At 45.6% G+C, this 115343-nt stretch carries 104 protein-coding genes and 2 pseudogenes (1 of these 106 running past the window's edge); 49 read left to right on the forward strand and 57 right to left on the reverse strand.

Going from position 1 to position 115343, the window contains the following annotated elements:
- Positions 1-351 (forward strand): annotated as a pseudogene (locus tag QT984_RS06255) (photosystem II q(b) protein); the annotation flags it as partial.
- Positions 352-487: 136 nt separating this feature from the next.
- Here the strand turns inward: QT984_RS06255 and QT984_RS06260 are convergent.
- The 6 genes from QT984_RS06260 to QT984_RS06285 form a co-directional block, all read right to left on the reverse strand.
- On the reverse strand, positions 488-1201 hold the full coding sequence (locus QT984_RS06260; protein WP_333360166.1) for a DUF4276 family protein: 714 nt from the start codon (positions 1199-1201) through the stop codon (positions 488-490).
- Entirely contained in the window at positions 1201-2508 is a 1308-nt protein-coding gene (locus QT984_RS06265; protein ID WP_333054561.1) for an AAA family ATPase, read from the reverse strand. Before QT984_RS06265 ends, QT984_RS06260 begins: the two co-directional genes overlap by 1 nt.
- 107 nt (positions 2509-2615) lie before the next feature.
- Positions 2616-3869 carry a beta-ketoacyl-ACP synthase II gene (gene fabF / locus QT984_RS06270; protein ID WP_333373540.1) on the reverse strand — a complete coding sequence of 418 codons (1254 nt, stop codon included), beginning with the start codon at positions 3867-3869 and terminating at the stop codon, positions 2616-2618.
- A gap of 97 nt (positions 3870-3966) precedes the next feature.
- Complete coding sequence (gene acpP, locus QT984_RS06275; protein ID WP_333054563.1) at positions 3967-4221, reverse strand: acyl carrier protein; 255 nt, start codon at positions 4219-4221, stop codon at positions 3967-3969.
- Between the two features lie 926 nt (positions 4222-5147).
- Positions 5148-5726, reverse strand: a complete 579-nt coding sequence (locus QT984_RS06280; protein WP_333373543.1) for a hypothetical protein — start codon at positions 5724-5726, stop codon at positions 5148-5150.
- 52 nt (positions 5727-5778) lie between these two features.
- Positions 5779-5991, reverse strand: a complete 213-nt coding sequence (locus QT984_RS06285) for a hypothetical protein (RefSeq protein WP_333274038.1) — start codon at positions 5989-5991, stop codon at positions 5779-5781.
- 196 nt (positions 5992-6187) lie between these two features.
- Between QT984_RS06285 and QT984_RS06290 the strand changes: the two genes are divergently transcribed.
- The 4 genes from QT984_RS06290 to glmS all read left to right on the forward strand — a co-directional run bounded on the left by QT984_RS06290 (position 6188) and on the right by glmS (position 10055).
- On the forward strand, positions 6188-6379 hold the full coding sequence (locus QT984_RS06290; protein WP_333054566.1) for a hypothetical protein: 192 nt from the start codon (positions 6188-6190) through the stop codon (positions 6377-6379).
- Between the two features lie 174 nt (positions 6380-6553).
- Positions 6554-7459, forward strand: coding sequence for a CoB--CoM heterodisulfide reductase iron-sulfur subunit B family protein (locus QT984_RS06295; RefSeq protein ID WP_333054567.1), 906 nt, complete (start codon positions 6554-6556; stop codon positions 7457-7459).
- A gap of 269 nt (positions 7460-7728) precedes the next feature.
- Complete coding sequence (gene psaC, locus QT984_RS06300) at positions 7729-7974, forward strand: photosystem I iron-sulfur center protein PsaC (protein WP_015175986.1); 246 nt, start codon at positions 7729-7731, stop codon at positions 7972-7974.
- 158 nt (positions 7975-8132) lie between these two features.
- Positions 8133-10055 (forward strand): glutamine--fructose-6-phosphate transaminase (isomerizing), encoded by a 1923-nt coding sequence (glmS, locus tag QT984_RS06305; RefSeq protein ID WP_333054568.1) that lies wholly within the window; start codon positions 8133-8135, stop codon positions 10053-10055.
- Between the two features lie 132 nt (positions 10056-10187).
- Here the strand turns inward: glmS and QT984_RS06310 are convergent, their stop codons facing one another.
- From QT984_RS06310 to QT984_RS06320, 3 genes are all read right to left on the reverse strand, one after another.
- On the reverse strand, positions 10188-11723 hold the full coding sequence (locus QT984_RS06310; RefSeq protein WP_333373547.1) for an O-antigen ligase family protein: 1536 nt from the start codon (positions 11721-11723) through the stop codon (positions 10188-10190).
- A gap of 43 nt (positions 11724-11766) precedes the next feature.
- Positions 11767-12612 (reverse strand): YaaW family protein, encoded by an 846-nt coding sequence (locus QT984_RS06315; RefSeq protein WP_333054570.1) that lies wholly within the window; start codon positions 12610-12612, stop codon positions 11767-11769.
- Positions 12613-12871: 259 nt separating this feature from the next.
- Positions 12872-12994 (reverse strand): hypothetical protein, encoded by a 123-nt coding sequence (locus tag QT984_RS06320; protein WP_333054571.1) that lies wholly within the window; start codon positions 12992-12994, stop codon positions 12872-12874.
- 101 nt (positions 12995-13095) lie between these two features.
- On the opposite strand from QT984_RS06320, the gene QT984_RS06325 reads away from it, so the two are divergent.
- Positions 13096-13848 (forward strand): class I SAM-dependent methyltransferase, encoded by a 753-nt coding sequence (locus QT984_RS06325; RefSeq protein ID WP_333054572.1) that lies wholly within the window; start codon positions 13096-13098, stop codon positions 13846-13848.
- Positions 13849-13912: 64 nt separating this feature from the next.
- Positions 13913-14980, forward strand: coding sequence for an FAD-dependent oxidoreductase (locus QT984_RS06330; protein ID WP_333054573.1), 1068 nt, complete (start codon positions 13913-13915; stop codon positions 14978-14980).
- Positions 14981-15495: 515 nt separating this feature from the next.
- On the opposite strand, the gene QT984_RS06335 is transcribed toward QT984_RS06330, so the two are convergent.
- On the reverse strand, positions 15496-16431 hold the full coding sequence (locus tag QT984_RS06335; protein WP_333054574.1) for a polysaccharide deacetylase family protein: 936 nt from the start codon (positions 16429-16431) through the stop codon (positions 15496-15498).
- Between the two features lie 493 nt (positions 16432-16924).
- The gene (locus QT984_RS06340; RefSeq protein ID WP_333211377.1) at positions 16925-18541 is read right to left on the reverse strand and encodes a bifunctional pantoate--beta-alanine ligase/(d)CMP kinase; all 1617 of its coding nucleotides are present in this window, start codon (positions 18539-18541) and stop codon (positions 16925-16927) included.
- A 184-nt stretch (positions 18542-18725) separates the two neighbouring features.
- On the opposite strand from QT984_RS06340, the gene QT984_RS06345 reads away from it, so the two are divergent.
- On the forward strand, positions 18726-18857 hold the full coding sequence (locus tag QT984_RS06345; RefSeq protein WP_333246377.1) for a hypothetical protein: 132 nt from the start codon (positions 18726-18728) through the stop codon (positions 18855-18857).
- An 8-nt stretch (positions 18858-18865) separates the two neighbouring features.
- Here the strand turns inward: QT984_RS06345 and QT984_RS06350 are convergent, their stop codons facing one another.
- On the reverse strand, positions 18866-19966 hold the full coding sequence (locus tag QT984_RS06350) for a septal ring lytic transglycosylase RlpA family protein (RefSeq protein ID WP_333211375.1): 1101 nt from the start codon (positions 19964-19966) through the stop codon (positions 18866-18868).
- A gap of 470 nt (positions 19967-20436) precedes the next feature.
- Here QT984_RS06350 and purM point away from each other — a divergent pair, with 470 nt between their 5' ends.
- A complete protein-coding gene (gene purM / locus QT984_RS06355) occupies positions 20437-21462 on the forward strand; it encodes a phosphoribosylformylglycinamidine cyclo-ligase (protein ID WP_333373553.1) in 1026 nt (341 codons plus the stop codon).
- Between the two features lie 411 nt (positions 21463-21873).
- Here the strand turns inward: purM and QT984_RS06360 are convergent, their stop codons facing one another.
- Positions 21874-22659, reverse strand: a complete 786-nt coding sequence (locus QT984_RS06360; RefSeq protein ID WP_333373556.1) for a pentapeptide repeat-containing protein — start codon at positions 22657-22659, stop codon at positions 21874-21876.
- 258 nt (positions 22660-22917) lie between these two features.
- Here QT984_RS06360 and QT984_RS06365 point away from each other — a divergent pair, with 258 nt between their 5' ends.
- The 3 genes from QT984_RS06365 (at position 22918) to QT984_RS06375 (ending at position 25464) form a co-directional block, all read left to right on the forward strand.
- Complete coding sequence (locus tag QT984_RS06365) at positions 22918-23331, forward strand: hypothetical protein (protein ID WP_333054579.1); 414 nt, start codon at positions 22918-22920, stop codon at positions 23329-23331.
- Positions 23332-23447: 116 nt separating this feature from the next.
- A complete protein-coding gene (locus tag QT984_RS06370; RefSeq protein WP_333054580.1) occupies positions 23448-24473 on the forward strand; it encodes a hypothetical protein in 1026 nt (341 codons plus the stop codon).
- Between the two features lie 61 nt (positions 24474-24534).
- Positions 24535-25464, forward strand: a complete 930-nt coding sequence (locus QT984_RS06375) for a type IV pilin-like G/H family protein (RefSeq protein WP_333054581.1) — start codon at positions 24535-24537, stop codon at positions 25462-25464.
- Positions 25465-25507: 43 nt separating this feature from the next.
- On the opposite strand, the gene QT984_RS06380 is transcribed toward QT984_RS06375, so the two are convergent.
- The 4 genes from QT984_RS06380 to QT984_RS06395 form a co-directional block, all read right to left on the reverse strand.
- Positions 25508-25906 carry a hypothetical protein gene (locus tag QT984_RS06380; protein WP_333054582.1) on the reverse strand — a complete coding sequence of 133 codons (399 nt, stop codon included), beginning with the start codon at positions 25904-25906 and terminating at the stop codon, positions 25508-25510.
- Between the two features lie 418 nt (positions 25907-26324).
- Positions 26325-26984, reverse strand: coding sequence for a Uma2 family endonuclease (locus tag QT984_RS06385; protein WP_333054583.1), 660 nt, complete (start codon positions 26982-26984; stop codon positions 26325-26327).
- Positions 26985-27237: 253 nt separating this feature from the next.
- On the reverse strand, positions 27238-27972 hold the full coding sequence (locus QT984_RS06390) for a hypothetical protein (protein WP_333054584.1): 735 nt from the start codon (positions 27970-27972) through the stop codon (positions 27238-27240).
- 271 nt (positions 27973-28243) lie between these two features.
- Positions 28244-28867, reverse strand: a complete 624-nt coding sequence (locus QT984_RS06395; RefSeq protein ID WP_333054585.1) for a DedA family protein — start codon at positions 28865-28867, stop codon at positions 28244-28246.
- A gap of 349 nt (positions 28868-29216) precedes the next feature.
- On the opposite strand from QT984_RS06395, the gene QT984_RS06400 reads away from it, so the two are divergent.
- A complete protein-coding gene (locus tag QT984_RS06400; RefSeq protein WP_333054586.1) occupies positions 29217-29561 on the forward strand; it encodes an STAS domain-containing protein in 345 nt (114 codons plus the stop codon).
- Positions 29562-29605: 44 nt separating this feature from the next.
- Here QT984_RS06400 and QT984_RS06405 read toward each other — a convergent pair whose 3' ends face one another.
- From QT984_RS06405 to QT984_RS06415, 3 genes are all read right to left on the reverse strand, one after another.
- Positions 29606-30256 (reverse strand): hypothetical protein, encoded by a 651-nt coding sequence (locus QT984_RS06405; RefSeq protein ID WP_333054588.1) that lies wholly within the window; start codon positions 30254-30256, stop codon positions 29606-29608.
- Positions 30249-30803, reverse strand: a complete 555-nt coding sequence (locus tag QT984_RS06410; RefSeq protein ID WP_333054589.1) for an Npun_F5560 family protein — start codon at positions 30801-30803, stop codon at positions 30249-30251. Before QT984_RS06410 ends, QT984_RS06405 begins: the two co-directional genes overlap by 8 nt.
- Before the next feature lie 596 nt (positions 30804-31399).
- A complete protein-coding gene (locus QT984_RS06415; protein WP_333054590.1) occupies positions 31400-32011 on the reverse strand; it encodes a class II aldolase/adducin family protein in 612 nt (203 codons plus the stop codon).
- Positions 32012-32836: 825 nt separating this feature from the next.
- Between QT984_RS06415 and QT984_RS06420 the strand changes: the two genes are divergently transcribed.
- On the forward strand, positions 32837-33013 hold the full coding sequence (locus tag QT984_RS06420; RefSeq protein WP_333054591.1) for a hypothetical protein: 177 nt from the start codon (positions 32837-32839) through the stop codon (positions 33011-33013).
- Here the strand turns inward: QT984_RS06420 and QT984_RS06425 are convergent.
- The 5 genes from QT984_RS06425 to psbN form a co-directional block, all read right to left on the reverse strand.
- Complete coding sequence (locus QT984_RS06425; protein WP_333054592.1) at positions 33010-33933, reverse strand: hypothetical protein; 924 nt, start codon at positions 33931-33933, stop codon at positions 33010-33012. The genes QT984_RS06420 and QT984_RS06425 overlap by 4 nt on opposite strands.
- An 85-nt stretch (positions 33934-34018) precedes the next feature.
- Positions 34019-34153, reverse strand: coding sequence for a hypothetical protein (locus QT984_RS06430; protein ID WP_333211349.1), 135 nt, complete (start codon positions 34151-34153; stop codon positions 34019-34021).
- Between the two features lie 413 nt (positions 34154-34566).
- Entirely contained in the window at positions 34567-35478 is a 912-nt protein-coding gene (locus QT984_RS06435; protein ID WP_333054593.1) for an MBL fold metallo-hydrolase, read from the reverse strand.
- Position 35479: 1 nt separating this feature from the next.
- Positions 35480-36580, reverse strand: a complete 1101-nt coding sequence (gene aroC / locus QT984_RS06440) for a chorismate synthase (protein WP_333054594.1) — start codon at positions 36578-36580, stop codon at positions 35480-35482.
- Positions 36581-36827: 247 nt separating this feature from the next.
- Positions 36828-36959, reverse strand: coding sequence for a photosystem II reaction center protein PsbN (gene psbN / locus QT984_RS06445; RefSeq protein ID WP_190742515.1), 132 nt, complete (start codon positions 36957-36959; stop codon positions 36828-36830).
- A 212-nt stretch (positions 36960-37171) separates the two neighbouring features.
- Here psbN and psbH point away from each other — a divergent pair, with 212 nt between their 5' ends.
- From psbH to QT984_RS06465, 4 genes are all read left to right on the forward strand, one after another.
- Entirely contained in the window at positions 37172-37375 is a 204-nt protein-coding gene (psbH, locus tag QT984_RS06450) for a photosystem II reaction center phosphoprotein PsbH (protein WP_015176007.1), read from the forward strand.
- 151 nt (positions 37376-37526) lie between these two features.
- Positions 37527-37787 (forward strand): TatA/E family twin arginine-targeting protein translocase, encoded by a 261-nt coding sequence (locus tag QT984_RS06455; protein WP_333054595.1) that lies wholly within the window; start codon positions 37527-37529, stop codon positions 37785-37787.
- A complete protein-coding gene (gene pth, locus QT984_RS06460; RefSeq protein ID WP_015176009.1) occupies positions 37788-38450 on the forward strand; it encodes an aminoacyl-tRNA hydrolase in 663 nt (220 codons plus the stop codon). It abuts the gene before it with no gap.
- The gene (locus QT984_RS06465) at positions 38447-38713 is read left to right on the forward strand and encodes a DUF3146 family protein (RefSeq protein ID WP_332958583.1); all 267 of its coding nucleotides are present in this window, start codon (positions 38447-38449) and stop codon (positions 38711-38713) included. The genes pth and QT984_RS06465 overlap by 4 nt, the downstream gene beginning before the upstream one ends.
- An 81-nt stretch (positions 38714-38794) precedes the next feature.
- Here the strand turns inward: QT984_RS06465 and QT984_RS06470 are convergent, their stop codons facing one another.
- On the reverse strand, positions 38795-39169 hold the full coding sequence (locus QT984_RS06470) for an S-layer protein (RefSeq protein ID WP_333054596.1): 375 nt from the start codon (positions 39167-39169) through the stop codon (positions 38795-38797).
- Between the two features lie 81 nt (positions 39170-39250).
- Entirely contained in the window at positions 39251-40084 is an 834-nt protein-coding gene (locus QT984_RS06475; protein ID WP_333054597.1) for a type II CAAX endopeptidase family protein, read from the reverse strand.
- A 376-nt stretch (positions 40085-40460) separates the two neighbouring features.
- Between QT984_RS06475 and QT984_RS06480 the strand changes: the two genes are divergently transcribed.
- Positions 40461-41909, forward strand: a complete 1449-nt coding sequence (locus tag QT984_RS06480) for a GTP-binding protein (protein WP_333211334.1) — start codon at positions 40461-40463, stop codon at positions 41907-41909.
- Positions 41910-42158: 249 nt separating this feature from the next.
- Here QT984_RS06480 and QT984_RS06485 read toward each other — a convergent pair whose 3' ends face one another.
- Together QT984_RS06485 and QT984_RS06490 are read right to left on the reverse strand one after the other, a co-directional pair.
- Positions 42159-42833: a hypothetical protein gene (locus QT984_RS06485; protein ID WP_333233546.1), complete on the reverse strand. Its 675-nt coding sequence runs from the start codon at positions 42831-42833 to the stop codon at positions 42159-42161.
- Positions 42834-43193: 360 nt separating this feature from the next.
- On the reverse strand, positions 43194-44402 hold the full coding sequence (locus QT984_RS06490; RefSeq protein ID WP_333054600.1) for an argininosuccinate synthase: 1209 nt from the start codon (positions 44400-44402) through the stop codon (positions 43194-43196).
- Between the two features lie 308 nt (positions 44403-44710).
- Here QT984_RS06490 and QT984_RS06495 point away from each other — a divergent pair, with 308 nt between their 5' ends.
- The 4 genes from QT984_RS06495 (at position 44711) to QT984_RS06510 (ending at position 52505) form a co-directional block, all read left to right on the forward strand.
- Positions 44711-45649: a glycosyltransferase gene (locus QT984_RS06495; RefSeq protein WP_333054601.1), complete on the forward strand. Its 939-nt coding sequence runs from the start codon at positions 44711-44713 to the stop codon at positions 45647-45649.
- Positions 45650-46229: 580 nt separating this feature from the next.
- Positions 46230-49382 (forward strand): PAS domain-containing protein, encoded by a 3153-nt coding sequence (locus QT984_RS06500; RefSeq protein ID WP_333054602.1) that lies wholly within the window; start codon positions 46230-46232, stop codon positions 49380-49382.
- A gap of 648 nt (positions 49383-50030) precedes the next feature.
- A complete protein-coding gene (gene argZ / locus QT984_RS06505; protein WP_333275211.1) occupies positions 50031-52145 on the forward strand; it encodes a bifunctional arginine dihydrolase/ornithine cyclodeaminase in 2115 nt (704 codons plus the stop codon).
- Positions 52146-52325: 180 nt separating this feature from the next.
- The gene (locus QT984_RS06510; protein ID WP_333054604.1) at positions 52326-52505 is read left to right on the forward strand and encodes a hypothetical protein; all 180 of its coding nucleotides are present in this window, start codon (positions 52326-52328) and stop codon (positions 52503-52505) included.
- A gap of 165 nt (positions 52506-52670) precedes the next feature.
- On the opposite strand, the gene QT984_RS06515 is transcribed toward QT984_RS06510, so the two are convergent.
- Both QT984_RS06515 and QT984_RS06520 read right to left on the reverse strand, forming a co-directional pair.
- Positions 52671-53168 (reverse strand): tetratricopeptide repeat protein, encoded by a 498-nt coding sequence (locus QT984_RS06515; protein ID WP_333106882.1) that lies wholly within the window; start codon positions 53166-53168, stop codon positions 52671-52673.
- Between the two features lie 105 nt (positions 53169-53273).
- Complete coding sequence (locus QT984_RS06520) at positions 53274-53771, reverse strand: hypothetical protein (RefSeq protein WP_333106881.1); 498 nt, start codon at positions 53769-53771, stop codon at positions 53274-53276.
- Positions 53772-54063: 292 nt separating this feature from the next.
- Here QT984_RS06520 and QT984_RS06525 point away from each other — a divergent pair, with 292 nt between their 5' ends.
- Positions 54064-54567 carry a hypothetical protein gene (locus QT984_RS06525; RefSeq protein ID WP_333054607.1) on the forward strand — a complete coding sequence of 168 codons (504 nt, stop codon included), beginning with the start codon at positions 54064-54066 and terminating at the stop codon, positions 54565-54567.
- A 455-nt stretch (positions 54568-55022) separates the two neighbouring features.
- Here QT984_RS06525 and QT984_RS06530 read toward each other — a convergent pair whose 3' ends face one another.
- From QT984_RS06530 to QT984_RS06550, 5 genes are all read right to left on the reverse strand, one after another.
- Positions 55023-56168, reverse strand: coding sequence for a citrate synthase (locus QT984_RS06530; protein WP_333233543.1), 1146 nt, complete (start codon positions 56166-56168; stop codon positions 55023-55025).
- A gap of 233 nt (positions 56169-56401) precedes the next feature.
- The gene (sixA, locus tag QT984_RS06535) at positions 56402-56896 is read right to left on the reverse strand and encodes a phosphohistidine phosphatase SixA (RefSeq protein ID WP_333054609.1); all 495 of its coding nucleotides are present in this window, start codon (positions 56894-56896) and stop codon (positions 56402-56404) included.
- 67 nt (positions 56897-56963) lie between these two features.
- Positions 56964-60605 carry a diguanylate cyclase domain-containing protein gene (locus QT984_RS06540; protein ID WP_333373563.1) on the reverse strand — a complete coding sequence of 1214 codons (3642 nt, stop codon included), beginning with the start codon at positions 60603-60605 and terminating at the stop codon, positions 56964-56966.
- A gap of 1176 nt (positions 60606-61781) precedes the next feature.
- The gene (locus tag QT984_RS06545; protein ID WP_333338589.1) at positions 61782-63056 is read right to left on the reverse strand and encodes a bifunctional oligoribonuclease/PAP phosphatase NrnA; all 1275 of its coding nucleotides are present in this window, start codon (positions 63054-63056) and stop codon (positions 61782-61784) included.
- Between the two features lie 238 nt (positions 63057-63294).
- On the reverse strand, positions 63295-63792 hold the full coding sequence (locus tag QT984_RS06550; RefSeq protein WP_006633674.1) for an HNH endonuclease: 498 nt from the start codon (positions 63790-63792) through the stop codon (positions 63295-63297).
- Positions 63793-64137: 345 nt separating this feature from the next.
- Here QT984_RS06550 and QT984_RS06555 point away from each other — a divergent pair, with 345 nt between their 5' ends.
- Positions 64138-64602 carry a COP23 domain-containing protein gene (locus tag QT984_RS06555; protein ID WP_333054612.1) on the forward strand — a complete coding sequence of 155 codons (465 nt, stop codon included), beginning with the start codon at positions 64138-64140 and terminating at the stop codon, positions 64600-64602.
- 266 nt (positions 64603-64868) lie between these two features.
- Here QT984_RS06555 and QT984_RS06560 read toward each other — a convergent pair whose 3' ends face one another.
- The gene (locus tag QT984_RS06560) at positions 64869-67556 is read right to left on the reverse strand and encodes an AAA-like domain-containing protein (protein WP_333054613.1); all 2688 of its coding nucleotides are present in this window, start codon (positions 67554-67556) and stop codon (positions 64869-64871) included.
- A gap of 213 nt (positions 67557-67769) precedes the next feature.
- Here QT984_RS06560 and QT984_RS06565 point away from each other — a divergent pair, with 213 nt between their 5' ends.
- Entirely contained in the window at positions 67770-68549 is a 780-nt protein-coding gene (locus QT984_RS06565; protein ID WP_333212212.1) for a 5-formyltetrahydrofolate cyclo-ligase, read from the forward strand.
- A gap of 13 nt (positions 68550-68562) precedes the next feature.
- Here QT984_RS06565 and QT984_RS06570 read toward each other — a convergent pair whose 3' ends face one another.
- Entirely contained in the window at positions 68563-69162 is a 600-nt protein-coding gene (locus tag QT984_RS06570; RefSeq protein WP_333373566.1) for a Uma2 family endonuclease, read from the reverse strand.
- A 372-nt stretch (positions 69163-69534) separates the two neighbouring features.
- Complete coding sequence (locus QT984_RS06575) at positions 69535-71403, reverse strand: AAA-like domain-containing protein (RefSeq protein ID WP_333233536.1); 1869 nt, start codon at positions 71401-71403, stop codon at positions 69535-69537.
- A gap of 276 nt (positions 71404-71679) precedes the next feature.
- Between QT984_RS06575 and QT984_RS06580 the strand changes: the two genes are divergently transcribed.
- From QT984_RS06580 to QT984_RS06590, 3 genes and pseudogenes are all read left to right on the forward strand, one after another.
- Positions 71680-71853, forward strand: a complete 174-nt coding sequence (locus tag QT984_RS06580; protein WP_333040368.1) for a hypothetical protein — start codon at positions 71680-71682, stop codon at positions 71851-71853.
- 44 nt (positions 71854-71897) lie between these two features.
- The gene (locus QT984_RS06585; protein ID WP_333054618.1) at positions 71898-72230 is read left to right on the forward strand and encodes a hypothetical protein; all 333 of its coding nucleotides are present in this window, start codon (positions 71898-71900) and stop codon (positions 72228-72230) included.
- Positions 72231-72549: 319 nt separating this feature from the next.
- Positions 72550-73017, forward strand: a pseudogene (locus QT984_RS06590) (serine hydrolase).
- A 213-nt stretch (positions 73018-73230) separates the two neighbouring features.
- Here the strand turns inward: QT984_RS06590 and QT984_RS06595 are convergent.
- The 7 genes from QT984_RS06595 to QT984_RS06625 all read right to left on the reverse strand — a co-directional run bounded on the left by QT984_RS06595 (position 73231) and on the right by QT984_RS06625 (position 76774).
- Positions 73231-73602, reverse strand: a complete 372-nt coding sequence (locus QT984_RS06595; RefSeq protein WP_333373569.1) for a DUF4342 domain-containing protein — start codon at positions 73600-73602, stop codon at positions 73231-73233.
- A 535-nt stretch (positions 73603-74137) separates the two neighbouring features.
- Positions 74138-74413, reverse strand: a complete 276-nt coding sequence (locus QT984_RS06600; protein WP_333212204.1) for a nucleotidyltransferase family protein — start codon at positions 74411-74413, stop codon at positions 74138-74140.
- A gap of 98 nt (positions 74414-74511) precedes the next feature.
- Complete coding sequence (locus QT984_RS06605) at positions 74512-74859, reverse strand: DUF5615 family PIN-like protein (RefSeq protein WP_333212203.1); 348 nt, start codon at positions 74857-74859, stop codon at positions 74512-74514.
- On the reverse strand, positions 74849-75232 hold the full coding sequence (locus QT984_RS06610) for a hypothetical protein (protein WP_333212201.1): 384 nt from the start codon (positions 75230-75232) through the stop codon (positions 74849-74851). The genes QT984_RS06605 and QT984_RS06610 overlap by 11 nt, the downstream gene beginning before the upstream one ends.
- Positions 75233-75360: 128 nt before the next feature.
- On the reverse strand, positions 75361-75735 hold the full coding sequence (locus QT984_RS06615) for a DUF5615 family PIN-like protein (protein WP_333212199.1): 375 nt from the start codon (positions 75733-75735) through the stop codon (positions 75361-75363).
- Positions 75719-75961: a DUF433 domain-containing protein gene (locus tag QT984_RS06620; protein WP_333212197.1), complete on the reverse strand. Its 243-nt coding sequence runs from the start codon at positions 75959-75961 to the stop codon at positions 75719-75721. The genes QT984_RS06615 and QT984_RS06620 overlap by 17 nt, the downstream gene beginning before the upstream one ends.
- Positions 75962-76003: 42 nt before the next feature.
- Positions 76004-76774 (reverse strand): hypothetical protein, encoded by a 771-nt coding sequence (locus QT984_RS06625; protein ID WP_333212195.1) that lies wholly within the window; start codon positions 76772-76774, stop codon positions 76004-76006.
- 164 nt (positions 76775-76938) lie between these two features.
- Between QT984_RS06625 and QT984_RS06630 the strand changes: the two genes are divergently transcribed.
- From QT984_RS06630 to QT984_RS06640, 3 genes are all read left to right on the forward strand, one after another.
- Entirely contained in the window at positions 76939-78861 is a 1923-nt protein-coding gene (locus tag QT984_RS06630) for an ATP-binding cassette domain-containing protein (protein ID WP_333373574.1), read from the forward strand.
- A 178-nt stretch (positions 78862-79039) separates the two neighbouring features.
- Positions 79040-80158 (forward strand): AAA family ATPase, encoded by a 1119-nt coding sequence (locus QT984_RS06635; RefSeq protein WP_333054630.1) that lies wholly within the window; start codon positions 79040-79042, stop codon positions 80156-80158.
- Positions 80145-80717: a hypothetical protein gene (locus QT984_RS06640; RefSeq protein ID WP_333054631.1), complete on the forward strand. Its 573-nt coding sequence runs from the start codon at positions 80145-80147 to the stop codon at positions 80715-80717. Before QT984_RS06635 ends, QT984_RS06640 begins: the two co-directional genes overlap by 14 nt.
- A gap of 53 nt (positions 80718-80770) precedes the next feature.
- On the opposite strand, the gene QT984_RS06645 is transcribed toward QT984_RS06640, so the two are convergent.
- The gene (locus QT984_RS06645) at positions 80771-80911 is read right to left on the reverse strand and encodes a hypothetical protein (RefSeq protein WP_333211745.1); all 141 of its coding nucleotides are present in this window, start codon (positions 80909-80911) and stop codon (positions 80771-80773) included.
- Positions 80912-81166: 255 nt separating this feature from the next.
- Between QT984_RS06645 and QT984_RS06650 the strand changes: the two genes are divergently transcribed.
- Both QT984_RS06650 and QT984_RS06655 read left to right on the forward strand, forming a co-directional pair.
- Positions 81167-82408 (forward strand): hypothetical protein, encoded by a 1242-nt coding sequence (locus QT984_RS06650; RefSeq protein WP_333054632.1) that lies wholly within the window; start codon positions 81167-81169, stop codon positions 82406-82408.
- Between the two features lie 355 nt (positions 82409-82763).
- Positions 82764-83339: a TIGR04376 family protein gene (locus QT984_RS06655; protein ID WP_333054634.1), complete on the forward strand. Its 576-nt coding sequence runs from the start codon at positions 82764-82766 to the stop codon at positions 83337-83339.
- Between the two features lie 201 nt (positions 83340-83540).
- On the opposite strand, the gene QT984_RS06660 is transcribed toward QT984_RS06655, so the two are convergent.
- From QT984_RS06660 to cbiD, 5 genes are all read right to left on the reverse strand, one after another.
- The gene (locus QT984_RS06660) at positions 83541-84158 is read right to left on the reverse strand and encodes a pirin-like C-terminal cupin domain-containing protein (RefSeq protein ID WP_333054635.1); all 618 of its coding nucleotides are present in this window, start codon (positions 84156-84158) and stop codon (positions 83541-83543) included.
- Entirely contained in the window at positions 84115-84393 is a 279-nt protein-coding gene (locus tag QT984_RS06665) for a pirin family protein (RefSeq protein ID WP_333054637.1), read from the reverse strand. The genes QT984_RS06660 and QT984_RS06665 overlap by 44 nt, the downstream gene beginning before the upstream one ends.
- Before the next feature lie 570 nt (positions 84394-84963).
- Entirely contained in the window at positions 84964-85179 is a 216-nt protein-coding gene (locus tag QT984_RS06670; RefSeq protein ID WP_333054638.1) for a hypothetical protein, read from the reverse strand.
- A 512-nt stretch (positions 85180-85691) separates the two neighbouring features.
- Entirely contained in the window at positions 85692-87305 is a 1614-nt protein-coding gene (gene guaA, locus QT984_RS06675; RefSeq protein ID WP_445242999.1) for a glutamine-hydrolyzing GMP synthase, read from the reverse strand.
- Positions 87306-87637: 332 nt separating this feature from the next.
- Positions 87638-88759 carry a cobalt-precorrin-5B (C(1))-methyltransferase CbiD gene (gene cbiD / locus QT984_RS06680; RefSeq protein ID WP_333054640.1) on the reverse strand — a complete coding sequence of 374 codons (1122 nt, stop codon included), beginning with the start codon at positions 88757-88759 and terminating at the stop codon, positions 87638-87640.
- Positions 88760-88926: 167 nt separating this feature from the next.
- On the opposite strand from cbiD, the gene QT984_RS06685 reads away from it, so the two are divergent.
- From QT984_RS06685 to QT984_RS06705, 5 genes are all read left to right on the forward strand, one after another.
- Complete coding sequence (locus QT984_RS06685; RefSeq protein ID WP_333054641.1) at positions 88927-89226, forward strand: hypothetical protein; 300 nt, start codon at positions 88927-88929, stop codon at positions 89224-89226.
- 270 nt (positions 89227-89496) lie between these two features.
- A complete protein-coding gene (locus QT984_RS06690) occupies positions 89497-90939 on the forward strand; it encodes an MFS transporter (protein ID WP_333373631.1) in 1443 nt (480 codons plus the stop codon).
- Between the two features lie 630 nt (positions 90940-91569).
- Positions 91570-92592, forward strand: a complete 1023-nt coding sequence (locus QT984_RS06695; RefSeq protein WP_333373579.1) for a DUF2235 domain-containing protein — start codon at positions 91570-91572, stop codon at positions 92590-92592.
- 70 nt (positions 92593-92662) lie between these two features.
- A complete protein-coding gene (locus QT984_RS06700) occupies positions 92663-94309 on the forward strand; it encodes a peroxidase family protein (RefSeq protein ID WP_333373583.1) in 1647 nt (548 codons plus the stop codon).
- Between the two features lie 199 nt (positions 94310-94508).
- Positions 94509-95711: a catalase gene (locus tag QT984_RS06705; RefSeq protein WP_333373586.1), complete on the forward strand. Its 1203-nt coding sequence runs from the start codon at positions 94509-94511 to the stop codon at positions 95709-95711.
- Between the two features lie 378 nt (positions 95712-96089).
- Here the strand turns inward: QT984_RS06705 and rpsD are convergent, their stop codons facing one another.
- Positions 96090-96698, reverse strand: a complete 609-nt coding sequence (gene rpsD / locus QT984_RS06710; protein ID WP_172190738.1) for a 30S ribosomal protein S4 — start codon at positions 96696-96698, stop codon at positions 96090-96092.
- 197 nt (positions 96699-96895) lie between these two features.
- On the opposite strand from rpsD, the gene QT984_RS06715 reads away from it, so the two are divergent.
- Together QT984_RS06715 and QT984_RS06720 are read left to right on the forward strand one after the other, a co-directional pair.
- Positions 96896-97525, forward strand: coding sequence for a hypothetical protein (locus tag QT984_RS06715; protein WP_333054647.1), 630 nt, complete (start codon positions 96896-96898; stop codon positions 97523-97525).
- A 102-nt stretch (positions 97526-97627) separates the two neighbouring features.
- On the forward strand, positions 97628-97975 hold the full coding sequence (locus QT984_RS06720; protein ID WP_333054648.1) for a rhodanese-like domain-containing protein: 348 nt from the start codon (positions 97628-97630) through the stop codon (positions 97973-97975).
- 92 nt (positions 97976-98067) lie between these two features.
- Here the strand turns inward: QT984_RS06720 and QT984_RS06725 are convergent, their stop codons facing one another.
- Positions 98068-99792 carry an AAA-like domain-containing protein gene (locus QT984_RS06725; protein ID WP_333054651.1) on the reverse strand — a complete coding sequence of 575 codons (1725 nt, stop codon included), beginning with the start codon at positions 99790-99792 and terminating at the stop codon, positions 98068-98070.
- Positions 99793-100105: 313 nt separating this feature from the next.
- Here QT984_RS06725 and metK point away from each other — a divergent pair, with 313 nt between their 5' ends.
- From metK to QT984_RS06750, 5 genes are all read left to right on the forward strand, one after another.
- Positions 100106-101368: a methionine adenosyltransferase gene (gene metK, locus QT984_RS06730; protein ID WP_333054652.1), complete on the forward strand. Its 1263-nt coding sequence runs from the start codon at positions 100106-100108 to the stop codon at positions 101366-101368.
- Between the two features lie 204 nt (positions 101369-101572).
- On the forward strand, positions 101573-102748 hold the full coding sequence (locus QT984_RS06735; protein WP_333054653.1) for a family 10 glycosylhydrolase: 1176 nt from the start codon (positions 101573-101575) through the stop codon (positions 102746-102748).
- Positions 102749-103179: 431 nt separating this feature from the next.
- Positions 103180-105096, forward strand: coding sequence for a HEAT repeat domain-containing protein (locus QT984_RS06740; protein WP_333373590.1), 1917 nt, complete (start codon positions 103180-103182; stop codon positions 105094-105096).
- A 232-nt stretch (positions 105097-105328) separates the two neighbouring features.
- A complete protein-coding gene (locus QT984_RS06745) occupies positions 105329-105586 on the forward strand; it encodes a hypothetical protein (protein ID WP_333261019.1) in 258 nt (85 codons plus the stop codon).
- Between the two features lie 396 nt (positions 105587-105982).
- A complete protein-coding gene (locus QT984_RS06750; RefSeq protein ID WP_333373592.1) occupies positions 105983-107779 on the forward strand; it encodes a HAMP domain-containing sensor histidine kinase in 1797 nt (598 codons plus the stop codon).
- Positions 107780-108092: 313 nt separating this feature from the next.
- On the opposite strand, the gene QT984_RS06755 is transcribed toward QT984_RS06750, so the two are convergent.
- Positions 108093-108278 (reverse strand): ribbon-helix-helix domain-containing protein, encoded by a 186-nt coding sequence (locus tag QT984_RS06755; protein WP_333108585.1) that lies wholly within the window; start codon positions 108276-108278, stop codon positions 108093-108095.
- Positions 108279-108488: 210 nt separating this feature from the next.
- On the opposite strand from QT984_RS06755, the gene QT984_RS06760 reads away from it, so the two are divergent.
- Complete coding sequence (locus tag QT984_RS06760; RefSeq protein WP_333373595.1) at positions 108489-108974, forward strand: hypothetical protein; 486 nt, start codon at positions 108489-108491, stop codon at positions 108972-108974.
- 650 nt (positions 108975-109624) lie between these two features.
- Here the strand turns inward: QT984_RS06760 and QT984_RS06765 are convergent.
- Entirely contained in the window at positions 109625-109837 is a 213-nt protein-coding gene (locus QT984_RS06765; RefSeq protein WP_333211771.1) for a hypothetical protein, read from the reverse strand.
- A 182-nt stretch (positions 109838-110019) separates the two neighbouring features.
- On the opposite strand from QT984_RS06765, the gene QT984_RS06770 reads away from it, so the two are divergent.
- Positions 110020-113199, forward strand: coding sequence for a tetratricopeptide repeat protein (locus QT984_RS06770; protein ID WP_333373598.1), 3180 nt, complete (start codon positions 110020-110022; stop codon positions 113197-113199).
- Between the two features lie 151 nt (positions 113200-113350).
- Here the strand turns inward: QT984_RS06770 and QT984_RS06775 are convergent, their stop codons facing one another.
- The gene (locus QT984_RS06775) at positions 113351-113983 is read right to left on the reverse strand and encodes a hypothetical protein (protein ID WP_333054661.1); all 633 of its coding nucleotides are present in this window, start codon (positions 113981-113983) and stop codon (positions 113351-113353) included.
- Positions 113984-114049: 66 nt separating this feature from the next.
- On the opposite strand from QT984_RS06775, the gene QT984_RS06780 reads away from it, so the two are divergent.
- Positions 114050-115343 carry the 5' portion of an NAD(P)/FAD-dependent oxidoreductase gene (locus QT984_RS06780; protein WP_333054688.1) on the forward strand. It continues 260 nt past the right edge of the window, so the window shows 1294 of its 1554 coding nt (coding positions 1-1294); the start codon lies at positions 114050-114052; its stop codon lies beyond the right edge, outside the window.

Below are 115343 nucleotides of genomic sequence, written 5' to 3' on the forward strand. Positions count from 1 at the left end.
ACCTACAACATCGTTGCAGCCCACGGCTACTTCGGTCGTTTGATTTTCCAATACGCTTCTTTCAACAACAGCCGTTCTTTGCACTTCTTGTTAGGTGCATGGCCAGTAGTAGGCATCTGGTTTACCGCTTTGGGTATCTCCACGATGGCTTTCAACTTGAACGGTTTCAACTTCAACCAATCGATTATCGACTCTCAAGGTCGTGTCATCAATACTTGGGCTGATGTCATCAACCGCGCTAACTTGGGTATGGAAGTAATGCACGAGCGCAATGCTCACAACTTCCCGCTTGATTTGGCTGCTAGTGAAGTCACTCCAGTAGCTTTGGTTGCTCCTTCCATCAATGGCTAAGTTTTAGTCTGAGATTGACAAAAAGCGCTCCTAGAAATAGGGGCGCTTTTTGTTTTGGGGAAAATCTAATTTAACACTACTAATGCTTTGCAAAAGTTGGCTTACAGTTTACTTAAATAAATTTTTATCTGACCCTTTATGGACAACGACAAAAATTATTGAGATAGTTATAGAGTTCGCGAAATAAGGGACATTTTTTCTGGACTTCATTTGGATCGATTTCCCTCAATAGCAAAGGAGTATGATCTCCTTTAGAAAAGCGTGCTTTATCGCGATCGAGTTCATCTTGAACACTTGACTCAATTAAATATTCTGATAGTTTTTCTCGACAGCAATCTTTTTCAGCATCGTATTCACTAAATGCTTCTGGATTCTCAAAAGAAACTTTTCTTTGTGTACTTAGCCACCAACGCATCCGTTCATGTCTTTTGCCTCGACGAAAATCTGAATGTTTAGCTATTGAATTATTCCAATCAGCAATAATCCAAGCTTCGATTTCCGGCGCGGCAAACCCAACAAATTTTTCGATGTCAGCACATTCGGGTATTTTTGATAACTCTACCAATATTTTTGATTTTTGTGTCTGAGAATCGCGACAATCCAAATCGTCAAAAACTAAAATCAAGTCGCATTTATTTGCTTCCGCTTTTAAGGCGATCGGTAATTCTTGCTTTATTTGCTCGATTAAGCTTTGACCTGTTCTTCCATAACTACCTGCTTTATTAGCTTTAGGGCCGGGTTTTTGGCGAACTGGTGTTTTTCGTTCAAATCTACAGCCCGGAAAAGTTTTTTCTAAAAAAGGAAAGAATCCTCTAACCTCAGCCTCACCGCCACCAGAGAAAACCCACACTACCACGGCCATCCTCCAATACTTGGATCGCCAACACGGTATAAGTCGCCCAATTGCCATCCCTCTTCAAGTTTTGGCTTCAGCAGTTCTTTTGAAAGAGATTTGACTGAGAAATACGTTCTGTTTTCGGGATAAAAACAAAGAACATTCTCTAAACGATCGGTAAAGTGATCTAAAAGGTCGGGACTATGTGTGGTAATAATTATCTGAGTTCTGGTGGCAGCTTTTTTAATCCACTCAGCTAAAATTGGCATCCACGAGACGTGCAATCCTAATTCAGGTTCATCAATGACTATCAAAGAAGGAAGAAGTGGAGAATGTAATATAGTTGCCCAACAAAGCATCCTGACAGTTCCATCCGACATTTCATTTAGGTAGAATGCTTCATCATCAATACCTTCAAAATACCATTCTACAGTGAGAGATAGGCGACCCGAAGGTAAAGCTCTAAGGCGACGAGTTTTTGGCAGGATGGACTTCATTGCCTCGTTAATGCTATCTTCAAAATTGATAGATTTTTGGTTTAAATTGTACAATACTAAAGGCAGATTATCTCCCGATGCAGATAAGTAAATATCACTGCCACCTATTTTAGGTTCGGCGGTTCTGATTGAATTCAAATTCATGTTATTGGCATTATAAAATTGCCATTTTGAAATAAATTCAATTAATTCTCTTCTAATTTTGTAAATAGGTGTAGTTTCTGGTGGTAATAGACTATTTTCAAGCAGTGTCGGAATTGTCAACAAACCAAAAGAATTGGTAGGAATGTTATCTAAAGGTTCAAACTGAGTTGGCTCTTGACCGAGAGACTTGTAAACAGATAAAACTCCTTGCCCTAATTCTCTGTTATGCAATTTATAGTAATAGAAAGGTTGCCTGCTGGAAGTTTCCTGCAAATCTTCTCCGCCATATAGATATTCTTCAGAGATGCTCGCCCTTACTTTTTGTCTATCGGTATAAAGTTTGAAATCAAGAATTGCGCTGTCTTTTTGAAGATTACCAGTGTGGTTAATTTGCGAAAAACAGCAAGCTATACTGACCTTTGCTGGACTTTCAACATTGACATCTAAAATTCTACCACCACCAATTTTAGAAACAGCATCCTCAAAACTACTCACGTCCCGATTTGCGTCAGGAATAGCTATTAGGCAATCTTTTAAAAATTTTAAACAACTGATGAAATTGCTTTTGCCTGAACCGTTTGAGCCGATAAATATATTAAGGTTGTTTAAATTTACAGATGGATCTAAGTGCAGATTTTTATAATTCTTTGTTGTCAAAAATCGAATAATTGGTTGATTCATACGATCGCTCCGGTTATACTTCAGAAAGTTAGGGCAGGCAAGATGCCTACCCTACAAAGGTAAAAAATTAATTTTTTACCTTTTAACTCTCGATTTTGGATTAGCCGTTACTGAACAAACTTCTTGAATGCCAGAGTCACGTTGTGGCCGCCAAATCCAAAAGAATTCGACAGCGCCACATCAACTTTTAGATCGCGGCTTGTATGAGGAACATAGTCCAAATCGCACTCAGGATCGGGATTTTCCAGATTAATTGTCGGCGCGATTTTGTCATTGGCGATCGACATTACCGTCGCCACCGCCTCAATTCCCCCAGAACCGCCCAAAAGATGACCGGTCATTGACTTGGTAGAACTAATTGCTACTTTGTAAGCATGGTCTCCCAAAGTCTTTTTAATCGCCTTGGTTTCCGTAGAATCGTTGGGAAGCGTGCTTGTGCCGTGAGCGTTGATATAGCTCACCATATCCGGCGTCAAACCCCCATCCTTGAGCGCTAAAGCCATGGCCCGCGACGCACCCTCTCCCCCCGGTACCGGAGAAGTCATGTGATACGCATCGCAAGTTAAACCGTAGCCGACGATTTCTGCGTAAATCTTCGCGCCACGCGCCAGAGCGTGTTCCATTTCTTCTAGAATCAGAATGCCAGCACCTTCGCCGACGACAAAACCATCACGATCGCGATCGAACGGACGGCAAGCATGAGTCGGGTCATCGTTGCGAGTCGAAAGCGCCCTCGCCGCAGCAAAACCCGCCACGCACAAAGGTGTCACCGCAGCTTCCGTACCGCCGCAAATCATGGCTTGGGCGTAACCCGCCTGAACTAGGCGAAACGCATCGCCCACGGCATTGGAGCCGGCAGCGCAGGCCGTCACCGTGCAAGAGTTGGGCCCTTTAGCGCCCGTGTGAATCGCCGTCAGGCCCGCGGCCATATTCGCAATCATCATGGGAATCATAAACGGGCTGCATCGATCGGGGCCGCGATTCAGATAAATCTCTTGCTGGTCTTCCAAAACCTTCAGGCCGCCAATGCCAGTGCCAAGAATGACACCCACCTGTTCTGCGTTCAGGTCGTTAATCTCAAACTTCGCATCAGCAAGAGCTTGTTTGCTGGCTGACACCCCAAATTGAGCAAAGCGATCCATGCGCTTTGCTTCCTTGCGCTCTAAATAGTCGTGTGGGTCGTAACCCTTCACCTCTGCGGCAAAGCGGCAGTCGTGCCGCGACGGGTCGAATAAGGTGATCGGGCCTATACCATTCTTCCCGGCAAGCAACCCGTCCCAATATTCGGACAAGGTATTGCCGATCGGTGTAATCGCGCCGAGACCCGTGATAACAACGCGCTTACGCTCTAAATTTGTCATGATTTCAGTTTCAAAAAATTAAACACCCAGAACGCAGAACTAAAGAGGAGTTTCCAGTTTTATAACTTCTCTCCTCTTAGGGGAAAAAACAGGTATTTTATGCTTTTGGAGCTGCAAGTTGGCTGCTGATGTAATCTACACAAGCTTGAACCGTAGTAATTCCTTCGGCTGCTTCGTCGGGAATTTCAATATCAAACTCTTCTTCCAAGGCCATTACCAGCTCTACTGTATCTAAGGAATCTGCTCCTAAATCGTTAGCAAAGTTGGCTTCGGGCTTGACTTCGCTCAGCTCGACTTCCAGTTGCTCTTTCACAATTTTCTGGACTCTAGTAAAAATGTCGTCTTGGCTCATAACATCGTGTCCTCATTGGTTGCTGCGTATCTAATCTTATCCGAAAGGGGGATCTGCAGGACAAAGGCTGGCCGCTTTTCTAAGTGACACGGGCCAGGGACAATTGGGACACGGACGATCGCAGCAACTCTAGGACTGTTATGGGGTGGCGATCGCTATTTGAATAGTTCTGGAGGCATAAACTCTATCTGGCGGTGCACACCGTACCTTACCGCTACCAATAGTGTTGCAAAGCAATTTTTGCGTCCCGGACTGATTGAATGACTATCTGCAAGAGATCATGCCCTAGTGACTGCTTGTCCCCTAGAAATTCTCAAAAGCAACGCCCAAACGCATACGATCCGTCTTGCTTTCCTACTTGCGCTCGCACTCAGATAACCTCAACGGACTCAATGGAAGTATCGCATCTGTACATCGCATCTGTACAACGATGGAGTTTGCCTACGCTGCGTTCCCGACAAACACAAACCACCTCTTAGCCCCTATTTAGCGCCTGCTGCACCATGTACTCCCCGAGTTTCCCGGATGCGCCTACGATAAAAACCTACACATAACGGCTGAATTGAGCGGCAAACGAGCGCCTCGATCTCAACACCAAAATATCACTTTTGTCAGAGCCAAGGATATGTTATACACCCATCACTTCACAATTACTTATGTTTCGCGATCGCCCATAGCTTCTCTGGACTCAACAACGGAGCCAACCATCTTTGCTTTTGCTTAATCTCGGCTGAAAAACGACAAATTTAACAGGCGCGATCTGTTCCGCCTAACGGTGTGCTTGAGGGGCTGTCAAAACCATTGCATCTACACCACTGACTTTCCCCAGTCGGCTCCAAGCGAATTGTTAGAAAGCTTAACATCAACTCTACTTACAAGATCAGAGATTGCACTTTGTCCATCAATTGTGGATGATTCCCGTCATTTCATGGATTTTCAGGAAGAAGCGCCTCCATATATGGGGCAATATAATTGCGACCTTTTTCGATATAGTACTTTGTAAACAGAGATTCAAACTCCTGTTTTACTAATTGAAGTGCAGCATTCAAACGTGGGCGACCGTATACTAAAAACTGAGCCGTCGAATAGGCATAGTATTCTTTCTCTTTACCGACAATATTTTTCTTGAAGGCATCTTGGTAAAGCCCACGTCCCTCCTCAATCAATTGTTGAATGGATGAAGTAAAATGAATCGACTCTCCACTTGGGAAGTCGATTTTTTTATCTTGAATAAATCCAATCACCTTCTTCATGCATTCACGGGTTTGTTCAACTGATAAGCATCCCTCATATTTTCTTCTAAATCCCCATTGAGTGCAACCATTTGTAACTTCAAGAACTCGTAAAATTGCGAGGTTATCAAGCTCTTTTGAATCGATTTTCTGCAATTCATGAATATGATGCTCAATCCGTTTACTAAATCCGTGGAAATCAGTTTCAAAATACTCTTTGAGCTCTTCGATCATGGCTAACTGTTGCCAGTCGAACCTTATTGAGTTTAACATTATTGAATTCCCTCCAAATCATTCATGTTTAGGCAGTATGGGCGGCTAAGGACTACCTCATTCCGCTCAAAATTGTCATTTTTATCCTAGCCATACTCAAACGTTTTGAAATATCGATCGTAGCTTGCCCGATCATCAAAACTTCAAGAACGCCTTCTTGAAGTTTTGATTGAACTCCTCGGCAATACCTCTGTTGCCCTCGATATTTGTGAGGAGCTTTGTAAATTGTGACGGCTTGGGGGAATTGTGCTTGACCCGACTGCATGATTTGACATTTTGGGTGAGATGAAAGCAGTATCATAAACTACCGCTATGTCTGGAACCAGATGATTTTGCAACTACCGACAGCATTGAAGTACAATCGCACTGATAACCCAGCAAGCTAACGGTGTAGTTCAGCCACCTTGGCTTATTTACTCTTGAATCATAACACTCTAATGGGTCGGGTGTAACGATGTGTTATGCTCGATCGCCTAACAATTACTTATGCTAATGTGCTCGCCCTTCGCCTTTGCGAACTGGCAAACTTAGTAACTCATTTTTGCTTGCCCAGCAGCGATCGCAGATACATAACTTTGACGGTGCGATTGATTCCAGTGTCTAGACGAACCATCAGCGATGGGATTTTTCCAAAAGCGCCTTCAGCAAATTAGCGCGATCGCCCCGCCACCAACCTGAAAACTGCGTTTCATCTGTGCCTTAAAAGAGGGGGGCTTTCACGCTAGTTTTCTGTAAGGATATGGAGAGGAGAAACGAAGCAGGAAGCATCCCGACCTCCAGCGCTCTCGTTTCTTTTCCCTTGCCTTTTCTCCCCTGCAGAAACGATTATGCCATCCCCAAATCTCAAATATGCTTATTTTCCCGGTTGTGTCGCCCAAGGAGCCGCCCGCGAACTTTACCTGTCTACCCAAGCACTGACTCAAGCGTTGGGGATTGAACTGGTGGAACTAAAGAAAGCTTCCTGCTGCGGTTCTGGCACTTTCAAGGAAGATTCGCAGTTACTCGAAGATACTGTCAACGCCCGCAATATTGCTTTGGCTGAGGAACTTAATCTGCCTTTACTCACGCATTGCAGCACTTGTCAAGGGGTAATCGGTCATGTGGACGATCGCCTCAAGGAATCTCAGAAAACCGATCCCAACTACGTAGAAAAAGTCAACGGTTTACTGGAAAAACAAGGCTGTTCGCCTTATCAAGGCAGTACCGAGGTGAAACATCTGTTGTGGGCGATCGTGGCAGATTACGGGCTCGACGAGGTGCAGAAGCGTGTCACCCGCAAGCTGTCGGGTTTGAAGTGCGCGTCTTTTTACGGGTGCTACCTGCTGCGAGCTCAGGATAAGCTGCTTTACGATGACCCGCACCAACCGGAATCGATGGAAAATGTGTTTCGGGCGATCGGGGCAACTCCGGTTTACTATCGAGGGCGGACGCAGTGCTGCGGCTGGCCGTTGGCGAGTTATGCCACTAACCAATCTTTTCAGATGGCAGGCAAACATATTCAAGATGCTCTTGACAATGGCGCTGATTGTATGGTAACGCCTTGCCCGCTTTGTCATTTAAATTTGGATTCGCGACAGCCGGAGGTAGAAAAAGTAATCGGGCGCAAATTGGGTTTGCCGGTGCTGCATTTACCGCAATTGGTGGCTTTGGCTTTGGGTGTGGAACCGAAAAAACTAGGACTCGATCGACATATTGTTTCCACAAAGCCCGTGTTAGAAAAATTAGGCTTTTAGTCGATCGATTTGCACAGATTTGTAGTAAAGAAGTCCGTCCTTGATAACTCCCCTCTAACCACAGACTTGCTCAGTAGGAACCTACTTTGATAAGACTCTCCGCGTGAATAACTGTGAAGTTTTGTCGCTTTTTCGCGAAGTGCTTCCAGGCACTGCGGTAGACTAACCTTTAATTCTCTGTGCAGGCTATAGCGGTGGCACCTCGCCGTCAAATCTGTTCACTCGCAGAGGCAGCAAATTTTTAGTGACTCGTTGGGAGCCTTTATTCAATGTCTCATTCAGTCAAAATTTACGATACTTGCATCGGCTGCACTCAATGCGTCCGCGCTTGTCCGACTGACGTTTTGGAGATGGTGCCCTGGGATGGCTGCAAAGCAGCTCAGATTGCCTCATCTCCCCGCACCGAAGACTGTGTAGGCTGCAAGCGGTGCGAAACTGCTTGTCCCACCGATTTTCTGAGCATCCGGGTTTACCTGGGAGCAGAAACCACTCGCAGTATGGGTCTAGCCTACTAAATATCGATCGACACGCCGATCGAATTACGGGCACAAAAGAGGGGGCGATTAAATTGCCCCCTCTTTTTTGTCGCGGAATCTGCATTCGGGGCCGGAAGAAGGTAAAAATGATAAAACTTGAGTTTTATTGCGATCGCTAAGCAGGAGTAGTACGTTAAATGTGCGGAATCGTTGGCTATATCGGCACGCAAGCAGCAAGCGAGATTTTGCTAGCAGGATTGGAGAAACTAGAATACCGGGGCTACGATTCAGCGGGCCTCGCTACCATCTCCGAAGGAGAAATTACCTGCATCCGAGCAAAGGGCAAATTGCACAACCTCCGGGAAAAGTTAGCAGAGATAGACTCTCTGGCTCCCATCGGCATCGGACACACCCGCTGGGCAACTCACGGCAAACCAGAAGAATATAACGCTCACCCTCACCTAGATAATAGCGGGCGAATTGCGGTAGTTCAAAATGGAATTGTCGAAAATTATCGCGAGTTGCGGGAAGAATTGAAAGCGAAGGGACATAAATTTGTCTCCGATACCGATACAGAAGTTATCCCTCATTTAATAGCTGAATTTTTGAAAGAAGCAAGAAGGGAGAAGGAAGAAGAAAAAGATAAAAAAACAGAAAAGATTGCTGATTTATCGTTTTTGGAAACGGTTTTAAATGCGGTAAATAAATTAGAAGGAGCTTTTGCGATCGCCGTTATCTGTGCAGATTTTCCAGAGGAAATAATTGTCGCCAGACAGCAAGCTCCTTTGGTGATTGGGTTTGGTGCTGGTGAATTTTTCTGCGCTTCCGACACGCCGGCCTTAGTATCTCACACCCGCACTGTTTTGTCCTTAGAAAATGGCGAATTGGCAAGGCTAACTTCGATGGGAGTGGAAGTTTACAGCTTTGCAGGGGAAAGGCTGAAAAAAAGCCCGCGCATCCTTGGTTGGAGTCCGGTTTTAGTCGAAAAACAAGGCTTCAAACACTTCATGCACAAGGAGATTTATGAACAGCCCGCCGTAGTCCGAGCTTGTTTGGAGGCTTATTTAGACAGCGATTGGCAGCCAGGAAATCCGAACTCTCCCATCAATCTCAACTTGCCCAATGAACTTTGCGCCGATGTCGAACAAATTTCAATTCTCGCCTGCGGAACGAGCTGGCACGCCTCGCTAATTGGCAAATATTTGTTGGAACAATTAGCTAATATTCCGACTGCGGTGCAGTACGCTTCTGAGTACCGCTACGCACCGGCACCGCTGACAGCAAATACTTTAACTATTGGGGTAACTCAGTCGGGAGAAACGGCGGACACGCTGGCTGCTTTGGGGATGGAACAGCAGCGCCGCGCGGGTTTTACTGATAAATTCCGGGCGAGAATGTTAGGCATTACTAACAGAACCGAAAGTTCGATCGCCCACATGATGCCGCAGGTAATCAACACCCACGCCGGTATAGAAGTCGGCGTTGCTGCGACTAAAACTTTTGTCACTCAGTTGATGGCATTCTATTTCTTAGCTTTGGATTTGGCGCACCAGCGGCAAACAATCAGCACTGAGAGATTGGCAGAAATTATTACTGGTTTGCGCCAGTTGCCGGCAGAAATTGAGAAGTTTTTGGAGATTCAAGAACAGTATGTGGAGGAATTGTCCCACCAGTTTACAGACACCCAAGATTTTATCTTTTTGGGGCGGGGAATTAACTTTCCGATTGCTTTGGAAGGGGCGCTGAAACTGAAGGAAATTAGCTACATTCACGCCGAAGGATATCCGGCGGGAGAGATGAAACACGGCCCGATCGCCCTTTTGGATGCGAAAGTGCCTGTAGTGGCGATCGCCATGCCCGGAAGCGTCTACGAAAAGGTGCTTTCCAACGCTCAGGAAGCCAAGGCCCGCGACGCCCGTTTAATTGGCGTTACGCCGAAGCAAGGTGTGGCGGAAGCCGACATTTTTGACCACGTTTTGCCCGTGCCTTTGGTGGATGAATTGTTGTCACCGATTGTAACAGTGATTCCGCTGCAATTGTTGGCTTACCACATTGCAGCGCGTCGAGGTTTGGATGTGGATCAGCCACGAAATTTGGCGAAGTCGGTGACAGTGGAATAAAGGAAGTCATTAGTCAGTAGTCATTAGTCAGTAGTTGGTTATTGGTTGTTGGTTGTTCGTTCTAATAACCAATAACCTATGCCCGATGCCCGATGCCCGATGCCCAATGCCCAATGCCCAATGCCCTATTCCCTATTCCCTCTGGCTGACTCCGCAAATTGCGGCTAACAGCAACCAGCTTGTAGTATTGAGTCGGAAATCAAACAGCGTCACGTCTACAGTGTTAAAAAGCGTACAGGCGGCGAAGGCTAATAAATAACTGAAAAAAATTAGGCGATCGCCTGAATTTTCCTGTTGACAATTCACCAGATTCGTGCTGTGTAAAATAGAATTTTTCTCAGTTTCCTCTGCGTCTATTTTTTCCTGCTTAATATCCCCAGGAAAATGCGGCCAATTTGCCAGCAGCAAAACACCCCTAGCCAAAACCCAGCCAACTAAACCAAACAACAAAAGCGTTGCCGGTATTCCCGTTTCCGCAGTCAACATTAGTATCAAACTGTGAGGATGACCAAGCCATTCTTGCATCTGAGCTTGATAGAGAGGCGTAAAATTTCGCAATCCCCAACCAGTCCAAGGACGCTGCTGCGTCATCGACCAAGCAAATTGCCATTGAGTAGTTCTCAAAGTAGCTGTCGGCCGATTTGGGAACATCTCGTCGGTGAGTCTAGCCCAAAAGAAAGCAGGGACAATTCTTCGCAAATACTGCCGTAATGGTTCGGGGCCAAAGGCAGACAAAAAAACTGTGCTAGCCACACTAAAAACCGCAGCTAATATTTTTTTATAACCCGCATAAAATGCAAAAGCCAAAACTGCAAAAACTGCCAGCCCCCAGGCATTGCGAGAATTAGTAAAAATCAAAGCAACAGCATTTCCCACCACGGCCAAACTTAAAAATAGGAATCGGTAACTGGGAATCGGTAATTGGGAATTGGGAATTGGGAATTGGGAATTGGGAATTGGGAATTGGGAATTGGTAATTTGCAATTCATTAATTATTTCCTTCTGCCTTCTTCCCTCTGCCTTCTGCCTTCTGCCTTCTGCCTTCTGCCTTCTGCCTTCTTCCATCCACAGTCCCAGTGCTAAAATAAAAGCAATTGTCAGATAGCAAGCTAAAATATTAGCGTACATAAATACAGAAGCCATACGGCCGGGGGGATTGCCTTGGGGTTCGAGTACCCAGCCAAAAACAGGCTGCAATTGAGCGATGCCGCTCCAACCGAAAAATTGCTGTCCCAGGCCTAAAATTATCACTGGAATTGAACTAATTACAATCACCCAAGACAATTGCCGCAATTGAGGCAAAGTTTGAATTAAACTGCTGAAAACGGCAAACAATATAAAGAACGGCAAGAAATTGTATAACCCTACAAAAGCCTCGATACGGTTGTTAGCAAAAACCGCTGTGATGACTAGCAGCGCGCTCAGAATTGCGAATCCTCGATTCAACGGGCGGCGACTAATTTGACGGAACTTTTGCTTGCAAGTGCCGGCCAATCCCAGGAATAAACCTAAAGCTCCCAAAATCGGAATTAAGGGAAAAATCAGCATCCCCAATTGGGCGAAATTCCAAGGAATTTGCAGGCGGGGATCTGGATGTTTTTGGAGGCGAGACTTGAGATTTTCTGCTGTCTGTTTGGCCGCTAATTTCAACCGATTTTTGATATTCACCCACACTCCCAATCTCAAATCTAAAATCTACAATCTACCATCGTTAAGCTAGTTCCCAAACGCATTCCGATCGCGTTAATCGAATTTGAGCTAGGGCAAAAATGGTCGGGATAATGCGGCCGTAGTTCGTGGAAATCGATCGCCAACCCAAATCCGCGAAAAACCAAGTCCACATCACCGGGCCGAGAAACGAGAACACGCTGCGCGTCGCACCGTAACGAGCGGCACTCACAGCCATACCGCGCCGCGCCGTCTGAATTGCGACATAATTTTGAAACTGGGTTGCTGCAGTTGCAGTGCCTGCAAGCACTCCTTGTTTTGCCATTTGATAGGTGGCAAAATGCAGCGCAAATTGATTAGCCATTAGTTTGAGCAGCATTGGTTTTAAGATGGAACTAACAGCTAAAGCGCTGCCACCTTTGAACAGTAAACCCAGCGGGTCTTTTTCAGCAGAAATTGGCAGGGGTTCTGAGAGTTTAGAATCAACGATCGCTCGCTGTACGCGCAGTGTCAGCGCTTGCTGTTCGTCTGCTGGTAAACGCTTCCACGCGCGGCCCATTAAGTGCAGAAATACTTCTGCCTCTAAGTCGGTGGTTGACAACTGTCTGGGATAAGGGATTTTGAGATAGCGACAAACTTGAATTAGTGCTTGTCTGTAAGTTACTTGTTGGGTTCGCCCTCTGAGTACCGTCAACCCGTCGGCTGCAAGATAGCGAAACCGCTGTTCTACGGCGTCGAGCCATGCTTCGCGATCGCGACTTTGTACATCTATCGGTGCGGGGGTTTGCACGTAATCTAAAGGGTTAAACTTGCGGCTGAACAGAAGTTCTGTTAGTTGCTGCAATTCTTCTTCTGTTGTTAATTCTAGTGCTGCTCTGAGTTCGTCCAAAATTTTGCCCTCCCGTATACGATTTTAGATTTTAGATTTTAGATTTTAGATTTTAGATTGCTGCTGGTTGACAACCCGTGGGATTTAGGATTTACCTACAGTGGCATTTTTTATCGGGTCTTAATCATGGATTCGTGCTGTCCCTTATTCTACTACCGGGCGCAGGACGATCGGCAGGATTTGCACAGAAGATCCGACTGCTAGAAGCTATAACCTCAGCAGCTACATCGATCGGCGGACGCGCATCTCAATTTTACAGTCAAGTTTGGTGTCCCACCGATCCTAAAAATACAATTTGGATGCCCAACAGCAAACCCGGAACCCCTCGGTACGTCTGCAACCCCGCAGCTTGAGGAGTCAAACCGTCGCCATGAACGCCCACTATTTTATTCGCTATAAAGAAAAGAAAAATAATTTAGTGTAGTTCTGTTCAAAAATGTCAGTTAATCCTATAATGAGTTTGGTTTTTTTAGAACAAAGTAAATGATGTCTTCTTCTGTCGCACCGTCTTTTTTGCAGGGATATTGGCAAGATACTTTCAATCTCAAGCAGCATTTACAGGATTTTTTAAATTTAGATTTAGAAACAATTGAACAAGAGCTCGCTGTCGGTCAACAATCCCTAAAAGAAATAGGCCATCGGGATTTTGATTGGGAAAAAGCTAGCGAGTTTTATCGCGATCGAGTCGGCCAAGCTTACCTATTTGACCTCGGAGCTTGGCATATGTCCAATCAGGATTACATAGGAGGTACTTTAACATTAATATCAGATATGGCTGCCGGTCGAGTTTTAGATTTTGGCGGCGGTATTGGCACTCATGCTATTGCAGCAGCTCTTTGTCCTCAAGTAGAACAAGTAGTCTATTGCGATCTTAACCCCATAAATTGCAATTTTGTTCAAAGCCGAGCTGCTAAGTTAGGATTGAGTGAGAAAATTTCCTGTTGTCTGGAAGTATCGCCGACGGAAGTTTTCGATTCGATTATTTGTTTTGATGTAATGGAACATTTACTAAAGCCAAGTCAGCAATTGATGGATTTTCACAAAATGCTGGCTCCGTCAGGGAAGATTATCCTTAACTGGTATTTCTTTAAAGGTTTTAATCAAGAATTTCCTTTTCATTTAGAAGATAAGCAAGAGATGAACACATTTTTTACTAAACTTCAGTCTAATTTTATGGAGGTTTTTCATCCTCATTTAATCACCGCTCGTTGCTATCGCAAATTAACTGCAAGTTAAGAAATCATCTTAAGGCTTATTTCCTAGAAAAAGTCCGGTAAGTAATGTATCTGAAAGTCCCATTATGTTCGATGTTGCGGTGATTGGTGCGGGTATGGCGGGGCTGAGTTGCGCTCAACGGTTGCGTCAAGCTGGTTATTCTGTGGCTGTTGTTGAGAAATCTCGCGGGGCGGGGGGGCGTGTTGCTACCCGCCGCGTACAGGGTGCTAGGGCAGATCACGGGGCGCGGTATCTGGAACCGCAGGGGGATGCGGTGCAGGGGTTAATTGAGGTTTTGGTCGATCGCCACATCCTCAAACTCTGGACTGATACTGTCTGGGAATTCAGACAGGGAAAACTTTCTGCTATTCCTCGCTGTTGTTATGTCGCACCTGCGGGTATGAATGCTATCGGTAAGTATCTGGCCCAGGATTTAGAGATTTGGTTTGGCCGCCGCGTACAAGCTATTTCTACTACAGATAACCAAAGGTGGCGTCTTTCCCTAGAAGTCACTGACAGCAATTTAGAGATACCTCAAGAATTGATTGCTAAGGCTGTGGTTGTGGCAATTCCTGCACCTCAAGCTTTAATGTTTTTGAGTTCGGAAATCGGTTTTCAATCTGATTTTCTTGACAAATTGCGTTCTGTGGAGTACGAGCCTTGCATTACGGTTATGGCTGGCTATCCTGCGGCAAAACAGCAAGATTTAAGTAATCTAAATCTGCAGTGGAAATCTGTTTCTTTTCCCGATAATTCTGATTTAGCTTGGGTTGGTTTAGATAGCAGCAAACGGCTCGATCCGCGGCTGCCGGTGTTTGTGGTTCACAGCAGCGCAAATTTTGCCGATCGCCATCTAGAATCGGCCGATTTGCCAACAGTCGGTCAAGAATTGCTCGATCGCACTTCTGAATATTTAATCCCTTGGCTGAAACAGCCGGAATGGTTGCAGGTTCACCGCTGGCGCTATGCTTTTTGTCGAAATCCTTTGCCTGTTTCTTGTTTGGTGGCTGATGGGAATTTGCCACTGGTTTGTGCGGGGGATTTGTGCGGGGAAGGTCAAATAGAGGGTGCTTTGCGATCTGGTTGGGCGGCAGCTAATTGGGTGAATTCTCAGTTGCAGGATTTGCCGTTAGATTCAAGCCTAAATTGGTAATATGGCTACAATTAAGGTATCAATTTTGCCTCTAACGCTATGGCCATCCCGTCTGGGTTTAGCCCCGAAGATTACCTTGCCCTCGAACATGATAATACCGTCCGGCATGAATAACGGAGGTCAATCGATTTTCGATTTTCGATTTTCGATTTTCGATTGAAGCATTGACTTGCGCGAGATAAATACGTTCGGCAAGTTTCATCGGATACAGGTTTTTTATTTCTCCACGGATGAATCCGGGGGATTGTATCCTGGATGCTTTCGGTCAGGAAGAAGGAATAAGGAAGTTCGGCAACGGATTCGCTCGACGGATGTAACGGATGTCAGGAAGAAGGAAAAAGGAAGAGGGAAGAAGGAAGAAGGGAAATGCAATGATTTCAGCAGTCAAGAACGTCGCTGGTAATCGGCCGCAGTTACTACTTCTTCCTTCTTCGTTCCGCTAGAGTTCTGAAAAATTAATCTATCGACATACAAAAAAAGGGGGAAATGGTGTAAAATCCCACTTTTCCAAATTGTTACTTTTGTGCTGTTTCCTGTTGTTGTAAGTCTTGTTCTTGCATCTGCAATAACTCGGGAACTGTTACGAAACTGTACCCTTCATTTCTCAATCGAGCAATAATATCAGGCAAAGCTTTTACAGTTCTTGCTCGATTGCCGCCGCCGTCGTGCATCAGCACAATGCCGCCCGAATTTGCCTGCCTCATCACGTTGTCTATCAAAGATTCCGTAAGGGTGCGCCAATCAAAAGAATCAGCAGACCACATCACAACTGCATAATTTTTCTTTTGAGCATAAGCTGTCAATCCATTGTTTAAAATGCCTCCTGGCGGGCGGAACATCGATGTTTGGATGCCGGTCAAGTCCTCAATTAAGGATGAAGTGCGATCGATCTCGCGAGCGGCACCGTCTTCGTTATACTGAAGGTATTGATGGTTCCAAGTGTGATTGCCGATCGCGTGACCGGCGGCTGCGACCTGTTGGCCTATTTCGGGAGAATTTTTTAGGTATTTTCCTACCCAGAAGAATGTAGCCTTAATATTATTTTCCTTGAGAATATCTAGGATTTGTGTAGTTGTTTTCGGCCAGGGGCCGTCGTCAAATGTCAGGGCGATCGCCTTGCGCTGGGAGTCGAGTTTCGCGTGACGAAGGGTTGTACCTTGAAACTGATCCGGTACGGCTGATTGAAATCGGATTGCTTGCAATTGGGTTAGAGTATTTTGGGAAAATTCAACTCGACGGGCGATCGCCTCGGAGAACTTATTAATATTGGACATCGGCGGTTGTTCTGGCGACTGGGATACGGCCAAGACTTGCGCCTGAATCGGTTGCAATGGCTGATTGGCCCGCAAGTTAATCGGCCATGTCACACCCAGCAAAAAACTTCCTGTTGCTGCCATAAAAGCAACTATTAAAGTTTTTCGCCGCCTCCACAGCAGTTTCAATTTTGTCACGTCATTGTCTCCTTCACACCTTGTACAGTTAATTTGAGATTTTATGTTGGTATCAAGTTAATCCACTTAAGAGGATAATCTTAAATTGGACAGTCCGTAAAAATGCTACTGGAAATAACCGATCGTGGGGAAGTCCGCCCGGATAAAAAAATTTAAGATTTGTGTGCCAGAAATGCCCTAATCCATGAAAACGCGGGATGGGTGAACTTTTTCCCCAGCTAGGGGGACGGCGCTCAAATCGGATTAATGGCACGATATTCTTAGGGACTGGGCTGGCTTCGACCCGCGTCCCTACCTGACACTGCAAGTTGGTTTAACGTCAGATGTTGCACTATTGTCAATAAGCTTTTTAGGAACAGGCTTTTCGGCCTGTTCCACAAGAAAATCTAGTCTTTGTGGAACAGGCCGAAAAGCCTGTTAAGCGAGAATAGTGCAAGATGTGAGTTTAACCAAATTTGATATGAGGGCGATCGCCCGCCCGCCACTCCTAAAATTAATTTTTAGGGCCAGTTCTCTCTTTGTACAAGCCGACAATCCGATCAATAACTTCAGCAACAGTCAGATTGTCTGTTTGAATTTCCACAGCATCTGCCGCTTTACGCAAAGGTGCAACCTCGCGGGTGCTGTCTTTTTCGTCCCGCAAGGCGATGTCTTGTTCCAATTGGGCCAAGCTAATATTAGCCCGATCGCTATCTTTAAGTTCTAACAGCCGCCGGCGCGATCGCTCTTGTACCGAAGCCGTCAAAAAAATCTTCACTTCCGCATCGGGAAACACGTTAGTGCCGATATCGCGGCCTTCTGCTATAATTCCGCCTTTTGTGCCGCAGCGCCGCTGTTCCTCCAGCAGAAACTGCCGCACGGCGGGAATTGCCGCCATTTCCGAGACGCGGGATGTCACTTCCAAACTGCGAATTGCCTCGGTTACGTCTTCGCCGTTAATCTTCAACATCTTTGATGCGGGATCGAGGTTGTATTCTAAATAACTGGAACTGATTAATTCGGCGATCGCGCATTCGTCGGAAATCGGCGTGTCTGTTTTCAAGGCCAGCCAAGTCAGCGCCCGATACATCGCGCCGGTATCCAGATAAAACAAGTTTAAAGCTGTTGCTGCAAGGCGAGTTACGGTAGATTTGCCTGCTCCCGCCGGGCCGTCGATCGCCACAATGGGCCGGCGGTTCCTGAGAATTATATTGTCAATCAAACGAGTAGAGCCAACTCTGGCGGCCACGGCTAAAAGTCCGGCTGTTTCCACAACCTGCAAGGGCGTCAAAGTGTGGGGATCGACGAGTTCGGCGTATTCGAGCTTGACTGCGGGCTCTCCTGCGACTGCTGCGTGGGCTGCGGCGAGTGCTGCTGCTGCGGTGCGGTCGCCTGAAGAAAAAGTTTTCGAGGCTTGTTGCAGGGCGCGGTAGAGTACGGAGGCTTGCTGTTTTTGCTCTGCTGTTAAATACTGATTGCGAGAACTCATTGCCAGTCCCGACTCTTCGCGGACGATCGGACAAGCGACAATCTCTACAGGCAAGTTAAAATCAAAGACCAGCTTCCGAATAATTGCTAGCTGCTGGGCGTCTTTTTGACCGAAATAAGCTTTTGTCGGCTGCACCAAACTCAAAAGTTTAGTAACAATTGCCGCGACGCCTTGAAAATGACCGGGCCTTGCTTTGCCGCACAAAACAGATGTCATCGCCGGTGGCGGCACTACTTGAGTTAAGGATGAAAGGTGAATCTCTATCTGTTTTTGGGCGGTTTTCTCTGTTTCTGTGTGTGAAGCGAAGCTATCCCGTAGGGAATCGACTGCTTGATGGCCGAACATTTCCGTTGCTGAGGGAGCAAATATGGCATCAATCCCTGCTTGTTCGCACAACAGCCGGTCTTGCTCGAAATTCCGAGGATAATCTTGAAAATCTTCTGTCGGCCCAAATTGCAGCGGGTTGACAAAAATGCTGACCAGGGCGATCGCATTTTCTTGCCTGGCCCGCTGGATCAAGCTCAGATGTCCTGCGTGCAAAGCTCCCATCGTCGGCACTAAACCGACTGTCAAATGAGGTGCAGCAGACTTTTGTAAATTTAAGTAGCAGCGAAGTGCTGCAATGGTAGTAAACAGGCGCACCGGTAGAATCTCCTGAAGGCATTCGGCAGAATGCAGAGTTTATTTGTCAGAATTTGTTCGAGTTGACATCTGGCACCACCGTCAAGAACAGGCTTTTCGGCCTGTTCCACAAAGAATAGTGCAAGATGTCAGTTTTATCTCACATCTTGCACCCTTCTCAATTACTTGTTTAGGAACAGGCAAGATGCCTGTTCCACAAGAAAACTCATTCTTTGTGGAACGGGCATCTTGCCCGTTGTTGACAATGGTACAAGATGTCAGTTTTATTCTACTTTCTGCCTTCTACACTGCGGATAAGTTTTGTATTCTGCCTTAGACTACCGTTCAGCGTCCACCAGTTGTTTGCTGCGGCGGTTCGATCACTTCGATTTCCACTCTGGCTACGCCACTGCTGATCATTCCTAGCACGTTGGCGGCGCCGGCGGACAAGTCAATGAGCCGATCGCCCACATAGGGGCCGCGGTCATTAATGCGGACGACTACAGTGCGGCCGTTGTCGAGATTTCTCACCATGACTCTCGTTCCAAAAGGCAAATTTGGGTGGGCTGCGGTCATATCATTTTGGTTGAAACGTTCGCCGCTGGCGCTGAGGTTGCCGTCAAATCCCGGGCCGTACCAGGAAGCCCAGCCGCTAAGCCGCACTTGAACTGGGCCCAGAGACAGCACGGAGCGTTCTGGTTGGGGTTTGCCTGCGACTTCTTCCAGGGGTGGGGCGTTGCCCAGAAGTCGCCGGAGGCGATTGGTTGCTTGCAGGGCGTCTCGGCTAAAGTTGCTGGTGGTGTCGGGGAGGATGGTTTCGGCGTTGATCTTTACCAAGTCCTCGCCGTTTGCCTGGATAATGTAGCGATCGCCTTTTTCCCACTTAACGGTAATGCTGTTGGGATCGATGTTGTTGCGGGCTAGCTGATTGAGTCTTGCTGCTAAGCTTGATGCCCGCCAAACTGGATCGGGTTCTTGGTTGCTAGAGTTGCTGGCAATGTTTCCGACTTTGGGATTTTCTCTTGCGCCCGCTACTTTTGACGGACTGCTAGCACCGACTTGGCTGTTGCCAGTTTCTCCCAAAGGGGTGTTTGTTTCCGGATTGGCGTTCAGAAAGGTGATGACTGGAATGTTTCGCACGTAGACTGTCGCTGCTTGTCGCCCGCCTAAGTCGTGGGGCTGAATTTTGGCGATCGAGTCTCGGGCAATTTCAGCTCTTGCTTGATACTGATACTGTCCGACTTTTTGCGCTTCGACCCGAGTAGCGTTTAACTGCCGGGACGGTTGGGTGGCAATTACTTGCTCGGAAACCTGAGAGTTTTGGTTGTCGGCACCTGTGGCTTGTGCGTGACAAGAGGATGCCGTTCCTACCATAGGAACTAACAGGACAGCGAGTAGACCACCAACAAATTTTTCCTTCATACGTCCATTTTTGTGAATAGCCATTGCCAACCGAGATTGGAGGATTGGCCATTTGGCGGCGGGCGTCAAGGATTTCTCTCTTGCCCTTCGCCATTCCCCCGTGAGTCAAAGCAAAGTATCCGGGTGCGTTTTTGCTTTAATGCTTCCGCCCCAAAAAAATTGGCGCAAACTTCCCTGACACTTGACAACTCATACTCGATTCGCAATTTGTGTTTTGTTCACGAACTGCAACAGACTACCACAAACTTTTGTGCTTGGGGATCGCTGGGATCGCGATTTTCACCAAATCTTCATCAAATCTTCTCAAAACCCTCTATCATAAAATCCTTTAGTTCCAAGGCTTACAGCCGTTTCAGCCATTACGGAAAACTTTACAAAACTTTACAAAACTTTAGTGTATTTTGTGGGCTGCCGAATGGCTAGTCTTAAAAAAGCTGTTTGTCAACTGTTATGGGAATAAACTAAAAATTAGAAGAAATCGATTTGGCGGACTTATGGATTATCGAGAAGCAGGTGTGGATGTTGAGGCGGGCAGAGCTTTTGTCTCGCGCATCGGGAGTATGGTTAAGAGCACGCACCGATCGGGAGTTTTGGGCGGATTCGGCGGGTTTAGCGGGTTTTTCAGCGTCCCGGAGGGCTTAAAAGAGCCGATTATGGTTTCGGGTACTGACGGCGTTGGGACTAAGTTAAAATTGGCCCACAATCTCGATCGGCACGACACGGTAGGTATCGACTTGGTGGCGATGTGCGTCAACGACGTGCTGACATCCGGGGCCGAACCCCTCTTTTTTCTCGATTATTTAGCCACGGGAAAGTTAAATCCCGAACAATTAGCTGCGGTGGTGGCCGGCATTGCTGACGGTTGCAAGCAAGCGGGCTGTGCTTTACTCGGAGGAGAAACGGCAGAAATGCCCGGTTTTTACCAAGCGGGTGAGTACGATTTGGCCGGTTTTTGTGTGGGAATTGTCGAAAAGAGCAAATTGTTGGACGGTTCGCGGGTGCAGGTGGGAGATGTGGCTGTGGGGCTGGCAAGTTCGGGCGTGCACAGCAACGGTTTTAGTTTGGTGAGAAAAATTGCGGGCGATCTGGGTTTTGATTGGCATTCCCAACCCGAAAAGTTAGGTGGCAAAAGTTTAGGAGAAGTGCTGTTAACTCCGACTACAATTTATGTTAAACCAGTCCTCGAAGCAATTAAGAGCGGTCTAGAAATTCACGGCATGGCTCACATTACGGGCGGCGGTTTGCCGGAAAATTTGCCCCGCTGTTTGGGAGTTAATCAATCTGTGAAAATTGACAGCAATAGCTGGCCAAATTTGCCCATTTTCCAGTGGATTGCTGAAGCGGGCGAAGTTGCCCCAGCAGATATGTTCAATACTTTTAATATGGGGATTGGGTTTGTGCTGTTGCTCGATTCGAGGGAAGTAGAACAGGCTGTTAAATGGTTTGAGTCTCAGGGAATTGGTGCTTGGGCGATCGGGGAAGTGATTGAGGGGAAAGGAGAATTGATCATGGATAATTAGTAGGAATCAATCGCAGGGGGTGAAGATTGCTTGGCTTTGTTTTATGCGTTAACAGACAATCTCAACCTGCCTTCATCTGTGTATATCTGCGGTTAAATTTATAATTATGAAAGTAACCGCAGAGGACGCAGAGGACACAGAGGAAGAAAGAGAAAAAGGAATTCACAACAGATGACTCGTTGCTACAAATTTAAATGAAAGTGAAATAAGCTGTTGTGCCTTTAAATACGGTATAATTCAAAACTAATTCCGTGAATTAGTGTAAAATTTTACCCAGAAGGTTTAAATTAATTGAACAGCTATACTATTTATTACATCGACTATAAAATGAAGGATTGTTAATTGTTGAAGTGAGAAAATATCAAAAGCCAAGGTAATGTTTGTATCACAGTTTAAATAAAAAACACCTGATTAGGCTTGTACCTGACTCAAATTTTCCAAAAACTCCTGCACAACTAGATCGGGTTGTTCGCTGCATCGGGTAGCATCGTAATGTTTGACAAGACTGATGCCAGAATCTATGAAAAGCTGGCACATTTCATCTTCTGTTGCGTTTGGATGGGATGATCCACTGTCAATTTTCAGTATCCCTAGCTTGTTTTGGTGGAAGATCAGAAAGTCAGCTTCTTGGTTTTGTCTGCCTTCCGGTGTTGTGAGTCGGAGTCGGGAGTTGGGGATGAAGAGAGTGGAAGTGCGATCGAGTATTTCGGCAATTTTCACTTGTGCGTCGGAGTTAAGGCGAAAACCATTCCAGTTAATTTCGTTTTCTGAGCCAGATAATTCAGTTTCACTATCAGCATTTATTGTTTTATCTAAATCAGTTTGAACATAATCAGCTTCATTTAAGTTTGCGAATAATCTAGCTCCACTTAAGTTGGCTCCGCTCAGATTTGCACCGCTGAGGTTAACTTCGATCGTCAGATTTCGCTGTAGATTCACTTGAGTTCGCCGTAAGTATCGCTTTAAGACTGATTTGAGATTATCTTTTTTAACTTTTTCTTCTAGTGCTTTTGAAAGTAGTTTCCATAGTTTAGCACCAGCATCTTTGATATAATCATATTCATATTCTGTGCTGGCTGCAATTTCTTTATAAGACTGTCCTTCCCAGGATTGACGAAACACTATCTCTTGAATTTTGTTTAGGCGATCGTAGTTGAGGGCTGTTTCTGCGATCGCGATGGCTTCGTCAACGGTCATATGTTAAACTCCCCTCACACCTAAAACTCTCACACTATACCAGATTCTAGCGCCACAGTCCAGCCACTTGGTCGATCGACTTGGTTATTACTTTTATACTACTTTTCCAATACTTTTATATTACTTTTTTGACTCTTAAGACAGATGTGGATTTGATAATATGGAATGTAATCAACAGAAACAGTGTTTGTGTTGGAGTCTCATAGAATATCCCAGCCTCGATCAAATATTGCTGATAATTAATTAATAGGAAGCTTCATGTTAAGTAAAAAACTGCTAACATTCAGTTTAATTACCTTATCTTACATTGGTAGTGTAGGAGTATTGTCTACTTTAACTACTGGCTGTGACTTGATAAAACAAGATAAATCCCTGTCTGCAAGTAAAGCAGAAAAAATGGTTAATAAATGGAAATCTTCTCGAAGTGGAACAATTCAGATATTAGGAGTACGCGAAAATCCAGACAATACTGCTGTAGCTACATTACAGGCTTCCAATTTAATAGTTAAAACAGACTTTCTTGGCACAATAACGGAGAAAAACTTTTCGGGACCGGGCGAAGCTAAATTCTCGCGCTATACCGATGGAAGTTGGGCGCTCACAGGATTGGTTTTTGGAAATGATATATTGGATAGCTTTTGGTTTAAGGATCTCAATATAAAAGATGATTAGGTGAAACTTGGCAAAAAGCAAGGGTACTAGCTTGATATCGCTCTCAACAACATCAGGCTAGTTATTAGAAAGCAATGTGACTGAACAACAATTATTAGTAGAAGAGGAAATTATTAATGTCATCTGGTAGTAACGGTAGTGGTGGCGTACATTGGGTAGCAATAGGAGCGGTTGTTGCGGTTCTAGGCACAATTACTGGTTTTGGAGTCTTCCTTTTTGGAGATAAATTACTATGTAATTTGAAAGGCGTGAATATTGGCTTTCTGAAATGTGAGGAAGATGCTAAAGTTGTGACTCCAGCACCACCGTTCCCCCCCAAATTTCCTCCTTCATCTGAGCCTATTAAACAAGATATTATTCCTTCTTCATCACCGATATCCACTTCTTCTCCTGCGCCGGAGACTCCAGTCCCAGTTTCGCCATCGCCATCGCCAGTAAAATTATCTGCTGACGAGAAGCCCTGCACAGTAGAGCAAAATGGCAGTACCGTAAACCTTGGTTCTTTGGAACGTTCTTGCCCATTCGCTGGTAATGTTACTTCTAATAATCTAGAGAACCGTTACCGTTTTAAGATAGATAATCCCAGTAATATAAGCTTGTTTTTAGATGGTGTCAATAGCGAAGTAGAAATGTTTTTATATTCAGACAAAGATGGCACTGGAGTAATTCAATATCAACTTGAAAACACATCTGCTATTAAGTCAAGAACAGGAATAATCAAACAAGAATTGAATGTGGGTAGCTACATTATTGTTGTGAAAATGAAAGCTAGAGACACCCCATATTCACTTCAAATCATTAATAATACAAGTCAAATCCAAAATGTTGGTTATTTAGAAGAAAAAACCATCTCCAAAAATGGCAGTATTAGTTTAAATAATCGAGAGCAATTTTACAGTTTCCAACTAGCAAATCCTAGCAGCATTAGTCTGTCTTTGGGTGGCGTTAATAGCGAAGTGGAAATGGTTTTATATTCAGACAAGAATGGAACAGGAGTAATTCAATATCAACTTGAAAATATATCTGCTTCTAACTCAAAGCCAGGAATAATTAAAAGCAACTTAAGAGTAGGTAATTACATTGTTCTTGTGCGGTCAAAAGCTAGAGACACCAATTACACTCTTACTATGTCTGCTCCTTAGTTAATTCTTGAATTTCTCTTGAATCAGCAGTTTATGCTCTAGCTACCACAAAGTAATTACTATGACTAATCCTCAAAACAACTCTAATCTTGCGCCTTGGAAATGGGCTTTAATTGGTGCTGGCTCAACTTTAGTGTTAGGCTTAGCTGGCTTTGGATTATATAATTTACTAAATCCTAAAACTTCTTCAATTTCAACGTCAACGTCAACGTCAACATCTTTAGCTACTGCAACTCCTGAGATTTCTGTTGCTAAACAATTGATAGGTCAATGGCAAGGGCAAATTTCTGGTCAGTCTGTAACATTAATCTTTACGCAGGAAGGGAAGTTATTTATTTTGGAGACGCCTACTTCAGCTACCGAAATGGAGTATCAGACTAACGTAAATCCTCAACAAAAAGACCTGGATATATTAGTAGGAGGTAAAATTACCACGAGGACAATTTTTGATTTCACAGCGGATGGTAAGTTGCGTTTAGAATTAGATAATATAGGAGAATCTCGACCGACCTCTTTTAGTTCCAATGTAAAAACTTTTCAGAAAATATCTGAGCAAACGACACTTCCCGCTAATGTTCAAGTAGTTAATCTCCAAAATCAACAAAACAAGGCGAGACAGTCAGAAGCCAAACAGTATGTTAGTGCAATGAATAGAGCACAACAAGCTTTTTACGCTGAGTATGCCACTTTCTCATCTAGTATAGAAAAATTGGGAATAGGTATTAAGTCAGAAACAGAAAATTATTCGTATAGCATTGTCTTGAGTAATGATAATCGTTGGGTGCAAGCAATCGGTTTAGCCAAGAGAGATGGATTGAAAAACTATACAGGTATAGTTTCTTTAATTAAAAGCCCTAATGACGAATCTACATCTACGCAAGCTAGACTTTGCGAAAGCAATCAACCATCAAAAGAGCTTCCTGGAACACCAACAGCTACTAATTCTCCCGACATACAATGTCCTTCTGGTTATTCAGACGTGCTGCGGTGAAACTTGCTTCAAAATCAATAGCATATCCGCAATTGACTTAGTATCAACAGGCATTACGCACTCCGATCGAAGAAACCGGGTTTTTACCAAATCTGCGGGCTGTCACGAAGTATTTTCGTAAAAAACCCGGTTTCGGGGCTCCGGCGCGTCCAAGACTAATCACAAATAAAGTCATAGCTGCTTTCCTTCCCCCCTTCTTTTTCTCAACATTCTCTGACAAAGGGCGATCGAGCTTTTTGAAGTGCGATAGCTCCCACGTCCTATACCACATAAACAGTTCTTTGTCAACATAAACATATTTCCCCAAAACAGCCAGCGGCATCATCTCCCCGCTGCCAAGTAAATCAATTGAAACCCCATCTCTAATCAATATTTTAAACAATTCCTCGTCGTCTTTTATCAAACTAGCATCTAACTCAATAACTTGACCTTCTTCCCTCATTACCTCCAACAAATCAGAAGTAGATACCTGAAATATTTCCAGATTATTACACCGCGCAGTCCAGCAATTGCCGTAACTGCCCGTAGCTTCAATATCAGATATTGCCCATTGCTTTAATAGATAAGTTTTGTCTAAATACTCAATAATTTTTGCAACTCTCTATTCCAGTTTTTCTTCTGCTTCGCAGCAAAGGGTCACAGCCCATTTTTGACCGATATTATAGGTAATAGCCGACTTATCAGATTTCATAATGCTTCCGGGATTCTACTTGAATCTACTCGCTTAATTCGATCCTTATATCCTGTCGATCTCTGGCGATATCTCGGCCGGGGCGGGTTTTTGAGATTGTTAATTATTGGCAGGTATTGTTGGTGAACCCGCCCCTACAAGAACTAGGGTAAATTGGTCGAACATAATATTACTTAATCAAATTGTTCGAGGGCGATCGCTCTTCAGACTCAGATTCAAAATCCACGCGATCGTAAATATCACCCAACCGCATCTCAAACTCCACACAACTCAATCTCAACACCGCATCAGCACCATCATACTCAGACAAAACCCACTTATTATCATCCGTCTTAACAAACTGTTCGACGTGCATCTCGTATTGATCTATCAAAACATACTCTCGAAAAGTAGGAATCGTGCGAAAAAGTTTAAACTTGCCACCTCTGTCATAATCCGCCGTCGATTCCGATAAAACCTCAGCCACCATCACCGCATTAGTAATCGTATCTTTCCTACCCTCAGCAAACTCCAACTTCCCCGCCACCAACATCACATCAGGATAAGTATAAACCCGCTTCGACGGTATCCACAAACGCAAATCGTTTATAAATACTCGGTACGGTTGTCCTTTTGTAGCAAAATTCAGTGTGCCATAAAAATTGCCAGCTATTTGATTGTGATTTGGTGTTCCGCCTGTCATAGGGATTATCCTGCCATCCTGATATTCACTTCTAAATTCTGCCCCCTCTTCTAGCATTAAATACTCTTCTGGAGAGTAATAAATCTGTACTTTGTCCTCAACTTTGTCTTCAACTACTTCGGCGCGAATTTCTATTGATGTTGTCATAGTACATCCTCGGACGATCGTACTTACAATTATATAGCATATGACCTGTGTATGTAGTACCTATAATCTGATGGCGAGTAAGGTGCCACGGGATCTATAATCTGCAAGTTATATCGAAAATCTCGCAGCGATGCACCCTACGAATTAATTACTCGGACCAAAGAAACCGGGTTTTTTCCCGAATCTGCGATGCTCTAACGAAGTTTTTCGTAAAAAACCCGGTTTCTGAGCCTCCATGAATCGAAACTACAGCTCACAAATCCTCATCTTGTGTTTCCATTACCTCTCCTTCAAACTCAAAACCCCGCTCCATACCATCAAAATACTTGTCAAAATTAGGCTTGATCCACAGTGCAGCTTCCCCGTGTCCCAACTCCACAGCTTTATCAATTACCTCCTTCCAATCCCTCAAAGAAAATCCCGTCGCTTCCATCGTCTTGAAACAATCCCAAACAAACTTTGGCACCGATACCGGTGACACCGCATACCTCAACAATTCCTCTGCACCCTCGGGCGAAATAATCACATTATTCTCAACCCAAATCATACCCACATCTTCTTCTCTTTCCCCTTGCCAATTCACTTCGCCTCTCAAAACATAACCCCAAGGTTCAATAAAATTGTTGATAATATACTGCAACCATTCGACATAATCATAAAACTTTTCCGCGCCGCTCCACTGAATCCCCCCGCCGTCAGCAGTAGGAATCCAGTTACACCACAATCCGGGCTGAGTCTTCGGCGGGCGGTTGTAATTAACAACAGAAATTTCGGAGTCTTCATCCCATTTTTCATTGACAAAATAGCAGCCTTCTTCGCCCACAGGCAAACCCACCGCTGTTCTCGCCGGATCTGGAATACTTTGCAAAATCGCCGAATTTCTCTTCATCCGTCGAGTGCGAGAAAACTCTAATAAGTAAATAGCTTCGCTGTCTAATAACCGTTTATTTAAATGAAATGTTCCGTCAAAAATTGTAGTGTATCCCATAGTTCTTATCTATTATATAATTGATTTTTACTATTATAAATCTATGTTAGCGAACTGACTAAAAGGAAAAAAGTTGTAGGTTGGGTTGAGGAACGAAACCCAACTTGAGGTTCCCAGAAAGTTGGGTTTCGCTAGATAGTTGGGTTTCGCTTCGCTTAACCCAACCTACGAATGATTAGATAGACTTATTGCAAAAATACATTGCATCTGCTTTTATCTGCGGTTAAAAACAGAAAATCCCGAACTCTTGCAAAAAGTCTAACCACCAATCTTACTTAGTCTTGTCCAAAGTCCGCGCCTCCAACCAAATAGGAATTGCAATCCAAGCAACTGCTAACAGCAAAGCAAATACCGCAAATTGAGCAGCCCAAGCTACCAATTTCTCTAAAGACACAACTTGTCCCAAGAAGTAGGATAAACTTACCATTACAGATGCCCAGCTTGCAGCACCCAGAACATTGAACAGCGAAAATTTCCAAAAAGGCATTTCTGCAATACCTGCTAGGGGGCTAGCAAAAATTCGCAGCAATGCGATGAAACGGCCCAAAAATACGGCTTTAGCTGCATTTTTGCTAAACTGTTCTTTTAAGTCAAACAGTTGTTCTTCTCGAAAGCGGAAAAATTGTCCCAGCTTCAGCAGCAGCGGCCAGCCGCCGTACCTGCCGATCGCATAACCAAAATTCCCGCCCAATGTAGCACCAGCGATCGCACTGCCGAGTACATACCAGTAATTCAGTTCCCCACTGCCAGCTAAAAACCCGCCAGCAATCGTAATAGTCTCGCCTGGAAGAGGAACTCCCAGATTTTCCAGCAAAATTCCCAGAAATACTGCCCAGTAGCCGTAATCACGCGCAAACTGCTGAATAGTCTCTAACGATAAAAACTCAAAAGACATTCGATACTGCCTTCGTAAACTTTTGCAAAGCTCAATACATTTATATATTGGCTCGATTCAGCCAATAGTGCAATCTTTCGCTGTGATGAAAAACACACTGTTGTCGCGATCGCTGGCCCAACTAAAAATTAGGCTTTCAGGCATACTAGATGAATAGAGAATTGTTGCAGTTGCGTTCCGCGCGATCGCCAGCCAGTTTTCCTCCTAAATTTATCACAACGGCTCTCCCCACCGATTCCCACAAGGGCGATCGCCAATCCTAAAACATACGCTGAAATCCCCTGAGTCTCTTAAGAGAGTCAGCAACTAAACTAACTTATTCATACTTTACGATCCTAGGATAACTGCTATGGAATCTCCCAACTTCAACCCACCCATCGTCCTTCAACCTCACAACTGCCTCGACTCCCAAGCCGGCAGCCTCCTCCAGCAACAGCTAGCCGAGATTGTGCCCGATCGCCACAAACTCTGGGTAATAGACATGGCTGCCGTAGATTTCATCGACAGTTCCGGGATCTGCGCCTTAGTCGGCGGACTCAACGCCGCCCGCCACCGGGGATGCCGCCTCGTCATCTGCAACCTCTCAGCGACAGTCAAGCTAATTTTTGAAATTACTCAACTCGACCAACTCTTTGAAATCTTCGACAGTTTCGAGCAAGTTATCTCCACTGAAACTCCGGCTTTAGTTGCTTGATTAAAATGAGATACCGAGTTTAAATCTCAAGTTTCCCAGAGACTTCAAGCAACCGCAGAGTGAATCTCAATATCATAAATAGGTTTATTTGTCAAGCAATACCAATGACAAAGAAATAAATCCGGCACTTGAACGCCGACAGAAGCGATCGCAGGTGCAGCAGGAAAAGGCAAAAGTCGATCGAAACAAATCCTTTCCCCTACAAACCCGAACTGCATCAAATAAGTCGCTGGCGGCGCATTTAAAAGATTCAGCAAGCGGTAAGCCAACTCATACAACTGCTGTCGCCAAACATCCGACAAATGCACCGGTTGAGAGTAACTCAAATCGCCAGACTGCTTAGAAGGTTCCCCACCGATCGCCTCAGCATACAGTGGGCCCTTTGCCGTCAACACCACAGGCAGCCAAAAATTGCCACCGCCGACGGGAAAAAGCAACTCCTGGGACACTCGATCGCGCGCTGCGGAAACATTGCCACAAAATCGAAACACATCTTGAGCAGGAAAAACCAGATTTTCTGGCACATCCAGCGTCAAAGGACAAACGATCGCCCCACCCGGAGCGATCTCGCCAGAATCGAGTTCAGAAACCCCACAGATATTGACTTCAGTTAAAGGATCAGATTGAGCGATCGCCGCGGAGAGACTTGCGGCCGAATCTTTCTCACCACCCGCCACAATCAAAACCTTAGACATTGCCAAAGCTCGGCATTTGAATTCCCCGATCGTCCGTTTCATCGACGCTCGGCAGATCCAGGCCCTTAGCCTTGCGGCTCCGCACCGCGAGACGGTAAGTTACGCTTTGCAACTCAGTGTGCAACTGACGGTTTTCCTTTTGCAATTGATCCAACTTTTCCTTAATCGGATCGAGCCGCTCGGCAAACTTCTGGCGGTAAACCCCCGGCAATTCCTGCACTACCTGTTCTAGCATCCGAGAGCGATCCGTCAATTCTTGCACCGACTGCCGCAGTTGGTAAACCTCAGCATCCCGTTCGGCGATTTGTTCCTGATAAAAACCCACCTGTTCTTCAACAGCTTGGAGTTGTTCCCGCATTGCCTGCATTTGAGCTTGGTGGCGATCGGAAACTTCCGGCGCCGGCACAAAATTAGAATTGCCCTTCACCAGCCGGAAAAGTTCTTGAGACAACTGCTGCACCAATTGGTCGCGCATTTGCAGCTCTTCGGTGAGACGAGATACCTCTGATTGCAGTTCTTTTGAGCTTACAAGTTTAGTTTGATTCATAAGAATGCTCGGTAAGTGGGAAACTCAGAGGCTTTAGCCCTGAGAGGTAAACGACACGGGCGGTTTCAATACATTCGACGGAGTTTATCCTGAGCGAAGCCGAAGGGCGAGCGTGACCACAGCCTTGAATCCGCTTTCCCCTCCGGCGAGGGGTAGAGGGGTATAATTACCCCTCTGTGGAGATATGGTTATCTCCGGCTCCCTTTCGGGGTAATGTTCGCTTCGCCAATGTTATAAGAGCTTGTTAAGCTTGCAGCACTGCCTCAGTGACCTTAAGGCTGTTTAACTACAAGCGACAGAGCGGAAAACTAGCGTCGCATTCTCCGGTGTCGTGACCCAAATAACGTAGACCTCTAAAGTCTTAGGCTGGTCAGTACAGCTTGCTCAATCAGTCGCGACCAAGCTCAGTCCCTTTAGGGCTGGGTTACTGACAATGACTCTCAGCTTTTACGATTAAATCTAGTATATATCTGCTATTTAGAATATCTTTCCATTACCACAGAGGCAAGAGGCACTTGGCAATTTTTGAGCTGGTTGCGAGAGTTTGATGCTCGATCTTTACCACAACCGAGGCGATGGATCAACCGTTCGAGAGATCAACGCTCAACTCCAATCTCATTAATCGCAGCCGAAAGCACTTTGCCAGCTTCGTCCACGGTGCCGCCAAAACAGATAATGCCGTCCTCGTGACCGGCCATCGCCAGAATTTTGCGATCGGCCAAATTCTCCTCCTCAAAAAGTCTAAACATTTCTAAGGCCATCTGGGGAGTGCCGTAAGGTATTTCTTTTCTAGTAGTAGGAATCTTAAACAGCAGTTGCTGCCATAGCTTAGGATTGTGGACATGAATTATCCCGCCCACCTCCTCTCTCTGAAGGTACAGGGCCGCGTGAGTTAGGGACTCCGACGAAGCTTGTACGGGCCCCCGGCAGCCAAGGTAATTTTGTTCTAAGTTAAATTCGGTAACAGTACAGTATGATTCTGGCCCCAGATTCCTCAAGTGTGCAGTCTGGGTTCCCGAAATCACGAATTGGCAAGAATTACCGAGTCTGACACTGACGTTGCCAAACCCTATGCCATTTTCGTAGACGCCAATTAATCCCCAAGAGTGGAGCCGATCGCGCCAGTCCATCAAATCTGTTATGTTGGTGGCAGCTACAGGGCCTGCCTCTTCCCAATCACAACGGTACTTAACGACTCCTTCATCCATTTTTTTGTTTGATCGGACACTACTGTGACACGACAGAGTTGGCTGAAGCTGAGACTTAATCGAACTTGTCAAGAAGTTGTCAAACAGCTTTTTTTGCTTGCTGCCTTATGTCTCCGTGCATAAGTGCCTTAACTAATCTACATTCCAGTGTCGCCGTAATTAGCTACCGACATTAGCAAAAAGTAAGCTAGGAAAGTTGAACCAATTATTCCAAAAATCATGATTTAGCCTCTAGGTGATTACAAAAGTTCAATATGAAAATGTACCCTTTCAGTCGGGGAGTTTGATTCTAGGCTTTTGCCCGATCGAGTTTCTGATGTGAAACTACATAACATCCCTGAATCGCTTATTGTTCTATACTACAGCATTTCTACTGAGTTGAGCTCTACCTTAAGAAATATTTAAGGATAAAGTACCCTTAATCCGGTAAGTCCGGTAAAAAGCAACCGTAGATTTACTTATTTTTTATAAGTGTACATATATTTAAGAAAAAAGCAAGCGGAACACAAAAAAAATATTTTTTAGCCAGTCTGGGACGCACTGGCACAATCTTCGGGTGTTCTACGTTATTCAACACCTCTGTCGATCGAGCAATTTTTAGCTCCGGGGCATCCTACAACCTAAGAAACCGGGTTGAGCCTAATATTATGTCACGTAAAATCACCGCAACGCCAGCTCGCGTCGGCGGGTTCACCAAAATCTGTAGTAGTAGTATAAGTTATAGATCCGGTAAACCCGCGCCTACCTAGAGGGGGATAGTCGATCGACCGAACCTGATATAAGTCCTATTAACTGAGATGTTGCACCATTCTCCATTAGTCTTTTATGAACAGGCTTTTCGGCCTGTTCCACAAGAAAATTTATATTTTGTGGAACAGGCCGAAAAGCCTGTTGCTGACAATGGTGCAAGATATCAGATTAAGAAAAAAACAAGCCGATCGAGCAGTGATGACTCGATCGGCTAAATTTTTCTGGGAAGCGCGATCGCCCCCAGCCCTTTAAATGTGGAAGTGATACAAGATGCTGCCGTCGTCTTTAATTTCGCAATTGGCATTAAAAACTTCAGCTTGTTGGTTCAAAAAACGCTGAGCGACATCCGGCGACAGCCGCGTTTCCATCGCAAACCGCACCAGAGTGATTTCGCCCCGGCCTTCTTTGATCAATCGGTACAAAGCACTTTGGAGCCTTTCGCTCTCTTCTCGCTGAAAAGCTGCTTTGTACCTCCAATCCGCCACAGAAGGAATCAAACCGCGGCTGACCAAAATTGCTAGCAGCAAGCCAATTCCCAAAATCAGAGGCACTGTCGGATCGCTCGTAGGCGTCGCCACAATTTGCGGCACTGTAGCGGCGGCCAAACTGCTAACCATTTCTTTTTCCGACGCTTGCGTATCCGCCATTGCAAGCTGAGTTTTGTTGTAAAAGTCTTGCTGAAGCTTCATTTGCTGCAACAGACGAGCGCGCTCTCTTTCGTATTGGTCGAGTTTTTGCTGAGCTTGTTTCAGGTCTTGAGTGACTTGTGCCAAGCGTTGGTTGAGTGACTGATTGACTGATTGCCACCGATATCTGTTAATCAGGCGGCTTTTTTCAACCATGCCCTTCATCAACATATCCGCCGTTTTGATTGCTTGCTCCTGATCTAGCGAGCGATACCCAACCACAATTTCTAGGGGTTGTTCCGGCTTAGAAATTTTGACAATAGCATTTTGTCGAACTTGCTGGGGCGACAGCTTAACTGCATCTGCCACTGCTTTGACAACATTATCTGCTAGGAGAACCTCCGGGGTGAGTTGCTCTCCCTGCTTGAGAATTGTCGTGCCCGTGGTCGAAAATTTGACTGGCGGATTATTAGAACTGAGAGTGCCTTGAGCCATGAATCCGGGGGGCGGGGCGAGGCGGTAGGCCAGGGCGCCTGAAATACCCATAATTACAGCAAAACTGCCTAGGGCAATCCATCTGTATTGATGTGCTGAAGATCTAAAACGTAAATTTCCCATTTTGATAGTCAAGTCATAACATTCGCTTGCCGCAGCTACTGCCAAACGCCAGAGCGATCGTTTCTTTCTGGTTAGTCAAATTGACTGCTGAAAATTTTCTCAGTTTGTACCTAAAAGCTATTAGCTTTTGAGAGTTGTCAATATTCATGAGCCCAAAAAACCGATCGCGCTTTTATTTGATCCGAGCTATAACTTCAGTTTTTGTCCTTAATAATTAATCTGTAACAAGGCTTCTGGAAGTCTACTGGCCTCAGACTAGCACTCAGGCGTGCGAGAGCCTCGCCTCCCCGTGTTTGTTGACATTCAAAACTGTCTCCTTTTCACCCTTGGCAATCCTCCAATTATCTTACGTCTTGGCGTCTTGCGGACGCGGTTGAAGAATAAAAAAAACCTTAAATAATCTGCCTAAAAACTTAACAAGCAAGAATTATACCATGCACTTAAGAGTTTGCTGCGTATTCAAAAAAATTGTGGAGCTGGTTTCGCCCCAGATCCACATATTCACATAACAATTATGGTTCGATCGGTTGATGGTTCGATCGCTCTGGCAAGGGCGACTTTTCAGAAGCCGATCGGCAAAATCAGACCCTCGCGGGCCATGACAGCCTTCGGAAAAGCAATTTGCACATCTTCGGCGATGCGATCGAGAAAATCGTCTGTGTGAGCCGGATCGTGGTGAAAAATCACCACTCGTTTCACCCGCGCCTCCTTAGCCATTCTCACCGCTTCCTGCCAAGTCGAGTGTCCCCAACCCACCTTCGGAGACTTGGGGTTGTGATATTCCTCGTCTGTGTACATCGCATCGTAAATCAGCACATCAGCGTCGAGGGCTAAATTGTAGACATTCTCATCTAGTCGATCGGGAAAATGCTCAGTATCCGAACAATAAACCACAGATCGTCCCTGCCAAGTCACCCGATATCCCATAGCAGTATTCGGGTGATTCAGAGAACCCGTCCTAATCTCAATATCGTCCAGCATCATCGTCTGGTTGTGATTGAGTTCGTAGAAATTCAAATCTGCCTGCAAACCCATCAGCGGCACCGGCGAATTCGAGTGGAGCACCCGTTCAACGAAGTGCCTTTTCATGCAATCTCCATCCGGCGGAGTCGCGCCGTAAATATCAAAGCTATTGCCGCGGATGAAAGCTGGGGCGAACAGCGGGAAACCTTGAATGTGATCCCAGTGATAGTGAGTAAAAAACATATAAGCTTGCACAGGCATTTCTTGCACCAACTGGTCTCCCAGCATCCGCAAGCCTGTTCCGCCGTCAAAAATCAAGCGTTTGCCAGCGACTCGCATTTCCAAACAAGAAGTATTGCCGCCGTAGCGAACAGTTTCCTGTCCGGGTGTCGGAACACTGCCCCGCACGCCCCAAAACTGTACTACAAAATCATCTATACCTTTTATTGATTCGGAGGGTTGAGGGCAATCAAGGGGATTTGCCGCTACTGAGGACAAGCTGATTTCCATTTTAAAATTCAGGCTTTAAGGTTCCACATTGTCCGTGATGGCGCAGCAGATGGTCGCACAACACTAAAGCTACCATTGCTTCCACCATTGGCACAGCTCTTGGCAAAACACAAGGGTCATGCCGTCCCTTGGCAGCCAGCAGCGTTTCTTCGCCTTCTCGGGTAACGGTGCGCTGCTGCTGGCGAATTGTCGCAGTCGGCTTGAATGCCGCCCGCAAAATTATATTTTCGCCGTTAGCAATGCCACCCTGAATTCCGCCAGAGCGATTCGTCACTGTACGAATTACACCCTTATCATCAGTATAGTATTCATCATTATGTTCGCTGCCCTTGAGCAGAGTCCCGGCAAACCCGGAACCTATTTCAAAGCCTTTGCTGGCGGGCAAGGACATGATGGCTTTGGCCAAGTCGGCTTCGAGTTTATCGAATACGGGCATTCCCAGCCCTTTTGGTACATTGCGGGCGACGCATTCGACTACACCGCCGATCGAATCTCCGCTGTCGCGAACTTTTTCGATCAGTTCAATCATTCTTTCGGCACATTCGGCATCGGGACAGCGAACGATGTTGCTTTCTACTTGTTCTAAGGTAACAGTGTCCGGGTCGGCGACACATTCTAAGTCTTTGATGCGTTTGACGTAGCCGACTATTTCTACTCCTGCTGCTTGTTGGAGAATTTTTTTGGCGATCGCCCCTGCTGCTACTCTACCTATTGTCTCTCTCGCCGAACTGCGACCTCCGCCTTGCCAGTTACGAATTCCGTACTTAGCATCGTAGGTAGCATCAGCGTGAGAAGGGCGGTAAGTTGTCGCCATTTCGCCGTAATCTTGGGGGCGAGTGTCTTGATTGCGGACTAAAATTGCGATCGGCGTTCCCAAAGTTTTGCCTTCAAACACCCCCGACAGAATTTCGCAGGTATCTGCTTCTTTGCGGGGCGTAGTAATTTTGCTTTGACCAGGGCGGCGGCGATCGAGTTCGGCTTGAATGAACGATGCGTCGATCGACACCAGGGGCGGGCACCCGTCAATTACTACTCCCACACCGCCGCCGTGAGATTCCCCAAATGTCGATATCCGAAATAAATGCCCAAAGGTATTGCCCATTATGCTTTGCCCTGAAACCTAATAATTTTTAGCTTAAATGGAATAGAGATTTACTGTATTTATGAAAAATATACCATTGACGAGTAGACGACGACAGGCGATCGCCTCACAGCATCACTCCCTTCCCGCCCCTAGAAGAATATCTACCAGGGAGAGAGGGAGAGACCGAGAATAGGAGATATCTGGAAACACACTTAAATTCATCCGTGTATCCGTGTCCGAATCCGTGTTGTGCCTTCCTTCTTCTTTAGTCTTCGTGTTCTTCAAAAGGATCTCTCAATTCCTTAGCGGGAGGGCCGAAAGCCGTGTAGATCGAGAAACCGGTGATAGCCACCAGACACACGCCCAGTGAAATGCCAAGAACTGCTGCAGGTTCCATATTTTTGATCGATTATGAGTGCTCCACTCTATAATATTACAAAAAATAACAATCCGTCTGAAAGTCTCGTGATTTTAGGCGCTGTACGGTATGGCAGCCAGCCCCCACTCCCCGTTTTGCGAGTCCCCCGGTGGCATTTCTGAGAAATTGCGATCGCAATTAGCGGTAGAAATATGTCAAACTTTTCTGTAGAGATTCATTTCAGGTGACTTATGGCACAACGGACTTGGTTAGGAGATATACTCAAACCCCTTAACTCGGAATACGGCAAGGTAGCCCCCGGCTGGGGAACCACGCTATTGATGAGCGTGTTCATTGGACTGTTTTTCGTGTTCTTGTTGATTATTTTGCAAATCTACAACTCTTCTCTGATTCTGGAGAGTGTGGATATGGATTGGTCGAGTCTCGGCCGCTAAAACTAGATCGCAAAACAGTAAGGCTAAAAGTAAAAGCTGAGGGTTGAGGAGAAAGGGCAAAAGCTAAGTTTTCCCGTTTTTCCTTACCCTTTCCGATTACTTTTGCCATAAATAAACAAAAAGTAACTAAACAAATTGCTGGAGAAAAACCATGAATATTTTTGGCATTGGTTTGCCCGAAATGGCCGTTATTTTTACGATCGCCCTATTGGTATTTGGCCCGAAAAAATTACCTGAAATCGGTCGGAGTATGGGGAAAGCAATTCGGGGCTTTCAAGACGCTTCGCGGGATTTTGAGTCGGAATTCACGCGGGAAGCTAAGCAGTTAGAAGAAGCAGTAGCAACTAGCAGCAAACCGGCAACTGAAAAACTCACGGCGGCTACTCCCAAGGAAGATAGCACAGAGAGTTAAATGAACAACACTCAGAAGTCGGAAACACCAGCGGAGTTAGTGATTCCCCAGCTAATTGTTGGGTTGGGCAATCCCGAACCTAAATACGATCGCACCCGACACAACATCGGCTTTAATGCTGTTGATGCCTTGGCTAAATCTTGGCAGATTTCTCTGTCGGAAAATCGCAAATTTCAAGGCATATTTGGCGAGGGAAACCGGCCGCGGGGACAGAAAATCCGCTTGCTGAAACCTCTAACTTACATGAATCTGTCGGGTCAAGCGATTCGGGCGGCGACGGATTGGTACAAGATACCTGCGGAGTCGGTATTAATAGTATACGATGATATGGATTTGCCGATCGGGAAATTGAGAATGCGTCTTGCCGGTTCGGCCGGCGGACACAACGGCATGAAATCGACAATTTCTCATTTGGGCACAGACAAATTTCCTCGCTTGCGGATTGGCATCGGCAAACCTCAAAACGATGCTGCTAAAAATGAGAAAGATACGATTTCCTTCGTGTTAGGAAAATTTTCCTCAGAGGAAAGTCAGTTAGTAGAGAAAGTGCTTAAACTGGTTGTAGAAGCTGTGGAACTAAGTCTGCACCAAGGAGTAGAAAAAGCCATGAGCCTTTACAATAGTCGCACAATTGCAGAAACAAACGCGGAAACAAAAAGGTGAGTTCGAGACGTTTGCCTGAAACAACTGCATATGTCCGGGTTACTGGCCAATCTTGGCAAAAAGGCACGATTGAGGGTGAAGTCACTGCCGGCAATTTTGAGTGGCAGTTTCAGTGGCGTTTCACGTCAGAAAAAACACTGATTCTTGAGCCTTCTCAGGGTAGGGCATTGATTCAGGAACCGCTGCACCGTTTTCTAGAAAAATGGGATTATCAGCTTGAACCGGGCGGGGATTATTCGTTTACGGTTCGGGCTGAGTTTTAAAATCTTGGTAATGGGAAATGCGGAAAAGGTAATCGGGAATAAAAGCTTCCTGTAGTAGGATATCCCGCTTCCAGTAATTCTTTAATTAATTACGGGAAAAGGCTGTAATGGGAAATTGGGAAAGGGCGATCGGGAAGGCAAACTTTCTCTAGTAGTATCTCCAGATTCCAGTGATTCTTTAATTAAAGCAGGGTTCATCCCTTCTCGGTAAGCCCCGCAATAATACATTGTCAAAACAGCTTTGTAAGCCCAGTGATTGGAAGGTACATCGGTAAAAGGATTGGGCAGAGTTTCAGCCTGATTCTGCACGCAAGCATTGATAATTTGTTCTGGCGTTTGCTGCACTTGAACTAAAGAATTATTTTGCTTTATTTGTGCTGGATTTTGCGCCTGTGCGGGAGCAAATAAACCTGGATAAGTTAACAGTGTGGCAATGGCAAAGATGCTGAGTTTCATAAGTTTATCAATTTCGTAATAAGTTGTTTGGTAGTGAGGAGTTTAGTCCTCAAAGCAGTCTGAAATAAGGACTATTCGTCCTTACTCGAAACCCTTGGATTGTTGGGACATTTTTCGCATTCCCACAGCCAAGACACTCAAAAACAACAGCCCGATCGCCCCAGCTAGCGGATTGCCGTTAACTCCTGTTACCCAATCGGGAACAGAGGCCGAATATCGCACTAACTGCCCGATGTTAATAATGTAATATCCCCAGACTAAACCTGCATGAAGCCCGATCGACAAACCGAGGCGATTTTGGCGCGATCGTTTTCCCCAAACCAGAATCAAACCCAGCAACAACAACCCCGGAAACTGCGGCCAACTCTGCAGCATGGCCGCCACAGGTTTGATAAAATGAGATAGGGCAAACACCAGGCTATTCACCCACAGAGATATTCTATAATTGTAATCCCGCTGCAACTCGTCCAGCAACCAACCTCGGAATACCAACTCCTCCGCAAAACCGACTCCAAGGGCGCTTAACAGCCCTTCTGCGATGATTCTCGGCAAATTATCAGAATTTTGCCACGCGACTAAGCCGAACAGTCCTTGCACCGCAAATAAGCTAAAAGTGAGCAAAAGCCCGATCGCCAATCCGATTAAAAGCTCAAAACCGTTTTTTCGCGTATTGATTAAACCGTAACTTTTGAGTAATTGGGTTTGTCCGTAAACCTTTTTTCCCCAGATCCGCACCAAAAATAGAAACTCTGTAAACAACAGCGCCATAGTGAGAATAGTTGCAAGGTTGCTATCTTTAACTAACAAGTAAATTGGTGCTGCTAGGGGCAGCCAAATTGCTAGCAAGATTAATAGGAAAATTATCACACGTAAAGGAAAGGGATAACTGGCTATTATTTGGAGGCGGTTAATCATTGTTGTAAATGAGTTGAAATTGGGTAAATCGGCTTAGTGGTCTGTCGCACTGTCCGACAGGGGTTAAAAACCCCTGTCTCATAGCGAAAGTCCTCTCAAAGAGGACTGAAATTTATCACAATCTAATTTAGGTTGGCAGTCGGTTTTAACCGACTTTTGCTATAAGACGGGGATTTAAATCCCCGGCGGGCTTGCGGGTGAATGCGAGAACTTTTGGCTGAGTCAGGCTTGAGTAAATCCGAGAGTTAGAATTTGGTAAATCCGAGAGTTAGAGTTGGATAAATCCGAGAGAATGTACAAAGCAGACAGAGAAAGCTAGAATAGCATTGTATTCGCTGAAACTTTAAACAAAACAGAACTATAAAATAAGGGAACAATGACTGAAGCCTCGGATTTTTCAAATGTCGATCGAGAATTAGATGACACAATTTTAAGCTTCGCAGACATTCAGGCAGAACTCAACCTGCGCCACGCTAAAGATGCTCTGCGAGATATAGTAGAAAATCTCGACTTGACAGTTCAAGAGCGAACTGGACTGGAACCGGAAATTGGCGGGTTGGAGAAAATGCTCGACAAGCTAGAGCGCGCTTGCGTGCAAATAGCTGTGTTTGGGATGGTGGGAAGGGGAAAATCTTCGGTTTTGAACGCGCTGCTAGGTCAAAATGTGTTTGAAACTGGCCCGACTCACGGGGTGACTCGCACGACGACTATCGGGCAGTGGGATGTCGGAGAGGGAATTGATGAGAAGTTGCCCGATAGACTTTCGCCAGTTATTTACCGTTTGTCGCAAGTGGAATTAATCGATACTCCGGGAATAGATGAAGTTGACGGCGAAACTCGCGAACTTTTAGCGCGCCGCGTTGCTCAACAAGCAGATTTGATTTTGTTTGTAGTTGCTGGCGACATTACGAAGGTGGAATACGCAGCACTTTCGCAGTTGCGGGAAGCCGGAAAACCGATGTTATTAGTGTTTAATAAAATTGACCAATATCCTGATGCAGACAGGCTGGCAATTTATCATAAAATTCGAGACGATCGCGTGAAAGAATTGTTGTCTCCCGATGAAATTGTGATGGCGGCGGCTTCGCCTTTGACGGCGAGGGCGGTGCGCCGTCCCGACGGAAGTATGGGGGTGCAAATGACTCGCAGTTTGCCACAAGTGCAAGATTTAAAATTAAAGATTTTGGAGGTTTTAGACCGGGAAGGCAAATCTTTGGTCGCGCTGAATACGATGCTCTGTGCGGGGGATATTAACGAGCATTTGGTGCAGCGAAAAATGGAGATTCGAGATGACGCAGCTAATCGAATTATCTGGAACGGCGTAATGACGAAATCGGTGGCGATCGCACTTAATCCAATTACTGTAGTTGATATTCTTAGCGGTGCGGTAATTGATGTGGTGATGATATTAACTTTATCTAAAGTTTACGGCATTGCGATGACGGAAGCGGGCGCGGTGGAATTGCTGCAAAAGATTGCGATTAGTATGGGGGGAATTACGGCGGGTGAATTGTTGGCTAATTTTGGTTTAAGTTCTTTGAAAGGATTGTTGGGTTTGGCGACGCCGGCGACGGGGGGTTTGGCTTTAGGGCCTTATTTGTCTGTGGCGGTGACGCAAGCTGCGATCGCGGGGGTTTCTTCCTATGGTATCGGTCAAGTTACTAAGGCTTATTTGGCTAATGGTGCTTCTTGGGGAGATGATGGGCCAAAGGCTGTGGTGAGCAAGATTTTGTCTTCTTTGGATGAGGATTCTATTTTAAATCGGATTAAGGAGGAGTTGCGGGCTAAGTTGGATTTGGGAAGTGTGGAAAAACAGAAATCTTAGCGATCGGCTGTTTTACGTTGACCCAGCAATCCTGGCGCAGCCCTGCCGCAATCCGGCAGGGGTTTCAACCCCTGCCTCAAAGCTAAATTTGTCTGAAGACAATTTAACAAATTATTAAGATAACAACCAATTACCAATTACCAATTATTACTATCGCCTTTGATGACGCAAATCGCTCGCTCGGACTTTGACAAGGGTGGCCCTGCGTACTTTACCCCCTGCTTTGACGATCGCCGGATAACTCTCACATTAGGAAGATTGGGACTTAAATTCTTGAGCTAGCGCCTCACAATTGTTCAAAAGAAACCAAAACAGCCAGATAAATCCAAGCCTCATAGCAATAACCCAAATGTTACTCAAAATAATTCCTTCTTGTAGGTAGCGGAAAATAAGTGATAAGGAGCCGAAAATCATTAGACCTATATGAATCCAGAGCACTGTGGTCACAAAGCGCAAGTTTCTTAAAAGAACTCTCTTTAAGGAGATTCCAAATCCCAAAAAAGCAATAGAAAACAGCAATTTTATTCCGACATCAATATAATTGAAAAGCGACTGAAGGAAAACTTCTCTAAATTGTGGAATAAAAATTAAAGATATTGTATTTAAGAACAGAGCCAGACCAATGTAAAAAAAGGATATCCTCATTAGTCCGGGTGTGAATGCACTTAATATACCCTTTTTAACCAGCACATTATTTCGTTTAACACTATATTCTATTACACCCGAAAAGTTGGCTTTGAAAACCACTTCATAGCTTGACATCTTTCCATCTTCACTGACTTTAAAATAGTGGTTAGAGGTCGGAGCGAGAGAGCTGCCTTTTTCGGAAATCGTTTTGTTATCATGAACAATACTTTGTTTACCCGACAGGCTTAGAATTAATTGTATTTTATGACCGCTCACATTAAAACATACTTCAGACATAGCCAATTTTCTCCTGATCTTATGCTTCAAATATTATGCTTCAAATATGCTGAGGTCTAACTATTAATTAGACTGACTTTTTCAGTATAATACCCCGATGTGAGTGATGAGACTAAAACTTTTCAGGTTATTTACCGAGTTTAATAATCATATACAGATTTTAATAATAACAAGACTTACGCAACTGGCACAGGTTGGGCGATTGCGACAGATAAGGTGCGACGTGCACACCCTACTCTAATTCCGCGAAGGCGGACTTTGTTTGTGTAGCCGCCAATTCGATTCGGTGGGTTAACATCGAATTGTTAATCCGAATTCGATTTGGCGGCTGAACATCAGGTTTTTAACCCTAATTGCCTCCTATTTGTAACCTCTATTTTTTTCCGACCAAATGCGGGTTGGTAGTCCCCAAACATAGACAAATCCTTCGGCAGCTTTGTGATCGAATTCGTCCTCTGCGCCGTAGGTTGCTAAGTCGAAACTGTACAGAGAATTGTCAGATTTGCGGCCGACAATAGTCGCATTTCCTTTGAACAGTTTGAGCCGCACGGTTCCAGTTACTCGCTTTTGCGTGTCCTGAATAAATGCGTCTAAAGCTGTTTTCAAAGGATTGTACCAAAGACCGTTGTAAATCATTTGGCTGTAGGTTTCTTCGATGCCTCGCTTGTACCGCGTTACATCTGCTGTCAGCGTCAAACTTTCTAAGTCTCGGTGCGCGTGCATCAAAACTAAAATCGCTGGTGTTTCGTAAATTTCCCGCGATTTAATCCCGACGAGGCGGTTTTCAATCATGTCAATCCGGCCGACTCCGTGGTTTCCAACTATTTCGTTGAGTTGGGTAATTAAGGCGACTGGTGATAAATTTGTGCCGTTTAAACTGACAGGATTTCCGCAATCGAAACCGATTTCTAGGTATTCGGGTGTGTCGGGAGTTTGTTCGATCGCCTTTGTCATCAAATACACCTCTTCCGGCGGTTCCGCCCAAGGATCTTCGAGGATTCCGGCTTCAATTGCCATTCCCAATAAGTTGCGATCGATACTGTAAGGCGAAGACTTTTTCACGGGCGACGGAATACCGCATTTCTCGCCGTATGCGATCGTTTCTTCGCGGCTCATTTTCCACTCCCGCGCTGGTGCTAAGATTTTAATCTTGGGGTTGAGCGCGCCGATCGACACATCGAACCGCACCTGATCGTTTCCTTTACCTGTGCAACCGTGGGCGATCGCATCTGCACCGTATTTTTCCGCAGCTTCTACTAACAATTTAGCAATCAGCGGGCGAGCGAGGGCAGTCGAAAGGGGATAACGGTTTTCGTAAAGTGCGTTAGCTTGAATCGCTGGAAACGCATAGTCTTTGACAAATTCTTCCGTAGCATCAATAACTAAAGATTCCGAAGCACCGGATGCTAAAGCTTTTTTGCGGATCGGTTCTAATTCGTCTCCCTGTCCCAAATCCGCGGCCAGAGTAATTACTTCTTCAACACCCCACTCGTTTTTGAGGTAAGGAATACAGACGGAGGTATCGACTCCGCCGGAATATGCTAGGACAACTTTTTTAGCGCGACTCATTGCTCTTTACATCCTGAATTTAACTGACATCTTGCACCCTTGTCACTAAGCTTTTAAGGGCGGGCAAGATGCCCACCCCACAAAAAAATATCATTTTTGTGGAACAGGCATCTTGCCTGTTCTGGAGAATGGTGCAAGATGTGATATTTAACCGACTTTTCATTATGCACCTAATTGAGATCGATTCTTGTCAGAAATAGTACAGATTTATATATTCTTTTTTTGATAAACTTGGCTATTTACCGGAGGAGTTGCTGCGGAAAATCTGCTACCGTGGGATACGGTAACTGTGGCGATGGGGAAAAACCGTGTTTTTTAGTGTTGTAATTCCGACGTATAATCGTAAACCGATTTTGGCAAAATGTCTACTGGCTTTGGAAAATCAGCAGTTCGGTGAGATTGTCAGAGACTATGAAGTAATTGTCGTGGACGACGGATCGACGGACGGGACGCTGGAGTGGTTGGCCGCAAATGCTGACTTGTTGCCTCATGTGCGATCGATCTGTCAATCTCACCAGGGCCCGGCCGCTGCCCGGAATTTGGGCGTTGAAGATGCTAATGGCGATACGATTATTTTTATTGACAGCGATTTGGTGGTAACAGAGCATTTTTTGCAAGCACACGCCGATGCTTTACTACAGGGTTACAAAGATACTGATGCTGTTTTTACTTACGGCAGCGTGATTAATACTTGCAATTTCGACAATCCTACCTCAGAACCTTACAAAATCACCGATTTTTCGGCGGCTTATTTTGCTACGGGAAATGTGGCGATCGCCCGCCACTGGCTGCTGGCCGCTGGACTTTTTGACACTCGCTTTCAACTGTACGGATGGGAAGATTTAGAGTTGGGAGTTAGGTTAAAAAAATTAGGTTTAAAACTCATTAAATGTCCCGCTGCGGTCGGTTATCACTGGCATCCAGCTTTTAGTTTGGAGCAAATTCCAGGCATGATTAACCGAGAAATTGAGCGCGGGAGAATGGGAGTTTTGTTTTATCAAAAACACCCAAGTTGGGAAGTACGGATGATGATTCAAATGACTTTTTTGCACCAAATTTTGTGGGGAATTTTATCATTAGGTGGGATGCTGAACGAGCGAACGATGACTCCTTTTTTACAGTGGTTGATTGACCAAGGCAAGCCCCAGCTAGCTTTAGAAATTGCTCGGATTTTTCTGAATTGGTATAACGTGAAAGCCGTTTACGCCGCTTGCGGAGAATTGCAAGCCGAGACAAAGATACCATAAATCAGCCCCATCCCGCAAATAAGATATAAGATATTGTAGGAGTTTTTTAGGGCCCATTGGTGTCAACTTAAGCTCATAATTAGTAACGGTAACAACTGTTTGACAATTATGCCTACACTGCCCTAGGGCTGCTTAATAAGGGAAATTTAGGGAACTCACAACTTGGATACCAACCAGAAAAAAATAATTTTTAGTCTTAAGTTGACACCAATGTTCCGGCTTGTTTAAATTAACCTTTTTACTGAGGATATCTAATGAAAAATCTCAACACAAAGCACCCGATCAATGGCTGCAAGCATGGTCGTATAAAGTCTAAGAATAAAAATTTTACCTTTATTTAATCAAAATTGCTTGGTTAGCCTGTGATTAGAGGAATCTAGGCTGGTTTCTCACCAGAGTCCGATAATTTGAGCTACCAATATTTTCAAAAGATCGTTACTTTTGATATAATGAGAGATAATTTAAGAGTGTGCTAGAGAGCCAATAGTTGTGCTGGTTTATCTGAGAGTGTTAGCTACAAGCGGTTAATGACTTTAAAAATATTCCCACATATACAACTTGAATAGTTTGAGGGTTTGCTGTGAATACAACTGACGATAAAAATCCAAGACTAGAAACAGTTAGACTTGAAAACACTGTCTTACAAGAAAATATTTTAATGGTGGACGACCATCCAGAAAGCTTGCGGCTTTTATCCCAGCTTTTGTCTAAGCGGGGATATAAAGTGCGACCGACACGAGATGGCAAATTGGCTCTTAACTTTGCTATGTCGAGTCCACCAGACTTGATTTTGCTGGACATCATGATGCCCGGTATGGATGGGTATCAAGTCTGCGAAAAGTTAAAAGCTTGTCCGCAAACCAAACATATTCCTGTGATTTTTATTAGCTCTTTAAATGAAGTTTTTGATAAAGTCAAAGCTTTTTCGGTGGGAGGAGCCGACTACATTAGTAAACCATTTCAAACAGAAGAAGTGGTGAGCCGGATCGAAAATCAACTGCTTCTGAGCCGTCTTTATAAACAAATTTTAGCACAAAATGCACGGCTGCAAGCAGAAATAGAAGAACGCAAGCGGATCGAAGCAGAACTCCGAGACAGCCAACGCTGGCTGTCGGCAGTAATTAAAACACATCCTAATCTTTTGTACGTTTCCGATTTGATTGAACAGCGAACTTTGTATATCAACCGCGAAATATATAGCGATATTGGCTATTCTTTTGAAGAAATCCAGCAAATGGCAGGAGGATTTCTTCCTAACTTAATACACCCTGACGATTTGCCAGGATTCTCAGAACACCTCAGCAGGATTGAGGCAGCAAAAGACGGTGAAAGCTTTGAGTGTGAGTACCGAATTCAGCACAAAAATGGTGAATATCGGTGGTTTGTTAGCGTGGATACCGTGTTTGCCAGAACCGCAGACGACAAACCTTGGAAAATTTTGGGGACGGCTACTGAAATTAGCGATCGCAAACAAGCTGAACTAGAACTAAAAACAGCTTTATCTGCTTTAGAACGGCAAATCAAACAAAGGTTTTTAATAGAAACAATTACTCTTGAAATTCGATACAGTTTAAATCAAGATCAAGTTTTTCAAACAGCTACTGCCCAAATAGGTAGAATTTTTAATGCTGATTGCTGCTTGGTTCATACCTACACAGAACACCCTATTCCCAGAATTAATAATGTCGCTGAGTACAAAAAATCCGCATCCAAATCGCTTTTAGATTTAGAAATCCCCGTACAGGGCAATCCTCACGTTCAGTTTTTATTATCCCAAGATCAAGCTGTAGTTTCTGACGATGTTTTTTCCGACCCGCTGCTAGAAAACGCCCGAGATTTGTGCTGTCAAATAGGCTTAAAATCGATGATATCCATCCGCACTTCCTACCAGGGAAAAGCCAACGGAATGATATGCTTGCATCAGTACGATCGCCCCCGCCACTGGACGCAGGAGGAGATCACATTATTGAGCGCTGTGGCGGCACAGATGGGAATTGCGATCGCTCAAGCAACACTTCTGGAACAAGATAAACAACAGCGACTTAAACTTCAACAAAGCGAAGCTAGTCTAGCAGCCGCCCAGAAAATTGCCCACATCGGCAGTTGGGAATTTGATTTAGTCACCAATAAAATTACTTGGTCAGAAGAAGTATTCCGCATTTTTGGTCTTGACTCAAGTGCAACTGAACCGACATCTGCCAAACTTTTAAAGATGTGTCATCCCGACGACAGAGAATTATTTCAAGAAACAGTCAGCCTAACTATCTCACAAGGCATTGCCTACAAAAGAGAGTTCCGATTTTTGCATCCTAGCCGTCAAATTATATACGTGGAAGGAAGGGGAGAAGCTGTTTTTAGCGAAACCGGGGAAGTAATAAAACTGTTGGGAACAGTGATGGATATTAGCGATCGCAAACAAGCCGAAGCAGCTTTGCAAATTAGCGAAGAACGTTTTTATCTGGCATTTGAAGGCAGTGCGATGGGCTTGTGGGATTGGAATCTTGCCACGGGAGAAGTCTATTTTAATCCACGGTGGAAAATGATGCTGGGATATGAAGTAGAGGAGGTAGAAAATAGTTTTGCATCCTGGGAGCAACTGGTACATCCAGAGGATTTGTCTCCGGCTAAAGCAGCGCTAAATGCTCACCTGGAAGGCAAAAATCCTACTTACGAAGTGGAATTTAGGATGCTGACAAAATCCGGCGAGTGGAAGTGGATTTTAGCTCAAGCGAAGGTGATGGAACACGACGCTTCGGGAAATCCTTTGCGGATGACGGGTACGCATATTGATATTAGCGATCGCAAACAAGCCGAAGTAGAGTTGCAATTTAGCGAACAGCGAGAACGAGAAAAAGCGCAACAGTTAGAAAAAACTCTGGCAGACTTAAAAAAGGCTCAATCTCAGCTCATTCAAGCAGAAAAAATGTCAAGTATCGGGCAAATGGTAGCGGGAGTAGCCCACGAAATTAATAACCCCATCAGTTTTATCTACGGCAACATTATTCCCGCCGCACAGTACGCTCGCGATTTGGTAAAATTGATCGATCTCTACCAGCAATACTATCCCGAACCAGTTCCTGAAATAGCCCAAGAATTGGCAGAAGTCGAGGTAGATTTTATTGCTGGGGATTTCCCAAAAATCATGGCTTCAATGCAAGAAGGTGCTAACCGAATTAAGCAGATAGTGCTGTCTTTGAGAAACTTTTCGAGACTCGACGAAACAGATCGCAAAGTAATAGACATTCATGAAGGGATAGAGAGCACTTTGGTGATTTTGCAGCACCGATTCCAGTCACAGCCAAAACATCGGGAGATTCAAGTTATTAAAAATTACGGAAACCTGCCCAAAGTCGAGTGTTATCCGGCTCAATTAAACCAGGTATTTATGAATTTGCTGGTAAATGCGATCGACGCTGTGGAAGAGTCATCAGCAAACTGTACTTGCAAAGTTAACCAGATTCGCATTGTTACTGAAGTCAGCAGCGAAAATCAAGTGTGTGTGCGGATTTCTGACAGCGGGCCCGGTATCCATCCCGAAGTTCAGTCAAGGATGTTTGACCCATTTTTTACTACCAAACCTGTGGGCACCGGCACTGGTTTGGGGTTATCGATTAGTTACCAAATAGTTAAAGACACCCACGGCGGTAAGTTGGAGTGTCATTCAGAAGTTGGCCGAGGAACAGAATTTGCGATCGAACTGCCGATTTCGCAAAAGTTAAAAGTTAAAAGTTAGGATAAGCTGTTAAATCATGGGCGGTAAATTAACCATAATTCTTGGTAGGGGCCGGTTCACCAACCATCTATAATATTACTCACAGATGAGCGTAAACCCCCTCGACCGTCAATCGATTTTAGATTTTAGATTTTCGATTTTAGATTGACCCCAGGGATCAATGCGGGGGCAATAAGTGATTTTCGATTTTCGATTTTGGATTGATTCCACGGATAAATCACGTGGCGGGTACCACCTTTGAAATTCGTGGTCAGATGGGGGGCAATTGCAACGGATATCATATTAATTGTGTATCAGAACCTATTTTAGGGTGCGTGATAACCTGACATTTTCTCCCGTATTTCCTGCGAAGGGTCTGTCATTTAGGATCGCGAATTAAATAACTTACAATTTTAATTGTTATTGTGGGATGGGCGTCCCGCCCGTCCAAAAAGGACGGGCGGGACGCCCATCCCACTTTCAAGAGTGGAAGTTATTTAATTCTCATTCCTTAGTGTAATCTCATATTAAACATGATATAATAAAGAGTTAGCCTTTTGAGGCTCCAGACGTTGCGCTGCTAAAATTAGTAGTCAATATTACAGTTGCTATTATACAAACTCTGTCAACATACGTCTGCTGTAGCGTCTACCACATTTTAACTGAATTATGACTGACTCAATTCGCTTCCTCATGTGTGCTCCCGACCACTACGATGTGGATTACGTGATTAATCCGTGGATGGAGGGAAATGTCCACAAATCATCGCGCGATCGCGCCGTCGAACAGTGGGAAAAACTTTACCACGTCCTCAAAGACAACGCCGTGGTAGACCTCGTACCGCCCGAAAAAGGCTGGCCGGATATGGTGTTCACCGCCAACGCAGGCTTACTTTTAGGCAATACCTTCGTCCTCAGCCGTTTCTATCACAAAGAACGCCAAGGCGAAGAACCCTATTTCAAAGCATGGTTTGAAAGCAAAGGTTTCACCGTGCACGAACTCCCGAAAGACTTGCCGTTTGAGGGCGCTGGCGATGCTTTACTCGATCGCGAAGGACGCTGGTTGTGGGCCGGCTACGGCTTCCGTTCCGAACTCGACTCGCACCCGTTACTAGCAAAATGGCTCAACATAGAAGTGCTTTCGCTGCGTTTAGTTGACGAACGTTTCTATCACCTAGACACCTGTTTTTGTCCTCTGACAGGCGGCTATTTGCTCTACTATCCAGCAGCATTTGACTCGTACTCCAACCGCTTAATTGAAATGCGAGTTGCGCCGGAAAAACGCATTGCTATTGAAGAAGCCGATGCCGCAAATTTTGCCTGCAATGCCGTCAATATTGACAAAGTTGTGGTAATGAACAAGGTTAGCGAAGCCTTGAAAACGCGCATTACTCAGGCCGGTTTTCAAGTAATTGAAACGCCGATGAGCGAATTCCTGAAAGCTGGCGGCGCCTGTAAGTGTTTGACGCTACGGGTAACGGAACCGTTGCAAGAAGATCGATCGGCAAATGTGATGGTAGAAAGCCGCACAATTCGCATGGAAGGTCACTTGCTGGATGCGGGTTTAATCAGCCGTGCTTTGGACTTAATTGTCGATCTCGGTGGCAGTTTCCAAGTGCTCAATTTCAATCTGGGAGAGCAGCGGCAAAGTACATCATCTGCCGACGTTAAAGTTTCGGCTCCTTCCCACGATGTGATGGAAGAAATGATGGGAATGCTGATTGACTTGGGTGCAGTGCCGCCACCACAAGAGATTTGCGACGCTATTTTAGAACCGGTAGTGCAAGATGGCGTTGGCCCGGACGACTTTTATGTTAGTACGATTTATCCCACGGAAGTGCGGGTAAATGGTCAGTGGGTGAAAGCGCAAAATCAGCGGATGGATGGTGCTGTTGCTATTACTGAAACCGCTGATGGCCCAGTGGCTAAATGCAAATTATTGCGCGACTTAAAAGTAGGAGAAAAAGTCGTTGTTGATGTGGTCGGCATCCGCACCATCCGCAAAACAGAATCGCGGGAACAGCGCAATTCTCAAGAATTCAGCTTTATGTCGGGCAGCGTTTCTAGCGAGCGCCGCGTAGAATTGGTGGTGGAACAAGTAGCGTGGGAATTGCGCCAAATTCGCGATCGCGGTGGCAAAGTTGTAGTTACGGCGGGGCCTGTTGTTATCCACACCGGCGGTGGCGAACATTTAGCACATTTGATTCGCGAAGGTTACGTACAAGCGTTGTTGGGCGGAAATGCGATCGCAGTTCACGACATGGAACAATCGAATATGGGAACCTCTTTAGGGGTTGACATGAAACGCGGTATTGCTGTGCGCGGCGGACATCGGCACCACTTGAAAATAATTAACAGTGTGCGGCGTTACGGGAGTATTGCAAAAGCTGTTGAAGCAGGCTTGGTTACTAACGGTGTGATGTATGAGTGCGTCAAGAACAATATACCCTTTTCTCTTGCCGGTTCGATCCGCGATGACGGCCCACTTCCCGACACGCAAATGGATTTAGTTAAGGCTCAAGAAGAATATACTGAGCTGTTACGCGGTGCGGATATGGTGTTAATGCTGTCGTCTATGCTGCACTCAATTGGTGTGGGAAATATGACGCCGGCTGGTGTGAAGATGGTCTGTGTGGACATTAATCCGGCGGTGGTGACGAAATTGAGCGATCGGGGTTCGATCGAGTCTATTGGAGTTGTTACCGATGTGGGATTGTTCCTAAGTTTGTTGGTGAATCAATTGGATAAATTGACCAGCCGCCATCATGTAGCTCAATCTGTGTAGATTCGGCGGTTGAAACCGCTTCTTGTCAAAACAAGTCAAAATCTGTACGCCAACCCACAAGCCCGCCGGGGGTTAAAAACCCCCGTCTCATAGCGAAAGTCCTCTAAAAGAGGACTGAAAAATACATTTTTTACAAGCATTTTAATGTTTTTTTCCAGTCGGTTTCAACCGACTTTCGCTATGAGACAGGGGTTTTCAACCCCTGGCGTACCAGGGGACAAAACCGATCGCTCACCGTGGCGTAAAGGCATAAAAACAGATCGCTCCTTGCCAAATTTGCCACAAACTATCTCACCTTTATATCGCGATCGAAAACCCGGTTTCTTGAGTGCGATCGCCCGTCCTCTCAAATCAAGGTAGAAACCGGGTTTTTGCCATGATAAATATTGCCTCTCACCCACAATACCCAAAAAAACGCTTGAGTACGATCGCCCGCTAATTTTGTGCGTGGGGCATCAATAATACTGGCTAGCGGCCACAGGTAACGTTGCTCGTTATATTTTTTTCAAAGGTTAAAATTCCCAGTCATCGCTGCTGTATCCGCTGAAGTTCTTGCTGAACATTTTTGAGGCGAGACATCATGTACTCAAAGCTTTCTCTATCTCCTTGAGCATTATAAAGGTTGGCTGCTGTTTGCCAGTCGGCAACTGTTGCTCTAATATCTTTTAAGTTAAGACGAACAGTACCCCGAATGCGGTAAGCATCAGCATAATTAGGTCGAATGCGGATGGCATTATTGCAGTCTCCAAGTGCAGCAGGATAGTCCCCGATCAGAAGTCGTGACAAACATCGGCTTTGGTGTGCTTCAGCAAAATTAGGATTGATTTTGATAGCTTGGGTGTAGGCTTCAATTGCTCCTTTATAGTCTTTGTTATTAAAAAAGTCGTCACCCCTTGTATAGAAGTCTGTGGAACTCGCTTGAGATATAATAACTATGGGAGCATGGCTAGACGCAGCATTAGGGGTTATACCTATTGTCAGTGGAATTGCCACGATGGTGATAGCTTGGTATAGAAAATTCATGATTAAATTGATGGGTGTATGTAAGTATATTGATCGCATTTTTAAGCTTTTTATCCTTTCGGTTCGGGCGATTTATGAAATAAAGAGGATAGATTTTAATTCCCCTTAGTCGCTAGAGTCCCAATCCTCAATTTTAACTTCCAGTCCACCCATAAAACTTACTCCTAACGAACTTTTAACAATGGATTCGTTGATAGCAACTGATTGACCCGGCTGTAAAGTTTGATTAATGATGACCGGCTTCGTGTAGAGAATTGTATTGCCTTTACCGATCTGAAGATCCGGGATACCAATCTTAATGGGTCTACTGCTGCGGTTCGTGATTTTACCTGTTACCCTAACCAGGTATGGATTGTCGGTGGATTGTACCCTCAAACCAGTGGCAATCAAGGGGTTTTGATTTCGTTCTATTGCCTTTATAGCATCGTCTATCCGTCCTCTCTCACATAGTGGCTCAAGGGATATGTGGTTGCCCGTTTTGGGATCTGTCCAGAAACAGCCCGGATACTCTTGAGCGATCGCACCGCTGTAACCCAAAGGCAAAAACGGAATTACGACAGCAGAAAGGGAAGTCGCCACACGCAGAAGTTTAAGTCTGGCCATAACACTTGGTTCCTTGAGCTTTTCTAGTGTATTGAGTGCTCAGCCTACAGCTTTTTTCTTAGAACCGATCAGCGTCAGCGCTTTGAGAATTCTCTCGAATAGCCTTTTGCTTACAGCTACCGCTTTATGTCAAGCTCATCTTTATCACTCCTCCACATACTATAGCGATCGCCCCTAAGCTGAAAAGCGGGAAAAGACGGATCTTTCTAACCTTTGAGTTATAAGTCGGAAAAAGACGGATCGAGGCGGTTAAAGTCGGATATAATAATCGAAGTTTCTCACAGCCTTGATAATGGATATTCGCGAGGTACTCGAATTTGTAGATCAAGTTGTCTACGATAAGACAGGTAAACGCCTCAATGATTTACAGCGTGGAATTATCGAGGGAACTCTGAATCGACAAAAGTATGCTGAGATTGCCGATAGTTATCGTCTTTCGGAAGGTCACGTTAAGGATAGAGGTTACGAACTTTTGCAAATGTTATCAGATGTGTTTGATGAACCCGTTGATAAACACAATCTTAAATCGGTTTTAGAACGGAAAGGAAATCTCAATATTAGTTTTGGCGATAACAATATTAGCAACATTATGGGTTACATCAATATTTGCTCCGATCGCCCCACTCCTACCCCTAATAAAAGCCGGCCTGCGACTCCTGACTTTCAGCGAGACCAGTATCAAGCCAAGATTGAAATGGTTGGTAAGTTACGCCAATTCGGCTTGAAAGACGAGCAAATAGCAGAGTTGCTGGGGCTAACTTTGGAGGAAGTTAAGCAGGTAGATTCGGAGGAATAAAAGTACGGTGCGCCTCGCCCCCCTTATATCATGTCCGGTCGATTCCCTCCGCTTCGCTTCGCCCGAAATCAGGTAGGGGCGGGTAAACCTGCCAATATCGGCCAATAATTGACAATCTCAAAAACCCGCCCGACCGGGATATTATGGTCAATCGATCGGACATGATATTACAGGCCCAGTAATGTAGCACGTTACTGGCGTGGTTTATATTAATATTGCAATAAAAAGCCTCAGACCAGCAAGTCTGAGGACCGGAGTTCCTGAAAATCGTCACTTCTTACTATTGTCGCCAACCAACAGCACAACATACAAGAGGGGTGCAACCCAGCAGGACAGTTTTTGGCAGACAGAGATTGTTTCCTGACTCGGAAGGCGAAAGCAATTTTTAATTCAACACTTCACGAAAGCCAAACAATTCCTCTCGCCATTGTCATATCTGGGTTGATAATTGTGCTTTAGGATGGGAGTCTGTCCTCGATCGCAATATAAGGAGCACCGTGACTCCCCGTATATATTTGAGTCGGGCGGTAAATGCGGTTTGCCTCTAGTTGTTCCTTCCAGTGGGCTAACCAGCCGGCAACGCGGGCGATCGCAAAAACTGGTGTAAATAAGTCCAGCGGAATTCCCATTTTTCGGTAAACCAAACCAGAATAGAAATCTACATTTGCATAAATTCCTTTCTGGCCCAATTTCTCTTCAACCACTTCTTCCAACTTGACAGCAATGTCGTAATAATCATCGCGGCCGAAGTTCTCAAACAACTGTTCCGCTAACCTCTGAAGAATAGTTGCTCTCGGATCTTTCACCTTGTAAACTCGGTGACCGAAACCCATGATTTTGTCCTTATTTGCAACACACTTCTCGACAAAAGGCCGCACATTTTCTACCGAACCAATTTGCTGCAACATATCAATCACTTCTTCATTAGCTCCCCCGTGCAGCGGCCCCGCCAAAGTGCCAACTGCTGAAGCAATCACTCCGTAAGGGTCTGTCAGCGTCGAAGCTGTTACCATTGCCGAAAATGTAGAGGCATTAATTGTATGTTCAGCGTGGAGAGTCAGACAAGTGTCAAAAATGCTAGCTAACAGGGGATCGGGTTCTTGCTCGTTGAGCATATAAAGAAAGTTAGCCGAGTAGTTCAAGTCATCCCTCGGCCGCACCGGATCGTTTCCCCGTCGCATTTGCTGGAACGCTGCTACCATTGTGGGAATCTTAGCTAGCAGCCGCACTACAGCTTCTCGAATGTATGCTGGGTTAGCCAGAGCTCGGCGGGAGTAGAACAAGCCCAGGGCGGCCGCTGAAGCTTGCAGGGCGTCCATTGGATGTCCTCTTTCTGGAAAGCATTTCATCATGTCCCGGATGCGATATTTGATCCGGCGGTGATAGCGAATTTCATGCTCGAAAGCTTCTAGTTCTTCCTTTGTCGGAAGTACCCCCCAGATTAATAAATATGAAGTTTCGAGAAAGGAACTTTTGAGTGCCAGTTCCTCGATGCTAATCCCGCGATATTCCAGCAACCCTTTTTGTCCATCGACGTAGCTAATGCTGGACAAGGTGGCGGGAACACCTTCTAAACCTGGTTTGAATTCGCCGACGACCATTGCGATACCGTTTTGTGTGAGTTCAATCTACTAAAAGTACATTACCAGAAAGCAAGATAGTGTCGCAGTCTTGACAAATAATCATTTAATTCGGGTTCAGAAACCGGGTTTTTCAACACACAGCCCGATCGCACCGCTGCGTATTGTCGCCCCTTTTTCCCGGTTTCGCCGTCCCAGAATGCGGTTTTAAGAGGGCTGGCGTCTCCTGTTAATGTCGGGGCGGTTCGCTGTTTCTAGCGCAGCAAAAACTTGGGCGCAGTTAGCCAAAACATTTGGCTGCGGCCCACAGGGGAGCCTGTCTCCGGGAGGATTAAGCCGATGATACCGGCTTTTTTGAGAATCAGGGCATCTTGCGATCGAGCCCAAAGCAAAGTTTCTGCCCAGTGGCCTAAGTCTGGTTGGTGGCCCACTAGGGCCAAGCTGCCACTACCGATGTCCTGCCATTGTTTGTACCACTCCAGCCAGTTCCCGATGTCTCCTGAAGGTGCGAGGGCGGCGGATTCTTCTATTTGGGAACTCAAACCGACTGTTTGCAGGATTTGGGCGGTTTGCTGGGCGCGCAGTAGGGGACTGGTGAGAATCAAGTCAAACTGAATTTCGAGCTCGTACAGCCGTTGAGCAATTTTCCTGGTTTTACGATCGCCCTCTTTAGTCAGGGGGCGTTCTGAGTCTGTATCATATTCTTCGGGTGCGGCGGCGATACCGTGCCGGATCAGATAAATAACCATATATCAATACTTCCAGGCATGGGGTCCCGTTTTTCTAGGAGCAGTCTAGGATATACCTACCTTTTGCCTATTCTACAACTGTATTGAAATCTGGCGCTGTCATCTGGTTGGCGCTTGTGTAGCGATCGCGCCCTTGTCGTTTCGCATCATATAATGCTCGATCGGCGAGGGCAACGAGTTCATCCGGTGATGTTTCCGCAGTGGGAATCACAGTGGCAATTCCCATGCTAACAGTCACGATCGTGCTCACATTAGATTGCTCGTGAGGGATTCCCAAAACTCGGATTGCCTCTCGGATCGACTCAGCAACCGCGATCGCGCCATCCGCATCCGTATTCGGTAGGATAGCAGCGAATTCTTCCCCCCCGTAACGTGCAAACAGATCCGATGAGCGTTTAACCGCTTGTGCCGCCGATGAAGCCACTTTTACTAAACAAATATCCCCCGCTTGATGTCCGTAGCAATCGTTATATCGCTTGAAATAATCTACATCCAACATAATCAACGAAAGCTGTTGTTTCCCCTGCATCAGTCGGTGCCATTCCGACGGCAATCGCTCATCAAAACAGCGGCGGTTTGCTACTTGTGTTAACCCATCTGTCGTAGCAATTAATCTTTCTTGTTCTGCCCGGTGTCTGAGCATCTCCTCGGCCCGCTTGCGTTCTGTAATATCAGCAAAAGTCGTTACTACTGCATAGGGTTGAGACTGATTCATCTGGAACAGCGGTTGCGAATTAATCGAAATCCAAGTCAGCGTTTTATCCGATTTGTGAATGCCCATCACCACATTTGATAGGGGTTTTCCCGTCCGTAGGGTAATCATTGCCGGATGCTGTTGGCAGGGGAAAGGAGAGCCATCTTCGTGAACGGTTCGCCAGTCTAAATCTATGGATGTACGCCCCATCAGTTGTTCGGGGGTCAGTCCGAGAATCCTTCCGGCACTAGCATTACAGGTAGTAATTTGTCCGTCTGCTAGCTGAAGTACGACGCCTTCAGTCATGCTTGTAATCACAGAACGATACCGTTCCTCGCTCTCCTGCAATTGACTCAGGAGAATGTTTTTAGCATCAAACTCTGAAGCCAGATGCAGGCTACCCGCCAAAAACCCCGCCATCAGTTGTAAGGTATGAATATCTGACTCTGTAAAGGCACAGGGTTTAGCGGAAACAACTTTTAAGACGCCAACCCGATCGTCCTGATAGAACAAGGGAACAACCACCAATGACCGGATACCAATGCGCTGACAGACAGCCTGATCCACCCGTGCATCGGCTTGTGAATCATCGCAAAGCATGATTTGGCCGGTCGCAATACATTTTCCCGATAAACTTGTCCCTACTTTGATCCGTAATCCCACATAGGCGCTGGCGATACCGCTGGCTGCCCGATACACCAACTCATCCCCTTCCAGCATTTCAATCACGGCCCCATCGGCACCGAGCGATTTTTGAGTTCGATCGGTAATCACCGCCATCACTGCATCCAGGTTAGGATTGGGGGTGGCGATTTCCTGTTGGGTGGCAATCACCACCGCCAGACGCTCGAACTCTTGTTGCAATGCTGCTTCTGCTTGCTTGCGATCGGTGATATTTTTCATAAAGCAGTGATGCCCGATCGATCGCTCCTGCGAGTCGTAGGCCGCCAACATCACCACGTGCTTGTAAAAGATCGAGCCATCTTTCCGGATACCCCGGGCCTCAACCTCCACTCGGCCCTCGGCTAGCATTTTTTGATAAGCGGCCATCATCCTGTCGCAGTCTTCGGGATGAACTGTTTTCTGCCAACTCATACCAACCATTTCTTCAGGCTGATAACCTGCTATATTCGCGTAGGCTTGATTAACGGTGATGTACCGTCCGAAAATATCCAGCCGCGAGATGCCCTCAACGGCATTAGCAAGAGCTGTACTCAATTCTCTGAGTTCTGTTTCTGCCTGGACAAGATCCGTAATGTCTTGGGATGTACCAAACAACCGAATGACTTTTCCCTCTGCATTGAGTTGAACCTGTCCTCTGGCTTCGGTATGGCGGATAGAGCCATTCGGGCCCACGACTCTGAGGCGCAATAGATAAGGCTCTCCGTGACTGAGCGCTCGTTGAACTACCAGGTGTAGCTGTTTGGCACTTTCGGGATGGTAAAGCCGCAGGTTTTCTTCATAAGTAGGTTCGCCTAGGGCCCTGGATCGTCCCAAAATCTCGAATAGTTCGGGAGACCAGGTAATTTTACCCGTACTCACGTCCCACTCCCAGTTACCGATGTGGGCAACCCGCTGGGCTTCTGACAACCGGGTTTCACTCTTTTGCAGGTCTGTTTCTGTCTGCTGGCGGTCGGTAATGTCCTTTTCGTTCACCAGCAACATCGGGTTGCCCGTTACCGGGTCGTTGGTACACCGCACGTCCATCCCATGCCAGCGAATTCCCGCCAGAGTAATCACTTGAGCCTCCGTGCTAAATACCTCACCGGACTTAAGAACTGCCATTGCTCGCTCTGCTACCTGAGAGTCAACAAAGCGGCTCAGAAAAGCATTGTCTGTCGCAGAGTGAGGTGGCTGCATATCTCCGTAACAGCGCAAGGCCGCCGGGTTTTGCAGCAGCGGCACACCTTCGAGGGTGTACAGCGAAACCATCAGCGTGGTGTGTCGGATTGCCTCGATCGATCGTAGGGTTTCCGGCTCGATTTGAGGAGCGGTTTCGACCGTACCCTCCACCAGGATTGCCAAACGCCCGCCATCAATCCTGATGCCAGAGCACCGACAGCCGACAGAAACAGGCTCACCGCCCGGATAAAACGTCCACTGCTCGGACAAGGTTTGGCCTTGCTCAAACTGCTGCTGATAGCTCTGCAAGCGAATCCGAGTAGACTCTGACAACATATCCCTAAAGTTGTGGCTCGCCAGTTGCTGCCGCGTCGAAGCATCCCACAGGTACAAGGAAGCTTGGTTTGCCCACCGCATTTGCCAATCCTCAATATCAAATATCCAGATCGGGTTTTGCAACAAGTCAAAGGCTTTGAGGTGGACAATATCGCCGCTCAGGGAAGAGGCAAACTTTGGTTTTAGGCAATTTTGATGATTGACTCTGGGCGCGCTTTCTGTATTGGGATCAGTTTGATTCGGTTCTGTTTCGAGTTCCGGCGGTTGATTTGGCCCGATCGCCGGGCCGTGAGATTCCAAGTGCCGCATCCTCAACCCGATGTGCATTGCAACCTGTTGCAGGATCTCAATGTCGAGAGGTTCCCACTGACGCGGACTTCGGCATTGATGAGCAATCAACAGTCCCCAAAGCTTCGGAGATTGCTGCTGTTGGCCATCTAGCAAGATTGGCGCAACTAAATTTGCCTGAACTTGGATGCGATCGAGCAATTCGACATCACAAGCTTGAATATCACCAGCGTGAATATCAGAAATGGCACTCGTTTCCCCCTGGCTGTAGCGATCTACCCAGGTAGCTTCAAGGCAAGGGTCATGAATCAGTTGTCCCTGGATTGGCCGCCACCGATCGCCAACAGATTCAGCAAATACTACCCTCTCTCTATGCGGTAGGAATCGATAAATAATCACGCGATCTGTTTGCAGCAGCACCCTGGTTTCGTGTAGCGCACATTGCAAAATTGTCTCCAGATCCACGAACTCGTTGATTTTAAGTGCAATTTCTGAAACTTTTTCTATGCTTTTCTCTAACGACCAAGAGAAAGTCTTTTTTGTAGACATCTCCGTGTTCCTTGTTTGTTTAAGCTATTTTCTACTATTCTAACCCGCCACAAATAAATATAATAATTTCTTTTAACTCGTAGGAATCGCTGGCTGGGCTTAGGAAAAAATCAATATTTATGTGGCTAGCCAATTTTATGCTGACTGCTACAATTGCTTTTTTGATGTCATTTCGCCAAAGTTTTAGGTTATTTGGTATCTATTTTGCTTCTTCTCAATCGTTTTTTGGCTAATTATTATCGCAAAGCTACTGCACCAACTATAACAAATTGTGATTGATTTAGCGAATAAATAATAAAACTCCCCAAAATTAACCCTGTATAATTGTTAAAACCTCATAATTCTTGTGGAGTTTAGTAAAATAGAACACACTAAATTTGCCCCTCAACCTGGTTTTTTTATCAAAATACTTCGTGATATCCCTTGACAATTGTTAAAAAACCCGGTTTCTTTAGTGTATGATTTGGGAAAATTGGTAGAAAATTTATTACTGTTAGTCCTGGAGAACTCAACCGGGTTTTTCAACCTCCTTACTTCCTTAAAACTGAACATATTGCACGATTTTAAATAAATTTTCTATGGGCGGATTCTCCTGTCCTACCCGTACTACCCACAATAAAATTTAATTTTTATGGGACAGGCCGGAAAGCCTGTTCCTGGCAGAGGTAGACTGGGCAGGAGTTCCCACCCTGAATAAGAGTTAAAAAACCTGGTTGATGAGAGTTGGAGTGCGGGCATGACTGATTGTCAAGTTGAGATTGTGCCCGGAATGAGAAAAAAACACGGCCAAACCTGGTAGCAACCGGAGGTCGAAAAGCTCGCATTCCCAGGCTGTTGCTGGAATCAATACTGCAGCTAGAAACTCCCGATTGATATCGTGTCCGGTCGATGAACCGCGATTTTTGTAGGGGCGAGTTCACCAAGAATACCTGCCAATAATTGACAATCTCAAAAACTCGCCCCGACCGGGATATTACAGCATATTCCATGTATATGTGGTACACACAAGAAGAGAGACGCGAGTAAGGTGCGGATACACCCGTCAATCTGCAATCTTTATCAAATATGAAGGAGCGACGAACCCTACGGACTACGGACTAACACCACATAATATAGCTGCTCCTGTACTTCATGAACCACCGAATATGCTGTATGATTAATCGATCGGACATGATATTAATGATCGTAAACAGGATTGTCTTTAGGACTAATTAAATGCAGCAACTTTTGCTTAATCTGATCGTCGAATACTTCCCATTTTAGCCTTGCATAATCGCTCTTCTCATTCCCGCCAGAAAGAAATCCCACGGGAATTTCAAAACCTCCAGCTTGACTTCTGCCACCACCAAAAAAGCGTCCTTGAGCATCTTGACCGAAGGCTTCTTTAATGAATTCGTCGGGGTCGAGAGTAAGTTTATTAGTTCGCAGCGAGCCAATTACTACTTCAATTTCTTCGTCTTTGTCGTGAACAATTGCGTAGACAACGGCTGTGTGTACGTTCTCCTCTGTTACTAAAAAGTCCGCAGCTTGGGGAATAGAATCCCGATCGTCATAGCGGAGATAGCCGATGCCGGCGATCGAAAAATTGTTCTGGACGGTGCGGTGTTTGAGCGATCGCTCGATCGCGTCCATCACCCACTTAGAACGAGATGACTGTAACACGGCATTCAGCAACTGCGGGTCGTAAAACCGGCTCAAATAAGCTGCCGCTAGAAAGTCCTCTTCCTGAGCTTGTCTGAGGGCGATCGTATCCGATCGCAAACCGTGCATCAAAGCTGTAGCGCACTTGATGTGCAGACTGACGCTGGCGTCGAGAGCTAAAAGTCCAGACTGTAAATACTCGGCAAAAATCGTGGCTGTAGCGCGGATTTGAGGGCGCAAATCGATAAATTCTGCGTTCATTTCCCCCTGCAAATTATGATGATCGATGACGGCGGCGATCGGAACTCCAGCCGCTAAAATATACTCGGTTAAGTTACAAGTCGTCCCTTGATTGTCAATGAAAGCGCAGCCCTGAAACACCGACAAATCCTTAGTTTTTAGTGTTTCCACCGTCCAGCGCTGCAACGGCAACCCTGTCAATTTAACTAAGGCAATATTTTCTTGGTGGCTGAGGGCGCCGGCGTAGATAATCTCGCATTGGATATCGTACTGTTCGGCGATTAATTTGTAAGTCCAAGCGCTAGAAAGTGCGTCGGGATCTGGAAAATCTTGCAGCAAGATTAACTGGCGAGTGCCTTTGTGCCGATCGAACATTTGGCGCAATTGCTCGACTTTGCGATCGTGCAATTCCTCGCGGAGACGGCCGCGATTCTCTTCGGAAGCAACTTCGGCTTTGCTGCGCCGTTTCCCAGGCGCACTCACTCCGGGTACAACCTCGCTGCTGGCCTCAAGTTCACCTTCGCGGTTGCCGGATGTTTCATCGGAATTGTTAGGGGGATGGTCTTTCATCGTTGAAAATTAACAATTTAACTATTTCAAGATTTGCACGACATTCGATCTTAAACCCGGTTTCTTTGTAGATGCCTGTTTGTCAAAGCCCATACTTTTTACGAGAAACCTGATTTAAGATGGTAAATTCTCTGTTTACTTTTTTAATTCATGGAGAGAGTGCGTGTTGCCAGGAACGAAGCAATCTCAGAACTAATAACTCCCGCAAAAAACCCCCGCGCTTGCGCTGACAGGGGTTTTAAAGGCCTATTACATATTTTTGCCATTCTTTGTGCATACCGCTCTTAACGTGTTTAGTGACTTCAAAATAAAGACCGCTGTGAGGTTTCCTAGGCGGATAGCGCAGCGACATTCCCGCTTCTTTCGGCGTCCGGCTGCCTTTATTGACATTGCAGCGCACGCAAGCGGTGACGAGATTTTCCCAACTGTCCCCTCCTCCGCGCGATCGGGGAATTACATGATCGAGGGTTAAATCGTCGCCCGTATAACTACAGTATTGACAAGAGTGTGCGTCCCGGTGCAAGATGTTCCGGCGGGTTAGCGGAATATCCTTATAGGGAACTCGGACATAATGCCGCAGTCGGATCACAGTTGGTAGCGGGAAGTTTGGCGCAATAAATTTCCCGTTGTGTTCTACCTGTTCTGCTTTTCCTTTCAGCAACAAAACTACCGCCCTTCGCCAATTGGTGATGTTAAGGGGTTCGTAGGAGGCGTTCAGCACCAGAACATTGCCCATTGTTGATTATTAAAGAGAATATTTTTCCCGATGGTAACACAGGTTCCACTTTAGGTGGGGCGGGATCGGGAAGAGCGAGGCGATCGCAAAAAACGCTGAAAAACCAATCCTTTACCCTATACCTTCGCGCCTGCGCCCCCTAGGGCTGCATCTATTTTCTGCCTTTGGTGTTTGTCAGCGAGCTTTTTTCCCGGAGTTTTGGCCCAGATGAGGCCAGTGTGTGCGATCGCAAAAATTTGCCGAATAAATTTTATTTTTTTCTCTAAATGCCTAATCTTCCCGGCAACAAACAGTTTAAATTTTTAGACTATTAGTAACCTTAAATGAAAAAGCTTATTACTGCTCATGAAATTTCGGCTCTTAAAGTCAGTTTTTAGCGCGTCAATTATTGCCCTTGCTGCTCCGATTTTAGCAAACAGTCCAGCCTTCGCCCAAGCGCCTTCATTCTTCTGTGGCGCTACTGGTGGCCGCCCCGCTACAATTGCAGTCCAACAAGGCAAAAATATTCCCGTTATTTTGTGGCTAGCTGATAACTATTTCAATGAATCAGGAGAAGATGCGATTACTCGGTGCACCAGAGTCTCAGGAATTCTCAACAACTCGCAACCGCAAGGAAGCTGGGATAATATTGTCACAGCAGGTGCATCTAGCAACGGTCAATTAATTATTTGTGCAGCTAATCCTCAAGATGGTTCCTGTAGATTATTATATCAAGTACCCAAAGGTCAAAATCCCGAACAAGCCCGACAAGAACTCTTAAAAAGAGTTACAAATCCTAATGTAAGTGTTTCGCCTGTTAAAGTAAATTGATAATCATTAGTAGGGACACCGCACCGTGCCCATAGGTGTCAACTTAAGGTACAACAAATAGTCCGGCAGGGGTTGAAACCCCTGCCTCAAAGCTAAAGTCCTCGCTTCAGAGGACTAATGAGTGGAGATTCTTCTCTTCAGTCCTCTTTGAGAGGACTTTCGCTATTAGACAGGGGTTTCAACCCCTGGCGGACTTGATGGACGACTAACAGACTTGGCGGGCTGACAGCTTAAGTTGACACGAAGAAGGGCACGGTGCGGTGTCCCTACTTGCAGATAGTTGAAACTCTTGTAAAATACTTCGGTTGAGTGGCGAAAAAATTGCAGCTTTGCTTCAGCAATTCTTCTAACCCTTCAACCTGCCTCAACCATACAGTGCCGTTGCTTCCAGCTACAGCAATTTGTTTTCCGTCTCCACTCCAACTGACACTAACAACATTCTCCTCGAACTCAAATTGAGCAACCTGCCGCCCCGCTAAATTCCACAGCCGTACAGTCTTGTCAATTCCCACTGTAGCCAGCCGTTCTCCGTCGGGACTAAAACTAATTGATTTCGCATCAAAATGCAAGGTTTGAAATTCCTTAACTAATTCTTTTTCTGACAGATTCCACAGCCCAACTTTGCCATTTAATGTTACTGTAGCAAAGCGATACTGGTGTTGAGCCGGAGTGAAACTGATCCCAATTGCCTGAATAGGCAGTGTTTTTTTTAGCTTGCCCGACAAATTCCAAAGTCGCACTGTAGATTTGCCATCTAAAGTCGTTATGAAATCACCATTTGGGCTAAAATTTACGCTTCTCACTAAGCCGTTGTGACCTGGGAGTTTCTGGCTAGGCGATACTAATTGTGGCTGTTTTGACAATTGCCAAATTGCAGCATAGCTGTCTATCCCTGCCGCCGCTAATAACTTTCCTTCCGGGCTGAAACTGATGCTGGTAACAGAGCCTTTAATTCCTTTCAAAGTAGCAATATTTTTACCTGATAAATTCCAGATTTTAACTGTGCTGTCCCTTCCTGCGGTCGCTAAAAATTTACCATTTGGGCTAAAATTTACCATATTAACTGACTGCTGGAAAGCTTTCCATTCAGCAATTTTTTGCCCGGAAAAGTTCCATATCCGAACTCTATCGTCTATTCCTGCGGTTGCTAAAATCTGCCGATTTGGGCTAAAATTGACGCTGGTAACGGCATTTTTATGAGCTTGCCACGTTATCTTTCTTGGCGGACTTAATGAGGCTTTAATTTGCTGTGTTTCGCTAATTTTATCGAGAATTATTTGTAAGGCTAACAGCGGTCTAGTTGCCGGGTATTGTTCTAGCTTAGGTTTGTTTTGAACCAAGGTTCTTAATTTTTTCCCGGAGGCGATCGCCCTCAGTAAAGCTTCTGATAAAGCTTCGGTGTTTTCGGTTTTTTGAGATACCGCCAACAGTAAAGCATCGCTGCCATTTTGTTCGATTTCAATACTTGCTTGTGCTAGTTTAAACCGCTGGTAAGCGAGAGTTGAAAAGCCGATCGCCGCCAGTAACGATGCTGCCAGTACCGCAGAACCGATGCCGATCCACTGTTTGGCTTTTTGTTTGGCAGAGTCAGCTTCACTCAAAGCTTTTTCGGCATCACAGACAGCTTTTTTGGTTTCGAGTGTAGCTAAATGCAGCAGTTGATTTTGGTCGCTCAAAATAACTTTCTGGCTAGCAGTCAAAAACTGAAAATCTTCGTTTCTCAAACTTTTGCCGGCCGCCCAAACTAATGCTGACTGCAAATCATCCCCTCGCAACAGTTGGGAATCATCTTCACAGCTAGAATTTAGCCAGACTTTGATGGCTTCCGAGTAAGGCGAGAGTTTTTCTAATTTTTCTTCAATTAACTCTTGGTTAAATACAGCTTCATAAATAGGATTAGAAATGGTTAATTTTTCCCCGCGCTTAACGATTAATCCGCTTAATCGTAACTCCATTTGTTCGGCACTACCATCGGGGACAATTTCAGTTTGCTCTAAAATTTGCTGATACAATCCGAGTCTCCTCACAATCCGCTGGTTTTCTTTGAAAAGCCGATCGCGAATTGTGGACAAATGTTCTGGCACATCTTGAGTTTCCCAATTTTCCACAATTTTCAAGCGCACTACTTTCTCCACCCACTCTTTGGAATTTTGGACTAATTCGGCATTTTCAAAGAGAAGTTTGCACAGCTTTTGAGTCAAAAAAGGCTGCCCGCCAGTCCAATACAATACTTCTCTCAAAACTTCCTGAGAGCTGTCTGTCAGCTCTGCCAACCCCGCTGCTAGCGGTTGAGCTTCTGTTTCGTCAAAACCAGTTAATTCGATCGCCTTGCCAATATTAAAAGGGGTATTGCTGGTGGCATTTTGCTCGCGGCACAAATCCGTCGGCGATGCTACGCCTAAGAGGGCCCAAGTTAGGCGATCGAACTCTGAATTGTTGGCGCGCTTGTTGTAGCACGATCGAATTAAGGCTAAAAAATCGTCGGCGGGAAAATCTAGGGCGAGAATGCTGTCGATTTCGTCAATAAAAATGACAATATTGCTGGAAATGTTGGGTAAGAGTACGGTTTCGATGAATTCGCTCAATCTTTGAACCGGGGTTAAAAAATTGCGATCGCGCCACCAAGTCCGCACGTTGACAATATCCGACAGGTTAAAATTATTTTCGAGGATGCGTAGCAAACCAGCATACCACTGTTCGGGAGTGACGCCGCGGTTGCCAATTTCCGAAATGTCGATCGCAGCACAAGCAATTCCTTCATTTCTCAGCCGCTGAATTGTCCGCACCTGCAAGCTAGATTTGCCCATTTGCCGGGAATTTAAAACATAGCAAAATTCCCCCGCCTTCAATCCGTTATATAAATCGTCGTCGGCTTGCCGCTTCACATAATTGGGAGCGTTATTTGTCAAACTCCCACCGACTTGATAGTAACTGGGTTTTGTGGTATAATCCATAGGATAAAATGGTACAATAAAAAGATCACCTTTTAGTCATTCGGCGGTTTCAACCGCTACTACATCATTTAAAATATCTCTTTACATCTACCGAAACGGGCACAATTAGTAAGGTGCGTCAGATCCGAAATCCTGAATAATTGCCCTATAACGAAAGTCGGACGCACCATACAATTTTAGCGCAGTTTACCGCCACCAATAAGGCCTAATAACATGAAAACTGATTGGACTGGATATAACGACGACAAAGACAAGTTAAGAACAGAAATTTGGTCTTTGCTCAAGCAGCAAGCCGCATCTATTGGCGATCCGTTTGGTCATATTCCCAACTTTGTTGGGGCCCAGTTGGCGGCGGAAAAATTGGCAAATTTACCAATTTGGCAACAAGCAAAAACGATTAAGTGCAATCCAGATGCGGCGCAAAATCCGGTGCGGATGCAAGCTTTGCAAGATGGAAAACGCCTGTATATGGCAGTACCGCGCTTGACAGAAGATCGCTGTTTTGTTGAGTTAACCGCTGAGGATTTGCAGAGACAAAATATATCAATTGCCGAAAGTGCGTTAGCGAAGCCCTCGAAGAGGATCGCCCGCAAAGCTCTCGATTGCGGAAAATTGGTAAGTTTTGCAGAAATGGAGCCAATTGATTTAGTAATAGTCGGTTGTGTAGCGGTGGCGCGCAACGGGGGAAGAACCGGGAAAGGTGCAGGTTTTGCCGATTTGGAATTGGCTATGTTGACAGAATTCGGGTTAGTAGAAATCGATACGCCAATTGTGACAACAGTGCATCCTTTGCAAATAGTCGAAGATTTGCGTTTACCGATGCAAGCTCACGATTGGGCACTGAATTGGATTGTTAATGCTGAGGAGGTAATTGAAACTAATACAACTTATCCGCGTCCAATTGGGTTAAACTGGGATAGTATACGGCCGGAACAGTTGGAAAAAATTCCAATTTTGCGAAAGTTGAGAGAGCAATTAACCAATAACCAATAGCTTGGAATCAAAATCAAGGCAAAAGAGCATCTACAGCGATCGCCCCAATTTCTATCCCTTCAATAATAATTGGTATAACAGCCGATCGCCCAAAATCTAACCTTTGACTGTAATCTGACGGCTCAACTTCAACAAGAGGTTGAGAGTACACCTCAACCAGTCCTTCAACAAGATTCACAATCCAATAAATCGCAATTCCAGCGCGGGCATAAATCCGTTTTTTGACAGTGCGATCGCGCTGAAGCGTCGTATCAGATACTTCAATAATCAGGGCAATATCTTCAGCACCCGGATGGCGATCGAGATACTGTCTTGTATCCCCTCGAACAACCACTATATCAGGTTCTGGTTCGCTGTTAGATAGCGTTATCGGTTCTTGAGAATCGACATACCAACCAGGGGGTAAAATATTCTCTAAAGCTGTTCTGACAAGACGAGTTGTGACTCGATGCGGTGGATTTTTGGGCATTTTGAAAACCAGCCAACCTTCCAGCAATTCTACAGAGTCATCATCGGTGAGAATGCCAGCTTGAATTATCGCATGATACTGCTCGATGCTCAAGCGCAAAATCAGATCGTTCGGAATTGCTGCAACACTTTCGACGGGCGGCATAACTGTCTGGGCGAGTTGATTATTGTTTTATTTTACTGTTTATTTAACGAACCGCGAAGGCGCGAAGGACGCGAAGTAAGAAAGAAGAAGAAGAGGAAGGTAATTTCATAATATATCTACTTTGTGGTGAATACGCGCCATGCAATGAAAGCTGTAAAAGCTAGATAACCAAATACGGCTATCCAATCTAGCCAATTATCGGATGTTATCAAAAAAATATCGTTCATGGGATGTTTTAATCTAAAAATATGTAGATTGTGATTTTTCGTTTGGTGGGGGCGGGTTTATGAGATTGTCAGTTTTAGGCTGTTATTATCGGTGAACCCGCCCCTACAATATCGGGAATTATACGATCGCAAACCGCTTTACATTTTACCCGATCGCGCTCAAGTGCGATCGAAAATATTGTCGGTACAACTCGCACCTCGGCACGCACTCGTTCCCCTGCAATTTCACCAACCCCAAGCTGTCTAATTTAAAAGCCTGCATAGCCTTTAATTGCACCGGAGAGTCCGCCACTACAATCTCTCTCATCCCCTGCGCCAACTCTGGATATTCTTCTAAATTCCACAATTGGCGGCGCAAATGGTCGCTGTAAATTCCAGCATCTGCGATCGCACTTTCTTTTAATTCATCTAGTGTCAAATCCGATCGCGAAATGTGATATAATGCAACTCGCACTAAATACGGATGTCCGCCGACAATTGCCATCAATTCCTCAACTTCTGCCTCCGACCAATTCAAATTATGGCGCGCTGCTAAATCTTGGATTTGCCCAGCGTTGAATTCCGGCAAATCAACGGGAAGTCCGACGTTGAAAGGCGATTGATTGATGTTCATCGGGATGTAAACTTCCGTGGAGTGAACTACAATTAATCGCAGTTTTTTCCAGATGTCGCGCCGCTTCGATTCTTCGTGCCACGCCCGCAGTAGTCCTAAAAAGTCTTCGGCAATGTCGGGATATTGGAAAACGCGATCGATCTCGTCTAATCCTAAAATTAAAGGACTGTCGATTTGCGGCAAAATGTATTTTTCAAAGTAATCTTTGCAGTTAACTTTGCTGCCAAAAATCTCGTCCCAATAATCGTCTAATTGATTTGGTAAGTGCAACTCGCGGCCGACGTAAGCGCAAAACCACTTTAAAAATTTATCTAAGTTGGCGAATACGGCTTTATCTACTAACTGAAAAGTTAGCGGCACGGTGCAATAGCCTTGACGGGATCCGTGATGCAAAATTCTTGCCATCAAGGAAGTTTTGCCCATTTGTCTCGGTGCTTTAATTCTAATTAACGCGCTGGGTTGCACAATAGTTTGATAGCAGCGTTCTTCAATGGGCGGGCGTTCTACATAAAATTGAGAAGCGACATCGACTTGTCCTCCCGGTAATTCTGGTTCGGCGGCGGGTAGAGGTATTTCGTCGCTGCTAATTTCTAATACCTGGTTTTGTGTTAAATCTTCTGTTTCTTCTGTGACTGGTGCGGGAGTTTCTGCTAGCAAGTTCAGAACTTCTTCGATAATAATTGGAGTGTCGGCGGTGGTTTTCCATTCCCTCTGTTTGATGCGGTACAGATAACCCCGCAAATCGTGATTTAGAGGCGCGTTCAGCGGAAAACCGACGCGGATGGGGAGAATTATTGGTTTTTTGTCATGGCGGGAGTCTTGGAGTTCTTTTGCTTGCTGAACTTGATATGTTAGTAGTTCGCTTTGGTTTCCCGTTGGCGGTAACAGTAGCAGCAAATAATCGCATTCTTGGAGGAATAAATTAATGCGATCGAACCAATTATCTCCTAATCTAATATTATTTTCTGCTGTGAAAACTGTATGACCGATCGCGCTTAAGGCCGTTTCTAACTGTTTTCCCAACTCGCGATCGGGTTCGGCGCTGCGATAACTGACAAATACTTTAACAATTCTGCTGCTGGTGGCTGTTTCTCCCGCTGGCGGCAAATTGTCCAGCACGTCTAAATTTTCCGGTTCCTCAAGTTTAGCCGATCGATGGTCGCTAGCAGCCAGAGTCATTTCAAAAGCCGCGAACAACTGTCGAATTTTACTCAAATCCGCACCTTCTCTACCCTGCTTAATTTTGCTGACTGTATCGGCACCAACGCCAGACTCGGCCTCGATTTCAGTCAGAGTACCTCTAATGTTATATCGGTCAGACCATTCTTGGAGCGCCTCGTTAAGTTTCTTTAAGCCAGAGGCAGTGAGAATGCGACCACGATCGCGTTTTGACTTGAGCACTTCGCTTGCACTGAAAGGGGAACGAATCTAGAAATTTTAACGCCTTAAGTCCCTATTTTAGGCGATTTTAAGGAAGATAGTCAGCCAGCCGGAATTTAAGGGATTTTACTTGAAGAGGTTTTTGGGGCGATCGACTCCTCAAACTCTGTCCTGATAACGGCTTCAACAGTTGAATATATTTGAGGATAAAAAGTTTTTCTTAACTCCCCAATCTCCGCCACTACTCACCACTTAACTTTTTAGAGTAGATACACCAAGCAAAAAAGGAGCAGCCAAATGAGCAAAATCTTACACAGACTGGCAATGGCCGCTTTGGGAACCGCCGCCATTTTCACAATTAATACACTTAATAATTTAACAGAAGCATCAGCGGCTGGTAAATTTGACGAACCAGAAATTTATCAAAACACAGTTTTTCCACTTGGCGTACCGGGTCAGTTCCATAAATAGGGCAATCCATTGATTGATTGATTTAATTGAATTAAGGAGAAATTATGAAGTCTACACTGTGTTCACCACAACCTATAGCTACCAAATCTGATTCCGTTGACGCTGAGGCGATCGATGCCTGCACTGCACTTGCGTGGGTGGAATTGGTAGCATTAGATGCCAGCGCTCTGACGGGGGATGATTGGCTGGCTTTGTGCGATGATATAGATAGCGGGGAAATCTACCGCTGCTGGTTTTTGTGGTGCGATCGCGAAGTTAGCGGTAATTGGGAAGCTTACGATCCTTTGAGCGATCGCCGATTTGTTGCTAAAGGAAAAGTTTTTCTCAAAGCCGCGATCGACTCGCTCGAAGATGCTAGAAATCGGGAAGTCGCCTAACTTGGATTCATCTCAGGTGAATAAAATTTGTGTCTACAAAACAAGAATTCTGCCACTAGAATTCGCCCCTGTACAAACTTTCGTCTCCCTCCGCCAGACTCGAAAAAAAAGGGGTAATATAACCGCATTTGATAGGAGTCCCGGAAACGGAATACTCTCAAAGAAAATAAAAAAAATACGGCTGCGGGCAAGAGTTGACTGTATGATGCTAGGTGCTTCGTATCGAAAGCGGTTGATAACGTTTTTCCAGCCGCTTTCTCGCTGCGGCCATTCAACTCTTTCTCTTTAAACATGACTCTAAAACTGCACAGCCACCAAAATGATTATTGAACGTTTGGGGGGAATTACTAAACTCAACGAACGTTTTCGCAGTTTGGGATTAACTGATACGATAATTCGCAATTGGCTCGGTGATTTTTAAGGAACAAATACCACAAGTTCTGTGGATATGGTAAAGCTGCTGGCGATGCTGTCTCGCGATAAATTAGTTTCTGAATCCAGTCGCGAACAAGCTTGAGAATTACTGCGGCACACAACAACTAGAACGCTGTTGCCTTCAGGTTTGGGTCCCGGTGCAGTTATTGCGGACAAAACCGGAGATATCGGCTTTGTGGTTGGCGATGCGGGAATTATTGATATGCCCAACGGTAAGCGTTATTTAGCCGCAATCTTTGTCAAACGTCCTTACAATGACCCGATTGTGAGAGATTTTGTCCGTCGAATTTCGCGGATTGTTTACAATTATTTAGACCAACCTGCGGCGAGAGTACCGGAGAAGTTACGTTGATCAGACAATTCGGCGATAGAAATCGCTACTAAACAAACAAAGTCCGCCTTCGCGGACTTGAAGAGAAGATTTTTAATTACTAATCACTATTAGACTTCTTGCAAAAATAATTAGGACGGGCTCTTCGGCCCATCCCACAAGAGTTATTTTTTCTTGTGGGATGGGCCGAAGAGCCCGTCCCATCAATTGAGGGAAAGGATTTTTGCAAGAGCTCTATTCTTTGCGCTCGACAGCCACAGTCAAATGAGCCGCAACTGCCCCCACTGTAGCAAGTACAGCAGCAATGGGAAAGACTACTGATCCTGCAACGCCACCTACCAATCCCGCCATCAGCGGAATGTCTGCCAAAGTCCGCCCTTGCGAGTTTTTGATGACAAGGCGGCGGAGTTTTCCTTGCTGAATTAGTTCTTTGACTTTACCAATTAGGCTGTCGCCGCTAATCTTAAATTCTTCCACTCTGACTTTTTCCTCTGTGGCAAATTCTGAGGCAAATACATGAGTTTCAACTGTTGGGTTGGCTGAATTCCCTGCCGCTGCTGTTTCGTCTTGTAGAATTGTTACTTGTTGTTCTATTTGTGAGTTCATTTTGTGTAAGGGCGGGTGAAAACCAGCCGTTTAATTTCTATACCCTTATCTTCGGCGATCGCACTTGGGAATGACAGGCAAGGAAACCCTACAATCTGCATTCGTACTTTCCACCCCTGCCTTTTTACTCACAACATTATTTTTGTGGCGTTAGATCAGGGCGGGTTTATGTATTCCTAAAGGTAGAGCAGATATTGTGGAAACAACCCGTCTCTAGATACAAGTAAGGTGCGTATGCCAGCTATGCCAAGATGGCTGCTGTCTGTTGAATCTTTAAGTTGGACACCAATCGGCGATCGCTTGCACTTACCCAGAAAGCTAACGATTTTGCTTGCCTAATCTCGGCTGAAAACAGATAACCTTAACGGACTTTTCGCCGATCTGTTTAAGCAGTCGATCGGCACGACTTCTTATCAATACCCGATCGCGCCACGGGTAAAACGGGAGAAGCAGTTGTTGAAATAAAAAGAGCGATCGATTAAGGAAGTGCGAGACCAGTTATTTGACATAAATAGTTTGAGCAGTAGAGAGAATTTCAAAGGCGGCGAATCCAGTTGGAACTGCGATCGATCGCCCGTTTACTGATTAGATCGACTCGTCTACTTAGCACTGCTTCGAGTTCTTCCTGCATTTGGGCGCGATCGAGTAGACGCCCGTTGGCTGTGGGGGCAAAAGCAACTAGGATATCGATGTCGCTGTCTGCATGAAAGTCGTCACGAAGTATCGAACCAAAGAGGGAGAGTTCGATGATTTGCCACTGTTGGCAGAATTTGGTGATTTGGTCAATTGGCAGGGCGAGATCGGTTTTCATTCAGCCTCCTTTGTCTAGCAGAAACTAGGTTTCGATAAAATTGTATAATAGCTGCTAACAATGAGACTTATATTTTGCATTTTTACATAAATTTCTCATTAATAATTCCATTGATTCCGAACCACAAACTGATTATTGAGTTCATATTCGGCTGTTTCTAAATTATCAATTGCCTTCACTATCGCCTGATAACTCATATTCTTAGAAGCTTCAGAATCTTGATAAACTGCCAAAATTCCTGAATGTTCTGGGTTCGCTTGATGCAATTGCTGAAAGTCATCACAATTGCGTGTAAGCAGCACTCTCTCATTTTCTCTGGCAGCGTCTAGCACGACTGAATCTGGATGATTCATTAAATTTAATGTATTGACTGTGGCTACATCGTGACCGGCTGCCTGAAGAAGATTGACTAAATACTTGGCTTGAGAATCTTCGTCAAGCAGCATTCGTAGACTGAACTTGGACTCCTTTTACTTCCAATCGATAGCGTTCCTCGTCTGCTTCTAATTTTAAAATTTCTTGATTATTCTGACAGTAATCAATCGCCTCATAGATAGCAGACAGGGGTAAATCCCAATTTTCGGCAGCTTGTTCGGGTGACATCTGATTGGCAGTCATGTCTCGCCAAATAGTCGATGCCAGTAATTTACGTCCCTTAATGTAAAGTTGTTTGCGCCAAGGATGAGGACGTGCAATTAAATATTGCCAATTCTCGATTTCTGGTGTACTTTGCAGGGATTGAACGATCGCACCTAGCAGGGCAAGGCGATCGCTGACTGATAGTTGGCTGGCTTTTTCTTTAAGCTCTTGCAAGGACATAAAAAAATACTCCAACAAAGGTTGGTATCTGAATTATAGTACATTGGAAGGCGTGGACAATCGAGATTGACATAAACCTTTTGAGCATCAGGGTCACGTAAATGACTGTTTATACTGATGACTATTTTTTAGACATCCGGTATGAGTGGCAGACGACGAATACGAATACGGCTTGGCTCGACCGAAATGGCCGCTCCTTGTTCTAAATCCTCCTCGCACTCAGCAATTACCATCAGCAGTAAATCCGTTAATGCTTGGGCGCGTAACCTTTCAATCCGAACGCGAATAACTGAAGGAGAAGCTGCTTCATCAAGTGCTAGCAATGTATGAAAATCCGCATCGAGTGTAACAACCACACGTTCCTCAAATCTGGCTTTCTGGATGATTTCGGTATCTTCGGCTTGAGACATACCAATTTCACCAACATGGATGGTTTCGATACCTGCATCACGTAATAATGCTGCCGCCGAAAGTGGTAATCCCTGGTCAAGCAACAGCTTCATAATGATTAGGTAGCTCAATGATGCGATCGTCAAGGTAACAAGATACAAAAACTAGGGCTTGCCGGATATCTTCATCCTCTAGTTCGGGAAACTCTTGATGTAGCTCTTCTCGATCGGGATAAGTTGCTAGCAGCTCAATCACTCGACGAACAGTAAGCCGAAGATCGCGAATACATGGTTGCCCGTTCATCCGCTTTGGATTGCTTGTAATACGATCTATTTTCATTTTGACCCTCGCAACCTCAAGAGTAGTTCTGACGAAACCATATCAAGTGTCCCAGTTAAGTGGAGTTGGTCTCTCTATTTTAGTCGTTCTGTAGATCCCGTCTACGCGCACAAAATCGTCAGCGTTGGCACTTTCAGCTTTGATAATTTCTCCCCAAGGGATGTATTCATAATCAGGCAACCAAGCATCTTGCCTTCGCAGGAGAAAATCAAGAAAAAGTCTCGAATCTCTTAAACTATCTTCAGTTACTTTGAGCGTGCATTCTTCAGTGCGAAATTTGTAACCAACATGAGTACCACTGGTAATATAAATATCCCATTTCTTGGGGTTCCAACCGTCGGCTATGGGCGTACCCCGCGCTTCCATTTCCTCTGCATATTCCGGTAATTCTTGGGGTGAAATCTCAAAAACCTCTTCGGTGTAATCTACTCCCCACTCGAACTCTTCAATACATTTACCATTCTCAAATAGCTGATACGCAGAACAACCTGATGTATCTTCATTCTGTAAATAAATGCATCGAGTTTTCAATGACTCAGACACCTGAGAAACCTTGCTATCTACACACACATTGATTGGAAAAACTATACTCCACGGATGTCCTTTATACTGATATATAAGTGACATCCAGCAATCACTAGGATGATACTGCTTACCCCATACGTTTAGCTCTAAATTGCCACCAAATACTTTGGCAATCACCGGACTGCTTAATTCAATGGGAGCTTTGACTAAAAGAATGCCAACCTTATTTGCTTCCAGTTCTATAAACTGAAAACCGCGCCTTTTTGATAGTGCTACTTCTGATATCATAGAAAAACAAAGCGTCTAGTGTGAAAATAATTTGGAACCTTCACTTTTTTAGTCGAGATTGTTTCTATAGTTGTGTCACAAATGCGTTACAATATATGATATAACCTAAAATACCGCAATTCGCTCACCGATGTCAAAAGTTAGGTAGATAATTTTATATACTCATGACTATTTTTACTCTACGATCGATCAAAAAAGACTTCGGCATCAAGGAACTCTTGACAGATGCCAGTTTCAGCCTCGATGAAGGCGATAAAGTCGGACTCATCGGCACAAACGGTTCCGGCAAATCAACCCTGCTGAAAATGATTGCGGGTATGGAGTCGATCGACTCTGGCGATCGCTGGGTCAATCCAGGGTCTACAATTGTCTATCTTCCCCAACAGCCGGATTTAGACGAAAATCACACTGTCTTAGAGCAAGTATTTGCCGACAGTGGCGAACAAATGGCTTTAGTGCGCGAATACGAGGAAATTTCCGATCAATTGTCCCACGGCAAAGGCGATACAGACAAGTTGATGGCGCGTCTGTCTGCGGTGTCTGAACGCATTGATGAGGTGGATGCGTGGGACTTGGAAACCAAGGCGAAATTGATTTTGACCAAGTTGGGGATTGAGGATTTTGATGCGAAAATTGCCGATTTGTCCGGCGGCTACCGCAAGCGAATTGCCTTAGCAACGGCTTTGTTGTCGGAGCCCGATGTCTTACTGATGGATGAACCGACAAACCACTTGGATGCGCTGTCTGTGGAGTGGTTGCAGAATTATTTGAACGGCTATCGCGGTGCTTTGCTGCTGATTACGCACGATCGCTATTTTCTCGATCGCGTTACCAATCGCATCCTGGAGATCGATCGCGGCGACCTTTACAATTATGCTGGCAATTACGCTTATTACTTGGAGAAAAAAGCCTTAGCTGAAGAATCGGCCGCCAGCACAGTTCGCAAACACGCGGGTGTATTGCGGCGCGAATTGGAATGGCTCAAACGCGGGCCGAAGGCGCGCAGTACCAAGCAAAAAGCTCGGATCGATCGCATTAAAGATATGCGAGCCCAGGAGTTCAAAACAGCCAACGGCAAAGTCGAAATTGCCACAGCGGGCCGCCGGATTGGTAAGAAGGTTATTGAGTTACTGAATATCTCTAAAGCTTACGGCGATCGCACTTTAATTAAAGATTTTACCTACAATTTCACACCCGAAGACCGGATAGGAATTATTGGCTGCAACGGTGCGGGAAAATCGACGCTGATGGATATCATCACCGGACGCATTCAGCCGGATTCGGGTACTGTCGAAATTGGCACAACCATTCATATCGGTTATTTTGACCAGCATTCAGAGGATTTGACGCCGAACGAAGACCAGCGAGTTATTGAATACTTGAAAAGTGTGGCGGAGTTGGTGCAAACGGCGGATGGCGAAATCATTACCGCTTCTCAAATGTTGGAAAAGTTTCTGTTTCCACCGAACCAACAGTATGCACCGATTAACAAACTTTCTGGCGGGGAAAAGCGCCGGTTATTTCTGTTGAAAGTGCTGATGAGTGCGCCAAACGTGCTGATTTTAGACGAACCGACAAACGACCTGGACGTGCAGACTTTGGCGGTTTTGGAGGATTATCTCGAAGATTTTAACGGCTGCGTGATTGTGGTGTCCCACGATCGCTATTTTCTCGATCGCACGATCGACATGGTTTTCGCATTGGAACCTGGCGGCAATTTGCGCTTGTATCCCGGCAATTATTCAGTGTATTTAGATTACAAGAAAGCCGAAGAAGCCAAGGAAATAAAAGGGCAAAAAGAAAAAGAAAAAGTTACGCGTACTGTTGAATCTAACAATTCAAAACCCACAAATTCCCCTCAAAAAGCTCCCAAAGTCTCCTTCAATGAGAAGCGGGAATACGAACAATTAGAAAGTCAAATCCCGAAAATGGAAGCTGAAAAAGAAGACATTGAGAAGATTTTGTCTCACAATGCTCCGAGCGAGTTTGCCGAGATGAAGAAGTTATCGGATCGTTTGGCTCAGTTGACGCAGGAGATCGATCGGGCGACTGAGCGCTGGTTGGAATTGGCGGAACGGGTGGGTTAATTTGGGTTGTCCGAATGTTGTGTTTAGCTCCTGTTAATAATGACAGGAGCTATAGCAATCCTTGCAGGAGTCGTAAATTTTTTACCCCACCCCAACCCTCCCCTTGGTAAGGGGAGGGAGTAAGAAATTCACAAATGATTTAGGATTGCTATAGAGTAATTATGAGTGAAATAATCCCATGCTGAAACGAATATATATTGACAATTTTCGCTGTTTGGTAAACTTTGAACTTGACTTTGATGCCATTAATCTATTTCTGGGTTCTAACGGATCGGGTAAATCAACAGTTTTTGAGGTGTTGCAGAAAATCCAAGCATTGGTCAGCGGCGACAGTAAGGTTGAAGGAATTTTCAAACCTGCGGACTTCACCCGCTGGCAAACTTTACAAATTCAGCGTTTCGAGCTAGAAATTCTCGGTAATGGCGGCTGCTACAAATATCAATTACAAATCGATGAGTATGGAGATAAATGTCGTGTTAGGTACGAGAGTCTGCTCTTTGATAACCAGCCTTTACTACAATTTGAATTCGGCGAAGTTCAACTCTATCGAGATGATTATTCACCGGGCCCGAAATACCAGTTTGACTGGTCGCAATCTATTCTGCCTTCATTAATGCCAAGAAACGACAACACGAAGTTAACTTGGTTTAGAGAACGGATGGCGCGATTTATCATCGTGCAAGTTGTTCCCAGCTTGATGGTTGATGAAAGTAGCCAAGAACAAATGCGTTTGAGTCCTCGGATGGAAAATTTTGTTTCTTGGTATCGCTACTTATCTGAAGATCAAGGTAAAATTGCTGAGATTGGAAATATTTTAAGAGATGTTTTGGATGGATTCAACAATTTTAAGTTTGAGCGAGTAAGCGAAGATAATTTGGTATTAAAACTGCGGTTTTCAGGAGAAAAAGATAACAGCAAGCCAATTGAATATCGTCTCAGAGAATTGTCGGACGGACAAAAAACATTAGTGGCTTTATACGCGCTGATTTACGGTACAAAATCGGAAGATTATACCTTGTGGATTGATGAACCGGAAAACTTTTTAGCATTACCAGAAATTCAACCCTGGCTGATTGAGCTTTATGACCTTTGTAGCGATGAAAAAGTTCAAGCATTACTAATTTCTCACCATCCTGAGTTAATTAACTATCTTTTAGCTTCACGGATTGGCTATTGGTTTGAGCGTCAAAGCAATGCTGCTGTTCGAGTCAAACGAATTAGCAATGAAGTAGCTGACAATTCGGGATTGCCAGTTTCTGAACTGATTGCACGGGGATGGTTGAATGAGTCAGCGTAGAGTTCAGATTGTCATTCTCTGCGAGGATCTACAGCAGTTTGTTTTTGCGCGTTATTTCCTAAAAAGGAGAGGTTTTACAGGTAGATTTCGGGCTAATATTTGTCCGAAAGGTAGCCAAGCTGGAGAACAGTATGTACGCACTCAGTATCTGGCGGAAGTGAAAGCTTATCGCCAGAATAGAAACCGGGTGGCGATTGGATTAGTTGTGTTAATTGATGCAGATACGGGTACGCTGGCAGCAAGACTTAATTGGTTAGCTAGTGTGCTTGATGAACATAAGCAGGAAAATAGGGAACCGAATGAGGCGATCGCGATTTTTGTTCCCAAGCGCAATATTGAGACTTGGATACACTATTTGCAGGGAGATTATTTGCAGGGAGAAACTGTGAATGAAGAGGATGCTTATGCAAAATTTGAGAAGAATGAGGCTATTTGCAAACGCCCTGTTGAGGATTTAGCCGATCGATGTTATTCTCAGAGCTTACCAGAAAATGCGCCGCTATCGCTTCAGGCAGCTTGTGGGGAATTACAGCGGTTGTTACCACTGTTGCAGCCATGAGTTATGAGAAAATCTGCAACCTGTCATTACTGTCAAGCAAACTGACCAAAAACTTAAGACGGATAAAAGTCTGAAATCGTTGTCAAAGCTGCAAAGCCATCGCAAACAGCGGCAAAAAACCCGCTTTTTTTGCGATCGCCCCAAGTAAAGCTGTATGTCACAAACTGCGAAGCCCCGGAGGGTGGGGTTGACAAAAGCAGTAGAATATGCAGTAAAAGTCAGGGTAAGCAAGTAAGACTGGCAGCAGAAAACAGGGGCGAAAAGGCACAAAACAGGTAAAACAAAAGTCGATCGGGCAAAGTAAGTTGGTCGAGGACTAAAAATATGGTGATGGGTGAGATACAATTGACCTGTTCTGAGCCAAGAATTGGTCAACATCACAAGTATCCTGTAGAAGTCTGAAGTTGAGAATCTCAGGGTTGTCGAGGAGCGGGAGCAAACAGAAAACTATGCCTCAAAAAGTAATCGCCGAACAGATGTCTTTGGAATCAGCGTCAGAGCCGATCGCCGTGAGGGCGACGGTGGAAACAGTGCCAGCCGAAGCAGTGGCAGTAGAGTCCTACGCCGATCGGTTGATGGACGAACTGTTTGAAGGAGTCGATCGAGCATTCGACGGCAGCGGCGGACTGCCATCGGAACCAGTGCAGCCAGAATTCGTGGCCCTCAAGTCGATCTCGGTACCTCAAATAGTTTTGTCGCAGTTGGCACCCCCCCAGTCGCAGCGGGGCGAAAAAGACGTAGAAGCGATCGCCCGCCAAGTCGCCCTAGAAACAACCAAAAAACAGCAGTCCAAACAATCATTCGACAGAATGCTGCTGGGAGCAGCATTTGGGTCGCTGCTGCTAGTCATGGGGTTATGGCTCGCGAGCAGGTCGGGACTCGTGCGCTTGCCCGCCGCCCCCGCACCAGAGACACCCGCAGCAAGTGGCAAAACAGCACCAGACACCCCGTTTGTGGAATACGTGCAGCGCTCCCTAGAAGCGATCGAACAAAAAAAAGCACCCCAGGCTAACCCCCAACTTGCAGGAGTTCCCGCAGCCCCCACCCCAGGGACGCTGCCGAGCATTCAAATTTCCGGCGCGCCGCCGGCAACCGCAGGTCTTTCGACAGCAGTCAACCGCATCGCTGATGCCCTAGAACAAGCCGGCGCACAGCCGGGAGCACCAGCACCCCAAATCGTAGTGATCCCTCCCCCCGCTCAGGTGACTGTGGCTCCGCCTGCTCAGGTGGCTGCGGCTCCGGCGGCTCCTGCTGCTCCTGCTGCTCCTCAAACCGCGGCAGTTTCCCCCTCACCGGCTGCTCCAGCCTCCGGTCGTGCGATCGCCGCTGCGGGAAATCGAGATCCCCTCGCCGCTTCCCCTTCCCCCTCGGAGTCTCCCCAGCCAAAGATTTTGGCTCGCGAAACCGAACCGGCACCAGCGCCCGCAGCAGCCCAGCAATCTGCGCCCGCGCCCGAGCAATCGGCACCGGCCGTTAGCAGCGCCTCCACTTCCGCCCACACGCTGGTAGGGATTTTGGAGTTGGGCGATCGATCGGCTGCTTTGTTTGAAGTAGACGGCGTAGCCCGCAGAATTTATGTCGGCGAAAGCATCGGCGCTAGCGGTTGGACGCTGGCAGAAATCAAAAATCAAGAAGCAGTGATTCGCAAGGGAGGAGATGTGCGATCGGTTTTTGTCGGCCAAAAGTTCTAATCAGTCATCAGTTATGAGTCATTAGTCATCAGTCATTAGTTATGAGTTAGGTAATGGTAATTGGTGATTGGCAATTACGAGGCTGTACCTCACCGTTGAAAACAGTTAGTTATAATAACCGACAACTAATGACCGATGATCGATCGCCAGTGACTAAGAACCAATGACTAATAACTAATGACCAATGACTAATGACCGAAAGCATCCAGGATACAACCCCCCGGATTCATGTGTGGAGAAATAAAAAACCTGTATCCGATAAACTTGCCCCCGAATTTATCTCGCGCAAGTCAATGCTAAAATCTAAAATCTAAAATCTAAAACCTAAAATCGATTGACTGAGGAATTATAAAAAATGGGCTTATTTGATGATTTCAGCCGCTTTCTAGAAACCCGATTAGAAGAATTTTTGCGTAGCAATCCCCATCTCGAATTGCAGGCAATAGAAGAACAACTGAAGGAACAAGAAGAAGACACTCTGCGACTGATTCTCGATATCCAAAAACAAGAGAAAAAACTGCAAGCCGAAATTCTCTCCGCCGCCCAAGAAATTCAGCGCTGGAACGATCGCATCAACAAAGCTAAAGCTGCTCAAAGGCTCGATTTAGCTCAAGCCGCCCAAGAGCGACAAGCCGCTTTGCTGCGTCAGGGAAATCAGCGCTGGGGTCAAATGCAAGGCTGCAAAGAACGGATTGAAAAAGCAAAAGAACTGTACCGCCAAATTCAAGTACGGCGAAAAGAAGTCCGAGCCAAAGCGGCAGAAGCCGCAACTCGCCCTACCACTAAAACAGAGCCAAATTGGGATACAAAGGGTTGGAATCAGAGTTCAAATTATAACAGTTTTAATGCGGCAGATCCTTTAGAAGAAAAGTTTCAACGCTGGGAAGCAGACGAAGAACTCGATCGAATGAAGCGCAATATAGGCAGATAGGGCGTTGCTGATTTACGGTATGAAAAGCTCAATATGCAAGTCATATAAACCAGTACCCACAAAGCTTCCCGATTTCCCACTGATTTTTTTCATACCCTGATTAAGCAACGCCGATTTTGAAATAATATTCGTGAAGATTAGAGTAAAAAAGACAAATTATGCATCAAAAAACAGTTTTTAAAGTTAAATCTCTGCGGTTATTCACAACGGTTGCTCTGCTTGAGAAGGTGGCTCTTCGGGCAGCGGAATAAACTCTGTCTCTTGAGGAACCTGAGCAAAGCGTCCCTCTCTCCAATCGAGTTTAGCTTGCTCAATGCGCGAGTGCCGACTCGAAACAAAATTCCACCACTTATGGCGCTCACCAACAGGTTCACCGCCAATCACAATACAACGAGCCTTGGCTGAAGCAGAAATGTTTACTTCAGTGCCTGAATTTAGAACCGCTAACCGATGTTGTTCCAGAGGCTCTCCATCGATCGCAAGCCCCTCTGTTACGCTGTAAACCGCCTGTTCGCTGTAATGGCCCGGTAAGGTAAATTCTCTTCCAGCAGTCAGTTGCACGTCCAGATAAATCATGGGTGAAAATATTTGAACTGGGGAAGTGCGATCGTATGCCTCACCCGCAATCAGGGTGAACGAAACTCCTGCGTCCTCCCAAACAGGCAGTTCAGTTGCCGGATGATGCCGAAACCAGGGGTCGGTTTCTTCGTATTCATGGGGAAGGGCTATCCAAGTTTGAATGCCATGCAGGATGGCTTCTTTGCTGCGATCGTCGTCAGGCGTGCGTTCGGAGTGGACAATGCCTCGCCCTGCCGTCATCCAGTTCACCGCACGCCTGACGGATTTCTTGAACGCTGCCCACACTATCACGATGCAGCAAAACACCTTCAAACAGGTAGGTGACGGTTGCTAAGTTGATGTGCGGATGCGGTCTGACATCCACGCCCCGGCCGGGTGGAAACACCGCAGGGCCGAGATGGTCAAAAAAGATGAACGGGCCTACCAGTGCTAAAACGTCTGAGGGAAGCAAGTGACGGGCTTGGAATCCACCCAAATCTTGAATGTGTGGCTCATTGACATACTCACTGACCTGAAGGTACGGTGATTCTTAAGCCTCGCGACTTAAGTTTCTGCTTCTTCGCAACTGCCTCCACCCTCAAAGAGTTTTGGTCTTATGTTCGCTCCACAGACTAACCCCGCAAGAGAAAGCGGTTTTTACGTGTCGAATACCAAACGGAATTCTTCTCCTGTTTTGATTCTAGGGTTAGACTTCCATTGCCCTATCCTCTTTTCCCGGTCTACCGATTTTGCTTCGCCGCCAGCACCTCGGGCTGAACTTCGCTCGTATAGGCTGTTTGATCCATCGTCTCGGGTGGGTCGTTGACCAATTACATTCTAATATAAAGCCGTCCTAAAAGGACGGGGTTTCTACCCAAATTTGTGATGAGATGCTGGATGGTATCCGTCATAATGTTTATGAAGTTCCCAACGCTAATCGTCTATGTCAAAAGTGCATGATACAAAAAGCTATCCTTGTAAAGGACGATCGCAATATCAGTGACTGGTCTAAACTTTCCCAATCGAAAGCTCTTGTAGAGTGTCGAGTTCTCAACGAGCTTTCTGCTTACGAGACGATGGAGAGTTCATCACTGACTTGAATCCTACCTTTGACTAGGGAGCGAATCAGACGATCGAGTGAGCCACGTTCTTCTTCACTGATAGACTCATCGAGGATGGCGGCCATCATGCCGTAGCGGTCAGCCTTGGTAACGCGGTGAGTATCGGTGACAGTGGCAATTAATTCGTTGATAGCGCCGGGGAGAAGATTAACTGGATACATGGGATTGTTTTGAACTCGACACCTTAATCATCTCGTGGTTTCTCCTAAGAGCAAGTGATGGTGCTGGTTTTTTTCCGTGATAATACTGAAAATCTTCGGTGAACCAAGTCCGTGTTACCAGTGATCGAAGTCACAACATTGAAACTAATGCAGCGGTGGAACAATTAGAACCCACATCTTGCACCCTTCTCAAGAACAGGCTTTTCGGCCTGTTCCACAAAGAGTGAATTTTCTTGTGGAACAGGCCGAAAAGCCTGTTCCTAAAATGCTTATCGAGAATGGTGCAAGATGTCAGTTAGAACCAACCTTCGGCCCTTCAAGTGTCACAGTGATAATTTTCGTTTTTCACGAGTCTGAACCTCTTGCTGTGCAAATGTTTCAGACCTTCATAGGAAGAACTACCTCTTCTTCAATCACTTGTCAACAAGTAACGACTGTTGACTTTTTATCCAAAATCAAAATAAGTAGACAGACAAAAAAATTAGTCCGCCTACTTAATCGCTAACTAGAAATCACTCCCACTCGATCGTTCCCGGTGGCTTAGAAGTAATATCGTAAACCACTCGGTTCACCCCCTTAACCTCATTCACAATCCGATTCGAGATCAGTTCCAACAAATCGTAAGGAACCCGCGCCCAATCAGCCGTCATCCCGTCTTCACTCTTAATAAATCGCAAGACGATCGGATAAGCATAAGTGCGCTGATCGCCCATCACGCCTACACTGCGAATCGGTAGCAAAACTGCAAAAGCTTGCCAAAGTTCACCGTACAATCCGTGCCGGTTAATTTCTTGGCGAACAATGAAGTCAGCATCCCGCAAAATATTTAGTCTCTCGGAGGTAACTTCTCCGATAATCCGAATCGCCAATCCCGGGCCGGGGAAAGGTTGTCGGTTCACTATTTCTTCGGGAAGCCCGATCGACCGGCCGACTTTTCGCACCTCATCCTTAAACAGTTTTCGCAGCGGTTCAATCAGCTTAAATCGCAAATTTTTCGGCAAACCGCCGACGTTGTGGTGGCTTTTAATTTTAACAGCAACTCGCTCGCCACTTTTGGGGTCTGCATTCGTGTCAGCCGACTCAATCACATCAGGATAAAGAGTACCTTGTGCGAGGTAGTCAAAGGGGCCCAGACGCTTCGATTCTTCTTCAAATACGTTGATAAATTCGTGACCGATCCGCTTGCGTTTTACTTCAGGATCGGTAATCCCTTCAAGTTGAGCTAAAAACCGTTCGCGAGCATTGACATACTCAACGTCAATGTGGAATTGCTCTTTAAATAATTTTACCAACCGTTCTGGTTCATACTTCCGCATAAACCCTTGATCGATAAACATACAGGTAAGTTGGTCGCCGATCGCCTTATGCAGCAAGAAAGCCAAAGTAGAAGAATCTACACCGCCCGATAGAGCCAGCAAAACTCGTTTATCTCCCACTTGCGCGCGAATTTCGCGAATCGATTCCTCCACAAAAGTAGCAGTCGTCCAAGTCGGTTCGCACTCGCAAATGTGGTAAACAAAATTGCGAATTAAAGCTATTCCCCCGATCGAGTGAACTACTTCGGGGTGAAACTGAACCCCGTACAAATTTTTCTCGTGGTTAGCCACAGCAGCACACGGAGTATTGTCTGTGTGAGCGAGGATTTCAAAACCCGGTGGCAGTTGAGTACACGAGTCTCCGTGGCTCATCCACATCGTGCTGCCTTCTTCGACATTTGTCAGCAAATCTGTAGGATCGTCAATAAATAGCGATGCCTTGCCATATTCGGCTAACTTAGCCCGTTCAACCGTGCCTCCGAGCTGCTTTACCATCAACTGCATCCCGTAACACACTCCCAACACCGGTATTCCCAAATTCCAAATTTCTGGGTCGCAGTGGGGTGCTTTTTCATCGTATACAGAACTTGGGCCTCCTGAAAGAATAATTCCTTTAGGATTGATAGCTTTTAACTGTTCTGCCGTAGTGCGGTAAGAAATTACTTCTGAATATACTTGAGTTTCGCGAATTCGACGAGCAATCAGTTCGGAATATTGCGAACCGAAGTCGAGAATCACGATGATCTGGCGATCGATCTGCTGCATTAAAGAGTTTGTGAGAACGGACTCAGTTTCTATTTTAGTAGTCACGGTTATTGCGTAATTGCTAAGTGCTAATTGGGCAGAAAGTAGCGGACGTATCTGTCGCGCTCTCAGTACAATTCTAAGGAAGACTAGGAACCATTGGTCGCTAGGAATAAATCTTATTGATACTAGATTGCCGTCAGCGATGTTAGTCGATTAATCGGGTACAGGGCCATAGATTTACTTCGATCCTTACCCTAATTAATTGAATTCTTGCTTCAGAAATAGCTTCCCGAAGCAACCTAGTATAATTAAGGTTTAGGGACAGAGAATTATTACTTGTTAAATATTATCCCTGACCGATGTTTTAAACAGAATTCAGGGATATTCACACTACATTAACAAATTTGGGTCAAAAATGTATCTCCTATGTCACTTTTAACAATAATTTTGCGATCGCGCCCGAACATCACCGAGCCCACGGGGATGTGCAAGTTAGTGTGAGTAAAAATGCAATCCGATGACCGCAAGTCTATTTGTCGGGCGATGTCGCCGTAAATTAGATCGACCCAATTGCTCCCAAACTCGGCGTCTAAAGCCCGCAGTTGCCCGAGAGCCTCTTCGGCTGTCGCTGCGGCAAAAATTGCGGAACACGCATCAGCCGGCATTCCAGCCTTAGCACAGTAAGCTGTGAGAATTTCCCTGCGCCCGTCAGCGAGGTGGTGGTGAGTGTGAAAAATTCCCGCCGCCAATTTCATCAGTTTCCCGTGATAGCCAAACAGCAAAATTGACTGCACGCCCTGATATCCGGCTTCTACCAGCAGCGGGCCGAGCCAGTTAGCGGTTTTGACTAACCTCTCACGATTAATCCCCAGTTGTCGCGCCAAATCCAAGCCGTTTTCGCCGATGCAGAAAACCAAACAGTCAAACAGTTCGGCTTTTTGTTGCAGTTGTTCGCGGTAAACTTCCAACTGTCCAGGGGCGCTCAGCGGTTGAGAAATGCCCGTTGTACCCAGCAGCGAAAGTCCTTCTACCACGCCGAAAGCTTCGTTAGAAGTGCGGGTGGCTAGTTGCCGCCCAGACGGCAGAATCAGGGTGACAGTAATTTTTTCTCCCCCTGCGAGTTCTCGGCTCAGATTCGATCGCAACAGTCGCATTGCGTAATCATAGATCGCCGCCCCTCCACCGACTGTGTGACGCCCTATACCTTCACCGCCGAGAATCACAATCTGCTCTCCCTCTTCCCAATTCCCCAATTCCACCATTGCCCAAACGGGGGTATTTCGAGTCAGATCGAGATTGTCGCCCGGATCTGAGCGAGTCACTCCTAAAGCGGTATCAGTTTTGAGTACAGACGCCTGTTCGATCGGAATTTCTGCCGTTATTTGCGGTTCCAGTAAATTTACTGATACGCTATCAACAGACTGGATACCTGCGCGTAAGCACCGCAAAGCTGCAAGTGCGGCCGCACAGGCAAATACTGGCAGTGTATACCCCGATAAAGGTTGAGTTTTGGTCACGATCAAATGCAGAAATACATAAATTTGCTGGCGATCGACATCACGCCGTAGCAGTGATACCCCTCAAACATTTAAGCTTAATTTTAGGGTTTGTTATTATCAGCAGTTAGGGTAATTTTTGTCAAGTAATCATTTGGTTCTCCCAGTTGCTGATCGCAGCCACACTTTTGTTGAGGTGCGTTAGCGGAGCCCGCCCCTACGGGGGCTACGCCAACGTAGAGGATCGCCAACAACCCACTCCGAAGGCTTACGGGCCGGTGCGGGCGATTTTCACAAAAAACCCGGAATCTCGATCGCGAGCGCTGGGGCTGAACAAACGGATTCCAGGAATTAGGTACAAATCGTTAGCAGCTATACTCGGCAAGTCGATCGTCTTTCATTCTATAGATTTACCTAGCCGTAAATGTGTCAGAGCCGAGTCGAGGATCGGGCGAAATTTGTTTTGGCCCTTGGGGCGACTTGTTTGAGGCGGAATTCGAGCAATTGTTGGCAGGCGAAATGCTGCGATCGCTTCCTTGTTAAGCCCTAAAACCTACTTTTTTACAATTAGCAGATTTATATCTCCCAAGCGGTTGATGTCCCAGCGATCGCAAGTCATTTATATTGATCTGAATTACCCGGACGTGCCAGTCCTACTTTCGAGTTAGCCTCTTGAAGGTGGGGCTGGTTTTATCTAACCCTGTTACTTCAATTATCCAATCTACAATCTAAAACCTAAAATCTAAAATCGATTGACTATGGTTGAACCAGTTGCAGAGTTAAATGAACCTCTATCTCTTCAGACTGCAGAAATAGTAGAAATAGTAGACCCGAAAATATTTCAGCTCGTTCTCTCTCCAAAAATAGCTCTCAAATTTTCCAAAAAAGACGTTCGATCGACCCTGAAAGCCTCAACTCTAGACGGCGTTTTTGCCACTATCTTCGAGTCGGCGACCACCGGCGTGCTGCTGAGCAACTTCTTGCTGCAACTCGGCGCGAGTAGCGTGGAAATAGGTATATTCTTTGCTATTCCGATGGTGGTAAATCTCCTGCAACCATTAGGAGCCTACATCGCAGATCGGACAACCACCCGCCGCTCGTACAACCTATTTGTATTCAGCGTTTCGCGGCTGCTGTGGCTGGTGCTGGCGGTGGCAATTGTTTGGGGTTCCCAGCACCAAGATCCCCGCCAACTGCTGCAATGGACACTGGTAACAGTCGTAGCAGCTAGCGTGCTGGCAGCTTTTGCCAATTCTAGCTGGTTCAGTTGGATGGCTGCTGTGGTTCCTCAGCGCTTGCGGGGACGCTATTTTGGCTTTCGCAACAGTGCTGTCAGCCTCATCACTTTGCTGGGAGTGCCGTTGATGGGATTGGGAGTGTCAACTTGGGACGGCGGCCCAATTTTGGGCTACGGTATTGTTTTATTGGTGGGTGTTTTGGCGGGAATGATTAGTTTGGGGTGTCAATCCTTCATGGTTGATGTGAATCCCCAGGTATACAAAAAAAATGCACTGAACGATCGACTTACAAAGAAAAAAGAAAAGCAAATAACAGATTTTGTGCCTTCTGTGCTGAAAGATTCTAATTTTTTAATGTTTATTCTTTACTTCAGCCTATGGACATTTGCAGTTAATCTCAGCGCGCCTTTTTTTAATATCTACTTGCTGAAAGATTTAAGCTTGGATGTGAGTTTTGTAACGATTTACACCAGCTTAAGTTCCGGCGCAAATCTACTGCTGCTGATGTTTTGGGGTAAGTTGGCCGATCGCTGGGGGAATCGTCCGCTGCTAATTGCGGTTGGGCTGGTGGTGGCTGTAACCCCTTTGCTGTGGTTGGGTACGGGCAATTACCCGTTTGCCCTCTGGGTGTGGCTGCCGCTGCTGCACTTGTTGGGGGGAACGACTTTAGGGGCGATCGGGCTGTGTACTAACAATATTCAAATGGAGCTCGCGTCGATCGAGCAACCTTCGACTTATTTTGCGATCGGCGCTGCTGTTTCGGGATTAGCTGGGGCTTTGGGAACTACCGCCGGCGGCTTTCTTGCCCAACTTCCTGGTATGAGTTTGGGCTCACTGTTTGCCCTCTCGGCTGCTGTGAGGCTGGTAGGCTTGCTGCCTTTGATTTTGGTGCGAGAACCTCGTAGCCAGTCGCTGCGGTCGATCGTCCCCACTTTGGGACGTTTTAAATTTAATCGGGGCTAGGAAATTTTCGCACAAATTTACCGATCGAGAAACCAGAAAAACCCACAGATTGTTAAAAACTTCAAGCAGATCGCAGAAAACCTGAGAGTGACTGAGACAAAAATTAACCTAAAACATCGCCTAAATCTGATGTGCGGCAAATATCTCACTATTATCTTGCAGCCAACCGACAAATCGATAATATATAGCTGTTCTAAAAACTCACTGTGCAGACCGTAAATGTGTTTAAAGGTTCGTTAGCTAGGGCGTCGTATCACTACTTATGTTACGATAATCGAGCATTTTCCCTGAAGCAAACCTACGATTTCACGCTCTGAATTTTTTACGTTTTAGGATAATCGAGCATTTTCTCAGAACCAAACCTACGATCTCACGCTCAGCCCTTTTTGTATTAAGAAATATAAATATTATTCACATTTTAATACAATAAACTCAACTAGGTGGTGGTTTGAGACTACTATCCTGACAATCGAAATAACTAAAGATTGCCCACCCACATAACAATTTCGATCCAAAAACTAGCAGCGATCGCCTGACGCCATACAAAAAGGGGAATTGGCAATTCTCTTGTAACCGATGACCAATGACAGATCGCTCTCAAATTTCCGATTCAAAGAGAGACAAGTAAAAATGAAACGTCTAATCGTTTGCTGTGATGGCACTTGGCAACAACTCAATAGTAGTTACCCAAGTAATGTGATTAAACTTGCCCAGGCAGTGAAATCGACCGCCAGTGACGGGGTTCCGCAAATCGTGTTTTATGACGAAGGAGTTGGAGCGGATAGTAACAAGATTTTGGGCGGAGCCACTGGACTGGGAATCGATAAAAATATACAAGATGCCTATCGTTTTCTTTCTCTCAACTATGAGAAGGGTGACGAAATATATCTATTCGGGTTCAGTCGCGGTGCTTACACAGTCAGGAGTCTAACCGGGATGATTTATTGCTCCGGTCTCCTATCCCGCCCTCATATTACCAGGGCATCAGAAGCTTACGAGCTTTACCGTAAACGAGACATTAAACCAAAGGATCGGGTAGCAGCCAATTACCGCGAAGATTACGGCGATCGCGTCCCGATTACCTTGCTTGGTTGTTTCGACACCGTTGGAGCCCTTGGTATTCCTACTCTACCCGCCTTCAAGAAGTATGACGAACAGCTCAAGAAAAGGTACAGATTCCACGACACCACTTTAAATAAGTTAATTCAAAATGCGTTGCACGCCGTTGCGATCGACGAAGTTCGCGAAATCTTTGATGTTACGCCTATGAAAAAAAATCCTGATATTGAGAACCAGCGGGTTATTCAAGTTTGGTTTCCCGGCTCGCATATCTGCGTCGGCGGTGGATCGGAAGAATACAGCGGTTTATCAGATGCCGCCTTACAATGGATGATCGATTCAACCCGTAACCTGGGATTGGGGCTTGAATTCGATCCAAGTGCCATTCCCACAGGTATCAATCCCAATTATGAGATTGATTTTAAAAACAATCCTGGGTTCTTCAAATTGGCAGGAATCAAGTTCCGCGAGGTGGGCGATGCTATTGAGGATCTTCACGAAAGCACGATCAATCGATTAAAAAAACGCCAAGACTATCGACCTAAGAATCTGCAAAAAATTCTCTCCAAAATAATTGATAATATAGAAAAATGATAAAAATTTATCAAGCTCTCAGAACGGAACCTAATAAGACTATCTCATCTACAACAAAGGAAAAGCAATCATGAAAAGAGATACATCTAGAGATGGATTTAGCAACAAAGCTTTAGCATATACGTTGACTCATTTCAAACCAATTTGGAACTTAGTTCAAAGTTACGAGCCTCTGAAACGTAAACTAAACAAATTTTTTCTCAATAGCATCATTTACAAACTTCCGACTCGCCCGCTTCCCTATAGCTTAATGGGCTTAGATCCCAAAATTCCAGGGACAGATATTCCAAAAAAAACTGATACCTACATCTCTTGGGATTCACTTACAGACAAGACTTATACTGGGCGACATTTACCTCCCGACCCCGAATTTAACAAAGAAGGGAATTTACCACCACTGGGTAAATTAAAGACCTTATTTCAAAAAAGAGATGGAAAAACCATTTATTCAGACAAATCGACTCTGCTCTTTCCCTATTGGGTGCAGTGGTTTACAGATAGTTTTCTGCGGATCGATCAGCAAAACCGCTTCAAAAATACCTCCAACCATCAGATTGATATGTGTAATGTTTACGGGTTGACCCGCAAACAAACAAATATGCTCAGAGCTTTCAAAGACGGTAAATTTAAAACCCAAAAACTCAAGCGCAAAGATGGCGTAGAAGAAGAATATCCACTCTTTTATTATGCCGATCCTGAGCAGGGTATTATCGATCCTCAATTTGAAGGTCTTCATGCACCCCTTAATGATGAGAAAAGACAACCTCCCGAAAAGAAAGGCAAGCTATTTGCAATGGGAGTTGAACGGGCAAACGTCCAAGTTGGCTATGTCATGCTCAACACTTTATGTATCAGGGAGCATAATCGAATTTGTGCTGTTTTGTCCAAAAGCTATCCGGAATGGGACGATGAGAGGCTCTTCCAAACCGCGAGAAATATTCTCATGGTGATTGTTCTCAATATCATTATGGAAGAGTACATTTTCCACATTACGCCCTATAATTTTAGGTTCTTTGCCGATCCTGAAGCTTTTACCAAGGAAAGTTGGTATCGAGAAAATTGGATGGCGATTGAGTTTAGTTTTGTCTATCGCTGGCATAGTGCGGTTCCTGAAACCTTTACCTATGACGGGAAAGAAAAATCCATGTACGATTCCCTCTGGAATAATCAGATGTTAATCGATAAAGGGTTGGGTGCATTGATGGAAGAAACTTGTTCCCAACCAGGCACTAGAATTGGTTTGTTTAACACACCTGATTTTAAGATCGCAGGAACACCTTATACATTTATTGATGCTACCGAACTAGCATCTGTTAAACTCGGACGGCAGGCGCAGTTAGCCAGTTATAACGATTACCGCGAAATGTGTGGTTATCCCAGGGTGACTGATTTCAATCAAATTACGGGTGACGAATACGCTCAACAGAAATTAAAAGAGTTGTACGGTCATGTTGATAAGATTGAACTATTTGTCGGATTGTACGCTGAAGATGTGCGGGAAAATTCAGCAATTCCGCCTTTAGTAGCACGGATAATTGGCATTGATGCTTTCTCCCAAGCTTTAACTAATCCTTTGTTATCGCCTACAGTCTTCAATAAGGAAACTTTTTCTGAGGTTGGTTGGGAAATTATCCAAAATACCAAAACAGTCTCTGATTTAGTGAATCGTAATGTTCCTCCAAGCGATCCCAAGTACAAAGTCTCCTTCGAGCTTTAAGTTGTAGCTGACAACTAAGACTCAAGGTAGTAGGGGGCGCAAAGACACCTGCGCCCTCAAAAATGAGGAAGAAAAAGGCGATATTTTCGCAAGCGATAAGCTACGGCAATTCGGAAGCAATTGCACCAGCATTTATACTGTTTCACAGATGCAACGGTTTGTGTAGAGCCTTTTTTAGCGATTAACCAAAGGTTATGTTATGAACAAGAAGTTATTTACCGAATATCCCGAACAAGACGAACGCAAATATTACGATCTTTTGGTTGAGCAGGCCAAGCTTCGGATGGATAATCTTTACGGGGATAAGGATCGGGCGCTGCGAGATACTCACGCCAAAACTCATGCTTGCGTTAAAGGAACTCTGGAAATTTTTGACTTTGATGAGGAAGAGATTAAACGGGAATTGGGCAAACGCGCTTCGTTAAGTTCTTCGCAACTGAATGCGATTTCCCTTAAGCAAGGTTTGCTAGCAAAACCCAAACAATATCCTGTTTGGTTGCGATTTGCTAACGGGGCTACAAAAGTATACCCTGATTACCAAAAAGATTCGCGCTCAATCTCACTGAAAGTCATCGGGGTGGAAGGGGAACGACTGGCACAAAGCCACGAGTCAAAAACCCAGGACATCATTGTTCACAATTCAGAGATATTTGTGAGCCAAACCATCAAAGATTACTACGGCTTTTTTTCTGCTCTTGTTGAATCACCAGAGACATTGAAAAAGTGGCTAATTCGACATCCCAGACACTTTTTAGCTGTGTCAACGCTTACGGGTAGCCGGACTCCGAAGAGTTTGCTAACAGCAAAATATTGGAGCGGTTCACCATCTGCTTTGGGTCTCAATCCCGATTTCGATCCCTCTAAGCCGGGTCTAGTTCCTGTCGAATATCCTGCTGTAATTAAGTATGGGTTTACTCCGGTTTCATGCAAACCACCGCACGAGATAATTCCAGAACAATCTCGACCGGGAATTCCTAAAATTCCTTTTGTCGATCGCGCTAAAGCCTTGGGTTTAGATCCCAATAAGCCAGACAATTATTACCGGGACGATCTCATTCAAGCCTTGGCGAAACCTGACGCTCAATACTGTTGGGATTTTGGCATTCAGTTCCAAACCAGCCTAAAAATGCCGATCGACGATGGCATCAATGTCTGGAAGGAAAAAGAATCACCCTTCTTGAGAGTAGGTCGTCTCACCGTCAAGCATCAGATTATTGATTATGAAAAACAATCTGATTTCAACGAAAACCTGAGATATTCTCCCTGGAACGGCTTAGCAGTTCATCGTCCAGTAGGTGCGATCAATCGGATACGCGGTGTTGTTTACCCCGTTGTAGCGAATTATCGCCTTCAAAAGCGAGGTCTTGTCCACCAAGAACCCACAGGAGAAGAAACTTTTTAAGGGAGTAATTTGGGGCTGGGAAATCATTTAAGCCATCAGGCAGGTGTCGTCTGAGCAAATGGCAACTAATATCAAATCCGGTAGCATCGTCCTGTATTCATCTCTGTATTCTCTCCCTCTGCGTTCTCTGCGCCCTCTGCGGTTAAATCATTCCGATGCAACCGGAAACGATATAAAAGAAGTTAACAAGCGAAACCTTCAAAAAATCCCATCCCTTTTTAGGGGGTGGGAGTGTTAAAAATGATGAATTCTTAGTCCTCAGTCCTTAGTCCTCATTATTCAGTAGCAATTAATCAATAACTGGGTTCGTACCCAATTATTAATTATTCTGCTAGCAACCAACTGATGACTAATGACCAACGACTGATGACTAATAAATTAAGCTTGCCGTGAGTAGTATTCCACCACTAGCAGTTCGTTAATTTGTAGAGCAATCCACTCGCGTTCGATAACGCCATTAACTTTGCCAACCAGTTTTTGCTTATCAAATTCCAAGTGATTCGGCAAGTGAGCCAAGCCTGGGTCTTTGAGATTAGCTTCTACCATTGTGCGAGAGCGCTCTCTATTTTTCACAGCAACCACATCACCAGGCTTGCACTGATAGCTGGCGATATTGACTTCACGGTCATTGACAGTTATGTGACCGTGATTTACCAATTGTCTAGCGGACGGAATGGTTGGAGCCATTCCCATCCGAAACACAGTATTGTCCAAGCGCATTTCCAAAAATTGCAGTAACACTTGACCTGTGGAGCCCGTGACACGGCGGGCTTTGCGGACGTAACGGAGCAATTGGCGTTCCGTCACACCGTAATTGAAACGGAGTTTTTGCTTTTCTTGCAAGCGAACCGCATACTCAGAGAGCTTTTTGCGGTTTTGACCGTGCTGTCCAGGCGGATAATCTCGTCTGGGGGTTTTGCGGGTTAGACCGGGCAACTCTTTCAGGCGACGGACGATTCTCAATCGGGGGCCTCGATATCGAGACATTTATTTTCCTCTCTAATATCTGTATGCAATATTTATGCAGACTCTATATTATATGTTGGTAACGGTCAAAATTCAAATAAAGATCGATAAAAAAACGATCGACCGGAGGGCGATCCATAATGTGCGGTAAATTCTGAAGGAAAAGCCGATCGCTCGATCGCCCAAATCAGCCAAAAAAACTCACTACTCGATCTGCCATGCACAACCGCAATTTCTCCCGCACTTCTTCCCCAAAGCCAGCACCGACCGGCTCAAACCCTACCGGGCGCTGGATATTAGCTCTCGGCACGCAGCTAGCAGCACTTGGTTTGTTGGCAACAGCCCTGCCCATATCGCCAGCCTCAGCCATCACTATTAGAATTCCTCGCTCTAGGAATCCCTATCGCGTCTGCGCCTTGGAACTAATCGAAGCCGGAGTGGCAGCAGAGGCCGCCGCCGCCGCTTGTGCTGACGCCCTCCGCCCCCGCGACATATCTAAATGCGCCCTCCAAATCAACCGCAAAACCAAGATTTCTGGTGTCGAAGCGCTCTCTAGCTGTCGGCGGGTGAGGCGTCCCCAAGAATTGGCTACTTGCGTAGTGAATATTAACAGCAAAAGTCGAACTCAACCTGCCGATCCCCTGGTAGTGCTCGATGGATGCCGCCGCAGTTTATTGCCACAACAGTTTTCTGAATGCGTAGTCGGTTTGAGCGGCAGGCTCGAATTTCCCACTGACAGGTTAATCGCCACTTGTCTTGACCCCAGGGACAGCGTGAGCCAGTTGGACGGACGCCCTGCACCTACCCCTCCTGTGGAGCTAATTCCAACGCCTTCGCCCCTCAATTAATCACTGTTAACAGTTGACTGTTGACTGTTGACTGTTAACAATCTAAAATCTAAAATCTAAAATCTAAAATCGATTGACTGATGCCTACATTTTCCTAATCAAATGTCAGAAATTTTTGCTCAAATTACAGTCGAAGAATTAGCTCGCCAATTAGCAGAAACCAATGCTGAGAAATTGCAGCTTGTAGACGTGCGGGAACCTTACGAAATTGAACTCGCCGCGCTGCCGGGATTTGTAGCTTTTCCGCTGAGCGAGTTTGCCGAATGGTCTGGTGAAATTGACGCTAGACTCGATCGCGATACAGAAACCCTAGTTCTGTGCCATCACGGAGTGCGATCGGCTCAAATGTGCCAGTGGTTGACCGATCGAGGATTTACCAACGTTAAAAATATCGTTGGCGGTATCGATGCTTATTCAATGGTAGTCGATCGAACCGTCCCCCGCTATTAACATCAAATCCAGTTCTTAACTATCCTTTTCTTCAGAGTCCGCGCGGGCGGACTTTGTATGTGTAGAAACGAATAATATTTCCCCGGAATGAGCTAATTAACACCAGCAAATCGAAAATTGAAAAGCGTACTCATAGTGAGCCGATCGCGCCCCTGCCTTTTCGAGTCATAAAGAGCTTCATCAGCCGCCAGTAGCAGGGTTATCGCATCATTTTCCTCGCTGGGAACAACGCTGGCAATTCCCAAACTAATCGTTACCACAGAATTAGGTAGACCGTCAAGACTCTGCGGGTTAAAAAGAATATTCAAAGCTTTCACTTTTGCTCTAATTTGTTCGGCAACAACCAGAGCCGCCGACGCATCAGTTTCCGGTAAAATCACAGCAAATTCCTCGCCCCCGTAGCGAGCAGCTACATCAGCAGGACGCTGGAGCGATCGGCGAATTGTCTGAGCTACCAATCGCAAACAATCATCTCCTGCTTGATGTCCGTAGGTATCATTATATATTTTGAAATAATCGAGATCGCACAAAATTAAAGATATCGGAGACCCCTCGCGAGCCATGTGTTTCCATTCGGTTCGCAAGCAACTATCAAAATACCGTCTGTTGCCAATTTGAGTAAGTTCGTCCACATTCACCAAAGCTTGCAGCCTTAGATTTTCTTGCTGCAACTCCTCAAAACGAACCACCGATAACTTGTCCTCGCACAAATTTTGCCCTTGAAAATACAGGCGATATAATTCGCAAGACAAACTACAGTTATTTCCCTCTAATTTGACAAGTCCCATGCTGTCTAACTGATAAGCCATCAAAGGTTCGAGGTGAACGCTATTTTTAGCATCGACAACCTGTTGGAATGCGGAGGCGAGTTCGGGCTGCTGTTGAATGGCGATCGACTGATTTTGCAAGTAGTCGCTATAAATTCCGCTGTGAGTAGGAGCTGCTGTTAACAATTCTGCCAACTCGGCTAGCCCCAGTTCATTCCCTGGTTCATCCCGATCGACAAAGAGGCGATTTTGTTGCAAAATTGCCAGGTGATACAGCGCTAAATGCACTAAATAAGGATGCCCGCCTACCATGTTCATTAATTGCTCGATCGGAGCGCTATTGCTCCAGTTCAGTCCGTGTCTGCACGCCAAATCTTGAACTTGTTCAGCAGTAAATTCTGAGAGTTTAATCGGCATTCCTACATTAAATGGAGATTGATTAAGCCTCAAAGCAATATAAATCTCGGTCGAATGAATGACAACAATGCGGAGTTTTTGCCAAATTGTGCTAGCGCGAGCTTGTTCATACCAAAAACGGATAATCGAAAGAAAATCTTGAGCAATGTTAGTCCGTTCAAATATGCGATTTATTTCGTTAATCACCAAGACAATAGGACTGTCAATTAGTTCGAGCAAATAGTTTTCAAAGTAAATTGTGCAGCTGACCTTGCTGCCCATATCTTCATCCCAGAATTCATCAATATTTGGTTCGAGTTTGAGTTGCCGAGCGACATTGACACAAAGCCAGCGTAAAAATTTATCTAAACTAGCAAAAACCGCTGCGTCAGCTTGCTGAAAGTCTACAGTTACTGTGCGGTATCCACGATCGACTGTCGCGTGAACTATCCGCAGCATCAGCGAACTTTTGCCCATTTTTTTGGGAGCTTTAATGCGAACAAGGCCACCGGGTTTGCTAATTTCTGCACAGGCCAGGGCTTCGGCCCCTGAGCGATCGATATAAAATCGAGAGTCAAGCGGTATGGGGCCGCCGGGAAATTCTAGGTCTGCAACTGTTTGGATCAAGTTTGGTAATTTTTGGAGTCCTGCCATAGTCGTTCCGCAAGGCGATACCCTGACTGTATCTTACTGTGCATCAACCTTTGTCAGGTTAGGGGGGAGACGAGCGGTGTCCAAGATCGATCGACAATCCTAAAAAATCTAAGTTTTTAGGGACTTCCCGGAACTCACTTTGCTATAGTAGTGTCACTTTACCCAATCTCAAACCCTGCTTCAACACGGCTCTGCAGACCGACAAAAATTCGACGGTAGCCCAGACGCGATCTTTCTTGGCCTTTACCTGAAAAATAACTCGTTGGTCGTCGAGGTCGCGCAGGAAGAGCCCCTATCTAAGGAGAAATAATCATTGTCACGCCGCTACCTGTTTACCTCTGAATCGGTCACTGAAGGGCATCCCGATAAAATCTGCGATCAAATTTCCGATACGATTTTAGATGCCTTACTGACCGAAGACCCCAAAAGCCGCGTCGCAGCAGAAGTTGTCGTCAACACTGGCTTAATGCTGCTGACGGGCGAAATTACCACTAAAGCTCAGGTAAATTACATAGAATTAGCCCGGAAAAAAATAGCCGATATTGGCTACATCCACGCTGACAACGGGTTTTCTGCCAATAGTTGTTCAGTGTTGGTAGCTCTTGATTCTCAGTCTCCCGATATTGCTCAAGGGGTGAATACAGCCCACGAAAGCCGGGAACAATCGAGTGAAGAGGAATTAGACGCCATTGGAGCCGGCGACCAAGGCTTGATGTTCGGCTTTGCTTGCAACGAAACGCCGGAATTGATGCCTCTGCCGATTAGTTTAGCCCACCGGATTTGCCGTCAACTGGCAGCAGTCCGCAAAACCGGTCAGTTATCTTACCTGCGTCCCGACGGCAAAAGCCAAGTTACAGTAGTCTATGAGGACGGCAAACCCGTTGGCATAGATACGATTTTAATTTCTACCCAGCACACCGAAACGATCGGCGACATCACAGAAACGGCCGCAGTTCAAGCCAAGATCAAAGAAGACCTTTGGACTGCAGTCGTCCAACCTGTGTTTGCCGATATTAGCGTGCAGCCGGATGCAGAAACTCGCTTCCTTGTCAACCCCACCGGCAAATTTGTCGTCGGCGGGCCTCAAGGAGATTCGGGTTTGACGGGCCGCAAAATTATTGTGGATACCTACGGCGGCTATTCCCGCCACGGCGGCGGCGCTTTTTCTGGGAAAGACCCCACCAAGGTAGACCGCAGCGCGGCTTATGCTTGTCGCTACGTTGCTAAAAATATCGTAGCGGCTGGTTTGGCCCAAAAGTGCGAAGTGCAGTTGAGTTATGCGATCGGCGTTGCGCGGCCTGTTAGCATGATGATCGAAACTTTTGGCACTGGGAAAGTTGATGACGATCGCCTTTTAGAAGTTGTGAAGCAGCATTTTGAACTGCGTCCTGCGGGAATCATTCAGGCATTTAACTTGCAGAATTTGCCTGCTGAAAGAGGCGGCCGTTTCTATCAAGATGTGGCGGCTTACGGTCACTTCGGGCGCACTGACTTAGATTTGCCTTGGGAACAAACTGATAAGGCCGAACTTTTGAAAGAAGCTTTGAGCCAGCAGTTATCTGCTGTCGCTGGATAGTACAATGTTGGGGTGCGCGCAGCGCACCTTATCCATAAATAATATCGGGTGCTACCAATCAATATAGGGTGCGTACTCCGCACCTTATTCAAAAATAATATAGGCGGTGCTTCGGCGCATCTTATCCATAAATAATATCGGGTGCTACAAATTAATAACGTAGCGTGCGTACTCCGCACCTTACAAAAAAAAAAGAATAAATAAATGCGATTTTTCACACCTTTCCAATCTGCAATTCGCAGTTTGGTCTCTTCATTCCAACAGCGGTTGGCGACGACTGGATTTTCTGCACCAAATCCAGCAACGCTGCCAAGTTCATTTGCGACTAACAATCATGGTGGAATTCGCGGCGTTTGGATACCCACCACTGACTGCAAAGTTCTCACATCAAAAGAGCGAATTGCTGAGGCAATGGACTTTCTCGCCGATACGGGATTTAATACCGTTTTTCCTATAATTTGGAACCAGGGTTATACGGCTTATCCTTCTCAGATAATGCGAGAAAACTTTGGGGTGGAAATTGACTCGCGCTATCAAGGTCGCGACCCCTTAGCAGAAATATGTGTTGAGGCAAAGAGAGTTGGCTTAAAAGTAATTCCTTGTTTTGAATACGGATTTGTGAGTTCTTACAATCGCAATGGCGGTCATTTGCTGGCGAAAAAACCTGAGTGGATTGCCCGTGATGCCAGCGGCAATTTACTTAAAAAAAATAACTTTGACTGGATGAATTCTCTTGACGCGGAAGTGCAAGACTTTGTGCTGGGGTTGATGCTGGAAGTTGCTAAGAATTATCCGGTAAACGGCGTTCAAGGAGACGATCGCATTGCGTTTCCGGTAGAAGGTGGTTACGACGAAAAAACGGTTAAACGCTATCTAGAAGAGTGCGGTAAAGCAGCGCCGTCGGATTGTAAAGAGCAACATTGGCTGCAGTGGCGCGCTAATATTATTACTGAGTTTGTGGCTCGTTTACACCGAGAAGTGAAAGCGATTAATCCTGATTTGTTGCTATCGATGTCGCCGAGTCCTTATGATTGGGGACTGGTGGAATATTTGCAAGATTCTAAAGCTTGGGTTGACAAAAATTTGGTGGATCTGCTTCACCCGCAGTTTTATCGTCGCGATTTTAATGCTTACAAACAATTGGTCGATAAAATGATGTCGGGACAGCTTAGCGGGCAGCAAGTAAAGTGCGTGTCACCCGGTATTTTGTTGACGAATCGAGGCAGTAAATATAGCATAACTCCCGAGCTGTTGTTGCAAGTAATTGCTTACAACCGCTCTTGCGGGATTCAAGGAGAAGTGATGTTTTTTTACGAAGGTTTGCGAGATAACGATAACGCTTTGGCTAAGGTTTTGAAAAAAGGGCCCTATGCTCGTTGAGAGATTGTCCCGCAATCAAGCTGTTTCCGGTTGGCTGCAGTCAATCGATTTGAGATTTGAGATTTGAGATTTGAGATTTGAGAATTGAAGTATTGACCCCACGGATGAATCCGGGGGCTTGTATCCTGGATGCTTGATTGTCCACCGCGCCGATCGCTATTTCAAACCAACCTGCTATAAAATGATATAGCAGAGTTAGGCTATCTCAAAACCCAGCGATGCCAAGCAGCAAGCGCAACTCATTGTCAAGCCGATCGCCCAAACAAACCCGATAATTAATAATTGGGGAGTTGCAAAAATAGTGGAATAAGACATATTTTAGAAGTGGGTGCAAGCTTTTTTTTAGAAGTAGCGTTTTGTAGACGCCATATTTTTTAAAGACAGTTTAAAAGAGCAATCTCAACCGCTCGCCAAAATATTAGGATAAATCAGTGACCTCAGCAGCAAGCCTCATCCAACAGCTACCCGAACTCAGCGATGCTCAATTCCATCAAAAATATTTGAAACAAAAACAAGGGATGCACACCTTGGCGACTATATTGCCGCAAGTAGAACAGCAAAGTCTGGCTTTGCGGGCAGTAAAATTAGCTCTAAAAGTAAATTTAAAACTCGGCTCGAAGCTAGCAGGAACGGTAAAGCCAGAATTTCAAATAGCCACCATAAAATTAATCGAAAAAATCCCCACTTCGCCGCTGCTCAAAATTCAACTGCTGGCCCTAACAAGTTCGGATATGGCAATTCCGATGCTGGTGGCCGCATTGAACCACAAAGAAAGTGCAGTGCGCCTGGATGGGATTCGAGCGATCGGGAAAATCGGCTCCGAAGCAGCAGTAATTGAATTAGCCCGATCGCTCGCATCCAAAGATTCCCAAATCCAAGCTTGGGCCGCTTGGGCTTTAGGAGAAATTGACTCGAAACCAGCCGCCGTAGCACTGCTCAAAGCCATCAAACACCCAGACTCCGGGGTGCGCGCCTGGGCTGTTTGGGCCTTGGGCAAAATTAACCCGAAAATAGCCGTCCCCGCGCTGCTGAAAGCCCTCAAACACCCAGACTCCGAAGTGCGCTGGCGGGCAGCAGTCAACTGCGGGAAAATCGGCGTCTCTGAGGTAGTTCCCGGCCTGCTGAATGCCCTCAGAGACGAAAATCACATCGTCCGCGCTAGGGCGGCGGCGGCTTTGGGGAAAATCGGCGATTCTGAAGCAGTACCCGGCTTAGTAGAATTGCTTCACGATGATCCCGACTCCTATGCAGTTTCTTTGAGGGCCGCCGAGGCCTTGGGACAAATCGGCACGGAAACGGCTGTGGCGGGACTGGTGCAAGCCCTCAACCATGACGACTCAGACGTGCGGGGCAGTGCAGTTTCTGCCTTGGGAGAAATCAGCAGCGAGGTGGCTATGGTGGCCGTAATCGGGTCGCTCTGGGATCGAGATATTTTCGTGCGCGGCAGGGCGGCGGTTGCCCTTGGGAACATCAATACAGAGGGAGATGCGAAATTGCCAAAAATGGTGGTCGCGGGACTGGCGAGCGCAATTGGCGACAGCGAATCTTATGTGCGGTGGAGAGTTGCTGCTGCTTTGGGGGAAATTGGGACAGAGGAAGCTGTGGCAGGTTTGGTGCGGCTGCTGGGGGACGAAAATTCTGGAGTGCGCCAAAAGGCTGTTAAATCCCTCGGTCACATTGGCTCCACGGCTGCTATTGTTGCTCTGGAAACAGCTTTAAATCGCGAATTTGCTGACGTTCGTGCCCGGGCTGCCCAATACTTGGCGGATGTCAGCACTGAGGCAGAAACAGTTGATTTTGATCCCTCTGTTTCCCCGGATTTGTCGGGTGAAAAACTGCCAAAAATCCTGATTGCTTCGCAAGCAGAAGCCAGCGAATACATTGTCGATCGCGCTGCGGGGCGCGAGATTAAATACCTGATCTCGATCGGCAGTCCGGGTGTAGCCGAACCCAAAACTTTCGATCGAATCCCGAACCGAATGTGCCTGGAGTTTAACGACCTCGACACCCCCGTTGACGACCCCGATCAAATCTTGCCTACCCTTGAGGATGTACTGAAAATTATTGACTTCGCCCTCAAAATGTCGTCGCCGGGAGGCAGTTTGCTGATCTGCTGCCAAAGTGGGATCAGCCGTTCAACTGCCGCAGCTTTGATTGTTTGTGCTGCGCTGTTGGGCCGCGGCAAAGAACGGGAAGCTTGGGCGTTGGTGCTCGCCGCCAGACCCCAAGCCAAGCCGAACCGCTGGATGGTACACTTGGCCGATGAAGCTTTGGGTAGAGACGGTAAGCTAGCACTGGCGATCGAATTGACTACCGTAACAGCAGAACTCGCAATCGCCAAAAATTGACAGAAAGCATTCAGGATACAAACCTCCGATTCATCCGTCCAGAAATAAAAAACCTGTATCCGATGAAACTTGCCGAACGTATTTATCCGTCGGGTCAAGGCTTCAATTCTAAAATCTAAAATCTAAAATCGCGCAATCGATTGACTCGCAGCAACCGGGTTTCTTTTCGCAAGGGCTACAGTTATACTCAACTAACGGCACTTCACCTCAGACTTGTCTTTGCGGGGCAACGATGCCAAAAGTCGATCGCCAGGGTGCAAAAGTTCGATCGGCTGCTGCATTTGTGACATTCTGTGCTAAAAAGTCGTCGGATGCTCAACAAAAACCGTCAAGCAATCGTCGCATTGCTGGCAGCAAAACTCCAAAGCTGAGGAATCGGGTGCATTGTCAACAGACAATATCAGCTTTGGGCGAATCACAGGCAAAACAGGTCAGAAACAATTTTCTGCCTGTAACATTCCACGCGGGGATAATTCACTGCCGGGATTAATTTTTATCTATTTTGCCTGCTGCAGACTTTTACAAGTCGAAAAAGTAATTTGGCAACAGCCATCAACAGCCTAATTATCTATCAGACATCAACCGAATTTAAGTTTATCCTCGGACTCGACAAGAGTTTTAGATACTTTTTCGCAGATGTCTACTAGAAAATAGACAAGCTTTTCCGTTTGGAGAATTTAAGAGCGTGGTAAATTTTAACAGAAGACAGGGGTTGCATATGTCAAAAATTAACTTGCTAAAAAAAACAGGACACGAAGCAAGTTTATCGGTTGCAGTTTGTGAAAACCAGGGGGAATTGAATTCAGACTTAGAACCATTTAACCCGTCGAATAAAAACGTGAAAACGCGAAAGGTTAACCAAAATAATACCAATTTAGGTAAACAGATGCCAGTTTTTATTTCGGGAGAAGCGGCTTCTGTCGAAACAGTCAGCAAAACAAAATTCAACCAGGAATTTGTGGATAAATTATCCTTAAAAGTCAGCCAAAGTTTGCCATCTAAAATTGGCAGTTTGCCTATCCATAAAAAAATTGGGTACGGGTATTTGCTGGCAATAGGAATCGGATTTTTGGGTTCGCTGAGCGGACTGGTGATTGCCGATTACTACCAAGGACAAGGATTAAAGCAATTCAACGATGCTCACCTACAAGCGCAATTGCTAGGCAATTTTAAAGATGCAGCGCTGGCGGCTCAATTGCAGGGTTCACAGCTAGATTCTTTTGTAGATAATTCGGTCAAGCTAAAACAGCAAGAAGAACAGTTGGTTAAGAGTATTGTTAAGGCAAAAAATCTGCGGTTGCGTATAGAAAATTTTGCCGACAGCCAACCCGCTTGGCTGGCAGCAAAGCCGGAAGTTCTCAAGTTTTTAGTGCAAGATTGCACTAAAAATTTAGAATCCTACGCCGATACTCTCAAGTCAACTTTGCAGAAAATCCAGCAATCGCAACTATCGCCTGGGGAGATAGAGTCGGTCAGAAAATTGCTCGCAATCGAAAGCGGAGAAGGTGTAAAACAGCTCAACAGCAGCCTTGAGGAATTGAGCAAAATCCTCGATATTGCCCAGCAGCAAGAGGGCCAAGGCGGTGAAGTGATGGAAGACGCCCAAGGCATGGAAAAAGCCATAATTATTTTTAGTATGCTGCTGTCGGTTGTGGTGGCTGGAATGGTGGCTTACCGGACGAGTCGGGCGATCGCTCAACCTATGATCAGCGTTACTCAGGTGGCCCAACAAGTAGCCGCTGAGTCAAATTTTGACTTGCGAGCACCCGTCACCGGACAAGGCGAAATCGGCTCTCTGGCGGCCTCTCTCAATCACCTAATCGAGCGGGTTTCGGGACATACAAAAGAATTAGAACAAGCTAAAGAAGTCGCCGTCGCAGCTAACACTGCTAAAAGCCAGTTTTTAGCAAATATGAGCCACGAATTGCGGACGCCTTTAAATGCGATTATTGGCTACAGTCAACTACTTTCAGAAGATGCCCAGGATGCGGGATTTGATGAGTTTGTACCCGACTTGCAGAAGATTGAAAAAGCAGGCGCGCATCTGCTATCTTTGATTAACGATATCCTTGATTTGTCAAAAATTGAAGCGGGGAGTATGAAACTCGAAATCCAGGAGTTTGACATCGAATCCCTGGTTGATAATGTTGCGAGTGCCGCGAAACCGTTGGTAGAGAAAAATGGCAATGTTTTGGAGATTGAGTGCGATCGAACTGTGGGCATAATGCACGCAGATTTCAAAAAAGTGCGCCAGGTTTTGATACATCTGCTTAGTAATGCTGCGAAGTTCACCAAAAACGGTAGGGTGAAAGTGACTGTGAAGCGCATTGCAGGAAGTGGAAAATTGAATGCAGCAGGGCGTGAGGCGATTGACGATTCAATGGCTGCCGATGAAATTCCTTCTGGGGCGATCGCTTGTCCCCTGCCGAATGTTCAAGACACCGATTGGATTTGTTTATCGGTTAAAGATACCGGAATTGGAATGTCGGAAGAACAACAGCACAAATTGTTTGAAGCTTTTGTGCAAGCTGACTCTTCAGCAGCGCGACCTTACGACGGCGCCGGATTGGGGCTGACACTTAGCCGCTACTACTGTCAGATGATGGGCGGGGAAATTTTGGTAGAAAGCGAAGAGGGAAAAGGGTCTATTTTCACTGTGCGGATACCAGCAGGAAACGGGTGATGTGATTTTGGGGCGAGAGATGTAGGGGGTAAGCAGAGGGGCGAAAATTTATGTTTCAAACCTCTGGCTTTATGTCGAAATGTTTTAGTCTTGTCAGTGGGGGCGATCGCACTTTATTAATTCTAATTGGTTATTTTGCCAATTCAAATAGCACAAACCCCTTGCTGCTGAACTCAAACCTAAGTCTATGCCGATAAATTTCATATAGTTCTGGACGCACGGGTGGTCAGAAACCGGGTTTTTTTGCCAAATACTTCGTTACAGCCGGCAAAAACCGCAAAAAACCCGGTTTCTTTGGCTTTGATGCCTCCACTCAACTCTTCTCCTGCTTCTCATCGGATGGTGGGGACTGTTTTTGCATTTGTTTTTGGCGTTCCCTCACAGCTTGTTCCAAAATGAATGCTGACAAGCCGCTGATTGAACGGCGTTCCTCATTTGCCCACTCTTGAAGTAGGTCATAAATTCCTTCTCCTATGGAGGTTGATATGCGTTTAGACATTAGAGGTTAATTGTTTCTTATTTAAGCCGATCGTCATTGTCGAGTATTTTAGACAATTTGGTAGAATATGCAGCAATATGTTGCAATGTGCTGCATTATGCGCTATATTCTTAGAGAGTCAAAAGCCAGCGCTGAACTTTTGCAGGGCCCGCGCTGGCTGATGGTTCCCCAAATACAAGGAGACAATCCACATAAAAGGAGACAATTACTATGGTAAAGCCTGTGAGCGACGGCAGCGAATATAACCGCGGCTATCAACAAGCTTTGAATGATTTTGGCATCACGCAACTGCTGTCGGGTATCCGCAGCTACTCTGATGAGGATTTTGATGCCGATCGCGCGCGCATGACTGGGCCAGAGATCGAAAGCTTTGCGGTGTTTCTGATTCTGCGCGTCGGGGCGAATCTCAAAGGTAGTACGATCGCCCGCTACCTCAACACTCTGAGAAAAGCAAATTCTCCGACGATCGCCGATCGCCCCGCGATCGAACTCAACTCAAATTCGCGATCGAAAACACCTGAAAAGTCAAAGGGGGGCGATCGCACTTCTTGGGCGATCGTCCGCATTTTACCGAATGCTGAGCACTATACAATTGCGCGTTTTGTCAACCGCCAAGATGCGGACGATCGGCGGAGGGCTTTGTGTCGGTTTATTCCAGGGGGTGTGTTTGAAGTTGTTATGTGCGATCGCACCTAATCAATATACCTCTCCAATAATTATTGTGGAACAGGCCGGAAAGCCTGTTCAAGACTGGCTTTTCTGGAGAGCTCTAATCAACAAAAATGACGGTGACAATTGTAGCGACTCCGCATTAAGTCCGTCGGGGGTTAAAAACCCCCGCCTCATAGCGAAAGTCCTCGCTTCCGAGGACTGAAGAGGAGAGTTAAGATTTGTGCGCGGGGGGCTAGAAACCGGGTTTTTTACGACCATATTCGTTGCAGTCGGCAGATTCGATAAAAACCCGGTTTCTTTGGTGGGAGCGCGTAATTTCTGTCTGTTTCAATTCATACCTTGCATCATTCTCGATCGATCTTGCAGTCCTCGGAAGCGAGGACTTTCGCTATGAGGCAGGGAATTAATTCCCTGCCAGACTGCGGGAGGAGCCAGACTTTTGCAAAAAGCCCGATCGCTCCTAGTTCGCTTCTACTACAATTAAAAAGCAAACTCTCTTTACTAAAACCGATGGAAACCATCAATCTTCAATAAGAAGTCCGCAACTTAATCGATCGACTGCCTGAAAATTTTACTTGGTCTGACCTAATATCGGCAATTTATCTCAGACAAAGAATGCAATCTAAACAAAGTAAAATCAAAGATATCAAACCAGGAATAGAACAAAAAACTGTCTATAAAATTGAATAATACTCACCTAAATACAGCAGATTTGGCAGCGACAAAGGACTAATTACAATTTCTGATGATTTTGACGAACCGTTGGAATTCTTGCCATCACCGTTGGTCGAACGCTTGAAAAAGCTAAAGAATTGACTAAAGTCTTTGCTGAAATAGATGAAATTATTGCGAAAATTGAAAAATAACTTCAGACTGATGAACCTCATAGCTTTAAATCATGACTTTTATGAATACAGCTTCTGAATAATATGAATTGACATAACAGCGACTTAGTTATTTAATTATAATTATTTTGCTCGGATCGAAGCATTCAAAAACAGCAAGTAAAAGTATAATACGCCTAAGTCCAAATTCAGATGCGTATTCTATTAATCGTCAGTGGTGAATCATGAAAAGAATGAAACGAATTATTAGCAGTGTTTTGGTTTTGGGTGTGTGTATGACTCCTCTGACTCTGCCGGTGATGGTGCAACCGAGTTGGGCGCAAACTCAAAATTCACAGCTTGAAAAATTAAAGCAACTCATAGAGCAAGCAAGGCAACAGCAACCGCAACAAGCAATAGAAACATGGCAGCAGGTTTTAGCCACTGCACGACAATTTAAAGAGAGACAACATGAAGCTCTAGCACTCAATAATATTGGTGCAATGTACGCCGGTATAGGACAAGTGCAAGAAGCATTGAAATACTACAAACAAGCTTTATCAATTTGGTGGGAAGTGGGCGATCTCAACTCGGAAGCTATTACTTTGAATAATATTGGTGAACTTTACAAAAGCATTGGACAACTGCAAGAAGCATTGAAATACTTGAAGCAAGCTTTCGCAATTTTGTGGGCAGTAAACTATCGGGCGATTGAAGCTCGTACTTTGACTAATATTGGTACAGTGTACAAAACGATCTCGCAACCGCAATCAGCGTTGAAATATTTTAACCAAGCTTTACCAATCTGGCGGCAAGTGGGCGATCGCAACGGCGAAGCTGTTACTTTGAGTAATATTGGTGGAACCTACCACAGTATTGGACAACCGCAAGAAGCATTGAAATACTATAACCAAGCTTTACCAATCTGGCGGAAAATGGGCGATCGCGCGGGGGAAGCTACTACTTTGAATAATATGGGTTTAGTGTACCACAGTATTGGACAGCCGCAATCAGCATTAAAATACTATAACCAAATTTTACCAATTAGGCAGTCAGTGGGCGATCGCAAGGGGGAAGCTACTACTTTGACTAATATTGGTGGAGTATACAGCACCATTGGAGAACCGCAATCAGCATTAAAATACTATAACCGATCTTTACCTATTTGGCAGGAGGTGGGCGATCGCAATGGGGAAGCTCGTACTTTGAATAATATAGGTGGAGTGTACCTCAGCATTGGACAACCAGAAGAAGCATTAAAATACTATAACCAAGCTTTACCAATTTTGCAGGCTGTGGGCGATCGGATGATAGAAGCTCGTACTTTGAATAATATAGGTGGAGTGTACGCCAACATTGGACAACCGCAATCAGCATTGAAATACTATAACCAAGCTTTACCAATTCTGCAGGAAGTGGGCGATCGGATGATAGAAGCTACTACATTGAATAATATAGGTGGAGTGTACCTCAGCATTGGACAACCGCAATCAGCATTGAAATACTATAACCAAGCTTTACCAATTAAACGGGAAGTGAACGATCGTGCGGGGGAAGCTACTACATTGAATAATATTGGTGCAGTATACGCCAACATTGGACAACCACAGGAAGCGTTAAAATACTATAACCAAGCCGTACCAATTCTGCTGCAAGTTGGCGATCGCAATGGGGAATCTACTACATTGAATAATATAGGTAGAGTGTACCTCAGAATTGGACAACCGCAATCAGCATTGAAATACTATAACCAAGCTTTACCAATTAAACGGGAAGTGGACGATCGTGCGGGGGAAGCTACTACATTGAATAATATTGGTGGAGTGTACCACAGTATTGGACAACCAGAAGAAGCATTAAAATACTATAACCAAGCTTTACTAATTAAACGGGAAGTGGGCGATCGAATGATGGAAGCTACTATTTTGAGTAATATTGGTGCAGTTTATCAAGATACGATGCAACCAACTCAAGCGATCGAAAATTTTCAGCAATCTGTCCAAATTACCTTAAAAATACGAAAGGGTTTACAGCGAGAAAACCGCCAAAAGTTTTTAGAAGGTGAAAGAGGAAGCGCCGTTGCACTTGTTGACATCCTCATCGATCAAAACCAACCCGATCGCGCTTTTCAATGGATCAACATCGCCACCACAGCCGATCTCGCCGACTACACCCGCTTAATTGACGCCAAAGTTGCCAACCCCGAAGCACAAAAAGCCATTGACGAGTGGAATCAAAAAAATCAACAACTCCAAACGCTTCGCCGCCAACTCGAAGACAATTTCTCCGAAAATCTCTCCCGACAAATGCGAGAATTAGAAACAGAAGTCAACCGCCAAGCAGAACAAATTTCCCGCAGTTTCCCAGAAGTCGCCGAACTATTTGAAACCACACCCAAAGACATCGCCCAACTGAAAGCAAATATCGCGCCAGATACCGCTGTCATTCAACCCGTCTTGCTGACAAATATCTCAGGTGTCCCCAATACCGTCGCCCTATTTGTCTTGACAAAAGACAGTTTAAGTGTTGAAAAAGTTCCGATCGCTCCCGAAGAATTCGACAATCTCCTCACTCAATACCGCAAAGAAGTGCAAGATATTGGCGAAACAAACTTCACCGTAACAGGCAGCAAACTTTACGAAATCCTGATTCGTCCGATCGAAGACCAAATTAAAGCTATTTCCCCCAAACAATTGAGCATCATCGCCACGGAAAAACTACGCTACATCCCCTTTGAAACCCTGTATGACAAACAAACAAATGAATTCCTCATCCAGAAATATCCCGTCAACTATCTCACCCGCATTTCCACCAGAACAATTCCCGATTCAACTTCAAAAGGTGGAGTCTTAGCATTAGGAAATCCCGTCCCTCGTCCACCCCAAAATTTACCCGGTTCCGAAGCAGAAGTCAGAAATATCGCTCAATTATTGTCAGGAAGTTCAGCTTATATCGGCAATGACGCCACCCTCGATCGATTCAAAACTCAAGCGCCCCGCTTTCCCTTTTTACACCTCGCAACTCACGGCTGTTTCCAACCGGGAGGCTGTCAAAATTTGGGCATGGAGGAAAATACATTGCTGTTTGCTGACAGTCAATTCAATATTCGCGATGCCGCCTTATTAGGATTGCAAAACACCAGACTCATCACTTTAAGTGCTTGTGAAACTGCCATACAAGCGAATTCCAACGGTGAAGAAATATCGGGAATGGCCTATATATTTGAGCGTGCCGGCGCGCAAGCTGTGATGGCGAGTTTGTGGAGTGTTGATGATTCCGCTACTAAAGATTTGATGGTTGAATTTTATCAAAATATCAATAAAGGGATGAGTAAAAATGATGCTTTGCGGCAAGCTAAGTTGAGTCAAATTGAGCGGCATCCGTTTTATTGGTCGCCGTTTATTTTAATTGGGGATGCGCGGTAGTTATAGAAGCTGACAATTGATAGTTTACAGTAGCTTTAGGGTGTTTCGCTATTAAAAATCCCAAATGAGAAATGGACAATTTCATAGCGGCGCACCTGATAATATTCGTTGAATTGCACGCGATCGCATTCTGTCGTTGGGTGGGGCGGGTTTATGTAGATTGTTGGTTGGAATTATAAATTGTTGGTGAACCCGCCCCTACAAGCCCCCACAAAGCCAAGCCGCCGCCCCTTCCCCTAGCCGCAATTATCCCATCTTCTACCAGAAAATATGCAAAAAATGCCTGCTTCCCCACACTCAAACTAAAAAATTCCGCCTCCCGCGCTTCTCCACCGCGAATAAATCCTTGATACACAGTTTTACCCAACAATTTCACGGTAATTCTGGTAAAATCAAAAGCTAAAATATTTTTATTAACCAAAAACTTAGTCGGCCCGGAAAGAGTTAGTGCGATCGCCCCAACTTGCACCGAATTCTCCACCCTGCCGGTTTCGCTAGGCGCTTCCCCTTCAGCCACAGCTTGGGCCGAATAAGCAATTTGAATTTTCGCAATCCACTCAGGGATGTAACGTCCGGCACCCAACACAATCCCCGCTTTTTGTCGAGTCTTTTTCGTGCCGGTGATAAAGCAGAGTTGCCAGTTGCCGATTAATTGCTCGAAAGAATAGCGAATTTTATTTTTTTTCGCGTTTTTCTCAGCTTCTAGGAGGGCGGCGACTACGGCGTCGGGAGATGGTTTAGAATTAGATTTAGCGGCTTGTTCTAGAATTGATATGTTTTCCATTTAATATACAAACCAGTTTTATTGTTGGTAACAGAGATAATATTAGCTGAAGTAGCGGAGAAAAACATGGTTGCGATCGCCCCCACAGACACAGAAATCATCGTCATCGGCAGCGGAATCGGCGGCTTGACTTGCGCTGCAATGCTTGCCCGCTATGGCTTTGATGTTGTCGTTTGCGAAAGCCATTCGATCGCGGGCGGGGCCGCCCACGGTTTTGAACGCGACGGATTTCGCTTCGACTCCGGGCCCTCCCTGTACTCAGGATTATCCTACAGCCCGTCTGCCAATCCGCTGCGGCAAGTTTTGGATGCGATCGGCGAAAAACTCCCCTGCATCACCTACGATACCTGGGGTTGCTGTTTGCCAGAAGGCGATTTCGACACATCCGTAGGCGCGAGTCAATTTGGCGAAGTGCTCGCACAACTGCGCGGCGCCGAAGCAGTCGCCGAATGGCGGCAACTCCAGCGCATCATGGAACCCTACGCCAAAGCTGCCACAGCCTTGCCCTCCCTGGCTTTGCGCTTCGATTTAGGCGCTGTTTTTACCCTCGGCCAATTTGCGCCGGCTTTCCTGCAAAGTGCTGGCGACGCGATCGCACTTGCAGGCCCTTTCAGCAAAATTATGGACAAAAATGTCAAAGATCCCTTTGTCAGAAATTGGCTGAATTTGTTGTGTTTCCTGCTGTCTGGACTTCCCGCCGACGGAACGATCGCAGCCGAAGTCGCTTTCATGTTCGCCGACTGGTATCGCCCCAATGCAGTTTTGGACTATCCGATCGGCGGTAGTGCAGCTTTGGTAAATGCCCTGGTACGCGGTTTAGAGCGCCACGGAGGGCAGTTGCTGCTAAATTCCCACGTTGCAGAAGTTTTGGTGGAAAACAACCGGGCTGCGGGCGTGCGGCTGCGATCGGGCAAAATAATTCGATCGCACAAAGCCGTCGTCTCCAACGCTTCCGTTTGGGATACCCTGAAACTGTTGCCTGAAACCTCTGTCCCGCAAAGGTTTCGGCAACAGAGGCAGGCGACGCCAGAGTGCGACAGCTTCATGCACCTGCATCTGGGAATTGATGCTGCCGGAGTGCGATCGGACTTGGCTTGTCACTACATCTTCGTCAAAGACTGGGAAATGGGCGTTGCGGCTCCTCAGAACGTCGTTCTCGTCTCGATTCCCTCCCTCCTCGACCCCCACCTCGCGCCTCCGGGAAAGCACGTCATTCACGCATATACCCCCGGAAACGAGCCTTACGATTTGTGGCAAAAGCTCGATAGAACCAGCGAAGAGTACAAGCTGCAAAAACAAGCGCGCGCCGAGGTAATGTGGGAAGCCTTAGAAAGAATTATCCCCAATATTCGATCGCGCT

This window comes from Microcoleus sp. Z1_B2, assembly GCF_036700325.1.
Lineage (GTDB): Bacteria > Cyanobacteriota > Cyanobacteriia > Cyanobacteriales > Microcoleaceae > Microcoleus.

Coding starts and splice junctions, on each gene's coding strand:
- QT984_RS06265 (WP_333054561.1), bottom strand. CDS start 2,508: ATGAATCAACCAATTATTCGATTTTTGACAACAAAGAATTATAAAAAT.
- fabF (WP_333373540.1), bottom strand. CDS start 3,869: ATGACAAATTTAGAGCGTAAGCGCGTTGTTATCACGGGTCTCGGCGCG.
- acpP (WP_333054563.1), bottom strand. CDS start 4,221: ATGAGCCAAGACGACATTTTTACTAGAGTCCAGAAAATTGTGAAAGAG.
- QT984_RS06280 (WP_333373543.1), bottom strand. CDS start 5,726: ATGTTAAACTCAATAAGGTTCGACTGGCAACAGTTAGCCATGATCGAA.
- QT984_RS06285 (WP_333274038.1), bottom strand. CDS start 5,991: ATGCAGTCGGGTCAAGCACAATTCCCCCAAGCCGTCACAATTTACAAA.
- QT984_RS06290 (WP_333054566.1), top strand. CDS start 6,188: ATGCTCGATCGCCTAACAATTACTTATGCTAATGTGCTCGCCCTTCGC.
- QT984_RS06295 (WP_333054567.1), top strand. CDS start 6,554: ATGCCATCCCCAAATCTCAAATATGCTTATTTTCCCGGTTGTGTCGCC.
- psaC (WP_015175986.1), top strand. CDS start 7,729: ATGTCTCATTCAGTCAAAATTTACGATACTTGCATCGGCTGCACTCAA.
- glmS (WP_333054568.1), top strand. CDS start 8,133: ATGTGCGGAATCGTTGGCTATATCGGCACGCAAGCAGCAAGCGAGATT.
- QT984_RS06325 (WP_333054572.1), top strand. CDS start 13,096: ATGATGTCTTCTTCTGTCGCACCGTCTTTTTTGCAGGGATATTGGCAA.
- QT984_RS06330 (WP_333054573.1), top strand. CDS start 13,913: ATGTTCGATGTTGCGGTGATTGGTGCGGGTATGGCGGGGCTGAGTTGC.
- QT984_RS06345 (WP_333246377.1), top strand. CDS start 18,726: ATGCCTGTTCCACAAGAAAACTCATTCTTTGTGGAACGGGCATCTTGC.
- QT984_RS06350 (WP_333211375.1), bottom strand. CDS start 19,966: ATGGCTATTCACAAAAATGGACGTATGAAGGAAAAATTTGTTGGTGGT.
- purM (WP_333373553.1), top strand. CDS start 20,437: ATGGATTATCGAGAAGCAGGTGTGGATGTTGAGGCGGGCAGAGCTTTT.
- QT984_RS06360 (WP_333373556.1), bottom strand. CDS start 22,659: ATGACCGTTGACGAAGCCATCGCGATCGCAGAAACAGCCCTCAACTAC.
- QT984_RS06365 (WP_333054579.1), top strand. CDS start 22,918: ATGTTAAGTAAAAAACTGCTAACATTCAGTTTAATTACCTTATCTTAC.
- QT984_RS06370 (WP_333054580.1), top strand. CDS start 23,448: ATGTCATCTGGTAGTAACGGTAGTGGTGGCGTACATTGGGTAGCAATA.
- QT984_RS06375 (WP_333054581.1), top strand. CDS start 24,535: ATGACTAATCCTCAAAACAACTCTAATCTTGCGCCTTGGAAATGGGCT.
- QT984_RS06380 (WP_333054582.1), bottom strand. CDS start 25,906: ATGAGGGAAGAAGGTCAAGTTATTGAGTTAGATGCTAGTTTGATAAAA.
- QT984_RS06385 (WP_333054583.1), bottom strand. CDS start 26,984: ATGACAACATCAATAGAAATTCGCGCCGAAGTAGTTGAAGACAAAGTT.
- QT984_RS06390 (WP_333054584.1), bottom strand. CDS start 27,972: ATGGGATACACTACAATTTTTGACGGAACATTTCATTTAAATAAACGG.
- QT984_RS06395 (WP_333054585.1), bottom strand. CDS start 28,867: ATGTCTTTTGAGTTTTTATCGTTAGAGACTATTCAGCAGTTTGCGCGT.
- QT984_RS06400 (WP_333054586.1), top strand. CDS start 29,217: ATGGAATCTCCCAACTTCAACCCACCCATCGTCCTTCAACCTCACAAC.
- QT984_RS06405 (WP_333054588.1), bottom strand. CDS start 30,256: ATGTCTAAGGTTTTGATTGTGGCGGGTGGTGAGAAAGATTCGGCCGCA.
- QT984_RS06410 (WP_333054589.1), bottom strand. CDS start 30,803: ATGAATCAAACTAAACTTGTAAGCTCAAAAGAACTGCAATCAGAGGTA.
- QT984_RS06415 (WP_333054590.1), bottom strand. CDS start 32,011: ATGGATGAAGGAGTCGTTAAGTACCGTTGTGATTGGGAAGAGGCAGGC.
- QT984_RS06420 (WP_333054591.1), top strand. CDS start 32,837: ATGAACAGGCTTTTCGGCCTGTTCCACAAGAAAATTTATATTTTGTGG.
- QT984_RS06425 (WP_333054592.1), bottom strand. CDS start 33,933: ATGGGTATTTCAGGCGCCCTGGCCTACCGCCTCGCCCCGCCCCCCGGA.
- QT984_RS06430 (WP_333211349.1), bottom strand. CDS start 34,153: ATGAATATTGACAACTCTCAAAAGCTAATAGCTTTTAGGTACAAACTG.
- QT984_RS06435 (WP_333054593.1), bottom strand. CDS start 35,478: ATGGAAATCAGCTTGTCCTCAGTAGCGGCAAATCCCCTTGATTGCCCT.
- aroC (WP_333054594.1), bottom strand. CDS start 36,580: ATGGGCAATACCTTTGGGCATTTATTTCGGATATCGACATTTGGGGAA.
- psbN (WP_190742515.1), bottom strand. CDS start 36,959: ATGGAACCTGCAGCAGTTCTTGGCATTTCACTGGGCGTGTGTCTGGTG.
- psbH (WP_015176007.1), top strand. CDS start 37,172: ATGGCACAACGGACTTGGTTAGGAGATATACTCAAACCCCTTAACTCG.
- QT984_RS06455 (WP_333054595.1), top strand. CDS start 37,527: ATGAATATTTTTGGCATTGGTTTGCCCGAAATGGCCGTTATTTTTACG.
- pth (WP_015176009.1), top strand. CDS start 37,788: ATGAACAACACTCAGAAGTCGGAAACACCAGCGGAGTTAGTGATTCCC.
- QT984_RS06470 (WP_333054596.1), bottom strand. CDS start 39,169: ATGAAACTCAGCATCTTTGCCATTGCCACACTGTTAACTTATCCAGGT.
- QT984_RS06475 (WP_333054597.1), bottom strand. CDS start 40,084: ATGATTAACCGCCTCCAAATAATAGCCAGTTATCCCTTTCCTTTACGT.
- QT984_RS06480 (WP_333211334.1), top strand. CDS start 40,461: ATGACTGAAGCCTCGGATTTTTCAAATGTCGATCGAGAATTAGATGAC.
- QT984_RS06485 (WP_333233546.1), bottom strand. CDS start 42,833: ATGTCTGAAGTATGTTTTAATGTGAGCGGTCATAAAATACAATTAATT.
- QT984_RS06490 (WP_333054600.1), bottom strand. CDS start 44,402: ATGAGTCGCGCTAAAAAAGTTGTCCTAGCATATTCCGGCGGAGTCGAT.
- argZ (WP_333275211.1), top strand. CDS start 50,031: ATGACTGACTCAATTCGCTTCCTCATGTGTGCTCCCGACCACTACGAT.
- QT984_RS06510 (WP_333054604.1), top strand. CDS start 52,326: ATGAGACAGGGGTTTTCAACCCCTGGCGTACCAGGGGACAAAACCGAT.
- QT984_RS06515 (WP_333106882.1), bottom strand. CDS start 53,168: ATGAATTTTCTATACCAAGCTATCACCATCGTGGCAATTCCACTGACA.
- QT984_RS06520 (WP_333106881.1), bottom strand. CDS start 53,771: ATGGCCAGACTTAAACTTCTGCGTGTGGCGACTTCCCTTTCTGCTGTC.
- QT984_RS06525 (WP_333054607.1), top strand. CDS start 54,064: ATGGATATTCGCGAGGTACTCGAATTTGTAGATCAAGTTGTCTACGAT.
- QT984_RS06530 (WP_333233543.1), bottom strand. CDS start 56,168: ATGGTCGTCGGCGAATTCAAACCAGGTTTAGAAGGTGTTCCCGCCACC.
- sixA (WP_333054609.1), bottom strand. CDS start 56,896: ATGGTTATTTATCTGATCCGGCACGGTATCGCCGCCGCACCCGAAGAA.
- QT984_RS06540 (WP_333373563.1), bottom strand. CDS start 60,605: ATGTCTACAAAAAAGACTTTCTCTTGGTCGTTAGAGAAAAGCATAGAA.
- QT984_RS06545 (WP_333338589.1), bottom strand. CDS start 63,056: ATGAAAGACCATCCCCCTAACAATTCCGATGAAACATCCGGCAACCGC.
- QT984_RS06550 (WP_006633674.1), bottom strand. CDS start 63,792: ATGGGCAATGTTCTGGTGCTGAACGCCTCCTACGAACCCCTTAACATC.
- QT984_RS06555 (WP_333054612.1), top strand. CDS start 64,138: ATGAAATTTCGGCTCTTAAAGTCAGTTTTTAGCGCGTCAATTATTGCC.
- QT984_RS06560 (WP_333054613.1), bottom strand. CDS start 67,556: ATGGATTATACCACAAAACCCAGTTACTATCAAGTCGGTGGGAGTTTG.
- QT984_RS06565 (WP_333212212.1), top strand. CDS start 67,770: ATGAAAACTGATTGGACTGGATATAACGACGACAAAGACAAGTTAAGA.
- QT984_RS06570 (WP_333373566.1), bottom strand. CDS start 69,162: ATGCCGCCCGTCGAAAGTGTTGCAGCAATTCCGAACGATCTGATTTTG.
- QT984_RS06580 (WP_333040368.1), top strand. CDS start 71,680: ATGAGCAAAATCTTACACAGACTGGCAATGGCCGCTTTGGGAACCGCC.
- QT984_RS06585 (WP_333054618.1), top strand. CDS start 71,898: ATGAAGTCTACACTGTGTTCACCACAACCTATAGCTACCAAATCTGAT.
- QT984_RS06595 (WP_333373569.1), bottom strand. CDS start 73,602: ATGAACTCACAAATAGAACAACAAGTAACAATTCTACAAGACGAAACA.
- QT984_RS06600 (WP_333212204.1), bottom strand. CDS start 74,413: ATGAAAACCGATCTCGCCCTGCCAATTGACCAAATCACCAAATTCTGC.
- QT984_RS06605 (WP_333212203.1), bottom strand. CDS start 74,859: ATGCTGCTTGACGAAGATTCTCAAGCCAAGTATTTAGTCAATCTTCTT.
- QT984_RS06610 (WP_333212201.1), bottom strand. CDS start 75,232: ATGTCCTTGCAAGAGCTTAAAGAAAAAGCCAGCCAACTATCAGTCAGC.
- QT984_RS06615 (WP_333212199.1), bottom strand. CDS start 75,735: ATGAAGCTGTTGCTTGACCAGGGATTACCACTTTCGGCGGCAGCATTA.
- QT984_RS06620 (WP_333212197.1), bottom strand. CDS start 75,961: ATGAAAATAGATCGTATTACAAGCAATCCAAAGCGGATGAACGGGCAA.
- QT984_RS06625 (WP_333212195.1), bottom strand. CDS start 76,774: ATGATATCAGAAGTAGCACTATCAAAAAGGCGCGGTTTTCAGTTTATA.
- QT984_RS06630 (WP_333373574.1), top strand. CDS start 76,939: ATGACTATTTTTACTCTACGATCGATCAAAAAAGACTTCGGCATCAAG.
- QT984_RS06635 (WP_333054630.1), top strand. CDS start 79,040: ATGCTGAAACGAATATATATTGACAATTTTCGCTGTTTGGTAAACTTT.
- QT984_RS06640 (WP_333054631.1), top strand. CDS start 80,145: ATGAGTCAGCGTAGAGTTCAGATTGTCATTCTCTGCGAGGATCTACAG.
- QT984_RS06650 (WP_333054632.1), top strand. CDS start 81,167: ATGCCTCAAAAAGTAATCGCCGAACAGATGTCTTTGGAATCAGCGTCA.
- QT984_RS06655 (WP_333054634.1), top strand. CDS start 82,764: ATGGGCTTATTTGATGATTTCAGCCGCTTTCTAGAAACCCGATTAGAA.
- QT984_RS06660 (WP_333054635.1), bottom strand. CDS start 84,158: ATGACGGCAGGGCGAGGCATTGTCCACTCCGAACGCACGCCTGACGAC.
- QT984_RS06670 (WP_333054638.1), bottom strand. CDS start 85,179: ATGTATCCAGTTAATCTTCTCCCCGGCGCTATCAACGAATTAATTGCC.
- QT984_RS06690 (WP_333373631.1), top strand. CDS start 89,497: ATGGTTGAACCAGTTGCAGAGTTAAATGAACCTCTATCTCTTCAGACT.
- QT984_RS06695 (WP_333373579.1), top strand. CDS start 91,570: ATGAAACGTCTAATCGTTTGCTGTGATGGCACTTGGCAACAACTCAAT.
- QT984_RS06700 (WP_333373583.1), top strand. CDS start 92,663: ATGAAAAGAGATACATCTAGAGATGGATTTAGCAACAAAGCTTTAGCA.
- QT984_RS06705 (WP_333373586.1), top strand. CDS start 94,509: ATGAACAAGAAGTTATTTACCGAATATCCCGAACAAGACGAACGCAAA.
- rpsD (WP_172190738.1), bottom strand. CDS start 96,698: ATGTCTCGATATCGAGGCCCCCGATTGAGAATCGTCCGTCGCCTGAAA.
- QT984_RS06715 (WP_333054647.1), top strand. CDS start 96,896: ATGCACAACCGCAATTTCTCCCGCACTTCTTCCCCAAAGCCAGCACCG.
- QT984_RS06720 (WP_333054648.1), top strand. CDS start 97,628: ATGTCAGAAATTTTTGCTCAAATTACAGTCGAAGAATTAGCTCGCCAA.
- QT984_RS06725 (WP_333054651.1), bottom strand. CDS start 99,792: ATGGCAGGACTCCAAAAATTACCAAACTTGATCCAAACAGTTGCAGAC.
- QT984_RS06735 (WP_333054653.1), top strand. CDS start 101,573: ATGCGATTTTTCACACCTTTCCAATCTGCAATTCGCAGTTTGGTCTCT.
- QT984_RS06745 (WP_333261019.1), top strand. CDS start 105,329: ATGCCAAAAGTCGATCGCCAGGGTGCAAAAGTTCGATCGGCTGCTGCA.
- QT984_RS06750 (WP_333373592.1), top strand. CDS start 105,983: ATGCCAGTTTTTATTTCGGGAGAAGCGGCTTCTGTCGAAACAGTCAGC.
- QT984_RS06755 (WP_333108585.1), bottom strand. CDS start 108,278: ATGTCTAAACGCATATCAACCTCCATAGGAGAAGGAATTTATGACCTA.
- QT984_RS06760 (WP_333373595.1), top strand. CDS start 108,489: ATGGTAAAGCCTGTGAGCGACGGCAGCGAATATAACCGCGGCTATCAA.
- QT984_RS06765 (WP_333211771.1), bottom strand. CDS start 109,837: ATGAGGTTCATCAGTCTGAAGTTATTTTTCAATTTTCGCAATAATTTC.
- QT984_RS06770 (WP_333373598.1), top strand. CDS start 110,020: ATGAAAAGAATGAAACGAATTATTAGCAGTGTTTTGGTTTTGGGTGTG.
- QT984_RS06775 (WP_333054661.1), bottom strand. CDS start 113,983: ATGGAAAACATATCAATTCTAGAACAAGCCGCTAAATCTAATTCTAAA.